At 63.2% G+C, this 115343-nt stretch carries 103 protein-coding genes (1 of these 103 only partly in view); 47 read left to right on the top strand and 56 right to left on the bottom strand.

What is annotated here, in order from left to right; genetic code table 11:
* Window positions 1–665, bottom strand: the 5' portion of a protein-coding gene (locus tag EOA13_RS05945) for an amidase (RefSeq protein WP_127290468.1). The gene continues 532 nt to the left of window position 1, outside the view; 665 of the gene's 1197 nt are visible here — the first part of the coding sequence; it begins with the start codon at window positions 663–665; its stop codon lies off the left edge, out of view.
* A gap of 540 nt (window positions 666–1205) precedes the next feature.
* Between EOA13_RS05945 and odc2 the strand changes: the two genes are divergently transcribed.
* Window positions 1206–2339: an ornithine/lysine decarboxylase gene (gene odc2 / locus EOA13_RS05940; protein WP_127290466.1), complete on the top strand. Its 1134-nt coding sequence runs from the start codon at window positions 1206–1208 to the stop codon at window positions 2337–2339.
* A 171-nt stretch (window positions 2340–2510) separates the two neighbouring features.
* A complete protein-coding gene (locus tag EOA13_RS05935; RefSeq protein WP_127290464.1) occupies window positions 2511–3080 on the top strand; it encodes an N-acetyltransferase in 570 nt (189 codons plus the stop codon).
* Between the two features lie 96 nt (window positions 3081–3176).
* Here the strand turns inward: EOA13_RS05935 and EOA13_RS05930 are convergent, their stop codons facing one another.
* The 6 genes from EOA13_RS05930 to EOA13_RS38570 all read right to left on the bottom strand — a co-directional run bounded on the left by EOA13_RS05930 (window position 3177) and on the right by EOA13_RS38570 (window position 7228).
* Window positions 3177–3461 (bottom strand): SCP2 sterol-binding domain-containing protein, encoded by a 285-nt coding sequence (locus EOA13_RS05930; RefSeq protein WP_127290462.1) that lies wholly within the window; start codon window positions 3459–3461, stop codon window positions 3177–3179.
* A gap of 197 nt (window positions 3462–3658) precedes the next feature.
* A complete protein-coding gene (locus EOA13_RS05925) occupies window positions 3659–4174 on the bottom strand; it encodes a hypothetical protein (protein ID WP_023810033.1) in 516 nt (171 codons plus the stop codon).
* A 97-nt stretch (window positions 4175–4271) separates the two neighbouring features.
* Entirely contained in the window at window positions 4272–4697 is a 426-nt protein-coding gene (locus EOA13_RS05920) for a hypothetical protein (protein WP_127290460.1), read from the bottom strand.
* A 98-nt stretch (window positions 4698–4795) separates the two neighbouring features.
* The gene (locus tag EOA13_RS05915) at window positions 4796–5425 is read right to left on the bottom strand and encodes a rod-binding protein (RefSeq protein WP_164779996.1); all 630 of its coding nucleotides are present in this window, start codon (window positions 5423–5425) and stop codon (window positions 4796–4798) included.
* Window positions 5426–5507: 82 nt separating this feature from the next.
* Window positions 5508–6347, bottom strand: coding sequence for a tetratricopeptide repeat protein (locus tag EOA13_RS38575; RefSeq protein WP_245490310.1), 840 nt, complete (start codon window positions 6345–6347; stop codon window positions 5508–5510).
* Between the two features lie 113 nt (window positions 6348–6460).
* Entirely contained in the window at window positions 6461–7228 is a 768-nt protein-coding gene (locus EOA13_RS38570; RefSeq protein WP_245490309.1) for a BTAD domain-containing putative transcriptional regulator, read from the bottom strand.
* 442 nt (window positions 7229–7670) lie between these two features.
* Here EOA13_RS38570 and EOA13_RS38565 point away from each other — a divergent pair, with 442 nt between their 5' ends.
* The 4 genes from EOA13_RS38565 (at window position 7671) to EOA13_RS05895 (ending at window position 10438) form a co-directional block, all read left to right on the top strand.
* Complete coding sequence (locus EOA13_RS38565) at window positions 7671–7943, top strand: EamA family transporter (protein WP_281040861.1); 273 nt, start codon at window positions 7671–7673, stop codon at window positions 7941–7943.
* Window positions 7886–8641 carry a DMT family transporter gene (locus EOA13_RS38560; protein WP_281040860.1) on the top strand — a complete coding sequence of 252 codons (756 nt, stop codon included), beginning with the start codon at window positions 7886–7888 and terminating at the stop codon, window positions 8639–8641. The genes EOA13_RS38565 and EOA13_RS38560 overlap by 58 nt, the downstream gene beginning before the upstream one ends.
* Before the next feature lie 111 nt (window positions 8642–8752).
* A complete protein-coding gene (locus tag EOA13_RS05900; protein WP_127290459.1) occupies window positions 8753–9448 on the top strand; it encodes a hypothetical protein in 696 nt (231 codons plus the stop codon).
* 45 nt (window positions 9449–9493) lie between these two features.
* On the top strand, window positions 9494–10438 hold the full coding sequence (locus EOA13_RS05895) for a DUF1194 domain-containing protein (protein WP_164779995.1): 945 nt from the start codon (window positions 9494–9496) through the stop codon (window positions 10436–10438).
* Here EOA13_RS05895 and EOA13_RS05890 read toward each other — a convergent pair.
* The 5 genes from EOA13_RS05890 to EOA13_RS39335 all read right to left on the bottom strand — a co-directional run bounded on the left by EOA13_RS05890 (window position 10385) and on the right by EOA13_RS39335 (window position 20976).
* A complete protein-coding gene (locus EOA13_RS05890; protein WP_127290458.1) occupies window positions 10385–11278 on the bottom strand; it encodes a carbohydrate ABC transporter permease in 894 nt (297 codons plus the stop codon). The two genes, EOA13_RS05895 and EOA13_RS05890, sit on opposite strands and share 54 nt — an antisense overlap.
* Before the next feature lies 1 nt (window position 11279).
* Entirely contained in the window at window positions 11280–12230 is a 951-nt protein-coding gene (locus tag EOA13_RS05885) for a sugar ABC transporter permease (RefSeq protein ID WP_127290456.1), read from the bottom strand.
* Between the two features lie 93 nt (window positions 12231–12323).
* Complete coding sequence (locus EOA13_RS05880; RefSeq protein WP_127290454.1) at window positions 12324–13649, bottom strand: ABC transporter substrate-binding protein; 1326 nt, start codon at window positions 13647–13649, stop codon at window positions 12324–12326.
* 37 nt (window positions 13650–13686) lie between these two features.
* The gene (gene ugpC / locus EOA13_RS05875; RefSeq protein ID WP_127290452.1) at window positions 13687–14772 is read right to left on the bottom strand and encodes a sn-glycerol-3-phosphate ABC transporter ATP-binding protein UgpC; all 1086 of its coding nucleotides are present in this window, start codon (window positions 14770–14772) and stop codon (window positions 13687–13689) included.
* Between the two features lie 423 nt (window positions 14773–15195).
* Window positions 15196–20976: an autotransporter domain-containing protein gene (locus EOA13_RS39335; protein WP_164779994.1), complete on the bottom strand. Its 5781-nt coding sequence runs from the start codon at window positions 20974–20976 to the stop codon at window positions 15196–15198.
* A 335-nt stretch (window positions 20977–21311) separates the two neighbouring features.
* Between EOA13_RS39335 and EOA13_RS05865 the strand changes: the two genes are divergently transcribed.
* Together EOA13_RS05865 and EOA13_RS05860 are read left to right on the top strand one after the other, a co-directional pair.
* Window positions 21312–22760, top strand: coding sequence for a HAMP domain-containing sensor histidine kinase (locus EOA13_RS05865; RefSeq protein ID WP_127290450.1), 1449 nt, complete (start codon window positions 21312–21314; stop codon window positions 22758–22760).
* Window positions 22757–23452, top strand: coding sequence for a response regulator transcription factor (locus EOA13_RS05860; protein WP_127290448.1), 696 nt, complete (start codon window positions 22757–22759; stop codon window positions 23450–23452). The genes EOA13_RS05865 and EOA13_RS05860 overlap by 4 nt, the downstream gene beginning before the upstream one ends.
* Before the next feature lie 183 nt (window positions 23453–23635).
* Here EOA13_RS05860 and EOA13_RS05855 read toward each other — a convergent pair whose 3' ends face one another.
* From EOA13_RS05855 to flhA, 3 genes are read right to left on the bottom strand one after another with little or no spacing between them, the layout of a single operon-like run.
* Window positions 23636–24019, bottom strand: a complete 384-nt coding sequence (locus tag EOA13_RS05855) for a hypothetical protein (RefSeq protein WP_127290446.1) — start codon at window positions 24017–24019, stop codon at window positions 23636–23638.
* A gap of 2 nt (window positions 24020–24021) precedes the next feature.
* Complete coding sequence (gene fliR, locus EOA13_RS05850; protein WP_127290444.1) at window positions 24022–24774, bottom strand: flagellar biosynthetic protein FliR; 753 nt, start codon at window positions 24772–24774, stop codon at window positions 24022–24024.
* Window positions 24771–26858, bottom strand: a complete 2088-nt coding sequence (gene flhA / locus EOA13_RS05845) for a flagellar biosynthesis protein FlhA (protein ID WP_127290442.1) — start codon at window positions 26856–26858, stop codon at window positions 24771–24773. The genes fliR and flhA overlap by 4 nt, the downstream gene beginning before the upstream one ends.
* 124 nt (window positions 26859–26982) lie before the next feature.
* Between flhA and EOA13_RS05840 the strand changes: the two genes are divergently transcribed.
* The gene (locus EOA13_RS05840) at window positions 26983–27282 is read left to right on the top strand and encodes a putative quinol monooxygenase (protein ID WP_127290440.1); all 300 of its coding nucleotides are present in this window, start codon (window positions 26983–26985) and stop codon (window positions 27280–27282) included.
* Window positions 27283–27416: 134 nt separating this feature from the next.
* Complete coding sequence (locus EOA13_RS05835; protein WP_127290438.1) at window positions 27417–29198, top strand: chloride channel protein; 1782 nt, start codon at window positions 27417–27419, stop codon at window positions 29196–29198.
* Window positions 29199–29247: 49 nt separating this feature from the next.
* On the opposite strand, the gene EOA13_RS05830 is transcribed toward EOA13_RS05835, so the two are convergent.
* The 31 genes from EOA13_RS05830 to EOA13_RS05680 form a co-directional block, all read right to left on the bottom strand.
* Window positions 29248–30891, bottom strand: coding sequence for an MFS transporter (locus tag EOA13_RS05830; RefSeq protein WP_127290436.1), 1644 nt, complete (start codon window positions 30889–30891; stop codon window positions 29248–29250).
* A gap of 229 nt (window positions 30892–31120) precedes the next feature.
* Window positions 31121–31387, bottom strand: a complete 267-nt coding sequence (fliQ, locus tag EOA13_RS05825) for a flagellar biosynthesis protein FliQ (RefSeq protein ID WP_023810020.1) — start codon at window positions 31385–31387, stop codon at window positions 31121–31123.
* Window positions 31388–31410: 23 nt separating this feature from the next.
* Window positions 31411–31818: a flagellar hook assembly protein FlgD gene (flgD, locus tag EOA13_RS05820; RefSeq protein WP_013529774.1), complete on the bottom strand. Its 408-nt coding sequence runs from the start codon at window positions 31816–31818 to the stop codon at window positions 31411–31413.
* Window positions 31818–32261 carry a flagellar biosynthesis repressor FlbT gene (gene flbT / locus EOA13_RS05815; protein ID WP_127290434.1) on the bottom strand — a complete coding sequence of 148 codons (444 nt, stop codon included), beginning with the start codon at window positions 32259–32261 and terminating at the stop codon, window positions 31818–31820. Before flbT ends, flgD begins: the two co-directional genes overlap by 1 nt.
* Entirely contained in the window at window positions 32258–32605 is a 348-nt protein-coding gene (flaF, locus tag EOA13_RS05810; RefSeq protein WP_023810018.1) for a flagellar biosynthesis regulator FlaF, read from the bottom strand. Before flaF ends, flbT begins: the two co-directional genes overlap by 4 nt.
* Before the next feature lie 31 nt (window positions 32606–32636).
* Entirely contained in the window at window positions 32637–33680 is a 1044-nt protein-coding gene (locus EOA13_RS05805; protein ID WP_127290432.1) for a flagellar hook-associated family protein, read from the bottom strand.
* A gap of 4 nt (window positions 33681–33684) precedes the next feature.
* Entirely contained in the window at window positions 33685–35139 is a 1455-nt protein-coding gene (gene flgK, locus EOA13_RS05800; RefSeq protein WP_127290430.1) for a flagellar hook-associated protein FlgK, read from the bottom strand.
* A 27-nt stretch (window positions 35140–35166) separates the two neighbouring features.
* The gene (locus EOA13_RS05795) at window positions 35167–36423 is read right to left on the bottom strand and encodes a flagellar hook protein FlgE (RefSeq protein ID WP_127290428.1); all 1257 of its coding nucleotides are present in this window, start codon (window positions 36421–36423) and stop codon (window positions 35167–35169) included.
* A 79-nt stretch (window positions 36424–36502) separates the two neighbouring features.
* Window positions 36503–37171 (bottom strand): response regulator transcription factor, encoded by a 669-nt coding sequence (locus EOA13_RS05790; protein WP_013529780.1) that lies wholly within the window; start codon window positions 37169–37171, stop codon window positions 36503–36505.
* Window positions 37172–37394: 223 nt separating this feature from the next.
* Window positions 37395–37982, bottom strand: coding sequence for a transglycosylase SLT domain-containing protein (locus tag EOA13_RS05785; RefSeq protein ID WP_245490308.1), 588 nt, complete (start codon window positions 37980–37982; stop codon window positions 37395–37397).
* Window positions 37912–39294, bottom strand: a complete 1383-nt coding sequence (locus EOA13_RS05780) for a flagellar hook-length control protein FliK (protein WP_127290426.1) — start codon at window positions 39292–39294, stop codon at window positions 37912–37914. Before EOA13_RS05780 ends, EOA13_RS05785 begins: the two co-directional genes overlap by 71 nt.
* Complete coding sequence (locus tag EOA13_RS05775; RefSeq protein ID WP_127290424.1) at window positions 39291–40670, bottom strand: chemotaxis protein MotC; 1380 nt, start codon at window positions 40668–40670, stop codon at window positions 39291–39293. The genes EOA13_RS05780 and EOA13_RS05775 overlap by 4 nt, the downstream gene beginning before the upstream one ends.
* Window positions 40667–42001, bottom strand: a complete 1335-nt coding sequence (locus EOA13_RS05770) for a MotB family protein (protein WP_127290422.1) — start codon at window positions 41999–42001, stop codon at window positions 40667–40669. The genes EOA13_RS05775 and EOA13_RS05770 overlap by 4 nt, the downstream gene beginning before the upstream one ends.
* Window positions 41998–42624 (bottom strand): hypothetical protein, encoded by a 627-nt coding sequence (locus EOA13_RS05765; protein ID WP_127290420.1) that lies wholly within the window; start codon window positions 42622–42624, stop codon window positions 41998–42000. Before EOA13_RS05765 ends, EOA13_RS05770 begins: the two co-directional genes overlap by 4 nt.
* Before the next feature lie 3 nt (window positions 42625–42627).
* Window positions 42628–44274: a flagellar basal-body MS-ring/collar protein FliF gene (gene fliF, locus EOA13_RS05760; RefSeq protein ID WP_127290418.1), complete on the bottom strand. Its 1647-nt coding sequence runs from the start codon at window positions 44272–44274 to the stop codon at window positions 42628–42630.
* Between the two features lie 132 nt (window positions 44275–44406).
* Entirely contained in the window at window positions 44407–45471 is a 1065-nt protein-coding gene (locus EOA13_RS05755) for a flagellin (protein WP_127290416.1), read from the bottom strand.
* Between the two features lie 267 nt (window positions 45472–45738).
* Window positions 45739–46731 carry a flagellin gene (locus EOA13_RS05750; protein ID WP_127290414.1) on the bottom strand — a complete coding sequence of 331 codons (993 nt, stop codon included), beginning with the start codon at window positions 46729–46731 and terminating at the stop codon, window positions 45739–45741.
* A gap of 198 nt (window positions 46732–46929) precedes the next feature.
* Complete coding sequence (gene fliP, locus EOA13_RS05745; RefSeq protein WP_127290412.1) at window positions 46930–47661, bottom strand: flagellar type III secretion system pore protein FliP; 732 nt, start codon at window positions 47659–47661, stop codon at window positions 46930–46932.
* Window positions 47658–48152 (bottom strand): flagellar basal body-associated FliL family protein, encoded by a 495-nt coding sequence (locus EOA13_RS05740; RefSeq protein ID WP_127290410.1) that lies wholly within the window; start codon window positions 48150–48152, stop codon window positions 47658–47660. Before EOA13_RS05740 ends, fliP begins: the two co-directional genes overlap by 4 nt.
* Before the next feature lie 17 nt (window positions 48153–48169).
* The gene (gene flgH / locus EOA13_RS05735; RefSeq protein ID WP_127290408.1) at window positions 48170–48877 is read right to left on the bottom strand and encodes a flagellar basal body L-ring protein FlgH; all 708 of its coding nucleotides are present in this window, start codon (window positions 48875–48877) and stop codon (window positions 48170–48172) included.
* Complete coding sequence (locus EOA13_RS05730; protein ID WP_164779993.1) at window positions 48874–49464, bottom strand: MotE family protein; 591 nt, start codon at window positions 49462–49464, stop codon at window positions 48874–48876. Before EOA13_RS05730 ends, flgH begins: the two co-directional genes overlap by 4 nt.
* Before the next feature lie 3 nt (window positions 49465–49467).
* Window positions 49468–50709 (bottom strand): flagellar basal body P-ring protein FlgI, encoded by a 1242-nt coding sequence (locus EOA13_RS05725; RefSeq protein WP_127290404.1) that lies wholly within the window; start codon window positions 50707–50709, stop codon window positions 49468–49470.
* Window positions 50706–51221 carry a flagellar basal body P-ring formation chaperone FlgA gene (flgA, locus tag EOA13_RS05720; RefSeq protein WP_127290402.1) on the bottom strand — a complete coding sequence of 172 codons (516 nt, stop codon included), beginning with the start codon at window positions 51219–51221 and terminating at the stop codon, window positions 50706–50708. The genes EOA13_RS05725 and flgA overlap by 4 nt, the downstream gene beginning before the upstream one ends.
* 3 nt (window positions 51222–51224) lie before the next feature.
* On the bottom strand, window positions 51225–52013 hold the full coding sequence (gene flgG, locus EOA13_RS05715; protein ID WP_013529795.1) for a flagellar basal-body rod protein FlgG: 789 nt from the start codon (window positions 52011–52013) through the stop codon (window positions 51225–51227).
* A gap of 11 nt (window positions 52014–52024) precedes the next feature.
* Window positions 52025–52351 carry a flagellar hook-basal body complex protein FliE gene (locus EOA13_RS05710; RefSeq protein ID WP_127290400.1) on the bottom strand — a complete coding sequence of 109 codons (327 nt, stop codon included), beginning with the start codon at window positions 52349–52351 and terminating at the stop codon, window positions 52025–52027.
* A complete protein-coding gene (gene flgC, locus EOA13_RS05705) occupies window positions 52351–52767 on the bottom strand; it encodes a flagellar basal body rod protein FlgC (RefSeq protein ID WP_127290398.1) in 417 nt (138 codons plus the stop codon). The genes EOA13_RS05710 and flgC overlap by 1 nt, the downstream gene beginning before the upstream one ends.
* Before the next feature lie 2 nt (window positions 52768–52769).
* Window positions 52770–53150 carry a flagellar basal body rod protein FlgB gene (flgB, locus tag EOA13_RS05700; RefSeq protein WP_127290396.1) on the bottom strand — a complete coding sequence of 127 codons (381 nt, stop codon included), beginning with the start codon at window positions 53148–53150 and terminating at the stop codon, window positions 52770–52772.
* A gap of 80 nt (window positions 53151–53230) precedes the next feature.
* Window positions 53231–53914, bottom strand: coding sequence for a hypothetical protein (locus EOA13_RS05695; RefSeq protein WP_164779992.1), 684 nt, complete (start codon window positions 53912–53914; stop codon window positions 53231–53233).
* Window positions 53895–55298 carry a flagellar protein export ATPase FliI gene (fliI, locus tag EOA13_RS05690; protein WP_127290392.1) on the bottom strand — a complete coding sequence of 468 codons (1404 nt, stop codon included), beginning with the start codon at window positions 55296–55298 and terminating at the stop codon, window positions 53895–53897. The genes EOA13_RS05695 and fliI overlap by 20 nt, the downstream gene beginning before the upstream one ends.
* Window positions 55299–55301: 3 nt before the next feature.
* Complete coding sequence (flgF, locus tag EOA13_RS05685; RefSeq protein WP_013529801.1) at window positions 55302–56024, bottom strand: flagellar basal-body rod protein FlgF; 723 nt, start codon at window positions 56022–56024, stop codon at window positions 55302–55304.
* A 7-nt stretch (window positions 56025–56031) separates the two neighbouring features.
* The gene (locus EOA13_RS05680; RefSeq protein WP_127290390.1) at window positions 56032–57153 is read right to left on the bottom strand and encodes a DUF1217 domain-containing protein; all 1122 of its coding nucleotides are present in this window, start codon (window positions 57151–57153) and stop codon (window positions 56032–56034) included.
* Window positions 57154–57299: 146 nt separating this feature from the next.
* Here EOA13_RS05680 and motA point away from each other — a divergent pair, with 146 nt between their 5' ends.
* From motA to EOA13_RS05650, 6 genes are read left to right on the top strand one after another with little or no spacing between them, the layout of a single operon-like run.
* Entirely contained in the window at window positions 57300–58175 is an 876-nt protein-coding gene (gene motA / locus EOA13_RS05675; protein WP_127290388.1) for a flagellar motor stator protein MotA, read from the top strand.
* A 32-nt stretch (window positions 58176–58207) separates the two neighbouring features.
* Complete coding sequence (locus EOA13_RS05670) at window positions 58208–59155, top strand: FliM/FliN family flagellar motor switch protein (RefSeq protein ID WP_127290386.1); 948 nt, start codon at window positions 58208–58210, stop codon at window positions 59153–59155.
* Window positions 59156–59171: 16 nt separating this feature from the next.
* A complete protein-coding gene (gene fliN / locus EOA13_RS05665; protein ID WP_023809994.1) occupies window positions 59172–59558 on the top strand; it encodes a flagellar motor switch protein FliN in 387 nt (128 codons plus the stop codon).
* A 43-nt stretch (window positions 59559–59601) separates the two neighbouring features.
* Entirely contained in the window at window positions 59602–60612 is a 1011-nt protein-coding gene (locus EOA13_RS05660) for a flagellar motor switch protein FliG (RefSeq protein ID WP_027038262.1), read from the top strand.
* A 9-nt stretch (window positions 60613–60621) separates the two neighbouring features.
* Window positions 60622–61704 carry a flagellar biosynthesis protein FlhB gene (flhB, locus tag EOA13_RS05655; RefSeq protein WP_127290384.1) on the top strand — a complete coding sequence of 361 codons (1083 nt, stop codon included), beginning with the start codon at window positions 60622–60624 and terminating at the stop codon, window positions 61702–61704.
* The gene (locus EOA13_RS05650; RefSeq protein ID WP_127290382.1) at window positions 61701–62138 is read left to right on the top strand and encodes a hypothetical protein; all 438 of its coding nucleotides are present in this window, start codon (window positions 61701–61703) and stop codon (window positions 62136–62138) included. Before flhB ends, EOA13_RS05650 begins: the two co-directional genes overlap by 4 nt.
* A 35-nt stretch (window positions 62139–62173) precedes the next feature.
* Here EOA13_RS05650 and EOA13_RS05645 read toward each other — a convergent pair whose 3' ends face one another.
* The 4 genes from EOA13_RS05645 to EOA13_RS05630 all read right to left on the bottom strand — a co-directional run bounded on the left by EOA13_RS05645 (window position 62174) and on the right by EOA13_RS05630 (window position 66019).
* Complete coding sequence (locus tag EOA13_RS05645; RefSeq protein WP_127290380.1) at window positions 62174–62944, bottom strand: helix-turn-helix transcriptional regulator; 771 nt, start codon at window positions 62942–62944, stop codon at window positions 62174–62176.
* Entirely contained in the window at window positions 62941–63651 is a 711-nt protein-coding gene (locus tag EOA13_RS05640; RefSeq protein ID WP_127290378.1) for a LuxR family transcriptional regulator, read from the bottom strand. The genes EOA13_RS05645 and EOA13_RS05640 overlap by 4 nt, the downstream gene beginning before the upstream one ends.
* A gap of 548 nt (window positions 63652–64199) precedes the next feature.
* Window positions 64200–65231, bottom strand: coding sequence for a histone deacetylase family protein (locus EOA13_RS05635; protein WP_127290376.1), 1032 nt, complete (start codon window positions 65229–65231; stop codon window positions 64200–64202).
* A gap of 26 nt (window positions 65232–65257) precedes the next feature.
* The gene (locus EOA13_RS05630) at window positions 65258–66019 is read right to left on the bottom strand and encodes a TetR/AcrR family transcriptional regulator (protein WP_245490307.1); all 762 of its coding nucleotides are present in this window, start codon (window positions 66017–66019) and stop codon (window positions 65258–65260) included.
* Window positions 66020–66175: 156 nt separating this feature from the next.
* On the opposite strand from EOA13_RS05630, the gene EOA13_RS05625 reads away from it, so the two are divergent.
* The 8 genes from EOA13_RS05625 (at window position 66176) to EOA13_RS05590 (ending at window position 76803) form a co-directional block, all read left to right on the top strand.
* Entirely contained in the window at window positions 66176–67855 is a 1680-nt protein-coding gene (locus EOA13_RS05625) for an amidohydrolase (protein WP_127290374.1), read from the top strand.
* A gap of 141 nt (window positions 67856–67996) precedes the next feature.
* A complete protein-coding gene (locus EOA13_RS05620; protein WP_127290372.1) occupies window positions 67997–69091 on the top strand; it encodes an ABC transporter ATP-binding protein in 1095 nt (364 codons plus the stop codon).
* 2 nt (window positions 69092–69093) lie between these two features.
* Window positions 69094–70014, top strand: a complete 921-nt coding sequence (locus tag EOA13_RS05615; RefSeq protein WP_127290370.1) for an ABC transporter permease — start codon at window positions 69094–69096, stop codon at window positions 70012–70014.
* Complete coding sequence (locus tag EOA13_RS05610; protein ID WP_023809983.1) at window positions 70007–70807, top strand: ABC transporter permease; 801 nt, start codon at window positions 70007–70009, stop codon at window positions 70805–70807. The genes EOA13_RS05615 and EOA13_RS05610 overlap by 8 nt, the downstream gene beginning before the upstream one ends.
* A 23-nt stretch (window positions 70808–70830) precedes the next feature.
* Complete coding sequence (locus EOA13_RS05605) at window positions 70831–71865, top strand: extracellular solute-binding protein (protein WP_127290368.1); 1035 nt, start codon at window positions 70831–70833, stop codon at window positions 71863–71865.
* Between the two features lie 68 nt (window positions 71866–71933).
* On the top strand, window positions 71934–73130 hold the full coding sequence (locus tag EOA13_RS05600) for a serine hydrolase (RefSeq protein ID WP_127290366.1): 1197 nt from the start codon (window positions 71934–71936) through the stop codon (window positions 73128–73130).
* Window positions 73131–73166: 36 nt separating this feature from the next.
* Window positions 73167–74348, top strand: coding sequence for a serine hydrolase (locus EOA13_RS05595; RefSeq protein WP_127290364.1), 1182 nt, complete (start codon window positions 73167–73169; stop codon window positions 74346–74348).
* A gap of 127 nt (window positions 74349–74475) precedes the next feature.
* On the top strand, window positions 74476–76803 hold the full coding sequence (locus tag EOA13_RS05590; protein ID WP_127290362.1) for a Tex family protein: 2328 nt from the start codon (window positions 74476–74478) through the stop codon (window positions 76801–76803).
* On the opposite strand, the gene EOA13_RS05585 is transcribed toward EOA13_RS05590, so the two are convergent.
* On the bottom strand, window positions 76804–77715 hold the full coding sequence (locus EOA13_RS05585) for a LysR family transcriptional regulator (protein ID WP_127290360.1): 912 nt from the start codon (window positions 77713–77715) through the stop codon (window positions 76804–76806). It lies immediately after the preceding gene.
* A gap of 137 nt (window positions 77716–77852) precedes the next feature.
* Between EOA13_RS05585 and EOA13_RS05580 the strand changes: the two genes are divergently transcribed.
* The 10 genes from EOA13_RS05580 to EOA13_RS05540 all read left to right on the top strand — a co-directional run bounded on the left by EOA13_RS05580 (window position 77853) and on the right by EOA13_RS05540 (window position 91602).
* Window positions 77853–79049: an acyl-CoA dehydrogenase gene (locus tag EOA13_RS05580; RefSeq protein WP_127290358.1), complete on the top strand. Its 1197-nt coding sequence runs from the start codon at window positions 77853–77855 to the stop codon at window positions 79047–79049.
* 112 nt (window positions 79050–79161) lie between these two features.
* A complete protein-coding gene (locus EOA13_RS05575; RefSeq protein WP_127290356.1) occupies window positions 79162–82521 on the top strand; it encodes a transglutaminase family protein in 3360 nt (1119 codons plus the stop codon).
* 6 nt (window positions 82522–82527) lie between these two features.
* Window positions 82528–84939 carry a circularly permuted type 2 ATP-grasp protein gene (locus EOA13_RS05570; RefSeq protein WP_127290354.1) on the top strand — a complete coding sequence of 804 codons (2412 nt, stop codon included), beginning with the start codon at window positions 82528–82530 and terminating at the stop codon, window positions 84937–84939.
* Window positions 84940–84942: 3 nt separating this feature from the next.
* A complete protein-coding gene (locus EOA13_RS05565; RefSeq protein ID WP_127290352.1) occupies window positions 84943–85827 on the top strand; it encodes a transglutaminase family protein in 885 nt (294 codons plus the stop codon).
* 141 nt (window positions 85828–85968) lie between these two features.
* Window positions 85969–86340: a glycosyltransferase family A protein gene (locus EOA13_RS38545; protein WP_245490306.1), complete on the top strand. Its 372-nt coding sequence runs from the start codon at window positions 85969–85971 to the stop codon at window positions 86338–86340.
* 23 nt (window positions 86341–86363) lie between these two features.
* Window positions 86364–86906, top strand: a complete 543-nt coding sequence (locus EOA13_RS38540) for a hypothetical protein (protein WP_245490305.1) — start codon at window positions 86364–86366, stop codon at window positions 86904–86906.
* Window positions 86907–87005: 99 nt separating this feature from the next.
* Window positions 87006–88112: a DNA topoisomerase IB gene (locus EOA13_RS05555; protein WP_127290350.1), complete on the top strand. Its 1107-nt coding sequence runs from the start codon at window positions 87006–87008 to the stop codon at window positions 88110–88112.
* A 107-nt stretch (window positions 88113–88219) separates the two neighbouring features.
* The gene (locus tag EOA13_RS05550) at window positions 88220–88594 is read left to right on the top strand and encodes a YciI family protein (RefSeq protein ID WP_023809971.1); all 375 of its coding nucleotides are present in this window, start codon (window positions 88220–88222) and stop codon (window positions 88592–88594) included.
* On the top strand, window positions 88591–89865 hold the full coding sequence (locus EOA13_RS05545; protein ID WP_127290348.1) for an RNA polymerase sigma factor: 1275 nt from the start codon (window positions 88591–88593) through the stop codon (window positions 89863–89865). The genes EOA13_RS05550 and EOA13_RS05545 overlap by 4 nt, the downstream gene beginning before the upstream one ends.
* A 222-nt stretch (window positions 89866–90087) precedes the next feature.
* Window positions 90088–91602: an aldehyde dehydrogenase family protein gene (locus EOA13_RS05540; protein ID WP_127290346.1), complete on the top strand. Its 1515-nt coding sequence runs from the start codon at window positions 90088–90090 to the stop codon at window positions 91600–91602.
* A gap of 60 nt (window positions 91603–91662) precedes the next feature.
* Here EOA13_RS05540 and EOA13_RS05535 read toward each other — a convergent pair whose 3' ends face one another.
* From EOA13_RS05535 to EOA13_RS05520, 4 genes are all read right to left on the bottom strand, one after another.
* A complete protein-coding gene (locus tag EOA13_RS05535) occupies window positions 91663–92523 on the bottom strand; it encodes a hypothetical protein (RefSeq protein ID WP_164779991.1) in 861 nt (286 codons plus the stop codon).
* Window positions 92524–93035: 512 nt separating this feature from the next.
* Window positions 93036–93371 carry a hypothetical protein gene (locus tag EOA13_RS05530; protein WP_127290342.1) on the bottom strand — a complete coding sequence of 112 codons (336 nt, stop codon included), beginning with the start codon at window positions 93369–93371 and terminating at the stop codon, window positions 93036–93038.
* Window positions 93372–93433: 62 nt separating this feature from the next.
* Window positions 93434–94282, bottom strand: coding sequence for an endonuclease/exonuclease/phosphatase family protein (locus tag EOA13_RS05525; RefSeq protein ID WP_127290340.1), 849 nt, complete (start codon window positions 94280–94282; stop codon window positions 93434–93436).
* Between the two features lie 110 nt (window positions 94283–94392).
* Window positions 94393–95856 carry a phosphatidylserine/phosphatidylglycerophosphate/cardiolipin synthase family protein gene (locus EOA13_RS05520; protein ID WP_127290338.1) on the bottom strand — a complete coding sequence of 488 codons (1464 nt, stop codon included), beginning with the start codon at window positions 95854–95856 and terminating at the stop codon, window positions 94393–94395.
* A 305-nt stretch (window positions 95857–96161) separates the two neighbouring features.
* On the opposite strand from EOA13_RS05520, the gene EOA13_RS05515 reads away from it, so the two are divergent.
* The 12 genes from EOA13_RS05515 (at window position 96162) to EOA13_RS05460 (ending at window position 111402) form a co-directional block, all read left to right on the top strand.
* Window positions 96162–96365 (top strand): hypothetical protein, encoded by a 204-nt coding sequence (locus EOA13_RS05515; RefSeq protein ID WP_164779989.1) that lies wholly within the window; start codon window positions 96162–96164, stop codon window positions 96363–96365.
* A 632-nt stretch (window positions 96366–96997) separates the two neighbouring features.
* Window positions 96998–97312 carry an AraC family transcriptional regulator gene (locus EOA13_RS38535; RefSeq protein WP_245490304.1) on the top strand — a complete coding sequence of 105 codons (315 nt, stop codon included), beginning with the start codon at window positions 96998–97000 and terminating at the stop codon, window positions 97310–97312.
* 190 nt (window positions 97313–97502) lie between these two features.
* Window positions 97503–98018 (top strand): AraC family transcriptional regulator, encoded by a 516-nt coding sequence (locus EOA13_RS05505; protein ID WP_127290336.1) that lies wholly within the window; start codon window positions 97503–97505, stop codon window positions 98016–98018.
* Window positions 98019–98214: 196 nt separating this feature from the next.
* Window positions 98215–103119 (top strand): YadA-like family protein, encoded by a 4905-nt coding sequence (locus tag EOA13_RS05500; RefSeq protein WP_127290334.1) that lies wholly within the window; start codon window positions 98215–98217, stop codon window positions 103117–103119.
* 7 nt (window positions 103120–103126) lie between these two features.
* Window positions 103127–103684 carry an invasion associated locus B family protein gene (locus EOA13_RS05495; protein WP_127290332.1) on the top strand — a complete coding sequence of 186 codons (558 nt, stop codon included), beginning with the start codon at window positions 103127–103129 and terminating at the stop codon, window positions 103682–103684.
* Window positions 103685–103697: 13 nt separating this feature from the next.
* Window positions 103698–104366 carry a hypothetical protein gene (locus tag EOA13_RS05490; RefSeq protein WP_127290330.1) on the top strand — a complete coding sequence of 223 codons (669 nt, stop codon included), beginning with the start codon at window positions 103698–103700 and terminating at the stop codon, window positions 104364–104366.
* A 38-nt stretch (window positions 104367–104404) separates the two neighbouring features.
* Complete coding sequence (locus EOA13_RS05485; RefSeq protein WP_127290328.1) at window positions 104405–104866, top strand: DUF4189 domain-containing protein; 462 nt, start codon at window positions 104405–104407, stop codon at window positions 104864–104866.
* Window positions 104863–105399, top strand: coding sequence for an invasion associated locus B family protein (locus EOA13_RS05480; protein ID WP_031212778.1), 537 nt, complete (start codon window positions 104863–104865; stop codon window positions 105397–105399). The genes EOA13_RS05485 and EOA13_RS05480 overlap by 4 nt, the downstream gene beginning before the upstream one ends.
* Before the next feature lie 422 nt (window positions 105400–105821).
* Window positions 105822–107270 (top strand): TolC family protein, encoded by a 1449-nt coding sequence (locus EOA13_RS05475; protein WP_127290326.1) that lies wholly within the window; start codon window positions 105822–105824, stop codon window positions 107268–107270.
* A gap of 39 nt (window positions 107271–107309) precedes the next feature.
* A complete protein-coding gene (locus EOA13_RS05470) occupies window positions 107310–109442 on the top strand; it encodes a type I secretion system permease/ATPase (protein WP_023809953.1) in 2133 nt (710 codons plus the stop codon).
* A 42-nt stretch (window positions 109443–109484) separates the two neighbouring features.
* Window positions 109485–110774 (top strand): HlyD family type I secretion periplasmic adaptor subunit, encoded by a 1290-nt coding sequence (locus tag EOA13_RS05465; protein ID WP_023809952.1) that lies wholly within the window; start codon window positions 109485–109487, stop codon window positions 110772–110774.
* Window positions 110764–111402 (top strand): ribbon-helix-helix domain-containing protein, encoded by a 639-nt coding sequence (locus tag EOA13_RS05460; RefSeq protein ID WP_127290324.1) that lies wholly within the window; start codon window positions 110764–110766, stop codon window positions 111400–111402. Before EOA13_RS05465 ends, EOA13_RS05460 begins: the two co-directional genes overlap by 11 nt.
* Before the next feature lie 25 nt (window positions 111403–111427).
* Here the strand turns inward: EOA13_RS05460 and EOA13_RS05455 are convergent, their stop codons facing one another.
* Entirely contained in the window at window positions 111428–112318 is an 891-nt protein-coding gene (locus EOA13_RS05455) for a transglutaminase-like cysteine peptidase (RefSeq protein WP_348629748.1), read from the bottom strand.
* Between the two features lie 366 nt (window positions 112319–112684).
* Between EOA13_RS05455 and EOA13_RS05450 the strand changes: the two genes are divergently transcribed.
* A partial coding sequence (locus EOA13_RS05450; RefSeq protein WP_206535264.1) for a VCBS domain-containing protein occupies window positions 112685–115343 on the top strand: 2659 nt, incomplete at its 3' end.

Genomic DNA, 115343 nt, shown 5'->3' with positions numbered 1-115343 from the left:
ATTTCACCATATTCGGCAAGCGCCGGGCGGGCGACCAATCCATCCAGCCAATCCAGTGCCAGCGGCCGGTCCAACACATGCTGGTGCGGATCGCGGCCGAGCAGCAGCTTGCCGACGGTCTCGTAGGTCTCGATGTCGTCGGCGAACCAGCCGAACGTGTCGAGGCTCGGCGCCAGCTTCATCGTGCCGTCCAGCGAAATGCGGCCATGCGTGGTGCGCAGCCCGATCAGTCCGCAAAAGCTGGCCGGGGCGCGGATCGAGCCGCCGGTGTCGGAGCCGGTGGCGATATCGGCCAGCCTGCCCGCCACCGCCGCCGCCGATCCCGATGAGGAGCCGCCAGTGACGCGGTCGGGTGCCGCCGGGTTCACCGGAAACGAGAAATGCGCATTCTGGCCGAACAGCGCGAAGGCAAGCTCGTCGGTCTGCGTCTTGCCGACGAAGCGTGCGCCGGCATCGAGGATCATCTGCACGGCGGGTGCGGTGCGCGAAGCTGCGTGGCTTTCGGCGAATTTTTGCAAATTGCCGCAACCGGTGCGGTAGCCGGCGACGTCGTAGATGTCCTTGACGGCCAGCCGCAGGCCGGCCAGCGGGCCGAGCTGGGCATGTGCCACTGGCATCTGGCGAAGATCGAGAAAGGCGTTGAGAGGGCCGTGCGTGCCTGTCATCGTTCGATATCCGGATACGGTTGCCGCAACATTGTTCGACGCCAGAAATTTTACAACCTCCGATACGATTTTTATTGATTGTGAAAGTCTTCGCCCTTATATCGCGCTTGCCCAAAGTCGCACGTGCCTGTGGGTGTCCGCCGATCCTCGAATGGTGAGGGAAATCGGTAAGGTAACTGGAGCCAACCCCTCCAGTCGGTCTAGCGGCCAACCGCCAGCCCGAGGACACCTTGAAGCAACGACGGTGCGGGCCTTTCTGGTGTTCTGCCGGTTGTCCAAAAACCGGGGTTACTGAAGAGGCACACCTTCATTGCCGGCAGTGCGGACGGGTCTCCCATCCAAGCCAAGGCAGACAAAGCGAACCGAGGCCGGGCAAGGCCAAGGTTCACCGCCGCGAGACGGCGCTTCATGGTTCCGGGGTCTCCACCGGCTGGTTCCATGGATTTCCGTCCCGCCTTTGTCCACCGCGAGTTCGCGAGGCCGACAGCCCGCGTCCCGCAGCCTTATTGCGCGCCGAAAGGCGCTGATGGAGAGACCCCGATGGCCACCCAGCGCATTCTTGACTTTCTCGCCACCCGACGTCCGACCGGCCCCTGCCTCGTCGTCGACCTCGATGTCGTGCGCGACAATTTCCGCGCCTTCGAGAAGGCGCTGCCTGATTCCAAGATCTACTATGCGGTGAAAGCAAACCCGGCGCCGGAAATCCTGCGCCTGCTTGCTGCGATGGGCTCGTCCTTCGACACCGCTTCCGTTGCCGAAGTCGAGATGGCGATGGACGCTGGTGCGCCGGCGGACCGCATCTCCTTCGGCAACACCATCAAGAAGGAGCGTGACATCGCACGCGCCTACCAGCTCGGCATCCGCCTGTTCGCCGTCGACTGCGTCGAAGAGGTCGAGAAGATCGCTCGCGTCGCTCCAGGCGCGCGCGTGTTCTGCCGCGTGCTGACCGATGGCGAGGGCGCGGAATGGCCGCTGTCGCGCAAGTTCGGCTGCGTGCCGGCGATGGCCGTCGACGTGCTGCGCCATGCCAAGGGGCTCGGCCTCGACGCCTATGGCGTGTCGTTCCATGTCGGCTCGCAGCAGACCGACCTGACCGCCTGGGACCGTGCGCTGGCCGACGCCAAGGTGGTGTTCGCGACGCTCGCCGAGGAAGGCATCGTCTTGAAGATGGTCAACATGGGCGGTGGTTTCCCGACGCGCTATCTGCGTGACGTGCCGGCCGCCCAGGCCTATGGCCAGGCGATCTTCTCGGCGTTGCGCAAGCATTTCGGCAATGCCATTCCGGAGACCATCATCGAGCCGGGCCGTGGCATGGTCGGCAATGCCGGCGTCATCAAGTCGGAAGTCGTTCTGATCTCGAAGAAGGCGGCCAACGACAATGTGCGCTGGGTGTTCCTCGACATCGGCAAGTTCGGCGGCCTGGCTGAGACGATGGACGAGGCGATCCGCTACCCCATCGTCACCGCGCATGACGGCACGGAGACCGCACCTTGCGTGCTCGCCGGCCCGACCTGCGATTCGGCCGACGTGATGTACGAGAAGACGCCCTATCCGCTGCCTTTGTCGCTGACGATCGGCGACGAGGTGCTGATCGAAGGCACCGGCGCCTACACGACCACCTACTCGGCGGTCGCCTTCAACGGCTTCGAGCCTCTCCGATCCTACGTGATCTGACGGCGCTTCCTCAGCGCATTTTCGGACGGCCAACCGGACACAACTTCGCCTGAAAATGCGCTGAGAGAGCCGATCAGATCATCCCAGGTGGGCGCCTGTCGTCCACCCGGGCTCGCCTGTGGAACAGATCTCCGCTCGCCAGGGATTGCGGAAATGGAAATGTCAGTTGAAATGGAAATGCCAGTTGAAATTGGGGGCCACGCACCGGCCTTTGGGATGGTCGCCGAAGCCGCCGCCGATGTTGCGGCGCGCGAGGCGTTGCTCGATCGGGCCATGGGGCCGAAGCGCAGGAAAAAGTCGTCGGAGAAGTTGCGGCGTGGCCGGCGGCCCTCGGAAGGCCTGGCCTTCGTCGCCCGCGATGCTTCGGGCGGCGTGGCCGGCACCGTGCGGCTGTGGGATGTCAGGTTGGGCGAGGGCGGTGCGGCCGCGCTGCTGCTTGGCCCGCTTGCCGTCGACCCGTCGCTCAAGAATGCCGGCATCGGCTCGGCGCTGATGCGCCATGCCATCGCCGAAGCGGCGCGTCTCGGCCATGCCGCTATCCTTTTGGTCGGCGATGCGCCCTATTACGCGCGCTTCGGCTTCTCGGCCGAGAAGACCGGTTCACTTGCCATGCCAGGACCCTATGAGCGGCACCGCCTGCTGGCGCTGGAACTGGTGGAAGGCGCGCTTGACGGCGTGCACGGCACGCTGAAGGCGGCCGGTCGCAAGCTGAAGGCGCAGGAGCTGATATCGGCGGCCTGACACGAAGCCGCCAGCATTTCATGCAAAAACGCCGCCCGAAAAAGGCGGCGTTTTTTCGCAATTGGTGGGTGCCGCCGCCTGGGCGGCTGGATGCCTTCAGCCGATCAGCTGGCTGAGCGCCATGGCGACGGTCATGTCGCCTTCGACCTTTATCTTGCCGGTCATGAACGCCATTGTCGGGTTCAGGTCGCCAGCGATCAGCGAATCCAGATCCTCGAGTGAGAGCTTGATGGTGCAGTCGGTGGGTGCATCGGTGTTCGAGACGGTTGCGCCGTCGATGACGATGACGCCGTCGCTGCCGGTGTCGAATTTCACGGAACGATCGAACCCGCTGCTGGCCACCCGCGACTTGATCTTCTCGGCAATCTCCTGAACGCTCACGCTGTTCTCCTTGTCTGGTTGCATCTGTCTCGCAACGGCGCTTCGATCCAGCCGAAGCCCATGCCGCGGTTTCGCGATCACGGTCGCTGCCGCATATAGCTTTGGGTTGACGTTTACGTCAACGCGGATTCGGGTGGCTGGTTCCTGCCCTTGCGGCAGACGAGGCTCGATGTGACCGGGCCTGTGAGCAGGGCAACTCAGTGTTCCTTGAACGCCTTGGTCATTTCGGTCGCCGTTTCGCTTTTCTTGCGGCGCAGCCAGTTGTCGCGGATTTCGTCCTTCGACAGGAAATTGACCTGGTCGATCAGAACCTCATGCACCAAAGGCGCGCCAACACGCGCGTTGACGGTATCGCGGATGGCGGCGCGGAAAGCATCGAGATCGATCGTCGCCTTGTTGGTGAAGTCGATCTGCGGATTGGAATAGAGGTAGGAATAGACCTGGTCGGTGATCAGCGCTTCGGCCGGAATGGACAGCTTCTTTATCTGCTCGGGCTCGACGGTGTAGACGAGCTTGGTCAGGAAATAGCCGCCGATCTCAGAATCGCGGATCAGCGGCACCGAAATGATGTCGGTCTTGACGTAGTCGAGACCGCCCAGCATCGGCTTCGGCGTTTCGCCGACACCGCGCTCGCCGGCCGCCTGAAACGAATAGAACACGGCGCCGAGGGTTGCGGCGCAAATCCAGACGGCGATGGCGATGACCTTGATCATCGGCTCTTGTCAGTCCCTTGATCAGTCCCTTGCGAAGGCGACGCGGCACTGCGCCGTTGCTTCGGCAGTATCTCCGATGTGTCGCTCGTGTTCGGCATCATGCCTTCATCCAGCCGAACTCGCCGGCGGAGTAGGTGCCGTCGGTCTCGGCGCGCTGGATGGCGTGCCGCAGCAGGCTGGCGACTTCGTTGACCGCGCTGAGATGCGCCAGGATCGCCGCTTCGTTCTTCGCCAGCTTCTGGCGCAGCCGGGTCAGGCCCTCGCGGTGCTGTTCGAGGAATTCTGCTTCGCTGCCGCCCTTCATGGCGCGGGTCAACTCGTAGAGGTAGCGGCTCTTGCGGGCGTTCGATGCCTTGAGATCATAGTTGGTCGCGTTGCGGATGCCGGCGGTCTCTTCCTCGACCACTTCCTCGATGCGACCGATGATGGCGGCGAGGTTGCCGGGCCGCGCGAACGGGATCGGCGCTTCCGACGCGGTCGTGCGTGCTGGCAGGTTGGAGGTGGATTCCGAAAAGTCGGCCATGAGAAATCCCGGTCTGGTTAGATTGAACTCGGATACGCACTATCTGCTTGGTGAGCATGATCCTCCCCAGAACCGTTTCCCGGTTCGGGGCCTATGCCCTAGATCTTGATGTCTGTCTTGACGGTGGTCTCGTCACCGGTGATCGACCGCGCCGCCCTGCGCTGCAACTCGTGGACCAGCGAGGTCGACAGGCTGCTCTGTTGATCGATCTCGGTCTTTTCCGGTCCGCCCGAAACCGGACCGACCGGCACTATGCGCTTGCCTTCGACATAGTGGTCGGCGAGCATCGATTTGGCGATGCCGATGCCACCGCGTTCGGCCATGACGTCGGCCACGCGCTCGGCAAGCTGCGATTTCCACATGTCGCCGGCCAAGCCCTTGCCGTAGACGCCTTCGGTGTCCTTGGGCAGCATGTTCTGGATGAAGGTCTGCAGCACCATCGCCTCGAACTTCTTGAATTTCTTGGCGGGGTCGGTTGAAGCGGCGGCCTTGTCGGCGGTGGCGCGCGACAGGACCGAGCCGGCATCGACCGAAGCGGCGGCATCTAGCGAACCGGCGCTGTCGACCGAAAACGCGCCCGCGGCACCGCCGGCCCGCTTTGTCAGCGCGGCGCGGGCGGCCTCGATGTCTGTCGGATCGACGGCTCGGGCCACATCCATAACGATGTCGCTGGGTGGAGAAATCGCCAAGAAAGTCCGCCTTTTGTCGGTTTTCCTTAGCCAGACCATGCCTCAACAAGCTTGTGGCAGGCTTGCCAAGCGGCGGGCTTGATATGGTTTCTCCGGATCCCGGGTGCGTAGCCAGGTTCCACTAAGAAGCAGGTAGGCCAGCCCTCGACAGCATTTCAAGGAATCTCGCGTGATGATGATCCTTCACATAGCGCGGCACAAAGCCGGGGCAGACATTAGCCATGTTGAGATGTGGAAGTTGCGACAGGCAATGATGGATGGCCCGCGAGGCCTCTTCGTTGTTCCCAGTTGCCGACGCGGCCGCAGCCCAATAAAGGGCGCCGCGAACGAATCCCGGCTTTGTCCTGACCACCTTGCGGGCGACTTCGAGCGCCCGCCGATCATCTCCGCCGGCGAACAGTGCAACAACCAAGCCATGGTGACGCCAGAAGTCGATGACGTCATGCGTTCCGAGCCGGATTGCCTCGTTGGCCTCACGCACTGCTTCGCTGACCTGTCCACGCAACGCAAAGAGCATCGAAATGTCGCCGTGGCCGGTCGGATAGCTCGGGTTGAGGCTGATCGCATATTGGCATTCGGCGATCGCCTCGTCGATGCGGCCGGAACTTTCGAGAGCGAATGACAGGATGCAGCGGGCAATTTCGTCGTCAGGCACCGCCCGTACCGCTGCTTCCGCAAGCTCGACCGCACGCTCGATCTGCCCCGGCTCCCGGGGCAGCGAGCCAAACGCTACGCCCATGGAAATTGTGATCGAGAGCGTCCGCTTCGCACGAGCGTTGTCGGGACCTATCGAGGCAGCCTTCTCGGCAAGCTCTATCCCGGCCAGCAGGGAGTCCCGGGTCATCTCAAAATACTTCATGAGAGCTTCGTTCACCAACCTGCGCACTTCAGGGGGGCCGGGCGGGCTCTTGTCGCGGACTTTCCAGTTGGTCAGTTGAAGGTCGAGGATCACTGCCAGCACAACAGACTGTGCGATCCTGTCCTGGAATTCGAGCGCGTTCTCGGAGTGGCCGTCGAACTTCTGGGCCCAGACGTTGTGGCCGCCGGCGGCATCGACAAGCTGGATGTTCACCCTCAACTCGTTGCCGGATCTCTGGACACTGCCGCTGAGCACGTATCGCGCCCGCAGCATTCCCGGGCTTTTGGCTTCTTCGGCAGGGTTCTCTCCACGGGTGGAAGCGCGGAGAGCACGACATAATCGGCCACCTCGGAGAGGGCCGTGGTGATGTCCTGGACGAGTCCCTTGGCGAAAAAGTCGTCGCCTTGCTTTCCGGTCAGATTGATGAAATCGGCAACGCTGATCGATGGGCGCCCGAGGCGCTGGCTGGCTGGCACAGCTTTTGCCGACTGCACATTTGACGCCGTGTCGGCTGCAGACAGCATGGATTGCCAAAGCGCTCGCGTCTCCGGCCCGGCTTTGACCCCGAACTCCTTCTTCAGCATGCTTCTGCAAGCCTCGTATGTCCTGATCGCCCTGTCGCGTTGGCCACATGCCAGGAGCAATTCCATCTTGAGCCGATAGGATTCTTCCCGTGTCGGTTCCATGGCCAGAACGCGATCGACCAGGATGACCCCGGTTTCCGCGTCGACGAGGCGGGCCAATTTTTCGAAGCCCTCAAGTGCGCGGCTCAGCAGCCTGTCGCGCTCGGATGCGACCCAGTCATCGAACCCATTGCTTCCCAGATAAAGCCCGTCGAGGAATGGCCCGGTATAGTTCGCCAGAGCCTTTTCGAGCTCCGGCGCGGAGCGGGCCGAGAGGCCTGCTTCGAACTCCTCCACGTCAACCCGAACCGCGTCCGGCGCAAGGCCGATCAATTCCCCGCGGGAATGGACAAGATCCACACCTGCTCGCGACAGGTCCCGGCGCAGGACGCTGAGGGGGTTTGCCGCAGGCTATTGCGCGAGTGTTCGCTATCGCTGTCACCCCAAAACAGATCAGCCAGTCTCTCCCGTGTCGCCACCATGCCCGGACACCGGGCCAGATAGGCAATGATCGCGGGCCCCCGTTTCCCTGTCAGCCGGAACGGATCCGTCGTTTCATTTTCGATCCGGAAACCACCGAAGAGTGAGATTCTATTTGTGGCGCCGCTATCCTCATTTCGCATTTGCTCTTCCAGCCTGACGAAATTCTAACTCAAAACTAACGCTTCGCAAACTGTAGCCCACCGCACTCAAGCGCTGTCGTGACGCAAGGTCAATTAGGCTTCGCTGAATTAAGGCGGCGACCGAGTCAGCAAAAGGCTTTGGCTCGAGGGGGTGGCGGGTGTCCAAGACTAGAGCCAATTTGCTGCTGCTGTTTGCAGCCGCTTTGTGGGGCCTCGGCAATGTCGCGCAAAAGACGGTGCTTTCTCATCTCGACGCGCTGAGTGCCGTCGGCCTGCGCTGCCTGATCGGTGGGCTGCTTGTGCTGCCTTTCGTCTTGACCGAAAGGCGACTGCCCGCCGGGCCGGGCTATCTTTCCAGCCTGGCCAGGGTGGCGTTCTGTTTGCCATCTCCATCATGCTTCAGCAGCTCTGCTATCTCGGCGCCACGGTCACAAATGCGAGCTTCCTGGTGAGCACGGCAACGGTGATGACACCACTGGCCGCCTGGGTGCTCATCGGCGAACGTCCGACAGCGAGCCTCACCGCCGCCGCCGGGCTGACCGTGATCGGTGCCCTGCTCTTGTCCGGCGGGATCGCCGGTCTCAGCAGCGGCGATCTCACCGCCATCCTGTCGGCTGCCTGCTATGCGCTCTGGATGGTCGAGCTTGGCCGGCACATGCAGGCCCATGCGCGCCCGTTCACTGCCGCGGCGACACAGTTCCTCGGCGCCGCCGCCTTTGCCCTGCCGCTCGGGGCACTGCAAGGCAACCTGTCGCTGGCCGCTGCACTTGCGGCCGGCCCAGAACTCGCAGTCCTTGGCGTGTTCTCCACCGCAATCGCATTCGGCATACAGATTGCCGCCCAGCGCTTCACCCCGGCCAGTCATGCCGCCGTGATCGTCAGTGCCGAAAGCGTCTTCGGGGCGTTGGGCGCGGCGATCTTCCTCGGCGAGCGGAACTCACCCGCGGGCGCACTGGGTGCTGCGATCATTCTCGGCGCGATCCTGTCGGTCGCAATGTCGAACCGAACGCCACAGGCACGAACGCCCTTGCTGGCCGGTCCGATTCCCTTCGACGCGGCGCCTTTTGCGGCTGTGCCTGCAACCTGGGCGGGGAACCGTCCCGCCCTCAATTCAGGTCCATTGGAGGAATATGATGACCCTTGCCGGTGATGCGAACTTGTTCCCAACACGACCGCCGCCCGGGATGGCGCCGACGGCTCCGATCGGCCCGGCAGCGGTCGCCGTGTCGATGGCGAGCGAACGTGTCGCGAGGTCTCTGCGATGACCGCGCGGGCAATTCCGCTCGCATCTTTGGTATCGGCGCTTCGCGCCCGCATGAAGGGACCCGGCGGCTACTACAATAGCGGTAACGCGCTCGGCCTCATCGTAGGTCTTGCTATCCAGATTGCCACCACGCCTGTCGGTTTGCATGAGAGAAGCGGCGTCACCACGGCGGTGATCGACTATTTCGCCGGCAGCCATGGCACTGTTGCGCTGACCCTGGCTACCCTGGTCTTCTTCTGGGGCGGCGAGGCCTATCACCGGGCATGGGCAAGGCCCAATGCTCCCGATCCCGCCCTCAACCGTCTTGGCGACTTCCTGTCAGGCATAGGCGCGATCGGGCTCGGCATTGCCCTGTTGCTGCTCGGCGACCCGCTGCTTGCGGCGACGTCCGGACTGCTGCATGCGCTGGGCAAATTCGGCAGCACCTTCCAGAGGCCGGGTATGCCGGTTCCGCGGTGGCCGGCCGCCTGGCCCGATCCCTTCCGCAGCGCGGTGCTCGCCAGCCGGTTGCCGGCAGTGCTGGCGACAACCGTCGCCCTCGGTGGAACCTTGCCGCAGCTCTGGTCGGGCGGGTCCTTCGCGGCGCTCGCCATGCAACTGACCTTGCTCGGCTGTTACCTTTTGTGGACCAAAGCCGATCTGCTGCTGCTCGGCGTGGGGGGCAGGACTCTTCGCCAAATTTCCACATGTTGAAAATGACCGCTTTGAAAATGGTCCGTTGCGGAGATGGAGAATAACATGTTGGGAAGTGTGCGTCAGGACGTAGGTGCCTTATCTGCAGCGGCCTCCTTTCGCGGGCAGGTGCGTGCGACACGCAGGGGCATTCCGACACCGCCGACAGAGCGATCGGCCGGAGGGCCGGCAAAGCGTGCCAGTTCATTCCTGATGCTGGCGGGGACACTTGCAGCTTCGGTGTTTTGGGGACTGCAGGCACACGCAGCCGACGTTGATGTTGCCGTTGTATTTGCTGTCGACTTCTCGTCCTCGATCGATCAAGAGGTTGCCGATCTACAGCGCGAGGGTCATGCCGCGGCACTCACATCGCCAGAGATCATCGCTGCCATCACGCGCAACTACGTTGGCTGCATCAGCGTGGCCTACTTTGAATGGTCGAGTCCCGGGCACACACGCATTGTGCTGCCGTGGACAAGCATCTGCGGGCTGGAAGATGCCAGAGCGGCCGCGTCGGTGATCAGCAAGAAAGGCGATACCGGCAATATTCGCAGAGGGCGAAGCGGAACATCCGTTTCCTCAGCCATCGACGTTGGAAGTCTTCTGCTCGACCAGTTTCCTGGAAAGGCGGCCAAGAAAGTAATCGACATCTCTTCCAATGGCGAGAACAACGATGGGCTTCCTGTTCAACCGAGCAGGCTGAACGCCATTGCCAAGGGGTATACGATCAACGCGATCGCCATTCCAACGCAAGATGAGAATCCCGATCAACCGTTGGCATCCTACTTTGCCAAATCGGTCATTGGCGGTTCGCAAGCCTTCGTCATAACGCCGAAGGGACCAAACGACTACGCCATGGCCCTTCGCCGCAAGCTGGTCACCGAAGTAAGCATGGACGTCGGCCGACAATTCCCGCAACAAGCGGATGGGCGCTTGGGTGGGATTTCCGCCTCAGATTCACTCCTTGACCGCCCCCGTCATCGAGGAGACATAGTGCTCGACAAAGAATGAATAGAGCACCACCACCGGCAGGGAGCCGATCAGCGCGCCTGCCATCAGGGCTCCCCATTCATAGACGTCCGAACGTACGAGCTCGGTAAGCACGCCGACCGGCACGGTCTTGTTTTCGGACGACTGGATAAAGGTCAAGGCGTAGATGAATTCGTTCCATGACAGGGTGAAAGCGAAGATGCCGGCGGAAATCAGGCCAGGCACCGACAGCGGCAGAACTATCTTGGTCAGGATTTGCCAGCGGCTCGCTCCGTCGATCAGCGCGCATTCTTCCAGTTCGAAGGGTATCGAGCGGAAGTAGCCCATCAAGAGCCACGTGCAGAATGGAATGAGGAACGTCGGATAGGTGAGGATCAGTGCGAACGGCGTGTCGTAAAGGCCGAGGTTGAACACCATTACCGACAGGGGAATGAACAGAATCGAGGGCGGCACGAGGTAGGCCAGGAAGATCGCCAAGCCGACCTGCCGCGCCCCGGAAAACCTCAAGCGTTCGATCGCATAGGCAGCGAAAACCGCCGCCAGCAGCGACAGGAAAGTTGCGGCGGTCGAGATGATGATCGTGTTGAGAAGCCAACCCGGATAGGACGTGTCGAAGAGCAGATATCGAATATGCTCGAGCGTCGGATGGACGACCCAGAACGGGTTGAAATTGGCATAATCCGTCATCTCGAGATTGGGTTTCACCGCCGTGATCGTCATCCAGTAGAACGGGAACAGCAGCACGATGATGAAGATCAGGAGCGGCAGATAAACGGTGACCACGCGCCGGGGCAGGCTCTGGAGATAGCCCATGCCGCCTTCATCCGTGTTCGGACGATTGTTCGTTTCGATCGCGGCCATGTCAGTCTCCACCGCCCTGCTGCCATTTACGACGTTGCAAGCCGAAATAGCTGAAAAGGATCGCCGCTAGCAGGAACGGGATCATCGCCACCGCGATCGCGGCTCCCTCGCCAAGCTGGCCGCCGGAAATGCCGCGCTGGAACGAGAGCGTTGCCATCAGATGGGTGGCATTCACCGGCCCGCCGCGAGTCAGCACATAGATCAGCTGGAAATCGGTGAAGGTGAACAGGACCGAAAAGGTCATGGTGATGGCGATGATCGGCGTCAGCAGCGGCAGCGTCACATAGCGGAACAACTGCCAACGGCTGGCGCCGTCGAGCGTCCCGGCCTCGTAAAGCGATTGGGGAATCGTCTGCAGGCCGGCCAGCAGCGTGATGGCCACGAAAGGAATGCCGCGCCAGACATTGGCAGCGATCACCGAGGCGCGTGCGTTCTCCGGATCGCCAAGGAAATTGATGCGGTGATCGATCAGTCCCATTTCCATGAGCGCCCACGACAGGATGGAGAACTGCGAATCGTAGATCCACCAGAAGGCGATGGCCGAGAGCACCGTCGGCACCACCCACGGCAGCAGGACAATCGCGCGGAAGAACGATTTGAAGGGAAGGTTCTGGTTGAGGAGGAGCGCTAGCCAGAGGCCGAGCGCGAATTTGAGGATCGAAGCGCTGATCGTATAGAGCAAGGTATTGAAGACGGAGAGCCAGAAGACGGCGTCGCTCCACAGATATTCATAGTTTTCGATGCCGATGAAGATGCCGGGGCGGCCGATGCGGGCATCGGTGAAGCCGAGCCAGACGCCGAGCCCCAGCGGATAGGTCAGGAAGACAAGCAGCAGTGCAGCCGCCGGAAGCATGAAGCCGAAGCCAAGTGCGTTCCGACTTTCGCTCCAGCGCGACAGAATCCGTGAGAAGATCGAAGGTCGCGGCTGGATGGCAGCTGACGGCACGGCCATGGGTTGGCTCCTGCTGAGGTCTCATTGATAGGCCGGATCGGCCGCGACGCATCCGAAGCCAGCCGGGCAGCCGCGCTGCCCGGCTGAGCCGGATCAAACGCGATAATAGCGATTTGCCCGCTTCTCGGCCTCTTCCATTGCCTCTTGCGGCGTCGCCTGGCCGGTCACCGCTTTGGCGAACATGTCGACCAGCACGTAGTCGGCCATGGTTGCCGCCGAGGCATAGCCGAGCGGCCCGGCATAGCCGTTAGGCCGCAGAGTAGCCGAAGCCTTGGCGTAAGCGGCGTTGTTGGGATCGGCGGTCCATACGGGGTTGTTGTCGAATGCCTTCAGTGTCTGGCAGCAATATCCGGCCGAGGAGGTGATCCAGTCCTTCATTTGCGGTTCCTCGAACATGAACTGCAAATACGCCTTGGCCGCGTTGGGGTAGGGCGTGTAATTGAAGATGACAGCCGTGGTCACCTGGAACAATTCGACGGATTTGCCGACAGGACCGATGGGCAGGTTGGTCGTGCGTATGTCCTTGGCGATTTCAGCCAGCTTTGGATCTTTGTCCTTGTTGATCTTGGCCGTGTTGTAGGCGGAAATTCCATTGGCGATCACCCCCAGTTCGCCGGCCAGGAAGGCGCGGTTGTTGTTGACGTCGAGCCAGCTTTCGGTGCCTGGAATGAAGGTCTTGTAGAGCTCCTGCGCGTATTCGATCGCCTTGAGGGTCTCGGGGCTGTTGATCGTTACCTTGCCGCCCTCGTCGACCATCTGGCCGCCATGGCTCCACAGCAGCCAATGAGCATAGTTGTTGCCGTCGCCGACGCCATGGCCATGCGTGAAGCCGGCCGGATGTCCCTTCGCTTGCAAGGCCTTGCAAAGTTCCAGGAAGCCTTTCGTGTCCTTTGGAAACTCCGAAAAGCCGGCCTCTTTCACCCAGCTTTCCCGATAGACGATGGCATTTCCGATCGTGGCCAGTGGCAGGCCGATGAATTTGCCTTCCCGGGTCGCATATTGCTTTGGTCCATCATGCCAGCCGCCGTATTTCGAGCCGAGATACTCGCCCAGTTCGCTCACGTCGTGCAGCTTGTCGGGATATTGGTGCGGGTCGTCGAACCAGACGAACATCAGGTCGGGGCCGGAGCCGACATTGGCGGCGACCGCCGCCTTGGGACGAATGTCCTCCCAGCTTTCCTTGTCGACGCGAACCTCGACACCTGTCGCCTCGGTGAAGCGTTTGGTGTTGGCCAGCCATTGGTCCTCGTCGCCCTGGACGAAAGGCGACCAGCGCAGCAGTCTAAGCTTGGCGCCATCCTCGGGTTTGTATTTCGGTCCGTCCTGGGCAAGGGCCGGAGAGCTGATGAACCGACTTCCCAAGGCACCCGCCGCCGCGCCGGCGGTGGTGCGGATCACGTCGCGTCTGGTGAACTTCATGCTCGTTTCCTCCTGTTTGTTGTCCTTGCCTGTGGTCCTACTGATCGGTACGTGTTTGGAACCTCTGTCCGGTTTCTGCGTGAAAGAGATGAATGAGGCTGGGCTCGGCCGTAAGCCGGATGGTTTCGCCCGGCGTAAAGGAATGTCGTTCCCGGAAATTCGCGACGATCTCTTCGCCGCCGGCTGTCCTGCCGATGAGTTGCACTTCGGACCCGGTTGGTTCAACCACCGCGACGGTGACCGGAATGCCCTGCTCGTCGGACAGCCGCAAATGCTCGGGCCTTATTCCCAGCACCACAGGCTCGCCATTGCGGATGGAAAGTGCCGAGGCCAACGGGACCGAAATCCCCCCGGCGCCGCGGAACGAGGGTGAGCCGTCGGTAGCGATCTCGCCCCTCAGCAAATTCATGGCCGGCGAGCCGATAAAGCTGGCGACAAAAAGATTGTTCGGCCGGTCATAAAGTTCCAGCGGCGGCCCTATCTGCTCGACGATGCCGTCATGCATGACCACGATCTTGTCAGCCATAGTCATGGCTTCGATCTGATCGTGCGTGACGTAGACTGTCGTGGTCTTGAGGCGCTGGTGCAGTTCCTTGATCTCGGCGCGCATCTGCACCCTGAGTTTGGCGTCGAGATTGGACAGCGGTTCGTCGAAGAGAAACACCGCCGGATCACGCACGATCGCGCGGCCCATCGCGACGCGCTGGCGCTGGCCGCCGGAAAGCTGCCGAGGATAGCGCGCCAGCAACGGCACCAGCCCAAGGATTTCGGCCGCGCGGCGCACGCCTGCATCGCTCTCTGGCTTGGAAACTCCTTTGAGCATCAGCGAGAACGCCATGTTCTCGGCGACGGTCATGTGTGGATAGAGCGCATAGTTCTGGAAGACCATGGCGACGTCGCGCTCCTTGGGCGCAACGTTGTTGACGACACGTTCGCCAATCGCGATCTGGCCGCGTGAAATCTTTTCCAGGCCGGCGATCATTCTGAGAAGGGTTGATTTTCCGCAGCCCGACGGTCCGACCAGAGTGACGAACTCGCCGTCCTCGATGTTCACGCTGACCCCGTGCAGGATCTCGACAGCGCCGAATGATTTATAGACTTCGCCAATTGCGACAGACGCCATCGGTCCTCCCAACAATTCCCGCGACGTCGTCGAAGGAACAACGCTTCCGCCAGCGACAGCCCTGGCTCCTCCCAGGCTCACGCTAGGCCGAAACGGTAGCGCTACCAAACCGGGCTGTAAAGCGTTTACGGGAAAGCCGAACCTTGGAGGGGCCGCTTCGCGCCACACAATCCTCCCAGCTACTCCTGCGTCCGCTTCTGGGCGATCAGGTCCAGCCGCCTGCGGTCGGAGCCTTCGCGTTCATCGCGGTTGCGCAAGTTCTTGTGGGCTCGCTCCGGCCGGCGGCGACAAGGCTGGCTTCCTGCCTGGCGCTCGCCAGGTTCGCCTCCCGGCGTACGACCGCCTGGGCGATGCGATAAGCGGTCCTAGTGATATTCGAATGGCTTTTCGTGAGGGCAGGCATTCCGGAACGATCCTTCCCGCTTAGAATTCCACGTTGAGCTTTGCATTGAAGCCGTTCTGCTGGACGCCGGAGCCGAACTGACCCTGATAGGCGACGCTGAGGGTTGCGGCATCGGTCAGATTGAGATCGAGCCCCGCTTCGATGGCGGCACTGTCCTTGGCGATCGGTACGCCAGCGATTGTGAAGGCATCACCGGCAGAGAAGGCATGTGTGCTGGTCGGTATGATGTCGCCATAGGCATGGCGCCAGCCCAGCATGCCGCGCGCTGTGGCATCGATGGCGCCGAGGGTGAAGCCGGCGGAGGCTCTGAGACCAAGCGTGGTGAAGGTGGCGTCGGTGGTCTGGCTTGCACTGGTCAATGCCGCCGCACCGCCCTTTTCCGTGAAGCCGTCCGTATGCAGGTTGACATAAGCGAGGTTGGCAAAGGGCTCGAAGGCCGCGGCTGGCGTATCGATGCGATAGCCGAGTTCCCCGAACGCCTGGAAGGTGCCAGCGTCGTAGTCGCCGCTCAGGCTGTCGGCAAAGCCGGGCATGGACACCGAGCGCGATGTCTCGATGTCATGCCACGTATAGGCAAGCCCGGAGCGGAAGGCGAGAGCGCCCCGCTGCGTGCCACCATAAAGGCCGAGATGATAATTGTCGCTCGAGCCTGACGAGGATCGGCCATCGGCATCGAAGCTCGTGTGGCTGTAGCCGGTCATGATGCCAAGCCGCACATTCTCGGCAACGAGGCCGTCGATGCCGGTAAGAAAGCCGCCGGTGGAGGTATCGAGGGCAGCGGCATTGCCGTCACCGTCGAAGGAGCCCCATGAACCGAACGCCGTGCCCCAGGCGGCAAAGCGATCGGTGGTGGCAGGCGCCAGTACCGGACCGCCTTCGCCGTAGGCCAACACCGGCGTTGCCGGGGTCCCTATCCCTTCGAAGGCCCCGCGCAGGCGGTCATTGATGGCATCGCGGACAAAATGGCTGTCCTCGATCAGCACCGATCTGGCGGACGCATGGATCTCGCCGGACAGCGCATCGAAGGCTTCACGTGCGGTTTCGTCGTCCGGCAGGCCGGCGATTGCGTCGTAGATCGGGTTGCCCGGCCCGGCGCTTTCGGCGCCATTGGCGGTGGCACACTGGTTGCGGGTGCTGGCCACGTCGCAGAACGACACGTCATTGCGGGCAACGTCGAGATAGACATTACTGGCGTCATAGGCGAGTGCCAGATCGACAAACGGGGCGTTCTGGTCGAACGCATCATAGATGCCGGTCACGCCCTGATCCGCGCTCAGGATCGTGTAGCGGGTTCCGGCACTGTAGCCGCCCGGCGCCTTGAGCGCGAAGACGGTGCCACCCTGGATGGTGGCTTTGCCCGTCACGTCGATCAGGTCGGAATTGCCGGCCGGATCGATCTCGGCTTCGTAAGTCGAGCCTATCTCCTGTGTGTAATCGCCTGACACATTCAGCGTACCGATCGAGTTGCCCGGCGTAATCGTGCCGCCAGAGGCAATCGTGGTCGTACCCACCGTTCCCGAACCGCCGAGGGTGCCGCCGGCTGCAACCGCAATGGCGCCGGCAATGCTTGCCCCGGAATGGCTGTCGTCGCCGACAACGAGCTTGCCGCCGCCGATGGTGGTCAGACCGGTGTAGGTACTGGCGCCGTTCAGCGTCAGCGTGCCGGCGCCTGTCTTGACGAAGCTCCCTCCGATGCCAGTGCTGCCATCCTGGATGACACCTCCAATCGTGTCGTTCTTATCCAATCCGCCGAGCGTCAGCGCCTTCGAGCCGAGAAAGACGATACCATCGCCCGAAAGCGAGCCGATCGCGATACCGTCGGACGTAAGGCCGGAAATGTCGACCTTTCCACCCGTATCGTTGATGATCGTGGCGCCATCCGCCGTGCTGGCGCCATGGAAACCAACGAAGCTGCCCTTGCTAGTGATGACGGCGCTGCCGGCGGACGCGGTGTCGTAGAAGTCGAGCGTCCCATTGCTTGTAACGCCAATCGTGGCATTGGCGGCGCTCGAATTGCCGCTGAAGGACGTCCTGCCACCATCGCCGGTGATCGAAGCCGCACCGGCCGATGTGTTGTCGCCGAAGTTCATGCGGCCCCGGGCATTGATGATCGTCGCCGTTCCCGCCGACGCAGTGTCATCGAAGCGCATCGCTGCGTTGTTTGCCAAGGCGATGTGGAGGCTTTCGGCGCTTGCATCATTGATGAAGCGGAGGTCAGCACCCCATGCGACATTCACCGGTCCGCTGCCGAGCGCGCCTGTCGTTGCCGCGGCGATGGATCCTGCCGAAACAGTCGTCCCACCGGCGTAGCTGTTGGCGTTCGAAAGCACCAGCCCGCCGGCCCCGGTCTTGGTGAGCGCGCCGGTCCCGGAGATGACGCCGTTCGCCGTCAGGTCGGCATCGGTCTGGAACGTCCCACCGCCAGCATCCAGGGTGACGTTGCGCGCCGTCGCGAACGTCGCCGTGTTCCGCAGCGTACCGCCATTGAACGTCAGGCCGCCGCTTGCGGCGCCGAGATTGGCATCGGAAGAAACGGAAACAATCCCGCCCAGAAACCGCGTGCCGCCCTGATAGCTGTTGCTGCCTTCCAGGACGAGCGTGCCGCCTTGCGTCTTGGTGACCCCGCCCGCGCCGGTAATCGTCGTCGCGATCGTGGCTGCCGTGCCTGCCAGCACGCGGATTTCCGCATTGCCATCGGCGCTGTCGGAGCCGTCCACGTCAAGTGTGCCTGGGCCTTCCAGGCGATAGTCGTTGTCGACGAATTGCAGCCCCTTGAAGCCTTGCGTACCTTCGACCGCGATCGTGCCGCCGTCGAAGCCGCCCGGCTCGTTCTTGAACACCGCGTGGTTGCCGGCCCAAGGGACCAGAACGGCGCTTCCCTGGTTCAGCCATTTTTCGTCCGTGGCGTTCCAGGTGCCGTCGCCGCCCTGCCAGTGCTGCAGCGTATCGTCGCCGGCCGCTCCGATGAAGAGATCGACATTGCCGCCGCCCGCCTGGATCTCATAGGCGGCCGGATCGGAGAGCGCCGGCTTCGTGCCGATCCCCAGGCCGTTGTCGGTGAGGCTGCCACCATAGGTCATCAGCCGGTAATAGCCGAGGCCCGCCGTGCCATCGGCCCCGTCGCCGCTCTGCGCAAGATTGAGCGTACCGTCGAGCGTCAGGTTGCCGGTCACGTCGATGCGGTCGCTTATTCCCGGGGCGCCGGCTGAACCGCCCGGCCCACCGAATTCGTAATCGAGGATTGAGCCTGAAGAGAGGCCCATATTTCCGGCAACCGTCAGCGCGCCCACCGAATTGCCCGGCGCGATATGCCCGCCATCGGCAACCGTCGTTGTGCCCACCGTGCCCGAGCCACCCAGGGTGGCGCCGGAGAGCACGCTTATAGTTCCGCCAAGCGAGCCACTGCCGCCATGATCGCCCACCAGCAGCGTCCCGCCTGCAACAGTGGTGGTGCCGATGAAGCTGGAACTGTCCGCAGCCAAAACGGTCGTGCCGCTTTCATGGAGGATGGTCCCCAAGCCGGTCAGGGAAGGGCTGAAAATCAGATCGGACCCATCGGGATTTCCCAGATGATTGAACACAACCGTGCCTGTGCCAGCGCCAAAAGCTATCGATGTCGCATCAACCGTGCCGGCGGCCTTCGCCACGTCCCCACTTGCCGCACCGATGTTGAGCGTTCCGAATGATCCTGCCTGGGCCGCCAACCCAACGATAGCAGGGCCCCCAGCAACCGAAACCTGCCCGCCCTCCGACACAGTCAGCGTGCCCTTGCCCAAGACGCCAACGGCAATGATGGTGTCGCCTGTCCAAACCGACCCGGGGCCCGTAATATTCACAATTCCGGTGGCTTGAGCATCCCAACCAACAGTGGCGTTGTTGCCGTTGGAAACCTGCCCGCCATCTTCAATGCTGAGCGATCCATTGCCAAGGAGACCAACTGCGAGGGCATCATCGAGTGTCCAACCCGAATCATTTCCGGAAATCACCGCCGAGCCAGTGCTGCCCGCGCCATACGCCACAACTCCCGAACCGTTGAAAACCTGACCGCCATTCTCGACGATCAAGCTCCCTTTCCCTTTGGAATCCCCATTGGAATCCCCGACCCTAAGGACGCTGGCAGTCCAGGTGGCCGACCCTGAAACTCTTGCGGTTGCCCACTCGTCCGGATCAGTTCCGTCAGTAGCAATGATCCCGGTAAAAGAGGTGAGCTGTGTGTCGATGTCGAGCGTGCCTCCCACGACGCCCAGGTTGCCCGCGAGGTCGGAAGCGTCGCCCGACAGCGTCAGCGTACCGGCGCCGGTCTTGGCGAAATGGCCGGGGCCGGCAATGGTCCCGGCATAGGTACCGTCGCTCGCCTGGTCGAAGACGACGATGCCGCTGTTCACGCCTGAGAAGGTGAGATTGCCGCCGAAGCTGTTGGTGTCGCCGACCAAGGTGCCTTGATCGATGGTCCAGTCCTGCGCACCCGTGCCGGTCAGGGTTACAGTATTAGTCCCGGTCTTTTTAAAGCTCGTGAAGCCGACGAACTCGTCACTCGCGCCGACCGTGGCCGTATTCACGAGCTTCGAGACATCGAAGGCCGGTGTGGAAGGCAGCGTGTCATAGTCCCCGAGCATCAATGAGCCGGTCGCACCACTCTCCACCACGACATTGCCGGTGATAATCGAGCCGTTTCGCAGGGAAAGCGCGTTGGCGCCGCCGGTGAAGGTGATGGCGTTAGCCCGGCCAAAGAAAGAATCTCCCCCAGTAATCACCCCGCCATTGAGCACCGCCAAATTGGCCCCGATGATGCCGGTACCACCGGTTCCGCTACTGGGCGTCAGGGGAATATAGCCGGGGGCGCCGCCACTGCCGGTTCCGCCTGCAACGCCGTTAGTGCCGCCGCTAACGCTATGGTCGCCCTCGCCGCCAATGATCATCCCGCCGTTAATGATCGTCCCACCATTTCTGAGATCGATCGCCGCGCCGGCGGATGCGGAAAGCCCGCCCTGACCACCGGCAATGCGACCGTCGTTGACGATACTGCCAAGATCTCCCATCACAATGGCTGTTCCGCCGGTGGCTAAATTCCCGCCCGTGCCACCAAGGACATCGCCGTGGTTGGTCAAGCCACCGCCGTTGTTCAAAACAATGCCCGCACCACCACCACCACCGGCACCGGGACCAGGATTGCCACCGTTTCCGCCCGCAACGGTGGCCGAGCTCTCAACAGTGATGGTGCCGTTGTTCAAAAGCACCATGCCGGCGCCCCCGCCGCCGCCGCCGGCTTGCAGACCATGGTCATCGCTATCGCCGCCATAGCCGCCATGAACATCAGCCGTCACGGAAATTGCCGGGTTCGCCTCTGCATTACGCACGCCATCGCCACCAGCGCCGCCGCCGCCATCGCCTCCGTCCAACAAGCCGCCGCCGCCGCCATTGCCTCCATTGCCGCCAGTGAGGGGCGCGGAAATATCGCCAGCAATGATATTGCTGTAACCACCACCGCCGCCGCCGCCGCCGCCGCCACCGCCACTGGAGCCGCCGTTCTCGCCATTTCCACCGTCTGGAATGGCCTGCGTGCCGGCCGCCCCACCGGTCCCTGCATCCGGACCGTTGCCCGCGACGCCGGCGTCACCCGCATCGCCACCATCGCCACCGTTGCTGCTTACGTCGCCACCCTGGCCTCCGGTCGCACCATAAAGAGCCTGTGCATGCGCCGGCGCCGTCAGGACGACTGGCAGCAGCAACGACCCCGCGAGTGCCGTGGAGCACAAAAGTACAAGCGGGCGCACAAGCGAGCGGCGTCTGCGAATTGTCATGGAATTCCCCCTCGTGTGCCGCAAGCAACGACTCCGCGGCTCGCCCGATCGCCGGGCGTCCTGCGAAAATCATCGCTTGCCGCTGCGTCGGTTCGCATGCGTCCGCCACGCACACCGCCCCGACCGCTTCCTCACAATCCGCCCAGCGAACCACCGAGACGATCGCGGTCGATGATAAGACGTCCTCTCCCGACAATTCCACCGATCAATTCTATTGAATTCTGACCAATTCTTGCACGCGCGGATCGCGCTTGCCTCCTCGCACAACTCCTGCGAGATTCAACATTCGGCGCATCGGGGGGTGCGGCAGGGGAACCCCGTGCGAATGCTCGACCATGCTTGATCTAAAGACCGTTCTGGTTGTCACGTTCGCAACCGCAAGCCTGCAGGCCGTCACCTGGTTGTTTGTGTGGCTGGCGTGGCGCCGTCTCTATGAGTTGAAGTTTCTTGCGGCCGGCTTCGTCGCTATCGCGGCTGGGGTGCTGTTGATTCTCCTGCGCGGGGAGCAGCCGGCGGCCTGGGCCATCGTGCTCCACAACACGATCATCAAGCTGGGCCTGGTGCTGCTGGCCGAGGGTCTGGCGCGCTTTCTGGGGCAGCCACGCTATACCTGGATCAGCATTTCACTGCTGATTTTCCAAATTGTCGTGTGGAGTGCCGTCCTCGCGATTGATCCGGGCGACATTGCTATCCGCATTCACGCATCGACCTTCTTTACGGTCGTCATGATGTCGGTGATGTGTCTTGGGCTGATGCGGGACCGGACGCAACCATCCCTCCTGCGCTGGATCACGATCGGTGTGCTTGCCGAGTATATCGCGGCCAGCGTTCTCCAGAGCATCATCGAATACCGGCTGCCGGTCGATTTTCAAGGCGCCTCGGTTCTGGCCGACCGCAACGCTTGGTATCTGCTGCAGGGTGCGCTGTTCCTGATCGCTTTTTTCGGCTGCCTGCTGTTCATGGTCAGTTCGCGGCTGTCCTCCGCGCTGCTCGAGAAAAACATCGCCCTGTCGCGGGAGGTACGGGAACGACGACGGCTGGAAAGCCGGTTGAACGCGAGCCTGGCGGCCGAACGCGTGCTTCGCGACGAGCAGGCGGACTTCATGCGCGTCGTCAGCCACGAGTTTCGCACCCCGCTCGCCATCATCCGCAACGCGGTCGACATGATCGGCCTTGTCGGCAACAAGTCGCCCGAAGCGACACGAGAACGGATCGCCGGCATTGGCGAGGCGCTCGATCGCCTGTTTTCCCTGATCGACCGCTTCATGGCCAATGACCGCGACAGCGGGTTTCAGCCGGAGACGATACGCGTCGGTTTGCTTATTGCCGATGTGCGGCTGCATTTCGGGATGACCGGGCGCGGCGAGCGCCTGATCTTTACGGCCGATGACGACGCGGTTTCGCTTGTCGCCGATCCCGAGATGCTGGCGACCGTCCTGATCAACCTCATCGACAACGCGCTCAAATATTCGTCAGAGGACCAGCCAGTCGATATCGATGTGCGCAGCGATGGTCGAAGTGTGGTCATTCGGGTCCGTGACCGTGGTATCGGCATTCCACAGGCCGAGCTTCACAAGATCGGCAGGCGCTTCTTCCGGGCCTCCAATACGATGGCGGGAACCGGAACCGGGCTCGGCCTCTATTCTTCGCGCAAATTGCTGGCCTATCACGGCGGCAAGCTGCAGTTGCTCGCCAACGACGACCAGGGCATTACGTCGATCGTCAGCCTGCCTCTGGCAGGCGAGGCAACGGATCGACTTTCGCCGCAGGAACTGACCGCATGACGCATATTCTGATCGTCGAGGACGAGCCCCGGCTGCGCAAGGATCTGGCGGATTTCCTGGAACTGACGGGCTTCACGGCCGAAGGCGTCGCGACCGCAGCGGAATTGCGCCAGACGCTAGCCAACGGCAGTTCGCCCGCTGTCATCATCCTCGATGTCGGGCTGCCCGATGGGAATGGGTTCGATCTGGCAACCGAAATCCGCAAATCACATGCCTGCGGCATCATCATGCTGACGGCGCTCGGTGACAGCGACGACCGTATCCGTGGCTTTGAGAGCGGCGCCGACATCTACCTGGTCAAGCACAGCACGCTGCGCGAGATCGACGCCGCAATTCGCAGCCTGCTGCGACGGACGGGAGCCCCGCCCGACTCTGCGAACGGCAGCAGCGATCAGTGGGTGCTGGACGGTACGAACTGGATGCTGATTGCGCCCAATCACCGTTCGCTTAAACTGACGGCGGCCGAGTTCGCCTTCATGAACGTGCTCTGCAACCGTAGCGGTGAAATCTGCCAGCGCGAGGATCTGGTGGAGCTTGTCGCCCGTCCCAGGTCGAACTTCGACAACAGGCATCTCGACGCCGTCGTCAGCCGGCTACGGCGCAAACTGGAGGAACACATCAGCTTGCCGGCGCCGATCAAGGTCGTCTATGGCGTTGGCTATATCTTCACGGCGGCCGCCGCCGTGCAATGAACGTCTGCTCAACGGCCGCTTCCAGACCGAAGCATCGACTCACGGCGCGAGCAGGACCTCGATGCGCAGCCTGCAATGTCCGCTCTCAGGAAGCCGCCATGCCCGCCCCAGTGACCGCGATTGCAGCCATTCGCAACCTGGACAATGACGCTCACCGTTGGCTCGATAGCAGAACACCAGCAGCTACTCCTCGCCCTGCTTCTGCGCGATGATATCGAGCCGCTCGCGGTCGGAGCGTTCGCGTTCGTCGCGGTTGCGTACGTCCTTGTAGGCGCGCTCGACCATGTTGGTGCGGGCGGTCGCCGCGGCGATGAGGTTGGCTTCCTGCCTGGCGCTCGCCAGGTTCGCTTCCTGGCGCACGACCGCCTGGGCAATGCGGCGATGGTAGAGATCGGGAAACAGGGCGGAGAGCGAATCGGCCTGGTCGAAATGGCCGACCAGTTCCTTGGCCTCGGCCTCGGCGGCACTGGCCGCCGCAAGGAAGGTGGCGTGGCGGGTTTCGTGCAGCGCCTTCAGCTGTTCCTGCACCTTGACCAGCTTCTTGAGGCGGTCCTTGCGCGTGCTCATTTCTACCTCGCCAATGTCAGGTCGACGAAGCCGTCGACGAACAGCGACAGCATGGTGCCGACGGCGAAATAGAAGATGATCATGCCTCCGGCGATGATGAAGGGCTGGGAGATGAAATAGATGGGGATCTGCGGGGTCAGCTTGTTGACGAAGCCGATCGTCAGATTGACGAGAATGGCATAGGCGACGAACGGGCTGCCGAGGCGGATGACCAGGAAGAAGGTGTCCGACACCGTGTCGGTGACATCGACAAGGGCTGCCTGTGGGTTGAAGAAGATGTTGACCGGCGCGACCGTGTAGGAGGAAACCAGCGCGCGTATTATCTCGTGGTCGAAATCGAAGACGAACAGCATCAAAAGCGCCGAGAACGAGATGATGGCGGCAAGGGCTGCCTGGGGTTCGGGCTCCTCGATCGCCGGTCCGCCGCTGCCGCCATAGCCCACCAGCATGGCGATGGCCGAGCCCATGAAGCGCAGGGCTTCCATGTAGAGCCTGGTCATGGCGCCGATCAGGCCGCCGACCAGAAGTTCCGAGATGATCATCGGCACCAGGATCTGCGGGCGCGGGTCGACGAAAGGAAAGATCTTGTCCCACAGGAAGGCGAGCAGGCCGCCGGTGGCGGCGACCGCCACGAACAGCCTGACCTGGACCGGGACGCGGGCGCTGGAGAGGCCCGGCATCAGCATGAAACAGGCGCCGATGCGGCAGAAGGCGAGGAACGCCGCGATGACGACGCCTTGCGACAGCACGCTCACGATATGGTTCCGAGCACCTTGATCTCGACGCCCTTGGCGATTTCAACATGGCTGAGCACCGGCAGCGTGGTGAACAGGCGCTCGATGATCATGCGCACATAGGGGCGGGCGTCGGGCGCGGTGACGAGGACGAAACGCTCGCCGGCTTCCAGATATTTCTTGATCGCCTTGGTCGCGTCCTGGCCGAACTCCTCGAGCTGGCGCGGGTCGATGTCGAATTCGCGCACCTCGCCCTTGGCGTCGCGTTTGAGACTCTGGTGGAAGGCGAGGTCCCAGCGGTTGCCGAGGCGAAGCACCTTCAGCACGCCGCCCTCGGAGAGGTCGCCGCAGATCTGCTGGGCCATGCGGATGCGGACATGCTCGACGATCTGCTCGGTGCGGCGCACATGCGGCGCGATCTCGGCGATCGCCTCGATGATCAGGTGCAGATTGCGGATCGAGACGCGCTCAGCCAGCAGCAGCTTCAGCACCGCCTGCAGGCCGGGATAGGAGATGTGCGTGGTGCAGATCTCGTCGGCGAGCTTGCGGTATTCCTGGTCCTGGCGTTCGAGCAAGGCCTTCATGTCCTTATAGGACAGAAGCTGCGGCAGGTTGTTGCGGATGACCTCGGAGAGATGGGTGAGCAACACCGACATATTGTCGGCGAAGGTGTAGTTCTCGCGCTTCAGATCCTCGACAAAGGCTTCGACGACGGAATAGGCGCGCATGCCGAAGGCCGGCTCACGGATTTCCTCGCCCGGTATCTCGGGGACGTCGCGGTTGCCGAGCAGCACCATGATCTCGCCGACACGCATCTGATACTCGGCCACCACGGTGCCGTGCACCTTGATCTGGTAGCTCTTCGGCGGGATGGCGAAATCGTCGGCGACACGCACTTCCGGCACCACGAAGCCGTACTGGGTGGCGAATTTCTTGCGCATCTTGCCCATGCGAAAAACCAGTTCCTGATGCGACGTCAGCAGCCTTGTCGACAGCTGCTTGCCTATCAGAAGCTCGATCTCGGCGGTGGCGAGCGAGGCCTTGACCGAGTTCTTCTCCTCCTCGACCTTGGTCGCCTTTTCCTGGTCCTTGATCGCCTCGGCTTCGGCGACGGCGCGGTTGGCGCGCATCGGGATGACGTAGCCGAGGCCGGCCATGCCGGCGGCCAGCGCAAAGAACGGGAACAGCGGCAGGCCGGGCATCAGGCCGAGCAGGACCAGCAGCGATGCCGCGACATAGAGCGCGCGTGGGTGGGCGCCGAGTTGGCCGAACACCGCCTGGTTGGTCGAGCCGCGGGTGCCGCCCTTGGAGACGAGCAGGCCGGCGGCGAGCGACACGATCAGTGCCGGGATCTGGGTGACGAGGCCGTCGCCGACCGACAGCTTGATGAACACGTCGGCGGCTTCGCCCATGCCCATGCCGTGCCTGATGTAGCCGATGGCAATGCCGCCGACGATGTTGATGGCGGTGATGATGAGGCCGGCGATGGCGTCGCCGCGCACGAATTTCGAGGCGCCGTCCATTGAGCCGAAGAAAGAAGATTCCTCTTCCAGTTCACGGCGGCGCAGCTGCGCGGTCTTGTCGTCGATCATGCCGGCGGAGAGGTCGGCGTCGATCGACATCTGCTTGCCGGGGATGGCATCGAGGGTGAAGCGCGCGCCGACTTCGGCGATACGCGTGGCGCCCTTGGTGATGACGATGAAGTTCACCACGATCAGGATCATGAAGACGATCAGGCCGATGACGAAGTCGCTGGCCATCACCAGCTTGGAGAAGCCGGCGATGACATAGCCGGCGGCATGCGTGCCCTCATTGCCATGCGACAGGATCATGCGCGTGGTGGCGATGTTGAGCGACAGCCGCAGCATGGTGGCGATCAGCAGCACGGTCGGGAACGACGAGAAATCGAGCGGCCGCTGGATCCACAGCGCCACCATCAGGATCAGCACCGAAAGCGCGATCGAGAAGGCGAGGCCGATGTCGATGAGAAAGGCCGGAATCGGCAGGAACAGCACGGCCAGGATGATGACGATGCCGATGGCGAAGAAGACGTCGCGGCCGTTCTTGGCCACCGCGCCGGGCTGAATGCTTTCGCTGATCGCCATATCGTCCTCAAACCCCATAGACTGTCGAGCGCGCGCGACAGCCCTGTGAGGGTAGCCCGCCAAGCTTGCGCGAGGGTGGGAGACTGGCTACTGCGCCTTGGTCCGCGTCTTCGAAAGGAATCGCATGCTGCTGATCATTGGCACAATCCGCCTGCCGCCCGATAAGCTTGAGGAGGCAAAGCCCGCCATGCAGCGGATGGTTTCCGGCAGCCGCGCGGAACCCGGCTGTCTCGAATATTCCTATGCGCAGGATGTTTTCGATGCCGGGCTCATCCGGGTCACGGAAGTCTGGAGTGACAGGGCAGCGCTTGACGCGCATTTCCGCTCGCCGCACATTGCGGACTGGCGTGCGAGCTGGCCGGCGCTTGGCATAGGCGAGCGCAACCTCGTGCTCTATGAAGCCGGCGTGCCCATGCCGACCTGAACGGTCCGCCAGCCGATCGATATCGCGCCCGCTGTCGCCAATGTGGTGTCTGTCGGCATAGTGGTTGCCATGCCGTGCCGCCGGGCGTATCAGGCTGGCTTTCCACTGCCTTTCGATATCGGCGAGCCGCCCCGGTGCTTTCCAGAAACCACAGCGAAGTCTACGCCCGCCGGCTGCGCGCGGTGCTGGTCAGGTCATTGCCTCTGCTCGAGGCACGCGGCATCGTGGTGGTCATCCTCGCAGGTGTCGTAGGCGTGATGGCTGGCATATTGGTCACGGCGATGAGCCAGATCGTGCAGGACCTGCACGGGCTGCTGTTCGGCGTTCAGCCAGGCGGCCGGCTTTCCGGCATGTTCTCGCTCGCCAATCCGATGCAGGCGCTGATACCGGCAATCGGCGGCATGCTGCTGGGGCTGACGGTGGTCTGGCTCAGGATACGGAAATTCCGCACGCCGATCGACCCGATCGAAGCCAATGCGCTCTATGGCGGGCGCATGTCGCTGACCGACACCTTCATCATCGCCGGCCAGACGATGATCTCCAGCGGTTTTGGCGCCTCGGTCGGGCTGGAAGCCGGCTATACGCAGGTTGGCTCCGGGCTGGCATCGCGGCTGGCGGGCATCTTCAGGCTGCGCCGCAACGATGTCCGCATCCTGGTCGGCTGTGGTGCGGCCGGCGCCATCGCCGCCGCCTTCGATGCACCGCTGACCGGCGCCTTCTACGGCTTCGAATTGGTCATCGGCATCTACTCTGTCGCCAATGTCGCGCCGGTCTTGACAGCCGCGATCTGCGCCTCGCTGACCGCCGAAATGTTCGGTAGCGTGCCGTTTCCGCTCGAGCTTTCGGGCCTGCCGGCGCTCACCGCCAGCCAGTATGTGCCGTTCCTGCTGCTCGGCCTGCTCGGCGGTGCCGCCTCGATCGCCATCATGCATCTGGTGACGCTGATCGAACGTGGTTTTGCCAGACTGTCGATCGATGCGGCGCTGCGCCCCGTCATCGGTGGCGTCATCGTCGGGCTGCTGGGTCTTATCACCCCGCAAGTGCTGTCCAGCGGCCATGGCGCGCTGCATCGCGAATTCTCGATGAATTACGGGCTGGCCGTGGTGGCGAGCGTCTTCGTGCTCAAGCTGACGGCGTCGGCGGTGTCGCTGGGGTCGGGTTTTCGCGGCGGATTGTTCTTCGCCTCGCTGTTCCTCGGCGCGCTGCTCGGCAAGGCATTCGCGGATGTGATGATTGTCGTCTCGCCGGCAACCGGCATCGACCCTGCCGTTGCCGCCGTCGTCGGCATGACGTCGCTCGCAGTCGGTGTCGTCGGCGGTCCGCTGACGATGACCTTCCTGGCGCTGGAATCGACCCGCGACCTGACGCTGACCGGCGTTGTGCTGGCGGCCTCGATCATGTCGGCGATCCTGGTGCGCGAGACCTTCGGCTACTCGTTCTCGACATGGCGCTTCCATTTGCGCGGCGAGACCATCCGCAGCGCCCACGATGTTGGCTGGATGCGCAGCCTCACAGTCGGCTCGATGATGCGCAAGGACATCAAGACCATCTATGCCTCGACGACGCTGGCAGCCTTCCGCAAGCAAGTGCCGCTCGGCTCTGCCCAGCGCGTCATCGCCGTCGACGCGGGAGACCACTATGTCGGCGTGCTGATCGTAGCCGAACTGCACAGCGATCCTTCCGGCGGCGAGGTCCCGGTGCGCGATCTTGCCAAATACAAGGACGCGGTGCTGGTGCCGAGCATGAACGTGCAGGCCGCCGCGGAAACATTCCAGCGGGCGGGCGCCGAAGAACTCGCTGTCGTCGAGGATTTCACCGACCACATTGTGCTGGGCCTGTTGACCGAAGGCCATCTGATGCGGCGCTATGCCGAGGAACTCGACAAGGCGCGCCGGGACCTGTCGGGCGAGGGGTGACGGGAGGGCCAAGCGGGGTGCCTGCGGCAGGGGGCGCGGTTGCGGAGCCCTAATGCTCGATCGGTCCCTTGGCCATCACCAGGGCCGTGCCGGCGGTGGTCGGGCGCTCGATCATGCGTCGCACCCGCGGCGGTTCGTCGCCGCTGTGCAGGGCCCGCACGCGTTCGCCGATGACAGCGTCGGCATGGGTGATGCGTCCATTGTGCCTGATATATTCGATCCAGGTCGGCGTGTGATAATGCTCGATCCATACGGTGGGATTCTCGAGATCGCGCGCCAGCGTCCAGTTGCGGGCGCCGTCACGACGGCGGATGCGGCCGCGTTCGGCCATGATGGCGAGGAACTCCGGTTCGTCCTCGTGCCGGATCACATACTCGATCATGATGGCGATGGGACCACTGCGCGGCTTCAGGTCAAGCGCAAGGTGCGGTTCCTTGAAGCGATTGAGCGGGTCGAGGTTGAGCACCTGCTGTTGCGGCAGCGGGAGCAAAAGACCGATGGCGCCGCCGGCCAGCATGGCGACGCTGGCTGCGATCAGCGCGGTTTCGGCGCCGTGCGCATCGGCGACGACACCCCAGATCCAGCTGCCGAGCGCGATGCCGCCGAAAGTCGCGGTCTGGTAGACCGACAGCACCCGGCCGACCACCCAGCGCGGCGTCGCCATCTGCACCGTGACGTTGAAATGCGAAAGCGCGATCACCCAGCAGGCGCCGCCGACAAGCAGGCCGAGCGACGTCTGCCAGGCATGCTGGCTGACGGCGGCATTGAAGGCGCAGACAGCGAAGCCGGCAAAAGCACAGCGCACCATCGTCTCGCTGGACAGCAACTGCCGCAGCCTGACGCTGATCAAGGCGCCGCCGACCGCGCCGATGCCGAAGGCGCCGAGCATGATGCCATAGGTCAGCGCATCGCCCTTGACGACATCGCGCGCCACCAGAGGCAGCAACGCAAGCACAGCGCCTGCACTGAAGCCGAACGCAGCACCTCTGACCAGCACCTTGCCGATGTTGGGCGACATGGCGACATAGCGCAGGCCGGCGCCCATGGCGGCCCCCAGCGATTCGCGCGGCAAGGTCGATTCCGGCACGTCCGGCTTCCAGCGCGCCAGCACGACGATCAGGCCGATATAGCTCACCGCATTCGCCGCGAAGGCGGCCGCCGCACCGGCCGCGGCGACGATGATGCCGCCGATCGCCGGACCGACGCTGCGTGTCAGATTGAAACCCAGGGAATTGAGCGCGACGGCCGCCGGCACCTTGTTGCGGGGGACGATGTCGCCGACGGAGGCCTGCCATGACGGGTTGTTGAGCGCCGTGCCGCTGTCGATCAGGAAGGTGAAGGCGAGCAGCGTCCACGGCGTGATCAGGCCTGAATAGGTGAACAGGGTCAGAAGCACCGACACCGCCAGCATGAAGGTCTGGGCGACCAGCATCACCTTGCGCCGGTCGAAACTGTCGGCGATGGCGCCGGCGACGAGTGCAAACAGCATGATCGGCAAGGTGGTCGAAGCCTGGACCAAGGCCACCTGATAGGGCGAGGTGGCGATCGTGGTCATCATCCAGGCGGCGCCGACACCCTGGATCAAGCCACCGAAATTCGAGACGAGACTTGCGCCCCACACGGCTCGGAAAATGCCGTGACGGAAGGGCGCCAGCGCCGAGACGCTCTCGCTGTCCGGCTTTTCGTCAATCATTTGGGTTCCTGCCATGTCGTGCCTGCTCGTCAGACAATCCGTTTGCGCAGACCGTTTGCCGAAAGTAGGGCATGGCGCCGCAAAGGGCAAAAAAGCTCATGGTCCAACAATGGGATAGAGGCGGTCCAGGCCTTGTCTGCCGTGGATCCGGAGGTGCCGCTGGGATCAGTGGCGTCTGGCTTCAGACAGGGTGAACGGCATGTCGCGGGCACACCTTCCTGGAACAGGTTCAGAACCCGTTCTGGATGCGCTCGAAGATGACGTTGGTGAAGGCCGATATCTGGCTGCCGATGAAGGGGCCGGTCAACGCCACCACCAGCATGATGGCGACGATCTTCGGCACGAATGTCAAGGTGATCTCCTGCACCTGCGTCAGCGCCTGGATGAGGGCGATGCCGATGCCGACCGCCATGGCGACCAGCACCACCGGAGCGGACGCGACGAGCACCGTCCACACCGCGTACTGGACGATGTCGAGAGCGTCGGCCTCATTCATGGGACTGCTCTCTGCCGAAAGCGTCAGCTAGCTGCCTTGACCGAAACTCCCGGACCGACCGCGACTTCGGTGCCGTTCTGCAGCACGGCGATGAGACCGTTGCTGGCGAGGCGCACCGAAGCCACGGTGCCCGTCGTCAGGCCGTCGGCGGAGGTGATCGAGCGCCCGATCAGTGCGTCGGCCTGCGACAGCGCCGAGGACTGCATGATCTGATTGAGCTTGGTGTTGGTCTGCACCGACTGCTCGACCTGAGAGAAGGTGGCGAGCTGGGCGACATATTGCGTCGAATCCATCGGCTTGGTCGGATCCTGGTTCTTCATCTCGGCGATCAGAAGCTTCAGGAAGGACTGGTAGTCGACCGCTGTCTTCGAGGTCGACGCCGTGGCCTGATTGGCGCCTGTCGGAATCGTCGTCGTCATGTCCACGTTCATCAGTATCGTGCTCCCACGGCCAGCGGGCGCTCGGCACCCGAAACATCGTCATTACCACCCAGCGCGCGGCGTTCGAGCGGATAAAGCGCGCGGATCGCCTTCAGCGCCTCGTAGATATGATCCTCGCCGACCATGCGGTCGATCTGTTTCAGCGCGCTGCAGATCTGGGTGTCCTCGAAGCTTTCCAGAAGCAGCGGCAGCGAACGGCGGAACATGTCGCGCGCGGCGGCGGCGCCCGCCGGGTTCATCAGCATGACCTGCAGGATGAAATAGAGCTGCTTGAGCGGTGTCGAGGCATCGTCGGCCTGAATCACGTGGCTTTCGAGCAGGAACTGGACGTCGTTCATCAATTCGACAGTGACCTTGCGGTCGACCCGGATGACGGCGCCGTTGATGTAGATCTTTTCGTTCGGCTTGAGCGATATCTTCAGCGTGTTGGTCATTGAATGCCGTCCCTGATGATCTGGGACACCTCGATCAACCCTTCGAAATTGTTGGTGCGGCCCTGACGGATGTCCTCCGCCTCGCGCAGCAGCCACAGGCCGATGGAAATGAGGTTGGCGCGCAGTTCCTTGGGCAGGGCGTTGTCGCTGGAGCCAAGATCCTCGACGAAGGCGGTCCAGACGCGGTTGGTGAAGTGAAGCGCCTCGATCGCCTCCATCGAATCGTGGCCGGCCGCAGCTGCCGCCGCGAGCATGTCGATCGAGCGGGTCAGAAGCTCCCGCTCGCGGTCCTTCGCGTCGGCAACGGAGTTGCTCTGGATGTCGGCGTAGGAGAATTGGTACATCGTTGGGGCTCTACCGTTCCGTTAAGCGTTGTCAGGTCAGGTAATTCAACAGGCTGAGCTGCTGCAGGCGTGCGGTCAACGCGAAAGACGTTTCGATGTGCTGTGTCAGGTCCGCGACCCGTGTCGCGGCTTCAGCCGGATCGACGGCTTCCAGATCGAGAATGTGCCGTTCGAAAAGGTCGACCTGCGTTTTCATCCGATCGTTGGCATCGGAAACCCGCTTCTGGACGATGCCGGTCTCGGATTGAAGCTGGCCAATGCCGCTCAGCGCTTCGCCAACCAGTGTGGTGGAGCGGCTGACAACCGTATTCTTCGCCGCCTGGCTGATGTTGCTGGACATCAGGCTGCTGACCATGGCTGCGGCCATGGCGAGTTTCTGAATGCCATCGCTGTTGGCGCTGGTCGAAGTCGGTGTGGTTTCGTTGAGTGCGATGCGGCTGACGATCTGCTGGTCGGTGGCGTTCGACCAGTTGCCTTGCCAACCCGCACCGGTGAACTGCGGCGCGACATCATTGGTGATGAAATCGTCTATCTGGGCAGCCGTGATGTTGGCCGCTGCCGGGTCGTCCTGGGTGAAACCGAAATTGGTGAGGAAAGCGGTATCGAATGCAGCCTTGGCAGGAGAGCCGGCAGCGGTGAAATCGTTGATCGGCTTGACGTCTGTGTTGGTGCCGGCAAACAGATATTCACCATTGACGCTGGTGTTGAGGATCGAGGTCAGCTGCTGGATGGTCGCCTTGCCGGAGTCCCGGGTGAGGCTGTTGGACGAGTCGCTCGAGGAAGCGGTGGTCAGGGCGGACAGAAAGGTCTGCGCGGCGGTGGAGAGCTGTCCAAGCGAGGTCTGCGTCGAGGAAAGCCGTGCGCCGACAAGGCCGTTGGAATCGATGATGACGTTGAGCCGGTCAAGGTCGCGCTGAAAGGTGACGGCCTGGGTGGTGCGCCCACCGAGAGCCAGGCCGACGTCGGCGACCCGGCCCGTCGAGGATTCTTTGGTGGCTTTGACGAGTTCGGCCTGCATGCGCATCTGCTGGGAGCGCATGGCATTGGAGATTGCGGCCGAGGAGACTGAAGTCATGGAATTATCCCACCGCGTTGAGCAAGGCCGTCAACATGTCGTCGACGGTTTTCATCATCCGGGCCGATGCCTGGTAGGTGTGTTCGAGGTCGAGCAGCAGCGACATTTCCTGGTCGACATTGACCCCGGTCGCGTTGGACAGCGCCTCGGCGCTGCGCGATGCCAGTGCTTCCTTGGCGTCGGAGGCGGTCGAAGCCTGCTGGCGCACGCTCTCGAACCAACCGATCGAACTGGCGGCGTAGTCGGATACGCTGGAGGTTGCCGAAACGCCGGCGGCGGGGTCGAAAGTCATCGGCTGGTCGAGCCGGTCGCCATAGGCAACGAGAAGGGTGGAATAGGATGCGCCGCCGCCCGTGTTGGCGACATAGGCCGCACCGTTGGCGCCGCCGTCGCGCAGCAGCGTCGGGTTGCCGCCGGTGCTCGGGTCCATCGCTGCATTGACGCTGATGGACGCGGCAAGGCCGGTGACCAGCGTGCCGGCGGCCGGCACGGCCGGCGCTCCCGACCAGGTGAACAGGCCGGCGGCATTGGCCATCGAGGGTGCGGTCTCGGCAAAGGCGGTGATCAGGCCACGCGCCGTCTCGTCGAGCTGGCTCTGCATGGTCGAGGCGACGCCGTCGCGCAATTGCAGCAAGCCGGCAAGCGTGCCGCTGGCGCTGGTGTTGCCGCCGGCTCCCGCCGAGATCGGCACGTTGTCGATGTAAACGGCATTGCCGGCGGCACCCGCGGTATAGCCTGCCGACGCCGCGAAGGTGACCGTGCGCGGTATCGTCTCGAACAAAGTCGTGCCGTCACCGGTGGTGATGACCATGTCATTGTCGCCTCGCGTGAAGGTCGACACCGGGACATAGTTCGAAATCTTCTTCAAAAGTGCGTCGCGCTGGTCGAGCGCATCGGAAACGTCGGTGCCGGAACGGGTTCCGGACATGACCGCCGTGTTGGCATCCTGGAACTGGCTGAGCAGCGAGTTCAGGTCATCGACGGCGGTGGCGATCTGGCCGTCGGTCTGGGTGCGGAAATCCTGGACTGCCCTGGAGCCCTCATTGAGCGAGCGCACGACCTGCTTGGCGGCGTCGATGACCGAGGCGCCGAGGTTTTGGTTCGACGGCGAGGTGGCGTAGAGTTGGAGCGCCTGCTGCAGGTCGGCGATCGCGGTCGAGGGCGAGGACGCATTGTCGACGCCATTGACCGCAACGCCCAGCTGATCCATGCCGCTGTAGACCGCGCTCTGGCCGCTCCAGGCCGACAGCGCGCCGAGATTCTGGCGAAACAAAAGCTCGTTGGCTGCGCGCTGGATATCGACCGAACGCGCGCCCGGCGCCGTGCTGGTGACGACGGCCTGGCGTCGCGAATAGTCCGGGTTGGAGGCGTCGGCGACGTTGCGCGAGACAACGCTGGTCTGTCGCGCGGTGTTCATAAGCGCCGACTGGGCGATACTCAATGCGGTAGACAGTGACATGCGGGTCTTTCGCGGGCGACGCCCGTCTTATCTCTTCAGGTTGACAAGGACGTCCATCAGATCGGAACCGGTCTGGAAGACTTTCGAATTGGCGGTGTAGCTGCGCTGTGCCGCGATCATGTTGGTCAGTTCTTCGGCGATATCGACGTTGGAATTCTCGAGCGCGCCGGAGATGATGGAGCCGAGCTTGCCTTCATTGGCAAAGCCGACACGAACCGCACCGGACTCGGTGCCCTGCGAATAGACGTTGCCAGGCAGCGCCTTGAGCTGGTCCGGGCTCTGTACGTCGGCGAGCGGGATCTTGTAGAGCGGCTTGGTGGAGCCGTCTTTGTACTGGGCGTAGATGGTGCCGTCCTTGCTGATCTGGACCTTGTCGATGGTGCTCGGCGCGTTGCCGTTGACCTGGGCGTCGGAAACCGTGAAGCCGGTGCCAAGCTGGGTCAGCGCAGACAGATCGAGCGAAAAGGCGGCGCCGTTGGGCACGGTGAGGGAGACGCTGTCGACGGCGCCGGTGAGCTTGCCAGTGGTGGTGTCGAAGGTCAGGTTGGCCGAGCCAAGCGCGCCGCCGGTATAAGGGAATGCTGTTCCGGCGGTGGCCTTCGACTGGTCGAAGACCGAAACCTGCCAGGTGCCGGCGCCGGTGTTGGTGAAATAGACGTCGAGCAGCTTCTTGTTGCCGAGATTATCGTAGGCAACCATCGAGGATTTCGAGGTGTACTGCGCGCCGACGGCATTTGTGGTGGGCAGATTACCCGCCGCGACCGGTGTCGCGCCCGCCGGCAGGTTGCCGGCATAGGTACCCTCGGTGCTCGGCGTTGCGGTCATTCCCTGGTCGGAGATGACAACGGGAACCAGTCCCTCAAAACCATTGACCGTCGCTGCCGGCACGCCATTCTCGTAGCTGTAGGCCATCAGCTGGAAGCCGGCCGAATTGACCAGCCTGCCCTGCCCATCGGGAACGAAGGCGCCGGCGCGGGTCAGGTAAGGGGTGCCGCTCGGATCCTGAACGACAAAGAAGCCATCGCCGCTGACGGCAAGGTCGGAAACCGAGGTCGTGTATTGAAGCACACCCGGATCGCTGACCGCCTGACGGATCGTCGTGGTGACGCCGCCGGAATTGTAGGCACCGCCGGTCGACGGCATGACCAGCGTCGAGAATTCGGCGGAGGAGCGCTTGTAGCCGGTGGTGTCGGAATTGGCGATGTTGTCGGCGACCGTCGATAGGCGGTTTGCCTGGGCGTTCATGCCGGAAACGCCGGTCCGCATCATTCCGTAGAGGCTCATCGAAACGTCTCCGCTGTGTCCATGCTGCTGGCTACGAGGCTACGCATGTTTTCTTGCGCGAGGCTGGCGCAGCGCTGCATCAGAAGACGAGCCGGTAGCCGAGGAAACGCTTGGAATCGATCGGGTCGGTGCCCAGCTTCTCGCGCAGCTTCTTGCGCAGTTTGCTGATGTGGCTTTCCACCACGTTCTCTTCGACCTCTTCGTCGAAGATGCCGTAGATGGCGTTGAAAACCTGGGTCTTGGTGACGCGGCGCCCGCGATTGCTCGCCAGATATTCGAGGATGCGGCGCTCGCGGCGCGGCAGGGGGAGGGGCTGACCGTCGATCTCGGGGTCGCGACCGTCCATGAAGATGCGCATGGCGCCGATCTCGGTGTAGGCGACGTCTTCCTGGGCGCGGCGGCGGATCGCGGTGATGCGGGCCAGGATCTCGCGGATATGGACGGGCTTGCGAATGACGTCGTCGACGCCGCTCTCGAACAACCGCAGCGTGTTCTCCAGGGAATGCTGTTCGCTGAGCGCAATCACCGGAGCGCCGGTGCGGTCGCGGATCTGGCGCGGAGAGATGGAACCCTCGCGACAATCGCCGATGAGGAAGGCCCTGACCGAGCGCAGATCGGTGTCGGCGGCCGAATTCACCCACTCACCGAATTCGCCGGATGCAAAGCCTGCACAGGCGATGCCCTCACGATCGAAAAGTGAATTGTATCCCTCTGTTACGAGCTCGCGCTCGTCAACGATCACAATCATCGGCCCCGCCTTCCGAATCAAATCATTTGCCCCGTGAAGAGAGGCGTATCCGCTGGCGGGAATCCTGAACAACCGTCATTTCTTGTAGCTAGTTTCTTGGGAGTCTGGAATCGTATCGGTTGCATTAGCGTGCAACCAGATATGCTTTCGGTGGCAAGCTCTGACCAAGTCCAGCCAACAATTCCGGGTTGTACGGTTTGTCTATTAGAAGCGGGAAATGCGCTTACGGGTTGCAGAAGCCACGGGCGTTCGCGGTCCATTTTCCAAAGCCGGTGGCGACCATGTTGGCAATGACGCGGCAGACATAGATCTTCTGCGCCGGGTCGTTGTCGGGACCGGCATGATAGCGGGCCACGGCCATCGACCAGGTCTCGTGGCGGGCATGGAGGCTGGCCAGGAAGCGCGCCGCATAGTCGACGTTCTGGCGTGGGTCGAGCATGTCCTCGACGCTGCGAAAATGCGATGCATGGTAGTGGTGGTTGATCTGCATGCAGCCCAGATCTATCAGGGTTTTGCCCTCGCGCCGGGCATTGGCGAAGGCGGCAAGGGCCTCGGTCCGGCTCCTTGGAAAGACTGCTTTTCCTTCTATATTCAAGGCGTTGGGTTGAAGGCTGCCCTTGTTTCCGGTCTCCGTCAAGCCAACGGCATAGAGGATGCCGGCGGGCACGCCATAACGATCGGCGGCGCGCAGGATCTCCGGCTCGCATGGGTTGGCCGCGGCTGCGGCGGCGTTTGCCGCGCTAGATAAAGATATCACCGCCAGCGCGCTCGCGAGCAGGCGAAGTGCCGCGGCCGTAGTCCTGCGCGTCATCGTTGCGTTTCCCTGAGGATTGCCGGCCCGGTTGCTGGCCGCCGGCTCCACCATTGCCGCTGCCCGAATTCCCCGGTTGGAAGGATGCTGGATCGCGGCCTGTTGCCGCCGCCAAAGGAGCGGTTGCATCCGTCCGGGTTGTAGCGGGAACTGCTACCGAAGGTTGCAGTATCGTGACCTTGTCAACTTCGAAGCCGAGCCCGCGCAGCGACTTGACGATGGCCTCGCTGTCGGCCGACAGCCGACGATAGGCGTCGTGCGTTTCAGGCTTCAGCTCAATCGAAAGCTGTTCCCCGGAGAGGCGAAGATTGGCCGTCACCATGCCGAGTTCGGCGGGGTGGAGTTCGATCTTCAACACATGTGTCGGAACGGCAACAGAGCTGGCCAGATGGGTGGTCGTGGGTGAGGCTGAAAGCGCTTTTTGCGGCCCGGCGTCGGCGGCTATGGCGTTGATCACATTGAGGGCCGCCTGGCTGATGGGACTCTGCGGCGGTGCGGGGAAACTCCGTTCCGACACCACGTCGATGCGCGCAGTGGACAGGGACTGTTTTCCCGCTTCTGGACGCATCGAGGACTGGACATCCTCGATGCTCTTCATCGCATTCGCGGCGGGCTTCGACCGCACGCCGGGCACATCGGCAGCCGGCGCGTCCGACAGCTTCTGGGCCGCCGCTGCGGCGTCGCGTTTTGGCGCGCTGGAGGCAGCGCTCGGCGACTGACCGTCAAGCGCCGTCAAAGGTCCGTCGACGATCGACGCCTGCTCCGGCTTCGACATGGTTTCGAGTGCTTCGCGTCCGCCCGCGGCTTTTGGCCGGTAGGTCTTTGGCAGTGAAGCCTGCCCATCGAGCGCCGGGTCCGACGGATTCTCGCCGGTGGCCGTATTGCCCCCGGCTGCCTTGGCCGTTGTCGCGAAATGCCGCAGGTCATGAAACGCCATCAGCAGCGGCAGGTCGTCCTGAAGCGGCCCGGCATCCGGCGCCGTCTCTTCAGCGTCGGCCTTCGCGTTTGCTTCCAAATCGTCCTTGCCGGTTTTCACGTTTGCCACTTTGGCCGAGATGGTCCTTCGGGGCTCGGCCGATGCCGGTTCGGCCTTGGCGTCATGCCCGGCAAGGCCGGCAGCGAGCTTGCTCCAGCGCTGGTCGCGCGATCCCGCCTCTGTTGACGGCTGCCGTTCCGGGCGGGCAGCACCGGCATCGTCGCGCAGCATCTTGCCGAAGCCGGCGTCATCGTTCCTGCCGTTCGCGGCCGGCTGCTCCGACGTCGCGCGCGTGGAGGCAAATCCTGGCAAGGCCGAGCCGAGGCTGGTGGTCATTTTGGGGCGGCTCCAAGCATCTGGTCGATGAGGTCGAGCTGTCGACGTGTTCTGGTCATGGCGGCGTCGGTCGGATCGGCGGGCTCTTCACCGGCTGCGGGCGACAGTGCCGACGCCGGCATGACAGTCGCAGGCTCGGCGGATACCGCTGCTGCCATGTCCGGCGCATTGGCGGCTGGTCCGCCGGAGGCCGCGGTGACGGCGGGTTGCTCCGAGATGGCGCCTTCGACCGGTGGCAGGCCACTGTCATCGGCGCCTTGCGCCGTGGCGATCTCGGGCACCGGCTGCGCCGCGGCGGCAGGAACTGGGGCAGGCTTTTCCGCCGGAAGGGCGGTGGGCGGCGCGACGACCTCGCCGGCAATGGCCTGCGCGGCGTCGAGCAAAGCGCGGTCGCCCTCCGACAGCCGGCTGCGGTCGATCTTGCCGAGCTTGGCACGAACGTCCTCGATTGTACCCGAGGTGACGGTGGAAAGGCTGGCATAGAGCAGGGCGCGTGGATCGTCCTGATTGGCGTTGCCGTCGCGGCCCTGTTCCGCCCGCGCCGAAGCGAAGGCCGACAAGTCGTTCAGGCCGTCTATCGCGGCCCGGCGGGCGATGCGCAGATAGATCACCTTCTCGCGCTCGGGATCCATCATCGAGGTGATGTCGCCCAGCTTGTCCTGGCTGATCGACATGTGCAGCGTGATGACGCCGGAGACGAAGGAGTCGGCGAACTGGCTGGCATAGGGCGAATAGAGATAGCGCTCGACATATTGGGTGGAAGCAAGGGCGAAGCGTGCCGCGTTGCCTTGCGCGACTGCAAGGCCAACCGAACGGCGAAGTGCCGCTTCCTCGACCAGCGTGCCGGGGCTGAGCAATCTTGCCTCGTCGAGCAGACGGAGTGCGGTCGCCGGTTGATCGCCGGCAAGCAGTGAGCCTTTGACCAGGGCGAGGAAGGCGCCGAGATCCGGAGGCAGCGTCATGGGATCGATCGGCCTCAAGGCTTCGATAGCCTCGCCGGGCCGGCCGTTGAGGTAATCAATCACGCCTTTGGCGATGGCAAGGCTTTGCGGGTCCGTCGTGGCGCGCGACGTGGCCGCTTCGACGGTCACCGGGTTGCCGCCGCTCATGCCGTAGACAAGCAGGGCCCGAAAGTTCTTGGGATCCTTGTAGTCCTCGGCATTCGCCGCGCGCAGGCGCGCATCCGCCATCTCCAGCAGCTTGGCTTGCATCGGCAGGGCGGCATGATCGCCGGCGGCTATGCGGTCCTGGATGAGTTGCAGCGAGCGCACCAACTGATACGGCTGCAGCGTATCCTGGGCGAAACCGGTCGACGGGTGTCCGCCGGCCAGCAGCAACAGGCCAATCAACCGGCGGGTGACGGCCGCTCGCTTCATCCGCCGGTCGCCATCAGGATCTCGATGCGGCGGTTCGCGGCCGCCAATGGATCGGCTGCTATTTTCGGCTGGCGGTCGGCGAAGCCGGCGACCTCGGTGATGCGGCGTTCGTCGACGCCGCCGCGCACCAGCATGTAATAGGCGGAATGCGCGCGTGCCGTCGACAGCCGCCAATTGTCGTAGCTGTCGCCGCGGAACGGCCGGGCGTCGGTGTGGCCGTTGATGCTGATGGTGCCCTTCTGGCTGTTGATGATGCGGCCGATCTTCTCCATCGCCAGCACCAGTTCGCGTCTCGGCAATGCCGAGCCGACCTCGAACATGCCGAAGTCGAGCTGATCGGTGATCGAGATGACGACCCCCTTGTCGGTGGCTTCGACCGAGACGCCGTCGTGCAGCTTGTCGCCGGGCTTGAAGGCATCGGCCAGCTGCCGCTTGACGTCGGCCGCTGCCTTGACGGCAGCCGCGGTTGGCGCCTTCTCGCCGACGTCGGGCTTGGTGGCGTTTTGCGTCTCAGCTTTCGCTCCGCCCGCGACCGTGGTGCCGTCCGGTTTGGTCTCGCCGGCCATTGCCGTGGCAGGGTTCGCGGCCTGCTTGCCGGTCGCGTCCTTAGCCAGCGGCTCGAGCGGTGCGGCGACAGGCGGCACGGCTTTGACTTTGAGCACTTGCGTTTCGGCGGTCTTGTCGCCGGGCTTGGCCGGATCGCCCTCGATCTTGGTGCGCTCGGCGCTGGCCTCGGCGCCGGGCGCCGCGACCTGCTGCGACCAGAAATCCGGCTCGAAGGGATCGCGGTAGGAGGCGCCACCGGAGGCGCCGGTAGCCGGTCCGGCTGCCTGCACGCCGCCGTCGCCTTTCTGGCTGACATTCTGCATGACGCCGGTGTCGGTGGCGATTTCCGAAAGCACCGCGTAGGGGTCGGCGAAGAGATGATCGTCGGTGCGTTCCGCCTGCTGCGGCTCCTGCTTGTCCTGCTTGCGGTCCGACGCGCCCGCGCCGGCATTGCCATTCTGTCCGGCTTTGCTGGTCGCCTCTTGCGGATCGTCTGCCGTCAGCCCCATGGCGCGCGGGCCGTCACCGAGATCCTCCAGGCCCTTGCGGCTCGAATTTCGGTCGACCAGCTTGACCGGGTTGAAGTAGCTGGCGACGGCTGCCTTGGTCTGCTCGTTGGCGGCGTTGATCAGCCACATGACCAGGAAGAAGCACATCATGGCCGTCATGAAGTCGGCGAAGGCGATCTTCCAGACGCCGCCATGGTGGGCTTCGTCATGGTCGTCATGGCTGCGCCGCACGATGATGATCTCGTGGCGGCCGTGGTCGGCGTCTGCGACGCTCATGCCAGGACCTCCGAGAGGACCGTCGACCATTCGGCCATGCGCGTCTCGAACACCGCCTCGTCGATGGCGACGGTCAGGTCGAAGCCTGGCGCCTCGACAAAATCGAGATTGGCGGCGCGGGGTCCGAGCGACGCCTTCAGTGTTTCGAACATCGAGAGAGGGCCGCGCACGACGATACGCACCGCTTCGGCATCGCCGACCGCTTCGCGGATGGCGCCGGCCAATGCCTCGATCGAACGTTTCTGCAGATCGTCGCTGACGATGCTGCCGATGATGCGGGCGACCGTGGCGGCGACAAGTCCGGTCACGCGCGCCTCCATCGCATCGATGCGCAACGAGACCGCCTTGCCGACATCGTCGCCGAGGCTTTCGAGAAATATCCTTGCTTCCTCGGCATTGGCCTGGCGTTCGGCTTCGAGCGCGGCGTCATGCGCAGCCGACAGGCGGACCTCCAGCGCTGCCTCCGCCTGGGCAACCGCCTCGGCGATCAGCGTGCCGATATCGGCCTGCGGCGCCGGCGTCTCGGGCTTGTGGTCGGGACCGACTGCTGCCCGGGGCTGGCCGGCGCGTTGCGCGCGCGTCCCGAAATCGGGCAGAAGGTCGAAGAGGGCTACGGAGGGCATGGTTTACACCGCCACTTCCTGGGCAGCCCATTTGCGCAGGATCTGCGCGGTGCGCTCCTCGTTGAGATCGACCATCCTGGCAAGCCTGTCCTGCGGCGCCGGCCGGATCTTCTGGCGAAGATCGTCGAGCGGCGTGGGGCCTGGGCGTGTGCCTGGCAAGGTCCCGATCGCGGCACTGTCGGTGGCCGCCATTGCCTCCGGCGTCGGCAGCGAGCGCTGGACGTCGTCGAAGCTGGGACCTGCCAGGGCCGGAGTAGCCTTTGCCGTCAGCGCCGCGGCCATCGGCCTCAGGCCGAAGAAGGCGACCAGGAACACCACGACGATGAAGGCACCGGCATTGATCATCGTGCCGGCATGCTGGCCGATAGAATCGAGCATTCCCGCCTGCGGGATCGCCTCGCCATCCAGGCCGTCGATGAACTCGACCGCCGAGACGTCGATGATGTCGCCGCGCTTTTCGTCCAGGCCGGTGGCGGACGCGACCATCTTCTGGATCTCGGCGACGCGCTTGGCGATCTGCTCCGGCGTGGCATCCTTGCCGAGGATGGCCGTCAGCCGCTGCTGGTTGACAACCACGGCAATCGACATCTTGGTGACGGTGTAACCGTTGGAGACCGTGGCGATCTTCTTGGAATTGATCTCGTAGTTGGTGATCTCTTCCCTGCGGTCGTTCTGCGAGGAGGATTGCGGACCATCGGTGGCGGTTGCCTGGGTCTCGGGCAGGTTCTGCTCGACGCTGGCCGGAGTGGAAGCCTGCTTCTGGTTGTTGTTCTCGTTGGCCCGCACCGACTGCACCGAGCGTTCGACGCGGGAATTCGGATCGAAGATGGTCTCTTCCGTCTGGCGGGTGTCGGTGTTGACCTCGGCCTTGACGCTGGCGCGGAAATTGTCGGGGCCGAGATAGGCCGTCAGCGCACGGCGGATGTTGTCTCCGATCTGCGCCTCGACGGTCTGCTCGACGCCGAGCGTGCGGGCGGCGCTGGTGTTGGAAGGGTCGTCGCCCGCGGCCAGCAGATTGCCGCTGGAATCGAGAACCGTCACCTTGTCGGCCGACAGGCCGGGAACGGCGGCGGCGACGAGATGGCGGATGGACATGGCGCTTTTCTCGGCATCGATGCCGGCGTAGCGGATGACCACGGAGGCCGAGGGCTGCTGCTCGTCGCGGCGGAAATTGGCCCGTTCGGACATGACGATGTGGACCCGCGCAGCCTTGATGCCCGATATGGACTGGATGGTGCGGGCGATCTCGCCTTCCAGCGCGCGCACGCGGGTGATCTGCTGCATGAAGGAGGTGAGGCCGAGCGAGCCGACATTGTCGAACAATTCGTAGCCGGCATTGGCGCTGGTCGGCAGGCCCTTTTCGGCGAGCAGCATGCGGGCCTGAGCGGTGGTGCCGGCCGGCACCAGAACCGAGGTTCCATCGGCGCCGACATCGAAGCCGATACCGGCTTCGCCCAGCACCAGGCCGATCTGGTTCACGTCGGCGCGGTCGAGTCCCACATAGAGCGTGTCGTAGGCGGGGCGGTTGAGATAGACCGAGGCGATGCCGATGACGCCCATCACCAGAACGGCGATGCCCGCCAGCATGGCGAGGCGCTTCACGCCAAACCCGCGGAGATTCGAGATGATGCTCTGGATCTGTTCCGGCACGGTTCAACGACTCCCAGCATGATTGTCCGCTGGAACTCTAGTCTTCGAAGCTTGTGCGAAAATGAAATCGGGCCGCGCTTGCGGCGCGGCCCGATTATCTGATGGGAAGGTGGGCGCTGGTGGCGCCCGTGATCAGCTCTTGAACAGAGACAAGATCGACTGCGAGGCGGCGTTGGCGATCGACAATGCCTGGATGCCGAGCTGCTGCTGCACCTGCAGGGCCTGGAGACGGGTCGATTCCTTGTTCATGTCGGCATCGACGAGCTGGCCGACGCCGCGGTCGATGGAGTCCATCAAGCTCTGGGTAAAGGTCTTCTGCAGGTCGATGCTGCTCTTGGCCGAGCCGAGGATGGTGGCGGAGTCGGTCAGCTGAGCCATGACCTTGTCCATCCTGGTTACCATCTGCGTGATGATGTCGTCGGTTACCCCTGGGGCCGTGATGTCGAGGTTATAGGCGGAAATATTGTCGACCTTGGCGACCGCTCCCGCCGCCGTCTGGCCGGCGGTGTTCGCGGCGATATCCGTTCCTCCGCCCGCGATCACGCCCGCATAGGCGTTGTCGTACAGGGTCTGGGCGGCGCCCGTGGAATAGATGGAGGTTTTGCGATCGAGGGTTCCGGAATTCTTGACCTCGGCGGCGAGGCCGTAGTCGAAAAGCTTGGTGCCCTCGACATCGATGTTGATCGTTCCGATCGACACTGCGCCGGATGAGGAGCGATTGAATGAGGACACGATCTGCGAGTCGGGCTGGACGCCATCATTAGGGGCGGCAGTCTGCTTGGAGGTCACCGCCAGGAAATTCGAGCCGGAGAAGGTCGCCGCATCGGCGAAAGACTTCATCTGCGTCTGAAGCGCCTTGATCTCGGTCTGGGTTTTTGCCTTGGCGGCATCCGTCTGGCCGACCATGGACAGCACCTTGGTCTTGATCTGCCCGATCGTTGTCAGCACATTGTTCATGCCGGTGTAAGCGGCGTCGACCTTCGAGGCGCCGAGGCCGAGTGCATCCTGCACGGTCGACAGGGCCGCGTTGTCGGAGCGCATCGTAGTGGCGATCGACCAGTAGGCGGCGTTGTCCGAGGCCTGCGAGACCCGGTAACCGGTCGATATGCGGGCCTGCGTCTGTTCGAGCGACTTGTTGGTGGCGCTGAGGCTTTGAAGTGCGGTTAACGCCGAAGCGTTGGTCATGATGCTCGCCAAGAAAGTCGCTCCTTCTCAAAAGCCGACATGCTCAGACATGCCGGATGGGCCTGTTCAACGGGTGGCATCGTGCCGGTCGGACCGATTCGCCACTGTCGTAAGCTATTGGTTAACCATAACTAGCGCGGCATGGTTAACAGCCTGTTAAAAGCTGGCTTTTGAGAGTTAAGGATCGAGGGTTGCGTGGGGCTGGAGCAAAACGCAAATCGGGCCGCGCTTTTGGCGCGGCCCGATTTTTTAGTGCGAACTGTGGTTGAGCGAAGGCGATTAGCCGCGGAAGAGCGACAGGATCGACTGCGACGAACCGTTGGCGATCGACAGCGCCTGGATGCCGAGCTGCTGCTGGACCTGCAGGGCCTGCAGACGGGTCGATTCCTTGTTCATGTCCGCATCGACGAGCTGGCCGACACCGCGATCGATGGAGTCCATCAGATCCTGCGTGAAGGTCTTCTGCAGGTCGATACTGCTCTTGGCGGCGCCGAGCTTGGTGGCGGCGTTGGTCATATCCTTGAGCGCGGCGTCGACGACGTTCATCTGCTGGGCGATCTGGCTATCGCTGGCGGCCGTGCCACCCGAGAAGATGGTCAGCGTGGCGACCGAATAGGTGTCGGTGGCCGCTGCGACAGCGCCCAACGTCGGTGCCGAGGCCGTGGCAACCTCAGCACCGGTGGTGCCGAGGCGATTGGCGTCCAAAATGCCCTTGCTGGTCGCCGCGGCACCGGATTCATACAGCTTGATGCTTTCCACGTTGACGTCGATCGTCGAGATCGAAGCCGCGCCGGCGGAGTTGCGGTTGAACGCCGAAACGATCTTCACATCGGCCGCCGTCGTGGCTGTCGCGCCGCTGTTGACGGACAGCATGTTGGTGCCGGAGAAAGTCGCGCCGTCGGCGTAACCCTTCAGCTGCGCCTGAAGGGCGGCGATTTCGACCTGGGTCTTTTCCTTGGCGGCATCCGTCTGACCATAAGAAGAGGTCAGCTTCTGCTTGATCGAGTCGATGGTGGCGATCGCGGCGTTCATGCCGGTGTAGGCGGTGTCGACCTTCGAGGCGCCGAGGCCGAGCGAATCCTGCACGGTCGACAGAGCCTTGTTGTCGGAACGCATCGTGGTGGCGATCGACCAATAGGCGGCGTTGTCCGAAGCCTGCGAGACCTTGTAGCCGGTCGAAATGCGGGCCTGGGTGTCGGTGAGGGATTTGTTGGTTGCGTTGAGGCTCTGCAGAGCCGTCAATGCGGCGCTGTTCGTCATGATGCTGGACATGGTACTCGGACCTTGATTTTACAGGTATTTTTTACATACCGGCTCTACCGGTATGACGGTGCGGCATCATGCCCATGATCTCTCAAAATCGATCACCCGCCATCTGCGAGCGAATATGCGGGCAAGTCCCTACCAAAGGGCTAAACCGAACGGTTAATCGAAAATATATTGCTGGGATTTCGAGCCGGCGCGGCAGGGTCAGTTGAAGGAGCGCACCAGGCTGCCGACAAGCAGGTTCCAGCCGTCGATCAGGACGAAGAACAGGATCTTGAACGGCAGCGACACCACTGTCGGCGGCAGCATCATCATGCCCATCGCCATGGTGATCGTGGCGACGATCAGGTCGATGACCAGGAATGGCAGCACGATCAGGAAGCCGATCTCGAAACCGCGCCGGATCTCCGAGATCATGAAGGCCGGCACCAGGATGCGCAGGTCGACGGTGTCACGCGAAACGGTCTGGCCGCGCTCGCGGGCGAGGTCGGCGAAGAGGTCGAAATCCTTGTCACGCACATTGTGCAGCATGAAGGTGCGGAACGGGTCCGAAATCTTGTCGAAGGCTTCGGTCTGGGTGATCTGGTTGTCCATCAGCGGCTTCACGCCGGTGTTCCAGGCCTGATCGAAGGTCGGCGCCATGACATAGAAGGTCATGAACAGCGACAGCGAAATCAGGATGAGGTTTGCCGGTGTCGACTGCAGGCCGATGCCGGCGCGCAGGATCGAGAAGGCGATGACGAAACGGGTGAAGCTGGTCACCATGATCAGCAGGCCTGGCGCCACCGACAGAACGGTCAGCAGGCCGAACATCTGGATGATGTAGCCGACGGTGGTGCCGTCAGCCTTGCCGATGCCGCCGAGATCAAGCTGCTGGGCCGTCGCGATGGAGGTGGCGGCGGCGATCATGGCCGTGGCGAGAAGGAACTTTCTCATTCGAGCAGCAATGTCCTGATGAGTACCTGTTTGGCGTGACCCTGGCTGCGGATCGCGGCGCGTTCCTCGAGGTCGGCCTTCAGGTGCTGGTAGCCGCTGGCCCCCTCGATCTGATGCATCTTCAACGTGCGCACCAGGGCCAGAAGGTCCTGATGGATGTCATCCGACATTGCCTGTGGCTGCGGCGCGTCATAGACGATGGACACCTCCATCCTGATCCAGGTGCCGGCAGGCGAGGCGATGTTGGTGGTGATCGGCGCCAGCACGACAAGCATCGGCCCCAGGCCTGGCTGCTCGGCCGCGGCGGGCTGCATGATCTTGCCTTCGTTCTCAGGTGCGACCGGTACTGACGCCGGTGCGCCGACGCCTTTGAGATAACCGCCGGACATCCAGCCCATGCCAATGGCGGCCGCCGTCACAAGCAGCAGCAGGCCGGCCTGGATGGCAGGGGAGGGACCCTTGCGTGGCTGAACCTGTTCGATATTTGCCACGGCGCCCTGCTCCGATCCTAGAACGGAAGAACCTGGTCGAGAATCTGCTGGCCGTAGGCAGGCTGCTGGACCTCGGTGATGCGACCGCGTCCGCCGTAGGAGATGCGGGCCTCGGCGATGCGTTCGTAGGGGATGGTGTTTTCGGCGCCGATATCGGCCGGCCGCACGATGCCGGCGAGCGTCAGCACCCTGAGCTCGGCGTTGACGCGCACTTCCTGGGATCCGGTGATCATCAGATTGCCGTTGGGCAGCACATCGGTGACGATCGCCGCGACATTGAGCTCAAGCGTCTCCGAGCGCTTGATCTCGCCGTCGGCAGTCGTGTCCGTGGTGGAGCTGAGAGCCCCAGCGCCCTTGCCGGCGGTGCTCCACTTGTCCCACTGCGCGCTGAGGTCGTAACCGAGCTTGCGATTGGCGGTGCGGCTCCTGTCGTTCTGGTTCTTGAAGTTGGCCCGATCGTTGATCTTGATCTTGACCGTCAGGATGTCGCCCTGGGACAGCGCCCGCGGGTCGGTGAACAGCCGGCTCTGGCGGTCGTCCCACAACGAGAATTTCTTGACCGGCGCGGGCGGCGTTTGCGGATAGCGATAGAGGGAGCCAGTGCTGCCGCCATCGATGCCGGAGCCGACCGGGGACAGGGCCGGCTCCCTGCCGACCTCCTTGAGGTTGGTTCCGCAACCCGACAGCACGGTGACCGCGCACAGGACAAGCATTTTCCGGATCATGACGGATCTACCCTTCGGGCTGCGCTGGCCATAATGCCGGTGAGCGTCGCCGCCGCCTTCTGGTCCATTTCGTTGAGGATGACGCTCGCCTTGCGTGAATCGAGCTTCATCAATATGGCCGCAGCCAGATCGGCGTTGACGATGGCCAGCCGCTCGGCGGCGGCGTCGGGTTTCATGCCGGCGTAGATCTGGACGACGCCGTCCTCGGCCCGGGCCAGGAAAACCTCGCGCCGCTTCAGCCAGGTCTCGTATTCAGCTTTCTTTGCATCGAGAGCTTTCATGCGCTCGTCAATGCCGGCCTGGAGCTGCTTCAGTTCCTCCGCCTGCAGGACATAGCGGCGGTCGCGGGCGGCGTCGGCGATATTTGAGCAGAAGCGCTCGATCTCGCTTTGGTCCGGCGCCTTTTCCCGTGTCAATTGCCGCGGCGGCGCTGCCACCGGTGCTCCCGGCAGGACCTGGCGGACCGTCTCCTCGCCGCGTGCTGTGTCGCCGACAAAGGGCAGAGCCGCGACGATGGCGGTCGCGAGCAGGATCGCGGCTTTGCGGTGTCTGCCGTCATGGCGTGGGAAGGAGCGCGTCATCGGCATCGCCTATTGCAAAACCAGGTCGGCCTGCAGGGCCCCGGCCGACTTGATGCCCTGCAAAATGGCGATGATGCCGTCCGGCTTGACGCCGAGGCGGTTGAGGCCGGAAACGAGGGTCTGGAGATCGGGTCCGTCAAGCACGGCAACGCGGGCGTCGGGCCGGCTGGCGTCGATGGCGGTGAACGGTTCGATGGCGGTCTCGCCCTTGGAGAAGGGCTCGGGCTGGACGACGCGCGGCGCTTCGGTGATGCGCACGGTGAGCGTGCCGTGGCTGATGGCGACCCGTGAGATCTTGACGTCATTGCCGATGACGATGGTGCCGGTGCGCTCGTCGATGACGACACGAGCCGGCGTGTCGGATTCGACCACCAGGTTCTCGATCTCGGCATAAAAGCGCGCCGCCGATACACCTTTCGGCCTCTTGATCTGCACGGTGCGCGAATCGCGCTCCGCCGCCACCCGCATGCCGAAGCGCTGGCCGGTGTAGTCGTTGATGGCGTCCGCGATGCGGATAGCGGTCGAGAAATCGGGATTGCGCAGTTGCAGCGTCAGGATCGCCTGATCGTCGAACTCGGCCTGGACAGCACGCTCGACGATAGCGCCGTTCGGCACGCGGCCGGAGGTCGGCACGCCTTGCGTCAGTTGCTCGGCCTGTCCCTGGGCGGTAAAGCCGGACACGATGACCGAGCCCTGGCCGACGGCATAGATCTCGCCGTCCGCCGCCTTCAGCGGCGTCATGATCAGCGTGCCGCCGGAAAGCGAGGTCGCGTCGCCCATCGAGGAGACGTCGATGTCGATGCGGGCGCCCGACTGCACGTATGGCGGCATGTTGGCGGTGACGATGACGGCGGCGACATTCTTGGCGCGCGCGCTGCCGCCTTCGGTGGCGATGCCGAGATTTTCGAGCATCGCGCGGATCGACTGTTCGGTAAATGGCGAGTTGCGCAGGCTGTCGCCCGATCCGGCAAGGCCGATGACCAGGCCGTAGCCGACGAGCTGATTGTCGCGCGAACTCTGCAGCTGGGCGATGTCCTTGATGCGCGAGGCAACCTGGCCCGGCGGCAGCGAACTCGGCCCGGTCGAAACCCGGAACATGCGGCTGGTGGTGGCCGGATCATATTCGGGATCGTTGTAGACGCCGCCATTCTTGGCGGCGAGCTCGCGCTTGGCCTTCGGCGTCAAGCCGTCGGCCAGCGCCGGCTGCAGGCCAAGCACGGCTGCCAGTATCAGGGTAAGCCCGCGCATCATGAAGCGCTGACCTGGATGGTTCCATCCGCCATCACGGTGCCGGACAGGACTTTGCCGCTGTCGATGTTGCGAACCTTGACGAGGTCGCCCGCGGCTCCCGGCTGCAGCGTCACGGCGGTGGCCGAGATCGTCAGCCCGCCGGCGATGAAGAAGATCTGCACTGAAGCACCCTGTTCGACCAGCCAGGCCTCGCGGATGGCGGTGGAGGGAATGTAGCGGCCGGGCAGCAACGTGCGCTTGGCGACTTTGCCATCCAGTTCCTCGACCCGTGTGGCGACCGCCTCTGGCTTGTGCTTGCCGACGATAAGGGTGACCTGTTTCAGGGCAGCCAGGTTGATGGTCTCGCCGGGATAGATAACCCGGCTCGGAATAAGCACCACCTCGCCGACAGCTTGATTGCTGGCGATCCGGGTGGCCGACTCCTGGGCAAAAGCCGGCATGCCGCCGGTCACCAGCGCAAGGACGAGCGCGGTGTGGCGGAATGCGGACAGGAGGCCGGGCGTCGACATCATGCGTTACCTGATGTTCTTGGAGACCACGGAGGCCATGTCGTCGGCGGCCTGGATGACCTTGGAGTTCATCTCATAGGCGCGCTGCGCCGAGATCAGCTCGGTGATTTCCTTGACCGGGTCGACGTTGGAGGCTTCGAGATAGCCCTGCTGGATGGTGGCAAAGCCGGGATCGCCAGGCACCCCGACATTCGCCGGCCCCGAAGCTGTGGTTTCCTGGAACAGATTGTCGCCGAGCGGCGCCAGGCCGGCCTCGTTGGCGAAATTGGCGATCTGAAGCTGACCGAGGTTCTGCAGGTCGGTCTGGCCGTCGATGCGGGCGAAGACCTGGCCGGTCTTGTTGACGATGACCTCGACAGCATCCACGGGGACGTTGATTGCCGGAATGACGGCAGCGCCGTCAACCGTCACCAGCTGGCCGGTGGCGTTGGTGTTGAGAGCGCCGGCGCGGCTGTAGAGCGTACCGCCGTCGGCACCCTCGATCTGAAACCAGCCCCTGCCGGTCAGCGCCAGGTCGAAACTGTTGCCGGTGCTGGTCAGTTCGCCCTGGGTGTGCACGTTGCGCACGGCCGTCGTCTTGACGCCGAGGCCGATCGAGACGCCCTCCGGCACCAGCGAGGCGTTGGAGCGGTTGGGCACGCCTTGCGTGCGGTCGACCTGATAGAGCAGGTCGGAGAATTCGGCACGGGCGCGCTTGTAGCCGGTGGTGTTGATGTTGGCGATGTTGTTGGCGATGACTTCCAGATTTGTCTGCTGGGCATTCATGCCGGTGGCGGCGATGGCGAGTGCTTTCATGGCGGAATTCCTCAGATGCCCATTCGACTGACTTCGAGATAGGCGGAAACCACCTTGTCGCGGATGGCGACGGCGGTCTGAAGCGCCTGCTGCGCGCTCATCACGGCGTCGACCACCTGACGGGTGTCGGCGTCGCCCTTGAGCGCCTGCAACGATACCTGCTCGGCATTCTGCAGCGTGTCGACGGTCTTGGAGGCTGCCTGGCTCAGCGCCTCGGCGAAGGAGGTGCCGACATTGCCGCCGGCCGAGGGTGCCGCGCCGCCCTGGAGCAGGCTTGTGGCCGCGTCGTCGCCGCCGATCGACGGCTTGAACTGAAGGGCTCCGATACCGCTGATCATTACTGGTTCCTCATCAGGTCGATGGTCATGGAAATCAGGTCGCGGGCCTGCTTGACCACCTGAAGGTTGGCCTCGTAGGAGCGATTGGCCTCGGTCATGTCGGCCATTTCGATCAGCACGTTGACGTTGGGCATCTTGACGTAGCCCTTCTCGTCGGCGGCCTCGTTGCCGGGCTGGAACTCGACTGGAAAGTCACTGGGATCTCGATCGATCGAGTTCACTGCAACAGTTGAACTGCCGGAGGCCCGGTCAAGCTCGGAGGCGAAGCTGATGGTCTTGCGGCGATAAGGATCGGAGCCGGGCGCGGTGCCGGTCGACTGGGCGTTGGCGAGGTTTTCGGAAACCACGCGCAGGCGCTCCGACTGGGCGCCGAGGCCGGATGCTGCGACTTTGAGGGCTGCGGTCAGTGCGTCCATGGTCAGCTCTTCACCGCCATCATCATCATCGTATGAAACGCCTTGACGATCGCCGTGTTGAGTTCGAAGGAGCGGCGCACCTCGCCGGCTTTCAGCAACTGGTCTTCCAGAACGACCGAGTTCTTGGACGGCATGACGACGCCGTCATCCTCCTGCGGCTTGATGGTGAAGCCGGCATTGGTCGCTGCATTGCCGAGATGGCCGGCCTGGGTGGTCTGCAGCGATACGGCGGCGCGGTCGAGCACCTTTTCGAATGGCTCGACGTCGTTTGCCGTATAACCCGGCGTGTTGGCATTGGCGATGTTGCCGGCGACTGCCGACTGGCGCACGGCCAGCCATTGCGCTTGCTTGGCGGCGAGGTCGAAAAGGGAAACGGGCTCCATGGGAATCTCCGAGCAGGTACCCAGAGACTAGGCCGCCAGTCTTGCGCGGGCCTTGCGGATGACCGGAAGCCGGAGATCGTTTATCTGGAGAGTTCGATTACCCGGTCGGCACTGGTGACCATGACCCATTTGCCATTGCGCTGCTCGATGGAGGACACCTGGCTGGAGTCAGGCAGTATCGAGCCGCGCTGGACGATCCAGAGGCCAGCGTCGTCCTGGATCATGGCACGGCCGTTGGCGACATGAACCATGCGGAATTTCGCCGTGTCGGCCGGAAACGGTTGCTCGTCGGGTGCAGCTGCGGGATTGGCATCATCCCGCACCGTCCCGGTGGCAAGAAGATCGAGATTGGCCGCGGGAATATCCTTTGCCGTCAGCGGCGCGCTGCGTTCGGCGACCACGCCGCCGCCCGCTCGCCCGGAATTGGAGCCGGTGCCGCCGAACTTCATCGCCTGGACGCCAAACTGGTCCTGGTTGAAGAAGATGTACCAGGGAAACAGGGCGCAGATCAGGCCGAGCGTGATGCCGAGCGCGGCTATGACGAAATCGCTGCGTCGGTCGGATTTTTTCTTCAGCCTGGGAAACTGCGCCTTTGGCGGCTGCGGCCATTCGTGCCCGGAAGACTGCTGCCATTTCCGCGGCGAAAACAGGTCGTTGATGGCCGAGTCGCGGCTGGCCTCGGTCTCCTGGGCGGCCTTGGCTTCGGCGATCATGTCGCGCAGGACGCGCTCGGTGTACTGGCGTTCAGTCTCCGGCATCGGCATTCAGCTTGCTTTTGAGGTGGCGGGCGAGGTCGGAGAACGGATCGGCTGACGGGCGGTCCTTCGGCGCTTGCGCCAGCGCCTCGTAGATCAGCGGCACCTGGCGCACGGCGATGTCGAGTTCGGCATCGACGCCCCCCTGATAGTTCCCAAGCAACCGGATATCGCGCGTGTCCTCGAAGCGCGAGATCATCGACTTCAGCCTTGTCACCAGCGCGCGCTGTTCGACGCTCCAGGCCTTTCCGGCCAACCGCGATATGGACGACAGCGGGTTGACGGGGGGATAGCGACCCTGTTCGGCGATCGTGCGATCGAGCACGACATGGCCGTCGAGGATGCCGCGCACGGAATCGGCGACCGGGTCGTTGTGGTCGTCGCCGTCGACCAGCACGGAAATGATGGCGGTGATCGATCCCTTGCCTTCCGTACCCGGCCCGGCGCGTTCGAGCAGCTTCGGCAGTTCGGTGAACACCGAGGCCGGGTAGCCGCGCGCGACCGGCGGCTCGCCGGTCCCCGTCGCCACCTCACGCAGGGCGTGGGCGAAGCGGGTGATCGAATCCAGCACCAGCAAAACGCGATGCCCCTGGTCGCGAAAATGCTCGGCGACGCGCATGGCGGTGTCCGGCGCACGCCGGCGCATCATGGCGCTTTCGTCGCTGGTGGCGACGACGGCGACGGTCTTGGCCATGCTGTCGCCGATCGTGTCCTCGAGGAATTCACGGACTTCGCGGCCGCGTTCGCCGATGAGCGCCACCACGACGGTATCGAATGCGTCGGCGCCGGCGAGCATGGCGAGCAGCGTCGACTTGCCGACGCCGGAGCCGGCAAAGATGCCGAGGCGCTGGCCGAAGCAGAGCGGCGTGAAGATGTCGATGACCTTGACGCCGGTCATGAAGGCAGTGCCGACGCGTTGCCGCGCCATGGCTCCCGGCGTCGTCTGGGCGCTGCGCGTCGTGTCGTCTCCCCGGGCGAGCGGCGGGCCGCCATCGATGACCCTGGTGAGCGCGTCGATGGTGCGGCCGCGCCACGAGGCATGCGGCGCCACCACGAGCGGACCGCGGCGGAACACGGCATCCCCGATGCCGGAATCGGCGCTGCGTTCGAAGGGCGCCACGACGGCCTCGTCGCGGCCTATCTTGACGATCTCGCCGCGGCGCGCACCGGCATGGCCGCGCTGCTCGACGATGTCGCCCAGCCTGGCGAAGCCGGAAAGGCCGTGCACCTTGTAGTGCGTGGGCGTGACTTCGATGACGCGGCCGCCGCGCTTGAGCAGGGCCTCGGCGTCGGCGAAACGCCGCCAGACCCTTTCCAGCGCGGCAAGCCGGTCTTCCGGCGCCGGCTGGAGTTGTCTTTCGGGTGCGCGCAGGGATGGCTGGTCGAGCGACATGGATTATTTCGAGCCGAGCGTCTTGATCGCCTCGTCGGTGGACGAGTCGGTCTGCCGCATCAGGGCGGCGGTGTTCTCGAAGGCGCGCTGGACCATGATCAGCCTGGTGATCTCCAGCACCGGATTGACATTGGACTCTTCGAGAAAGCCCTGGGCAACGCCGATATCCGAGCGATCGGTGACAGGCTCCGGGGTGCGTGCCGGAACGATGCCGGAATTGCCGTAGCGGACGAAGTTCGCGCCCGGATCGAAATTGTAGAGACCGATCGAGCCGACAAGCTGATCGTTCTGGCGCAACGAACCATCAGCCCCGGCCTTGGGCGGACCGTTGCGGGGGTCAAGCTGGATCGGCGAGCCGCCCGCATCGAGCACCGGGTGGCCCTCGATCGACATCAGCTCGCCGTTCTCGTTCATTGAAAAGCGGCCGTCGCGGGTCATGACGGTGCCGACCGGCGTCTCTATGGCGAACCAGGCATCGCCCTGGATGGCGAAGTCGAAGGGATTTCCGGTCTCGCTCAAGGCACCGTGGGCGCCGGAAAGGTAGGTCTTGCCCGGGGAGGCGAAGGATACCGATTTCTGCCCGGTGCCGGAGACGACGTCCTCGAACTTCACCCCGGTGGCGCGAAAGCCGATCGTCGAGGCGTTGGCGACGTTGTCGGCGATGGTGTCGAGGCGCCGCTCGAGCGCGATCTGTGACGAAAGGGCGACGTACAGGCTATCCCGCATGATGGTCTCAGAACCTCAGTTTCTGCATGGCCATCATCAGGTCGGTGGAGATGCCGACGGTGAGTGGCTGGGCAAACAGCACGCTGACCGAGGCGACGGCCGATGAAGTCGGGTGGTTGATCTCGTACATGCTGGTGAAGCGCGTCAGGAACTTGCCGAGTTTTTCGGGGTCGGAGAAATCCGAGATGTCGAGTTTTTGCTCGAACAGCTGCGCCTGCTTGTCGACGTCGGCGGTGGCGAAGGAATCAGGCAGGCCGAGCACGGTGCGTACGACACTGGCAAGCGCGGTGTCGGCCAGCACGTCATACCAGCTGGTGATGGTCGGGGCCTTGCGATCGAAGTAAAGCGCCAGCCGCACGCCCTGGTTGGTCTGACCGGCATCCTCTTCGAGGGTCTGGCGCATGTATTTGTCGACGGTCGGCTGCTGCGCCGGATTGATGGTGGTGGTGTTTTCGCCATAGGCTTCGAAGTTGAAGGCGGAGGCAAGCGCGGCATAGGTCTTGTCCGTCATCTTGTTGGCGACACTGTCGGGGTCGCGGACGCCGCCCTGCAGAACCCGCTTGATGAGATCCTTGTCCTCCGTCGCCGAATCGAGACCGAATGACGCCAGCGCGTATGTGTAGAGCCGGTTGTTCGACATCAGATCATCGATCGACTTCACCTTGGTGATGTTGGCAAGATAGTATGTCGTCTCGCCCTTCACATAGGCCGAATTGGGATCGAGGCCGGCGATCTGCGCCTGGGTGGCATAGTTCTTGGTCACCAACTGCTGTGTCTTGTTGTAGATGGTCGCATCGGCGCCGTAGGCGGCGAAGTTGAAGGCGCTGACGAATTCGGCGTAGCGCTTGTCAGTCAGCTTGTTGGCGAAGCTGTCGGGATCGGAGACGCCTTCCTTGAGTGCCTTGACCATGAAGGCCTTGGCGTAGTCCATGTCCTCCAGCCCGTAGGCCTTCATGGCATACTTGAACAAACGATCGTTTTTGACAAAATCGTCGATCGATTTCACCTTGGTGATATTCGCGAGATAATATTTGGTGTCGCGATCAACCACGGGCTGCTGTTCGATCCTGTCGATCGATTTTGAAATGTCCTTGGTGATGAGCTGGTAGCTGGTAAAGGTATTGAGCAAAGACGTGCCTCCGGCCGAAGCTATGCCGGCACAATACCCCTACTTCCTTGCGCGAAACTGAATCGCTTCCAAGCCCTCGATTCAAGCCTCACACAAGGCACGGGGACTATCCCTAGCTCCTGATGTGAAATGCGGAAGGACCTGTCGTGGGCATTCTGATTGGACTGGTGGTAACGCTCGGCTGCGTCCTTGGCGGCTTCATGGCCATGGGCGGCCATCTTCATGTGCTGATTCAGCCATGGGAAGCCGTGATCATCTGTGGTGCGGCTTTTGGCACCTTCCTCGTCGCCAATCCGATGAAGACGGTCAAGGATACCGGCAAGGCCATTCTCGAAGCCTTCAAGCAGGCCGTGCCGAAGGAACAGGACTATCTCGAGACGCTCGGCGTGCTGCACTCGCTGATGCGCGAGCTGCGCTCGAAATCCCGCAGCGAAGTCGAGGCGCATATCGACAATCCGGAAGAGTCGGCGATTTTCCAGGCGTTCCCAACCGTGCTGCATAACCACGACCTGACGCATTTCATCTGCGACTACTGCCGTATCATCATCATCGGCAATGCCCGCTCGCACGAGATCGAGGCGCTGATGGACGAAGAAATCCAGACCATCAGGTCCGACAAGATGAAGGCCTATCACGCGATGGTGGCGGTGGGCGACGGCTTGCCGGCGCTCGGCATCGTCGCCGCCGTGCTCGGCGTGGTCAAGGCGATGGGCGCGCTCGACCAGTCGCCGGAAATCCTCGGCGGTTTGATTGGTGCCGCACTTGTCGGAACGTTCCTCGGCATCTTCCTGTCCTATTCGGTGGTCGGGCCGGTCGCCACCAAGATCAAGACAGTACGCGAGAAGAAGAACCGCCTCTATATCATCGTCAAGCAGACGCTGCTGGCCTACATGAACGGCGCGCTGCCGCAGGTGGCGATCGAGTTCGGCCGCAAGACGATCTCGTCCTATGAACGGCCGACGATCGACGCTGTCGAGCAGAGCACGATGAATACCGGCACCGTCGAAAAGAAGGCCGCCTGAACGATGCGCGACAGATCGGTCCCGGCACTGTCATGACCAGCCTGGGCAGTTCAGCGGAAGCGCGCTCGCTGATCATCGAGCGTCTGGTCGGCGACAGCGGCGAGGCCGCCCAGGTCATTGACGCCGGCCGCGCCATGGCCGACCGCGCCGTACCGCTACTGCAGAAAAGCCTGACCAGCGAGCTTGGCGTTCCGGTCGTCGTCGATCTCAAGGCGATCGAGGTCAGCCGCGTTCCCGAGGCGCGTTCGCGTGCCGGCGACACGTTTGCCATGACCGTGATCGGCTCGTCCGCGTCCTCCGATGCGATGACCCTGGTGATCGATGCTCCGGCGATCGCGATCATGGTCTGCACGCTGTTCGGCGGCGACCCGGATCTGCCGGTATCGCCGATCGAGCGCGATCTGTCGCAGATCGAAATCGATGTTTCGACCATGGTGTTCCAGCAGGTCGCGCAGGCCCTCAACGGATCGGGAAAGCGCTGGCTCGACCTGCGCCTGCCCGCGCCGCGAGCAATGTCCGGCACCGAGGCGAAGCGGTATGTGCTGCGCGATGGGGCGGCAATCCGTATCGTGCTTGGCATCTCGACGCCGGCCGATAGTGGCACCGTCACGGTGACGATGCCGCAGCGCGTCGTGCTGGCCAGCCGCGACGGAGCCGTGCCTGTCAGCGACGACGATCACGGCCCCAGCTGGCGCGCCCGCTTTTCGGAAGAGGTGATGCGCTCCACCGTGGCGCTCGAGGCCACGATGCCGCTGGCGCGGCTGACGCTCGGCGATCTCGCCGGTTTCGAAATCGGCGACGTCATCGAATTCGAGGAAACGGCCCAATCCCAGGCGCGTCTCAGCGCACGGGGCAAGACGCTGTTCGTATGCGAGTTCGGCAAACTGGGACAGAATTACACCGTCCGGATCAGGCATCCTTACGACGCCGGGCAGGACTTTATCGACGGGCTGATGCCGGCTGCCGCCGGACGCGCCTGAGCATTTGGAGACGATCATGGCCAAAACCAAGGCGGAAGCCGACCTCGACCAGCCGGACGAGCAGCTCGACCGTGCCATCGAAGAGTTGCGCGGTGTCCTGCATGAAGAGGAGCAACGCCCCGATGCGGCGTTCAGGGCGGCCTCATCAGCCAATTCGAGCGTGATCATGAACATCCCCGTCGATGTCCAGATCATCCTCGGCAGCACCGAGATGCCGGTCTCCGATCTGATGGCGCTGCAAAAAGGGTCGACCGTGGCGCTCAATCGCCGCATCGGGGAACCTGTCGACGTCGTGGTCAACGGCCGCAAGATCGCGCGCGGCGAGATCACCGTGCTGGAAAGCGATCCGTCGCGTTTCGGCATCAGGCTGACCGAAATCATCGCCGGCACGAAGGGCGCCTAGACATGGTTTGCGGGGCTTGCCGGTGGCAGCGGAGGCGAGTGGCATGACGACGCCGGTGACCTTGACCCGCGCGCAGAAGGCGGCCGCCATACTTGTGGCGATGGGCAAGCCGTCGGCCAGCCGCCTGCTGAAATTCTTCAAGCAGGAAGAACTGAAGGCCCTGATCGAGGGCGCCCGCCTGCTGCGGACAATTCCGCAAAGCGATCTCGAACGTATCGTCGCCGAGTTCGAGGCCGAGTTCACCGAAGGGGCGGGATTGCTCGATTCCGCCGACAGGATGGACACCATCCTCAACGAATCCCTCTCGCCCGAAGAGATGAGCGCGATCATGGGCGACAAGAAATTCGAGGTCGCACCGGAAGGTCCGCCGCCGATCTGGCCCGAGCTCGAAAAGCTCGAACCGGCGCGGCTTGGCGCCTTCCTGGCCGGTGAGCATCCGCAGACGGCGGCCATGGTGTTGTCGAAGCTGGCGCCGCAGGTGGCGGCCAACGTGCTGCTGACACTGACCAAACCGATGCGTGGAGAAATCATCAAGCGCATGGTGACGATGGCCAATGTTCCCGACGCTGCCGCCAGGATCGTCGAAAACCGGCTGCGCACCAGCGTGCTGGCGGAAACCTCGACCAAGGACACCTCGGCCGGGCAGGCGCGTGTCGCCAGCGTTCTCAACGAACTCGACAAGCCGCTGCTCGAGGAGGTCATGCAGGATCTGGAAGCCGCCGGCACGCCCGATCTCGACGGTGTGAGGGCCCGGCTGTTTGCTTTCGACGATTTGCCGCTGCTCACCCAGAAAGCGCGGGTGCTGCTGTTCGACGGGCTGTCGACGGAGTTGGTCACGCTGGCCCTGCGCGGCACTTCGGCCGCACTCGCAGAATCGGTGCTGTCAGCCATCGGCGCCCGCTCGCGGCGCATGATCGAAGCCGAACTCGGACAGGGCTCGGACGGGGTCCCTCTCGCCGACATCACGGCGGCGCGCAAGACGATCGTTACGACGACGATCCGGCTGTCGCGCGAAGGTGCCTTCGAACTACCCTCGACCCAAGACGCCGCCTAAGACCGCGCCATGGCTGACGCGGTCGACAAGGATTCGAAAACCGAAGAGGCGACGGAAAAGAAGATCCGCGACACCATCGAACAGGGCAAACTGCCCCATTCGCGGGAGACAGCGCTCTTTGCCTCGTTCGTTGCCATACTGGTGTTCACCGTCTTCTACGCCAAGGATGCGATCATTGATCTCGGCATGTTCCTGTCGATGTTCCTGGAGAAGCCGGAAGCCTGGCCGATGGACACGGAGACCGACGTCATCGCGCTCTACAAAATCGTCCTCCTCGAGGTTGGCCGCGCCGTCCTGAGCCTGATGGTGCTGCTGACCGTCGCCGGCGTCGGCGCCTCGGTGTTCCAGAACATGCCGCAATTCGTAGGCGAGCGGGTCCGGCCGCAACTCTCGCGCATTTCGATCGCCAAGGGGTGGAACAGGCTGTTCGGCATCCAGGGTTGGGTCGAGTTCCTGAAGTCACTCGGCAAGGTCGGGTTTGCCATCGTCGTGCTGAGCTTCACGCTGTCGGAAGACCACCGAAAGCTGCTCGCCGGGATGATCACCAATCCGGTCGCCTTCGGTCTCGTCATCCGCGGCATCGCCGTCGACATCCTGGTGGCGATCGTCTTCGTCATGGGGCTGATCGCGGCAATCGACATCGTCTGGTCGCGCTTCCACTGGAAGCAGGATCTGCGCATGAGCAAGCAGGAGGTCAAGGACGAGTTCAAACAGTCCGAGGGCGACCCGATCGTCAAGTCGCGGCTGCGCTCGCTGGCGCGCGACCGGGCGCGCAAGCGGATGATGACGGCGGTGCCGCGCGCGACGCTGATCATCGCCAACCCAACGCACTTCTCGATCGCGCTGAAATATGTGCGCGACGAGGACTCGGCACCCATGGTGCTGGCCAAGGGGCAGGATCTGGTGGCGCTGAAAATCCGCGAGATCGCGCGGGAACACAACATCCCGGTCTTCGAGGACGTGGCGCTCGCCCGCTCCATGTACAAGCAAGTTTCGGTCGATAGTGTGATCCCGTCACAATTCTACCAGGCCGTCGCCGAACTGGTGCGGATCGTCTACTCGAAAAAGGCTGAGCGCAGACAGATTTCATGAACCGGCAACCGCACGCAAAATCTCGCGAGATCATCGTCGCCAGCGCCATCGAGCAGGTGGTGGGGGAACTCAGGCTGATCGATGTCGCCGACTACATCGCCTTTATCCGGCTGGAGCATTTCGCGTGCCTGTCGGACCTGGTCGATTCAGCGGTTGAGTTGTTCTTCATGCCGGGCACTCTACGGCTCGGCCATGGTGGTGAGGCGCATGTCGACTGGAGCGGCAGTCCGCGCATCGTGCTCGATCTGGAACTGAGGCCGCCCGGCGTCACCGTCTATTTCCAGCTGACGCTGAGCGAGCTCGGCGCATCGGTGACGGTCAACTACGTGTCGTTCGAGAAGCCGGGCGAAGACCCGGAGCACAATACGGCGCTGCTCGAGGCGGTGATCGAAGAGGCGCGTATCCGCAAGGTCGAGCCGCTCGCCTATCGCTGACCGTCGGTCGCCTTTCGAAGCGCTGTCGAATTCCCCTATTCGATCAAGCCCAGCCGCAGCGCCTTGGCAACGGCCTGGTTGCGATTGACGGCGTTGAGCTTCTGGGTCGACTGGGTCAGATACTGGTTGGCGGTGTGCACCGACAGTTTCAGGAGCCGCGCGATCTCCTCGCTGGTGTTGCCGTTGGCGGTCAGCTTCAGGCATTCGAGTTCGCGCTTGGAGATTGCGCGCATGCGGCCGGTATCGCCCGGACGGATGCGGGCGACGGCGGCGAACAGCGAAAAGCAGCGGGCGTGTATTTCGTAAAGCGCATCCTGCTGCATGGTCATCTCCGAGCCGAGGAACACGACAAGGCCGCATTGGCCGCGGTCAGCGTGAACGGGAAAAGCGATGCCGCTGGCTCCGGGCACCAGCGCCGCCATCTGCTCGGTCCAGGCGAGATCGCCAAACAGCTCCGCCATGGCAGGGACGCCGTCATCCGTCCACCAGCGCGGTTCGGTCGAGATGCGGGTGTGGCGCACGATCTCCTCGCCGTTGGCGCCTGAGATGAACTTGGTCGCCACGGCAATGCCGGGATAGTCCGAATCAAAGCATGGGACGAGCCGCGCCCGCTCGGGCGAGGGGCTTACGAAGAAGAGCCCGAAAGCCGAGGCATTCATGTCAACGGCGATCCAGCGGCAGCGGCGCACGGCATCGGGAATGGTGACCGCGTGATGGGTTTCGGAGCCAAGGGTGAAGGCTCCGAACGGGTTGCGCTGCTCGTTGAAAAGGGCTTCGGCCGTTTCCTTGATATCGGCGTGTTTCAAATGATGCCGCTCCTGATCGCCGTGGCGATGGCCATCGCGCGGTTGCTGGCCGCGAATTTCTGGATGGCGTGGGTGATGTAGCTGTTGACGGTGTTGGAGGAGACGCCAAGGATGACGGCGACCTCGTCGGTGGTCTTGCCTTCGGAAACCCAGAACAGGCATTCGCGCTCGCGATCCGACAACGGATCCTGCATGGCGGCGGCGGCAATCAGTTGCGGGATGTGCGAGAGCGCGTAGCAGCATTTCAGCTGCGCCCGCATCAACGCCGGCTGGTCGATGCTGCCGGCGGTCGCCGCAGAGAACAGGGCGAACAGGCGCTGGCGACCGACATTGAGGCGCAGCGAATAGATTTCGGCATGGCCGAGCACGTCGAGAAGGCGGGCTTCCTCTCCGGTGATCAATCCGTCTGTTTCTGGTGCCCGGGATGCCACCAGCTGCTGTGGACGGATGCCTGGCGCGACGGTGAGCGCGCCCTGCGCGAGCCCGGCGATCAGCCGCTTGCCGATCAACTCGATGGCATCGAAAATCCAGTTGGAGGAGACGATGCGCGCGTCGTTGCGGTCCTGGTCGTGGACAATGGCGACCAACATGTAGCTGTCGGCGCCGATCTCGGCGGTCAATTGCATGAAAAAGCTGGTGAGATCGCCGCGCGACGTCAGGCGCGAGCCCAATGTGTCGGATTGAAGAAGTGCGGCGGGACTGCTCATTCTTGTTGCTTTTGGCCGGAATCGTTTCTGCTGTCCGGATGCTGGAAGCCAGCCGCCGAACCCGAATACGCATTACTTTGACGAAGACACACGCGTGGCGCAGGGCTGCACCAACCAGATCCGAATCCATTCAGGGAACGCGAAGCCGTCCGCGTCTGGTGCCGGAAAAGCTCCGGAACAAGAGACTTTGGGTGGTCGCCGCGCCCCCCAAGGACCGGCTGATTCGGGTCTAATCTACCCGCAGTTGAATCTGACATCAAACGCGATTTGACAAAATCGAATCCGATGGACTCACGTGCGACTCAGAGCTCGGTTTTCGCGCCTCGGACAGAAGACAGGGACGCGAAAATCTTCGCCGGCCATTTCGGCGGCCGGTCGATTTCGTCAGGCTCGGGAGTATTTGAATGGACGGGCGCGCCGGTTGCTGGTGCCGCTAGGGCCTTGGCCTGATCGTGGGAGCCGGGCGATGTTGCCGCCCGGTCCCGGTGGTCCTTTGCTTATGCCTGTCGTTGTCCCAAAATCGCTAGATGCTCCTGGACGACAGGCATTTACCGATCCTCGAACCCGGTCAGCACGCCGACCGCGTTGATGCCGATCTCCTCGACGGCATAGCCGCCTTCCATGACGAACAGCGTCGGCAGGCCGAGCCTGGCGATGCGGCGGCCGATCTTGGGATAATCCGATGTCTTCAGCTTGAACTGGCTGATCGGGTCCTTCTCGAACGTATCGACACCCAGCGAGACGATGACGACATCCGGTGCATAAGCGGTGAGCCTGGCGCAGGCATCCTCGAGCGAGGCGTTCCATGCATCCCAGTCGGTGCCGAAGGGCATTGGATAGTTGATGTTGAAGCCTTCGCCTTCGCCTTCTCCGCGTTCGTCGGCATGGCCGAGGAAGAACGGGTACTCGACCATCGGATCGCCATGCAGATTGAGCACCTGGACGTCGGCACGGTCGTAGAAGATCTCCTGCGTGCCGTTGCCGTGGTGATAGTCGACATCGAGGATCGAGATGCGTTTGGCGCCCTGGTCGCGGAACCATTGCGCGGCGACGGCGGCGTTGTTGATGTAGCAATAGCCGCCCATGAAGCCAGCCCCGGCATGGTGGCCGGGCGGACGGCAGAGCGCGAAGGCGGAAGCCTCGCCATCCTTGACCAGGCCGGCGGCGGTCAGCGCCACGTCGTACGAAGACTTGATCGCCGCCCAGGTACCTTCGACGAAAGTGGCGCCGGCATCGAAGGAATAATAGCCGAGCAGGGCGTCGATGCGTTTTGGCGGCACGTCGCCGCGCAGGCCGCGCGTCGGCCAGGTGAAGGGCATCGCCGTGCCCGTGAGGCCTGCTTCCAGCCATTGCGCCCAGACTGTCGGGAGGAAGTCGATATAGTCCGATTTGTGGATGCGCTTGGCGGCGGCGAGATCATGTTCGTGCGGCGCGATGATGGGACCCAGTTTCTCGCTTTCGACCCGTGCCTTGATGAATTCGGCCCTCGATGGCTTTTCGAAGCCCGGCACGATGGCCGATGTGACCAGTTCCATTTGGCCGGCATGGCCGGCGTGCAGGGGGGAGAAAACAGTCTTCATAAATTCCTCTCGAAGTGTGAAATCAGTCAAGATTCAAGATTGAGATAAGGGCTCACCAGAGCGAGCCACATGGTTTCCACATCGTCCTCGATGAGGTCGAACGTCCTGCGATCCTTTTTCAGCCCCACAAGCCGGCAAACGTGTCCGACCTCCATCATCAGCACACCGAGCCGGCTGGCGATCTTGTCTTCAAGTGCCGGGTTCACATGCTGCAGCCATGCGGCGTAGAGGGCGATGATCTGGTCGTCATATTCGTTCTGGATCGGCCTGAGGTCGGCGTTGCCTGAAATGGCCTCGATCACCGGCATCAGGGTGGCGTTTTCCAGGTAGAGCCTGGACGTGTCGGTGAAGAGCCTGCGCACTTCCTGTCGAAACTCTTCACGATTGGTGGGCGGGGCGACCTTGATACGCTTGGCGATCACCTCGGGAAAAGATGACAGCCAGCGCCGGGCGAGGTCCAGAAGAATGGCTTCCTTGTTGGGAAAGTATTGGTAGATCGAACCAACCGACAAGCCTGCGCGCTGCGCAATGGCGAGCGTCGTCGGCGTCTTGGTTCCTTGCTCGCGCGTCAAGACCAGCGCTGCGTCGAGAATCCGGTCGACCACCTTGCTGGAGCGTTGTTGCCGCGGCTGTTTGCGCGGTTCGAGCGCTATCCTGGTTTTGCGGTCGAGACTGCGCTTCACGGCTTGATGTCCTCGTTCCCCGCCTGGTCTCAACATGGTGGGAGCTTGCTGTCCACAATACATTCCAGATTCGGTATGTTGACAAACGCGAATAATCAGTCGCATTCTTTATCCACGCTGCCTCTTGGGATGACAAGGGGAATTTCCAAGACAGCGCGCTGGCATTCTTTTTCGTCCCATGGCGCCGCTCCGGTGGAGTGGCAGGTCGTTGGACATGAGGGGTTGTCGGTCCCAGTCAGTCGTCAAAAGCGCGGAGTCGCGATGTCTGTCACAGGTGCGGGTCACAATGCGGATCTGATCGTCATCAACGGTCGTGTACGGACCATGGACGACGACAATCCCGCCGCCGAGGCCGTCGCCGTCAAGGACGGCGCTATCATCGCCATCGGCAGCCGCGCCTCCATCGAAGAGTTCAAGGGACCGGCCACCAAGGTGATCGACGCCAAGGGCGGTTCGGTGGTCCCGGGGTTCATCGAAGCCCATATGCATCTGTTTTCGGGCGGGGCTGAACTTGCCCACCTTCAACTCACCGGTATTCATGGCTTCGAGGCGCTGCAGAAGGCGATCCGCGACTATGCGCCGACCCGGCCCGACGCGAAGATGCTGGTCGGCCAAGGCGTCGACTACACCGTGCTCGGCAGCGAGCGCGTGACGCGCCATCACCTCGACGCCATTTTGCCCGATCGCCCGTTCTGCATGGCGGCGCCCGACCATCACACCATGTGGGCCAACACCAAGGCGCTGGAAATGGCCGGCATCCTGCAGGGGCGCACGCTCGGCCCTGGCAATGAGATCGTCATGGGTGACGATGGACTGGCCGCCGGCGAATTGCGCGAAGGCGAGGCCTTTGGTCCGGTGCTCGATCTTGCCGGCGAAGGCCGGGTTCGGCTGGGGCTGTCGACCGGCGGCGAGCCGGACCCGATGCCGACGGCGGCGGAGCGGGACGCCGACCGCGACATCATGCGGCGCGGGCTCGCCTGGTGCGCCCGCCACGGCATCACCTCGATCCAGAACATGGACGGCAATCTCTATCAGCTTGAGCTGCTGGCCGAGATCGACGCCGAGGAAGGCTTGCCCTGCCGCGTCAAGATCCCGTTCCACTACAAGAATTTCATGACGCTCGACATGCTCGACAAGGCATCCGATATGGCCGAACGCTACAACAGCGAATGGCTGTCGTCGGGCATGGTCAAGGTGTTCTACGACGGCGTTCTCGATTCCTGGACAGCTGTCATGGTCGAGCCCTATGCCGACCGCCCGGACTGGGTTGGCGAGCCGCTGTTCACGCCGGAACAATTCATCGATCTGGCCGTCGCGGTCGACAGACGCGGGTTGCAGATCGCCGTGCACTCGATCGGCGACGGCGCGGTCCGCGCGGTGCTCGACGGTTATGAGGCGGCGCAGAAGGCGAACGGCAAGCGCGACAGCCGTCACCGCGTCGAGCACATCGAGGTCACCACCACCGCTGATGTGCCGCGTTTCGCCGAACTCGGCGTCATTGCCTCCATGCAACCGCCGCATCCGCCCGGCGCAATGGATTTTCCGCTGGAGCCGACGGTATCGCGCATCGGGCCGGCGCGCTGGCCGCTGAGCTATGCCTGGCGGACCTTGAAGGATGCCGGCGCGCATGTCGTCTTCGCATCCGATTGGCCGGTGTCGCCGATCGATCCGATCCTGGGCATTCAGGCGGCAGTGTTGCGCAAACCGTGGGCAGAAAGCGACCCGGACCAGAGTTTCTCACTGCATGAAGCGATCGCCGGTTACACGATCGAGGGCGCCTACGCCGAATTCGCCGAGCACCGCAAGGGCACGCTGAAATCAGGCTACATGGCCGATCTGGTGGTTTTGTCGATGGATATCGAGAACACCGCCCCGGCCGACCTGCACAAGGTGCGGCCGGTGACGACGATTTGCGGCGGCAAGGTCACCTATCAGGCCTGACTATGGCATGGGGCTTGCAGGCCTCGATGACTGATTGAACTGTCACCCAATGCCGGGCTTGCCAACCCACCGGCCATGTGGTCACATCGAACAGGGGAAGAGCTCCGCCAGCAAGAGCGGGGTCAACAGTGAGGCGTAATCGTGCCGGACAAACCGGATCGGAATGCGATTGAAGTAGTAAACGTCAGCAAAATTTTCGGATCAGGTGAGGGGCAGGTAGCTGCCCTCGACACGGTCTCGGTATCTATCCGCGAGAACGAATTCTTCACGTTGCTGGGGCCATCCGGCTGCGGCAAGACGACGTTGCTCAGGCTGATCGCCGGCTTCGACTTTCCAACCGCCGGTGAAATCCTGCTCTACGGCCAGGACATCGCGCCGCTGCCGCCCTTCAAGCGGCCGGTCAACACCGTTTTCCAGTCCTATGCGCTGTTCCCGCACATGACGGTCGCCGACAATATCGGCTTTGGCCTGGAAATGCTGGGCAAGCCGAGGACGGAGATCAAGGCGCGCGTCGCCGAGATGCTGAAGCTGGTCAAGATGGAGGCACTCGCTGGTCGTCGCACCAGCCAGATCTCCGGCGGCCAGCAGCAGCGCGTGGCTTTGGCCCGCGCTTTGGCGCCGCAGCCGAAGGTGCTTTTGCTCGATGAGCCGCTGTCGGCGCTTGACTACAAGCTGCGCAAGGAGATGCAGATCGAGTTGAAACGGCTGCAGCACGAGACCGGTATCACCTTCATCTTCGTCACCCACGACCAGGAAGAAGCGCTGACCATGTCAGACCGCATCGCGGTGATGTCATCGGGCAAGATCCTGCAGGTCGGTTCGCCCTGGGATATCTACGACAAGCCGGCGGAGCGCTTCGTCGCCGACTTCATCGGTGAAACCAACTTCCTCACCGCCGCCATCAGCGAGATGGCCAACGGCAAGGCGCGCGCCACGCTCAAATCCGGTGCGACCATCGAGGCGACCGTGGCCCAGGGTTTCCAGCCCAAACCCAATGCCACGGTGGTGGTTCGGCCCGAACACGCCAAGCTGACCAAGGCCAAGGGCGAACTGTCGGGGACGGTCGAAAACATCGTCTATTTCGGCACCGACACCCACATCCATGTTCATCTCGACAGCGGCGAACTCTTCACCGTACGCCAGCAGAACACGCGCAGCGCGGGCTGCGGTTTCGAGAAGGGCGACGCGGTCGGCATCCTCATCGGCAGCGATGCCGCTCAGGTCCTGAAGGACTGACGATGGCGACCGCGGAAGAAGTCGCCAAGGCAGCGGAGCGGCGCGATGTCCGTGACCGCTGGCTTTTGTCAGCGCCAGCGCTGCTGGTCATTTTCCTCGCCGCGACCGGCCCCTTGCTGATCGTGCTCGTCTACTCGTTCCTGACGCCAGGCTCCTATGGCGACGTGAAGTGGCAGTTCTCGCCGGAAGCCTGGACATCGGTGTTTCTGGAACGCGATATCTTCGACGACACGCTTTCGATCGCCGCCGCCCACGTCACCATCTTCCTGCGCTCGATCAAGCTCTCGGTGGTGACGACGATCGCCACTTTGGTGCTTGGTTTCCCGACCGCCTATTTCATGGCGACGCGCAGCGAAAAGACCCGCGATCTCTGGCTGTTCCTGATTACCATTCCGTTCTGGACCAACCTTTTGATCCGCACCTTCGCGGTGCTGCAGATCATCCGCAACGAAGGCATCGTCAACACGATCCTGCTCAAGCTCGGCATCATCTCGGCTCCCATCCAGATACTCTACACCGACACGGCGATCCTGATCGGCATGGCCTATGTCTACCTGCCACTGATGGTGCTGCCGATCTATGCCAGCATGGAAAAGCTCGATTTCCGGTTGGTCGAGGCGGGGTACGACCTTTACGCGTCGCGCTTCCAGGTGCTGCGGCGGATCATCTTTCCGCTGGTCAAGCCGGGCGTCATCGCCGGCTCCATACTGGTCTTCATTCCAGCACTTGGCGCCTATGTGACACCGAGCGTTCTTGGCGGCGGCAAGAACATGATGCTGTCCAACCTGATCGAATTGCAGTTCGGGCAGGGTCGCAACTGGCCACTCGGCTCGGCGCTGTCGATCGCCGTCATGATCATCGTCATGGTGGCGCTGCTTGCCTATGTGCGCAATGCCGGAAGATCGGGGGCGCGTCATGGCTAAGAACTTTTCCATCAAGCACCAGCCAGGATTCACCGCGATCGCCGCGACCTGCTTTATCGTGCTGTATCTGCCGATCATCGTGCTGGTCATCTATGCCTTCAACGCGGCGAGCTCGACCTCCGAATGGGGCGGCTTTTCGCTGAAATGGTTCCAGTCGGCATGGCAGAACACGCAGGTCGTCGATGCCACGCTGCGTTCCTTCCAAATTGGCTCCATCGCGGCAGTGCTCTCCACGATCTTTGCCACCATGGCGGCGCTCGCCACCACCCGCACCGCGCCCTATCCCGGCCTCACCTTCAAATATGCGGCGATCAACCAGCCGCTGATGGTGCCCGAGATCGTCACCGGCGTGGCGCTGCTGATCTTCTTCTCGCGCATCAAGATCTTCACCGGCTATTCCGGCATCGGCTATCTGGTCGCCGCGCACACGGCGTTCTGCATTCCCTTTGCCTATTTGCCGATCCGGGCGCGGCTTGAGAATATGGACCTGACGCTGGAGCGTGCCGCAGCCGACCTCTACGCGACGCCCTGGAAAGCTTTCCGGCGCATCACGCTGCCGCTTCTGTGGCCCGGCATCCTGGCCGGGCTGATGCTGGCCTTCGTCATCTCGCTCGACGACGTCGTCATCACCGAGTTCGTCAAATCAGGCGGCCAGGACACGCTGCCCACCTACATGCTCGGCCAGATCCGCCGCGGCATCACACCCGAGATCAACGCGATATCGACCGCCTTCCTGCTGCTTTCGGTCGCGATCGTCACGTTGTTTTTCTTCGTCAGCAGGAAACGAGACTGAACCGAAAAATGGGAGTTAAAACCATGAACTGGAAGACAACAGCAACCGCCATGGGGTTGGCGTTGCTCGCCTCGACGGGCCTGGCCCGCGCCGACGGCGTGCTCAACATTTACAATTGGGGCAACTACACCAGCCCCGACGTGATCAAGAAGTTCGAGGCCAAATACAACGTCAAAGTGACCATCACCGACTACGATTCCAACGACACCGCGCTGGCCAAGGTTCGCCAGGGAGGCACCGGCTTCGACATTGCGGTGCCGTCGCAGACCTACGTGCCGATCTGGATCAAGGAAGGCCTCATCCAGGAGACCGATCCTGGCAAGATGGAAAACTTCAAGAACGTGGCGCCGGAATGGGCCAATCCCGATTTCGATCCGGGTCGCAAATACAGTGTTCCATGGGCGTGGGGCACGATCGGCGTGGTCGTCAACACCGATGCCTACAAGGGGCCGGCCGATAGCTGGGGTATCATCTTCAACACGCCTGACGAGCTCAAGGGCAAGGTCAATGTCGTTCCGGAGATGGGCGATGTGATGTTCGCCGCGATCAAGTATGTCGGCGGCCAGCAATGCACCGACGACAAGGCGGTGCTGAAGAAGGTGCGCGACCTGTTGGTGGCGGCCAAGCCGAACTGGATCGCGATGGAGTACAACACCATCGAGAAGATGGGCGCCGGCGACTTCAAGGCGACCAGCGACTGGAACGGCTCGGCGCTGCGCCAGCGGCTGGCCAACCCGGCCATCCACTACAACTATCCGAAAGAAGGCTTCGGCCTGTGGAGCGATAACGTCGTCGTTCTGAAGGAAGCCAAGAACGTTGAGAACGCCAAGCTTTTCCAGAACTTCATCATGGATCCGGAAAACGCGGCAGGTCTCTCGGCCTTCCACCGCTACGCCAATGGCATCACCGGTTCGGACAAGTACATGCCTGCCGACATGAAGGACGCGCCGGAAGTCATCATTCCGGCCGCGGACAAGCCCCTTGGCGAGCTGCAGCAGATGTGCTCGCCGGAAACCCAGGAACTTTACACCAAGATCTGGACCGAATTGCAGAAGTAAACTTGGTTCGACGGACCCGGCGGCACACGCCGCCGGGTCCGTTTTTATGTTCAAGGGACTCGGCCGTCATGGACTCCTATCGCAATTCCGATCCGCGGCCGCCGATCATGCAGGGCTCGCCGCCCGCCATGGTACCGCCGAAGCTCGACTGGGACCGGCCGCCGTGGAACCGCTGGGCGTTCCAGCACATCCGTGAAATTCTGCCGACCGCCGAAGTCTGGCGCGGCAATGGCCATCGCCACCGGTTCGAGCGCGCCGAGACCGATCTCGACGGGCTGACGGTCGAGGACAGCACAGGCGCGCCGACGACGCTCGCCGGGCTGCTCGACGAGACCTATACTGACGGCTTCCTGGTGCTCAAGGACGGCAAGGTCGCCTATGAGCGCTACTTCAACGGCATGGATGAGCGCACGCTGCATCTGTCGCAGTCGATGGCGAAGTCCCTTACCGGTTCGGTGTTCGGCATACTGGTTGGGCGCGGCCTGATCGATCCGGCCAGACCGGTAACGGACTACCTGCCGGAGCTCGGCGTTACCGGCTGGGCCGGCGCCAGTGTGCAGCATGTGCTGGACATGACCAGCGGCGTCCGCTTCTCCGAGGAGTACACCGACCGCTATTCGGACATTGGCCAGGTCGATGTCGCCACCGGCTGGAAGCCGGTGCCGCCGGGCAGCGATCCGGCCTTTCGCTGGCCATCGCATATGTTCGAGCTGATCCTGGGCTTGAAGGAAACGATCCGCCCGCATGGTGCCCAATTCGAATACCGCTCGATCGAGACCGACGTGCTTGCCTTCATCATGGAACGGGTGACGGGCAAACGGCTTCCGCAGCTGGTTTCGGAAGAACTCTGGCAAAAGCTCGGCGCTGATGAAAGCGCCTGCTTCACGGTCGACAGCGCCGGCTATGCGGTGGCGGATGGCGGCTTCAACGCGACGCTGCGCGACTATGGCCGCTTCGGCCAGATGATCCTCGACAATGGTGGCAGCGTCGTGCCGGCCGACTGGATCGAGGCAACACGCAACGGCAGGCATGGGCCGGACTTCAGCCCCAGTCTGCCGGAGGGCAGCTATCGCAACCAGTTCTGGATCGAGGACCCGCGCTCGCGCGCACTGATGTGCCGCGGCGTGTTCGGTCAGATGATCCATATCGACTGGAATACCGGAATGGTCGTGGTGAAGCTTTCGACCTGGCCGGATTTCGCCAATGGTGCCTATTCCATAGCGACGCTGAAGGCCGTGCACGCTATCGCCACGGCACTTCGCTGAGCCCCACAAAGAAGAAGCGACCCGGAAGGAAACGCCATGACCGGCAAGACCGTGTTCGAGACCCGCTATGGCTTCCGGCGCAACCAGGTGGTGCTCGCCAACTGGCGCGAGAACCCGTTCAACCGGTGGTCGTTCCAGAATCTCGGCGAACTGGTGCCGACCGCCCGCGTGGCGGCGGCGTCGGGCGTTGTCGAAACCCCCGTGCGCGATATGGGCGGCCTACTCGGCGAAAAGGTCGTGATCGCCGGCACACCGGAGACGGTGGCTGAATTTCTCGCACGTTCGAGCACCGACGCACTGACGGTGATGAAAGGCGGCAAGATCGTCGGCGACTGGTTCGCCCCGCATATGGATTTCGGCGCCCGCCACATCATCTTCTCGATCAGCAAGTCGGTGACAGCCATCATTGCCGGCATATTGCAAGGCGAGGGAGTGTTCGACCCGGAAGCGCCGGTGACGGCCTACATCCCTGAAGCCGCCGGCTCTGCCTATGGCGATGCGAGCGTGCGGCATGTGCTCGACATGAGCGTCAGCCTCGATTTCGAGGAGGCCTATCTCGATCCGGAGAGCGCTTTCGCCCGCTATCGTCGCGCCACGCTGTGGAATCCGGGCGGCGGCACGGAGAGCCTGCGCGAATTCATTTTGACCTTGCAACGCCTTGCAGAGCCGCATGGCCAGACCTTCCGCTACCGCTCGCCGAATTCCGACCTGCTCGGCCTGCTGCTCGAGCGCGCGTCGGGCCAGCGGTTCACCGACCTGATGCGCGAGAAATTGTGGCTGCCGCTTGGCGCTATCAGCGAAGCCTCGATCGGCGTCGACATGGAGGGCACGGCACGCACGGCCGGCGGCATTTCGGTGACGCCGCGCGATCTGGCGCGTGTCGGTGAGATGATGCGGCAAGGCGGCACAGCCAATGGCCGCCGCATCGTGCCGGAAGCCTGGGTGCGCGACACGATCAGCACCGGCGGAAGTGCGGACGCCTGGCAGCGCGGCACGATGGCGCTGCTGTTCCCGAACGGCCGCTATCGCAACAAATGGTACCAGACGGGTTTGCCGAACGGCGCCTATTGTGGCATCGGCATTCACGGCCAGTGGCTTTATGTCGATCCCAAGGCTGAAGTGGTGATCGCCAAGATGTCGTCACAGCCGGAGCCGGTCGACGATCCACTCGATGTCGAGATCGTCGCCTTCTTCGAGGCGCTGAGCCGGATGATTTAGACGCGGCTGGGTCGCCACATTAGCGCACGCTTTCCTGTGGACCCGCCGGGCTGATCAAAGCGCGGCGGTTGGCGGACCGGACGTCTGCGCCTATGGTCGCCGCTCTTTGGATGAGAGCAGGAACGACATGGCATCCGACATCAAGCGAATTGCAGCCATCATCGCGGCCGAGATCGCTGCCCGACCCGAACAGGCGGCCGCGGCGATCGGGCTGCTGGACGAGGGCGCGACGGTGCCGTTCGTGGCGCGCTATCGCAAGGAGGTCACCGGCGGGCTGGACGACACCCAATTGCGCGACCTTGCCGAACGGCTTGCCTATCTGCGCGAGCTCGATGCGCGCCGCGACACCATCCTTGGCTCCATTCGCGAACAGGGCAAGCTGACAGCGGAGCTCGAGGGCAAGATCGTCGCCGCCACCACCAAGGCTGAGCTGGAAGATATCTATTTGCCCTACAAGCCCAAGCGCCGCACCAAGGCCGAGATCGCCAGGGAACGCGGGCTGGGGCCGCTGGCCGAAGCCATCTTGGCGAACCGCGCGCTGGTGCCTGCCGAGCTGGCGCTGGCCTATGTCAGCGAAGAGGTGGCCGATACCAAGGCGGCGCTCGAAGGGGCGCGCGACATCCTGTCGGAACAATTCGCCGAGAATGCCGATCTGGTCGGAAAACTGCGCAGCTACATGAAGGAGCGCGCCTTCATGCGCGCCGGGGTGGTCGACGGCAAGCAGGAGGCCGGCGCGAAGTTCTCCGATTATTTCGACCATGTCGAGCGCTGGGCAAATGTGCCGAGCCATCGCGCGCTGGCGATGCTGCGCGGCCGCAACGAGGAAGTGCTGTCGCTCGACATCGAGGTCGATGCCGATGACACCTCCCCGGTGAAGCCGGTCGAGCGGATGATCGCCAATGCCTATGCCATCGGCGGCAGCCTGCCGGGCGACAGATGGCTGATGGACGTCGCCGGCTGGACCTGGCGGATAAAACTGTCGCTGCACCTGACGCTCGACCTGATGCGCGACCTGCGCGAGCGGGCAGAAGAGGAAGCGATCCACGTCTTTGCCCGAAACCTCAAGGATTTGCTGCTGGCGGCGCCCGCCGGCTCGCGCGCGACGATGGGGCTCGACCCCGGCATCCGCACCGGCGTCAAGGTGGCGGTGGTCGACGGCACCGGCAAGGTGCTGACAACAACGACGGTCTATCCATTTCCGCCCAGGAACGATGTGCGTGGCACGCAGGCGGAACTCGCCAAGCTCATCCGCCTGCACAAGGTCGAGCTGATTTCGATCGGCAACGGCACCGGCAGCCGCGAGACAGAAAAGCTGGTGGCGGACATGCTGTCCGACATGCCGGCGGATGGTGGGCCGAAGCCGCTGAAGGTGATCGTCAGCGAGGCCGGCGCCTCTGTCTATTCGGCATCGGCGACGGCGGCGGCGGAATTCCCTGGCCTCGACGTGTCGTTGCGCGGCGCTGTGTCGATTGCCCGGCGGCTGCAGGATCCGCTGGCCGAATTGGTCAAGATCGAACCCAAATCGATCGGCGTCGGCCAGTACCAGCATGATGTCGACCAGTACCGTCTTGGCCGCTCGCTGGAAGCGGTGGTGGAAGACGCAGTCAACGCCGTCGGCGTCGATCTCAACACCGCCTCGGCGCCGCTGCTGGCGCGCGTTTCAGGTCTCGGCGCGTCTCTGGCCGACGCGATCGTCGCGCATCGCGATGCGACCGGCCCCTTCGCCAGCCGGAAGGATCTGCTCAAGGTGCCGCGGCTCGGACCTCGGGCCTTCGAACAATCCGCCGGCTTCCTGCGCATTGCCAATGGCAGCGAGCCGCTCGATGCCTCGTCGGTGCATCCGGAGGCCTATGGCGTGGCGAAGAAGATCGTCGCCGCCTGCGGGCGCGATGTGCGGTCGTTGATGGGCGATAGTGCCGCGCTGAAGGCACTCGACCCGCGCGTCTTCGTCGACGAGCGTTTCGGCTTGCCGACGGTGCGCGACATCCTGGCGGAGCTGGAAAAGCCCGGCCGCGACCCGCGCCCAGGCTTCAAGACGGCGACCTTCGCCGACGGCATCGACGACATCAAGGATCTGAAGCCCGGCATGCTGCTTGAAGGCACGGTCACCAATGTGGCCGCCTTCGGCGCCTTTGTCGATATCGGAGTGCATCAGGACGGGCTGGTGCATGTCTCGCAACTGGCCGACCGGTTCATCAAGGACGCGCATGAGGTCGTGAAGGCCGGCGACGTGGTCAAGGTGCGGGTCGTCGATGTCGACATCAAGCGCAAGCGCATAGCCCTTTCCATGCGCAAGGATGGCGGCGAGGGTGGCGCACCGCGTGGCGGGCCACGCGACAATGGTGGCGGCAGGCCGGCACCACGTTCGCCGACGCCGCAGCAACGTCAGCCGGAGCGGCCGGCACAGCAAGGCGCATTCGGTGCTGCGCTGGCCGATGCGCTGAAGCGAAAGTAGCTACCACGCCAGAACGGCCGGCTCTTTCTCGACCCGGCCCAGCAGCCAGTCGCGAAAACTGGCGACTGGCGGATGGCCGCGCTTGTCATGCGGGACGACGAGGTAATAGGCGCTCCGGCTTTGCATGGGGTGGCCTGGCGCCGGCACCAACTGGCCGCGCTGCAATTCGCCTGCAATGAGGATCAGCGGCAGCAGCGCCACGCCGAGCCCCGCCATGCAGGCCTGGGCGGCGGTGCCGAACTGCTCGAACTGCATACCGGGCCCGGTCGGCGCGCTCAGGCCCTGATGCTCGAACCATTCCGTCCAGGCGCCAGGGCGCGTCGCCATATGCAGCAGCGGCAGGCGGCCGATATCGGCCGGTGTGGCGATGGCGCGGCCGGCGAGGAATTCGGGCGATACCACCGGCGCCACCGTTTCGCGCACCAGCAGTGTGGAGTCGGCCTCAGGCCAGTCCGGCAGGCCATAGTGGATGGCGGCATCCAGCCTCTCCCTGGCGAAGTCGAAGCGACCGACGCGGGTGACGAAATTGATGGTGATATCGGGATTGTTTTCGACGAAATCGGGGATCATCGGCATCAGCCAGCGCGTGCCGAAGGTCGGCAATATGGCAAGGTTCAGGATGCCGCTATGCCGATTGCTCATCAATCCAAGGGCTGCGTCACGCAACTGGCCAAGTGCTGAACGCACCGCCTCGGCGTAGATTTCGCCCGATGTCGACAGCCTGACATTGCGGCTGTCGCGTTCGAACAGCCGGCGGCCGAATTGATCTTCAAGCGATCTGATCTGCCGGCTGACCGCGCCTTGGGTCAGATCGAGCTCCTGGGCGGCAGCGGTGAAACTGCCCAGCCGGGCCACAGCCTCGAAGGCGGCAAGGGCGCTTATGTTGGGCAAAAGGCGGCGCTGGACACTCATGATCCATTCCTAATGCTCATTGATCGGTGAATCAATTTCGTTTGATTTTTTCGAGGCGCAGGCCGATAGAACGGGCCAAGATTTTGCTTCATGCATGCCGTCATTTTGAGCGACATGCATTGTTTGGGAGAAACGCGATGGCCGCCGACAAGAACGCATTCGTCTGGGAAGATCCGTTCCTGATCGAGGGCCAGCTTTCGGAAGACGAGCGCATGGTGCGCGACGGTGCGGCGGCCTTCGCCGCCGACAGACTGGCGCCGCGGATCGAGGACGCCTACCTCAACGAGACCTTCGACACCGCGATCTTCCGCGAAATGGGCGAGGCCGGCCTGCTCGGCATCAACATCCCCGAGGAATTCGGCGGGCTTGGCGCGAACTATGTGACCTACGGGCTGGTCGCGCGGGAAGTCGAACGTGTTGACTCGGGTTATCGCTCGATGATGTCAGTGCAGTCGTCGCTGGTGATGTATCCGATCTACGCCTATGGCTCGGACGAGCAGCGCAAGAAGTACCTGCCCAAGCTTGCCAGCGGCGAGTGGATCGGCTGTTTCGGCCTGACCGAGCCGGATGCCGGCTCCGACCCGGGCGGCATGAAGACACGCGCCGAGAGGACAGCCAACGGCTACAAGCTGTCCGGTTCGAAGATGTGGATTTCCAACGCGCCGGTCGCCGATGTGTTCGTCGTCTGGGCGAAGCTGAAGGGCGAGAACGGCAAGGACGAGATCCGTGGCTTCGTGCTGGAAAAGGGCATGAAGGGCCTTTCGGCGCCGAAGATCGGCGGCAAGCTGTCGCTGCGGGCGTCGATCACGGGCGAAGTGGTGATGGAAGGCGTCGAGGTCGGCGAGGACGCGCTGCTGCCCAACGCAAAAGGCCTCGGCGGACCGTTCGGATGCCTCAACCGGGCTCGCTTCGGCATTTCCTGGGGCTCGATGGGCGCCGCCGAGGATTGCTGGCACCGCGCCCGCCAATACGGTCTCGACCGCAAGCAGTTCGGCAAGCCGTTGGCCGGCACGCAGCTTTACCAGAAGAAGCTTGCGGACATGCAGACCGAGATCGCGCTGGGATTGCAGGCATCCTTGCGTGTCGGGCGGTTGCTGGATGAAGGCAAGATGGCGCCGGAAATGATCTCGATCGTCAAGCGCAACAATTGCGGCAAGGCGCTCGATATCGCGCGCCAGGCCCGCGACATGCATGGCGGCAACGGCATCCAGATCGGCTACCACGTCATGCGCCACGCGCAGAACTTGGAGACGGTCAACACCTATGAAGGCACGCATGACGTGCATGCGCTGATCCTGGGAAGGGCGCAGACGGGGATACAGGCGTTTTTCTGAGCCGGCAACCGTTGCTTAAATTAGGTGCACCGCAACATCTCTGCTTGGAGAATGGTTGCCAGATGTGTCAGGGTTCAGCGAAATCGTTTGAAACGCTGAATTCCGGGGCCCCATGGCAATTCTGGCAGCCGTCTACCACCTGACCCACTACAAATACGACCGGCCGGTGGTTCTCGGGCCCCAGATCATCCGGCTGCAGCCGGCGCCGCATTCCCGCACCAAGGTGCTGAGCCATTCGCTCAAGGTCGAGCCGGCCAACCACTTCGTCAATCTGCAGCAGGACCCCTATGGCAACTTCCTAGCCCGCTTCGTCTTTCCGGAGCCGGTGACGGAGTTGAAGATCGAGGTCGACCTCGTCGCTGACATGACGGTCTACAATCCGTTCGATTTCTTCGTCGAGCCGTCGGCGGAGGCGTTTCCGTTCGAATATCCGGAGGAGATACGCGACGATCTCGCGATCTACCGCACGCCGGAGCCGGCCGGACCGCTGCTTTCGGCCTTGCTGGGGACGATAGACCGCAGCGCCACGAATACCGTCAATTTTCTCGTCGACCTCAATGCGCGGCTGCAGCGCGAGATCGCCTATATCGTGCGCATGGAAACCGGGGTGTTCTCGCCGGAAGAGACCTTGGCCGCAAAAAAGGGGTCATGCCGGGATTCGAGCTGGCTGCTGGTGCAGATCCTGCGCAATCTCGGTATCGCCGCGCGCTTCGTTTCCGGCTATCTGGTCCAGTTGAAGCCCGATCTTGTGGCGCTCGACGGTCCAGCCGGAACCGCCGTCGACTTCACCGATCTGCATGCCTGGTGCGAGGTCTATCTTCCCGGCGCCGGCTGGATCGGCTTCGATCCGACCTCGGGCCTGCTCACCGGCGAAAGCCATGTGCCGCTGGCCGCCACACCGCATTTCCGCAACGCGGCTCCCATTTCCGGCGTGGCGAGCTTCGCCAATGTCGAATTCGGCTTCGAGATGCGGGTCGACCGCATCGCCGAGCATCCGCGCATCACCAAGCCATTTTCGGACGAAAGCTGGCGGGCGCTCGACGCGCTGGGCAACAAGGTCGATGCAGCGCTTGCCGCCGGCGACGTGCGGCTGACCATGGGCGGCGAGCCGACTTTCGTGTCGATCGACGATTTCGAGTCGGCCGAATGGAACACCGCCGCCGTCGGTCCCACCAAGCGCGAAAAGGCGGACGAACTGATCCGTAAACTGCGCGAGCGCTTCGCGCCCGGCGGCTTTCTCCATTACGGCCAGGGCAAATGGTATCCGGGCGAAAGCCTGCCGCGCTGGACCTTTTCGCTCTACTGGCGTGCCGACGGCCAGCCGGTATGGAGCGATCCGTCGCTGATCGCACGCGAAAAAAGCGAGGCCGATATCGGCCCGAAGCAGGCCGAAAGCCTGCTCACCGCGATTGCCGGCGAACTCGGCATCGACAAGGCCATGGTCAGCGAAGCCTATGAGGATCCGGCCGAATGGCTGCTCAAGGAAGGCAAGCTGCCCGAGAATGTCGATCCGTCCAACTCCAGGCTGGAGGATCCGGAAGAACGCAGCCGCATGGCGAAAGTGTTTGAACGCGGGCTGACCAAACCGTCCGGCTATGTGCTCCCCGTCCAGCGTTGGAACAGCCAGGCATCGGATCCGCGCTGGCGCTCGGAAAAATGGAAGACGCGGCGTGGCCGCCTGTTCCTGGTGCCAGGCGATTCACCGGTCGGCTACCGTTTGCCGCTCGGCACGTTGCCCTATGTGCCGCCGGAGCAATTCCCCTATATCGTGCCGGTCGACCCGTCGCTACCACGCGGCCCGCTGCCCGCGCGTGAAGCCATACTGGCCGGACCGGCTCCAGCCGAACTCGAAGGCGCCGACGAGATGGCGCGCCGCCAGCAAGCGGCATCGTTCACCGCCGCGACCGGCCAGCAGGAGCGGGTCGAGCAGGAGATCACCGAGATTGGCGGCGCTGTGCGCACCGCGCTTTCGGTCGAACCGCGCGACGGGCGGCTCTGCGTGTTCATGCCGCCTGTCGAGGCGCTGGAAGACTATCTCGAACTGGTCGCGGCGGCCGAGAACGCGGCAAAGGCGATCGGCCTTCCCGTGCATATCGAGGGCTACGGCCCGCCTCACGATCCACGCCTCAACGTCATCCGCGTTGCGCCTGATCCCGGCGTCATCGAGGTCAACATCCATCCTGCTTCCAACTGGCAGGATTGCGTGGCGACGACGACGGCGATCTATGAGGAAGCGCGGCAGACACGGCTTGGCGCCGACAAGTTCATGATCGATGGGCGCCACACCGGCACCGGCGGCGGCAACCATGTCGTGGTCGGCGGTGCGACACCCAATGACAGCCCGTTCCTGCGAAGGCCGGACCTGTTGAAGAGCCTGGTGCTGCAATGGCAGCGCCATCCGTCGCTGTCCTATCTGTTCTCGGGCCTGTTCATCGGGCCGACCAGCCAGGCGCCACGCTTTGACGAAGCGCGTCACGACTCGCTCTACGAGCTTGAGATCGCGATGGCGCAGGTGCCGCATCCAGACCAGGGCAACGCACCCTTGCCATGGCTGGTCGACCGGCTGTTCCGCAATTTGTTGACCGACGTCACCGGCAATACGCATCGTTCGGAAATCTGCATCGACAAGCTGTTTTCGCCGGACGGACCGACCGGTCGGCTGGGGCTGGTCGAATTCCGCGGCTTCGAGATGCCGCCCAATGCACGCATGTCGCTGGCGCAGCAACTTTTGGTGCGCGCCATCATCGCACGTGCGTGGAAGGGCCCGCTCGACGGCCGCTTCGTGCGCTGGGGCACGTCGCTGCATGACCGCTTCATGCTGCCGCATCATGTCTGGGCCGATTTTCTCGACGTGCTCGACGACCTCAAGCTCAACGGTTTCGAATTCAGGCCCGAATGGTTCGACGCCCAGCTCGAGTTCCGCTTCCCGTTCTGCGGGGAGGTTCAACACGCCGGCATCAAGCTGGAGCTGCGCCAGGCGCTGGAGCCGTGGCATGTGATGGGCGAGCAAGGCGCGATCGGCGGCACCGTGCGCTTCGTCGATTCCTCGGTCGAACGGCTGCAGGTCAAGACCGAAGGGCTGAACCCGGAGCGCCACGCAGTCGTCTGCAACGGCCGCATCGTGCCGATGAAGGTCACTGACAATCGCGAAGTGGCGGTGGCGGGTGTCCGCTTCAAGGCCTGGCAGCCGGCATCGGGCCTGCATCCGGCGCTGCCAGTCAACACGCCACTGGTCTTCGACATCTATGACCGCTGGTCGGGCCGTGCGGTCGGCGGCTGCGTCTACCATGTCGCCCATCCCGGCGGGCGCAATTACGACACCTTTCCGGTCAATGGCAACGAGGCGGAAGCTCGGCGGCTCGCCCGGTTCGAACCGCGCGGCCATACGCCATCAGCCTATGTGATCCGTGAAGAACAACCGGCGGAAGATTTCCCGATGACCCTTGACCTTCGGCGGCCGGCAAGACTCTGATCAGCGATGGCAAAGGGGAATCACAAGAGGGGACACGGCAAGCCGCGGACCCACAGCCTGCTGGAGCACTACCAGCCGATCGACGGCGTCGTCGACGAGATGGTCGATGCGTCAGGCAATCCTCGCCCGGCCTGGACGCATTTTGTCGAGGCGCTCGAGGAACTCGGCGCTGAAAAGCTCGGCCAGCGCTTTGCCCGCGCCGACCAGTATCTGCGCGATGCCGGCGTTTATTATCGCGTCTACGACAAAGCCGGTGCCAATGAGCGCGAATGGCCGCTGGCGCATGTCCCGGTTCTCATCGAGGAGAGCGAGTGGGCGGCGATCAGCGCCGGCCTCGTGCAGCGCGCCGAACTGTTCGAGGAAACCATCGCCGATATCTACGGGCCGAACCGGCTGGTCGAGAAAGGCATCCTGCCGGCGGGATTGATCGCCGCCAGCCCCGAATATTTGCGGCCTGTCGTCGGCACCAGGCCGGCCGGTGGCCACTTCCTGCATTTCTGCGCCTTCGAGCTCGGCCGTGGACCTGACGGCCAGTGGTGGGTGCTGGGCGATCGCACGCAGGCGCCGTCCGGCGCCGGTTTCGCACTGGAAAACCGCGTCGCCACCACACGCGCGCTGTCCGACATCTATGGCGAGATGCATGTGCACCGCCTTGCCGGCTTTTTCCGCCGTTTTCGCGATGCTTTGATCGGCATGGCCAAGGAGACCGACGGCCGCGTCGCCATCCTGACGCCGGGGCCGCTCAACGAAACCTATTACGAACACGCCTACATAGCCCGCTACCTCGGCATCATGCTGCTCGAAGGCGAGGATTTGACCGTCTCCGGCAGCCGGCTGATGGTGCGCACGGTTTCCGGCCTGATGCCGATCAGCGTGTTGTGGCGGCGGCTCGACGCCGCTTTCGCCGACCCGCTCGAACTGCGCCCGGATTCGCAGATCGGAACGCCGGGCCTGGTCGAGGCGATCCGCCAGGGCGCGGTTGCTACCGTCAATGCGCTGGGCTCCGGCCTGATGGAGACGCGCGCGCTGCTTGCCTTCCTGCCCAAGATTTCACGGGCCTTGCGTGGCGAGGAATTGCTGCTGCCAAGTGTCGCGACATGGTGGTGCGGGCAAGCTACCGAGCGCGCGCATGTGCTGGCCAATATCGATCGCATGGTGATCGGGCCGGCGCTGTCGACGAGGCTTGCCTTCGAGGACGACGATTCAACGAAACTAGGCTCGGCTCTGTCGGCCGGGGAGCGGGCGGAACTGGTGGCGCGCATTGAACGTGATGGCGGCGATTTCGTCGGCCAGGAAGCGGTGACGCTTTCGACGACGCCCGTCTATGTCGGCGGCTGGCTGGAGCCGCGGCCAGCGAGCCTGCGCGTCTACCTGGCGCGAACGCCGGAGGGCTGGACGGTGATGCCGGGCGGTTTTGCCCGTATCGGCCTGTCGCTCGACCCGACGGCGATCGCCATGCAGCGTGGCGGCCAGGCGGCGGATGTCTGGGTTGTCAGCGACAAACCGGTGGAGCGCGAGACGCTGCTGCCGCAAGAAGGCGACAGTTTCAGCCGCACCAGGCCCGGCAGCCTGCCCAGTCGCGCGGCGGAGAACCTGACCTGGCTCGGCCGCTATATCGAGCGCTCGGAAGACACGGTGCGCATCCTGCGCGCCTACCATGTGCGGCTGGCCGAAACCTCCGACCCGGATATGCCGCTGCTCGCCGACATCAGGGATTATCTCGAACCTTTCGGCATCGATGTGGAGACGGCGATCCCGTCAGGGCTGATCGGCACGCTGGATAGCGCGGTCTACAGTGCCGGGCAGATCCGCGACCGCTTTTCGCCCGATGGCTGGCTGGCGCTGAAGGACCTGTCGAAAACCATCCATCAGTTCGCAACGACGGTCGCGCCCGGCGACGACGCGACCCGGGCGATGACAGTCATCCTGCGTAAGCTCGCCGGCTTTTCCGGCCTGCTGCACGAGAACATGTACCGCTTCGCCGGTTGGCGCTTCCTCGAGATTGGCCGCCGGCTGGAGCGCGGTATCCAGATCTCCCGCACGCTGTCGCGGCTGACCAGCGCCAAGGCGCCGGACGGCGCGCTCGACATGATGCTGGAAATCGGCGACAGCGTGATGACCCATCGCCGCCAATATCCGGTCCAGGCCGGTCGGCGCACGGTGATCGACCTGCTGGCGCTCGATCCGCTTAACCCGCGCTCCATCCTGTTCCAACTTGAAAGGCTGAAGGCCGAAATCGGCCTGTTGCCGTCGCTCGGCGGGGAGGGGCAAATGTCGCCGGCGGCGAAGGAAATCCTGCAGCTCAACACCCAGATTGCCATCAAGGAGCCTTCGGACATGACGGCAAAGGCGCTGGACGACCTCGCCTATGAAATCGGCGGCCTCTACAACAGCCTCGCCAAAGCCTATTTCGGATAAAGCATGCTCTACGACATCAGGCTTCATCTGCACTACGATTACGCTGCGGCGGCCGGCGGCGGTCGTCATCAGGTGCGCGTACTGCCGTCGACGATATCAGGCGTGCAGCGTGTCATCGCCGCATCCCTGTCCTTTGCGCCGGCACCCAACGAGCGTTCCGACTTTTCCGATTTCTTCGGCAACAACGTCACCTCGATCGCCTTTCGCGACGCGCATGACGCGCTCGACATCAGGATGAGCGCCCGCGTGTCGGTGTCTCGGCCCGAGCCCGGGCTCGACGTGTCGCCCGATATCGCCCGGCTGAGGCAGGAGCTCGCCGCGGTGCGGTCTCTGGCACCTGATGCACCGCACCATTTCCTGACGGCCAGCACCCATGCCGGCATCGACGATGCGATCACCGCTTACGCACGCGACAGCATCGCCGGCTCTGCCGCCGGCACGGTCATGAGCCTGTGCAATCGCATCCATCGCGATTTCACCTATGACGGCGAAGCGACAACGGTGCGGACCCGGGCCAGTGATGCCTTCAAATTGAAGCGCGGCGTCTGCCAGGACTTTTCGCACATCATGATCGCCGGCCTGCGCGGGCTCGGTATTCCGGCCGGCTATGTCAGCGGCTTCTTGCGCACCATCCCGCCGAAGGGCAAGCCCCGGCTGGAAGGCGCCGATGCCATGCATGCCTGGGTCAAGGTCTGGTGCGGGCGCGATGCAGGCTGGCAGGAATTCGATCCGACCAACGGCATGCGGGCCAGCAACGACCATATCACCGTCGGCCACGGCCGCGACTATTCGGACGTGGCGCCGATCGTCGGCGTGCTCAAGACCACGGGGGGACAGGTTGGCGAGCAAGCTGTCGACGTCATTCCGGTCGTGCTCGAAAGAGCCTGAAGCAGGTCGTACACGCAGGTATTTGCGCTGCAATTCGGGATGGACAAGACTGCTTCTCAAATACCGATGCGGCCGCTAGTCTGTATTCGTTTCGGGGTGACGGCAGTTGTATCCTCAAGCGCATGGCGCGAGGTTTTGTAATTGAGAGCAATCAGCGTCGTCATTCCTGCCTGTAACGCGGCGGCGACCATCGCTGCAACGCTGGCATCGCTACGCAGCGAGGCCGAGATCATCGGCGAGATCTTGCTGGTCGACGATGCATCGATTGATGGGACGGCAACCATCGCGCGGGAGGCCGCGGCACAACTGTCGTTGCCGCTGCGCGTGCTGTCGGCCAAATGCCGCGATGCAGGCGGTGCCCGCAATTTGGCGCTGGCCGAAGCGGTCTATTCCTGGGTCTACCTGATCGATGCCGACGACCTGCATCTGCGGGGCGGGTTGCGCGCACTGCTCCGCAAGGCCCGGGAGCAGCCGGAGGCCGACATGATCGTGGTGCCTACCGGCGACGGGTGAACGGCCAGGACCGGCAGATCAAGATGCCGAACGGCTACCAGGCTGCGTGCCTGGCAAATGCTTCGGCCTATGTCAAAGGCGACATACGTTCGGTCGCCGTGGGCAGCGTTCTGGCATCCCGGACGCTGATCGGCGAGACGCGGTTCCCGATCGGAATGGCCTATGACGAGGACACGCTGTTCTGGGCACGGCTGATGAGCAAGGCATCGCTCGCCATGGTTTCGCAACCTGTCATGGTCTACGAGGTTTCGCCGGTACGTTCCGATGACCGCTTTGCCCTCAACCCGGTACGGCGCTTCCTGGACTGGCGCCGGGAACTGCGCACACTCACCGACTGCAACATCCCGTTGTCGGCCCTCAAGGCCAGGGAAGGCCTTGTCGCCCTCAAGATCGCCCGGGTCCACTATGCGCGCGGCGATCTGGGCACCGCGGTGCGCTTCCTGGCGGTAGCCGCGGCCGCGCCGAAGCGGCGCTCAGAAGCTTGGCGCTGCCTGCGCTACAGGTTCAAGCTCGCAGCGCGGCGGCGTTTGTCCGCGCCGCCGATCAAGCTGCAAGGCGCTCTGTAGGCGCCAGCCAACCCGATATCGGCGCGAGGCGCTTTTCGGACGGCGCGTGGAACCAGCGGTCGGCCAGTGGCTTATCTACGGAATTCGCGTGGAGCCGACATGTTGCAAAAATCCGGATTGTCGCCCAGCCGACCGGCTGGCCAGGACGCTGTGTCGCCAGATGGCGAGCCCAAAAACGGGGCACAAAGCTCGGCCGACCATGCGTCGCTTAACTATGTCAGTGATGCTGAGCCCGGTATCCGACGGCTGAAAACAGGCAAGGGGTTTTCCTACCAGGGACCGGACGGAGGGACAGTTTCGGATACTACCAGGGCCCGCATCGAGGCGATCGTCATTCCGCCGGCCTGGACGGATGTGTGGATTTCGCCGGACGCGGACGGCCATATCCAGGCAACCGGCAGGGACCAGCGCGGACGCAAGCAATATCGCTATCATCCGCAATGGGCCGAAGAGCGCGATGGTGCCAAATATTCGAGCCTGGTTGCTTTCGCCGAGAGCCTGCCGGACCTGCGGCACAGGATCGACAGCGATCTGCGCCGTCGTGGCCTGCCGTTCGAGCGTGTCGTCGCCGCGGTCGTCTGGCTGCTCGACAACACGATGATCCGCGTCGGCAATGCCGCCTACGCCCGTGACAACAAGAGTTTCGGGTTGACCACGTTGCGCGACCGGCATGTGGATATTGTCGGTTCAAGCCTGCGCTTTGCCTTCAAGGGCAAGTCGGGCAAGGAGTGGAAGCTGAAGCTGGTCGACCGCCGCATCGCCAGGATTGTGCGCGGCGCGCAGGACCTGCCAGGCCAGAAGCTGTTCCAGTATCTCGATGAGGACGGCAATAGGCGGCCGGTCCGCTCCGAGGACGTCAACCGCTATATCCGTGAGGCGGTCGGTGACGCCTTCAGTTCGAAGCATTTCCGCACCTGGGGCGGCACCATTCACGCCGCGTCGCTGTTTGCCCAAACGGAACTGCCGCAAAGCCAGGCGCAGCGAAACAGGGCGATGAACAGCGTCATCGACAAGGTTGCCGAGCGGCTGGGCAATACGCGTGCCGTCTGCCGCAAATGCTATATCCACCCGCGGGTCTTCGAAGCGTGGTCCGAGGGGCGGTTGCTGAATGAAATGGCGCAAGCCAACAAACGCAAACGCTCCATCGATGGTCTCGATGACGAGGAAGCTCTCGTGCTGCGATGGCTGAAACTGCGAGAAAGCTGACCAGCGCGGCCGGCTGTGGCCAAATCCGCCACATCTGGATTTTTTTATCGACGTGGTGTCGGGATCGGTCTTACTGTTTCGTCCTTTGACAGAGAAAAGGACCAGCCATGCTCTACGCAATCCTCTGCTATGCTTCCGAAGATGTCGTCTGCTCCTGGAGCAAGGCACAGGACGACGAGGTCATGGCCAATATCCTCGGCGTTCAGGAAAAATATGCCAAGGCCGGCCGGCTTGGCCCGGTGGCACGGCTTCTGCCGACGACCGCCGCGACGACCCTGAGAAAGGTCAAGGGTGAATCGGTCGTCATCGATGGGCCGTTCGCCGAGACCAAGGAACAGTTTCTCGGCTTCTACACGCTCGAATGCGCTGATCTCGACGAGGCGGTGGAGTTCGCCCGCGAGCTTTCCGAGGTCAACCCGAGCGGTGGGTCGTATGAAATCCGGCCGGTTTCGGTCTTTAACCCAACAAGGGTTTCCGCATGACCGAAATGGCCTGGATAAGCTCCGCGATCAGCGCCGCCCGCCCGCAGGCCATGGGTGCGCTGCTGCGTTATTTCCGCGATCTCGATACGGCGGAGGAAGCTTTCCAGGACGCGTGCCTCAGGGCGCTGAAGAACTGGCCGCAGAACGGGCCGCCGCGCGACCCGGCGGCCTGGTTGATCTTCGTCGGTCGCAACAGCGGCATCGATGCGGTGCGCAAGCGCGCCAAGCAGGCGCCGATGCCGGAGGAAGACCAGGTTTCCGATCTGGGAGACGCCGAGAGCGATATCGCCGAGCGGCTGGACGGGGCGCACTACCGCGACGACATATTGCGGCTGCTGTTCATCTGCTGCCATCCTGATCTGCCGGCAACGCAGCAGATCGCGGTGGCGCTGCGCATCGTCTCCGGTCTTACGGTCAAGCAGATCGCGCGCGCCTTCCTGGTTGGCGAAAGTGCCATGGAGCAGCGCATCACTCGCGCCAAGGCGCGCATTGCGGACGCCGGCGTGCCGTTCGAGACGCCGGGCGCGGTCGAGCGGTCGGAACGGCTCGCCGCCGTCGCCGCCATGGTCTACTTGGTCTTCAACGAGGGCTATTCGACCAACAGCGGCGAGGCGCCGGCCCGCGCACCGCTGTGCGAGGAGGCGATCCGGCTGGCACGGCTGTTGCTGCGGCTGTTCCAGACCGAGCCGGAGATCATGGGGCTGACGGCGCTGTTGCTTCTGCAGCATGCGCGCGCACCGGCCCGTTTCGACGAGAGCGGCGAGATCGTGCTGCTCGAAGACCAGGATCGCAGCCTGTGGAGCCGCAAGATGATCGATGAGGGGCTGGCGCTGGTCGACAAGGCGCTGCGCCATCGCAAGCCCGGCCCCTACCAGGTGCAAGCGGCGATTGCCGCGCTGCACGCGCGGGCCGAAAGGGCCGAGGACACCGACTGGAACGAGATCGACCTGCTCTATCGCTTGCTGGAGCAGATGCAGCCGTCGCCGGTGGTCACGCTCAACCGGGCCGTCGCGGTCTCCAAGGTGCGTGGACCGGCAGAGGCGCTCGCCATGATCGAGCCGCTGGAAGAACGGCTTTCCGGCTATTTCCATTTTTTCGGCCTCAAGGGCGGCCTCTTGATGCAGCTCGACCGGGGCGACGAGGCGCGCGTCGCCTTCGACCGCGCCATAGCGCTTGCGAACACGGCGGCGGAAGCTGCCCATATCCGCATGCATATCGACCGGCTGATCAGGGACGGTGCGGTACGCCCAGCGGCCAAGAAGGCAAACTGAGCGCCATCTGGCTCAATCGTGCAGTTTGGGCTTAGACCATGCCGGGGTGGTGATTTTCCCTTGAACCGAGTAATGCCACGCGATGATCGTGCCTTTGTGCACGCGGGCAGCATGGCGCCAGGCTTTGACCGGCGTGCCTTTTGTGCATGTCGTTGTCCCAAAACCGCTGGGCACTTTTTGGGCGACATGCATTATGAGCGACGGGATCTGAAAGGGACAAGAATGACGATAGGCAAGGAAACGACCGAACTGCTGGCGAAACTGGGTGTGGCCAAGGAGACGCTTGTCGGCGGCGACCTGATCGTGCGCAGCCCGGTGACGGGCGAGCAGATCGCGGCGCTGAAGACGATCTCACCGGCTGACGCGGCCAAGGTGATCGATGCCGCGCACAAGGCCTTCCAGGCCTGGCGCATGGTGCCAGGCCCGCGGCGTGGCGAACTGGTGCGGCTGCTCGGCGAGGAGCTGCGTACGCACAAGGCCGAGCTTGGCCGGCTGGTCTCGATCGAGGTCGGCAAGATCCCGTCCGAGGGGCTCGGCGAAGTGCAGGAGATGATCGACATCTGTGATTTCGCCGTAGGCCTCTCCCGGCAATTGTACGGCCTGACCATCGCCACCGAGCGCCCAGGCCATCGGATGATGGAAACCTGGCATCCGCTCGGCGTCGTCGGCGTCATTTCCGCCTTCAACTTCCCGGTCGCTGTGTGGTCGTGGAATGCCGCCCTAGCACTGGTCTGCGGCGACGCAGTGGTGTGGAAGCCGTCGGAAAAAACGCCGCTGACCGCACTTGCTTGCGAAGCCATCTTCAAACGTGCGGTCAAGCGCTTCGGCGCGGACGCACCTGATGGCCTGGCGCCGGTGCTGATCGGCGACCGCGCCGTCGGCGAGATCCTGGTCGATCACCCCAAAGTGCCGCTGGTTTCGGCGACCGGCTCGACCCGCATGGGCCGCGACGTCGGCCCGCGGCTGGCCAAGCGCTTTGCGCGCGCGGTGCTGGAACTCGGCGGGAACAATGCAGGCATCGTCTGCCCGACCGCCGATCTCGACATGGCGCTGCGCGCGATTGCGTTTGGAGCGATGGGCACGGCCGGCCAGCGCTGCACGACGCTGCGGCGCCTGTTCGTGCATGACAGCGTCTACGACGCCTTGGTTCCGCGCCTCAAAAAGGCCTACGAGAGTGTGTCTGTCGGCAATCCGCTGGAGACCTCCTCGCTGGTCGGGCCGCTGATCGACAAGGCGGCCTTCGATGCCATGCAGAAGGCGCTGAAGGAAGCCGCCGCCCATGACGGCAAGGTGACCGGCGGCACGCGGGTCGAGAACGGCCACCCCGATGCCTACTACGTGCACCCGGCGCTGGTCGAAATGCCAAGCCAGGTATCCCCGGTGACGGAAGAGACCTTCGCGCCGATCCTCTATGTGATGAAATATTCGGATTTCGACGCCGTGCTCGACGAGCACAATGCGGTGGGCGCCGGCCTGTCGTCGTCCATCTTCACCCGAGACCTGCAGGAATCCGAGCGTTTCCTGGGTGTCGACGGATCGGATTGCGGCATTGCCAATGTCAACATCGGAACCTCGGGCGCCGAGATCGGCGGTGCCTTTGGCGGCGAAAAGGAAACCGGCGGCGGCCGCGAGAGCGGCTCCGACGCATGGAAGGCCTATATGCGGCGCGCCACCAACACGGTGAACTATTCCAAGGCGCTGCCGCTCGCCCAGGGCGTGTCGTTCGACATCGACTGAGAACCGCGGATTTCGATCATCCGCATTGAAAGGCATCCCCGTAACGGGGTGCCGCATCGGTCAGCTTCCAGCCGACGGAAAACAGGCATTGAAAGCGGTGTCGACGATGGCAAGCTTGGCGGCCTGGACGGTCATGTATTCCTGGTAGAAAGTGTTTGATACCCACATCACCGAATGGCCGCGCTGGCCGAGCCAGCCGATGCTGCCGAGTTCCTCGGCAGCGCGCAGCTTGCGGGCAAGGTGGGTCCGCGAGAGCTTGAGCCATTTAGCGAAATCTCCGATCGAAACCACGCTGGTCGGAATCCGGTCCAGTCCGGCGTGATCGGGGTCGATGCCCGACATCAGCCAGTCCATGACGATGCCGCCATTGTTGAGCCAGATGAACAGGGAAAAGGTCTGGTTGGGTTCGCGCACCGGCTTGGAGGCAAGCAGGCCGTCCGCCACCAGAGGCTGCAGCCTGGCAACCATGTCGGGCCGCTCCAGGAACCTGGCCAGCCGGTCGCCACCGTCGAGATGATCCAGCGTCTGCAGATGGGCAAGGACCCAGCCGGTGAAAGTCTGCACGGTTGCCGCCGTTGGCTGCAAGGGGTGCGTGCGCCCGTCGCCACCCGAAACATACTCGGCGACATGATAGTGCAGCATCTCCTTGATGAAAGCGTCCGCCGTGTTGCGGCTGGCCACCGCGTGCTGGTGCACGAACTCGATGAAACGCGATACCGTCAGTTCCTTGCGGCGGTCGTGCGGATCGCGCCTGAAATGCATGGCAAGGCCGACATGACCCATCAGCCAACGCTGCTGCGTGGCGAAAATGGAAGCCAGTCGCGGGCTCGTTTCATAGATGTTGATCAGCGCCAACGACTGTGCCTGGACACAGCGATGCAGGGCCGGATGGCCGGCAATGTCTTCCAGATTCAGCGCCATCCTCCTCATGTTCCGAGTTAACTCCAACAGCGGAGTCGCGTCTACATTTTCCAGCCTTCGATAGCTGTGTCCAGAGGCACCAAATGCGAAGAGCAAGCCCAACCCGAACATGGGGCCGGCCACGATCGGTTCATGGGATCCGCTAACCGATTGCTATGGCTTGGGGAGCGGGCCGGTGACCTACGGCTTGACGGGGATGGTGGAGAGCGAGGTGAACGTCGTGGCACGACAGTCGTCTGCAGGGAGATTTCGAACTGCTGGTCCATGGCGGCATCTCTCACCCCCATCAACCAATATGGCCGAAACCGACCCCAGTCGAATTAACACTTGGACAGGTTTGAGCAGTCCGCACGGCCGCTGCCGCAGTCCGGTACGCGTGCTGGCCTACCATGATTTGACGCGATTCCGGCATCGCCTCACATCCGCGCTATTTTCGTTAGCCGATCATGCGCGATGAAACTCCTGCGCGATGAAACCGGCCGGCTTTCGCCGGCCGGTTGCTCCGATCGGGATCAGCCGCAGACGCGGACCTCTTCGACCACCCTGTGGTGATGGCGCCAATGCTTGACCAGTTCGATATGGCAGCGATGATGCCGGTGATGACGGCGATATTCGCCGTACCGGTATTCGCCATTGTCATACTGAACATTCTGGTCGCCATCATACTGATTGTCATAATAGCGATCGCGGTGATGACGGCGAATAACGATCCCACTATCGGAATCGTCATCCGACAAATATCGGTCGCCGTCGTCGGACTGGATGGTCACGCTTGCCGCTTGCGTCGGCGCAGTGATCGCCGCTGTCGCGGCCAATGCCAACAGGGAAGCCAGAATCAGCTTTTTCATCTCGTCCTCCTGCGTGTTCTAGACATGTTAACTCGCGGAAGAACCGGGCGTTCCGCTTAATTTTACACGCTTTGCGACGCGGAAGACATCAAGGCGTTATCGTCCACCCGCTCCAGGCGAACGAAGGCCGTCAGCGGCAGGTGGTCGGAGGCAACGCGCGAAAGCGGCGTGTCATGCGCGTTGATGGCGGCAATCATGCCGTGCCTGTTGGCCATGATCCGGTCGAGCGCCAGCAGCGGCAGGTTCGACGGGAAGGTGGGGACCGCCGGCGGCTGCGGGCCGAACGTCGCATGCAGCGTGTTGAGAGCGGAGCGGTTGCCGAGCCGCCATTCGTTGAGGTCGCCGAGCAGCAAGGTCGGTCTTTCGTCCGGGCTGTTCATCAGGTCGAGCACGACGCGCGCCTGCTGGGAGCGCGAGCGGCGCAGCAGGCCAAGATGGGCGGCGATGATGCGCAGCGTCCGGCTTCCATCGAGGTCGATCTCCGCCACCACCGCGCCGCGCGGCTCCAGTCCCGGAAGCTTGATCTGGTGCACGTCGCGAACGACGCCCTTCTTGAACAGCAGGACGTTGCCATGCCAGCCATGGCCCTTGCCGGTGGCCGAAATCGGCACCGGAACCAGGCCGGTTTCCCGTTCGAGCCGGGGCAGGTCGAGAAGACCATCACGGTCGCCGAAGCGATTGTCGGCTTCCTGCAGCGCAATGACATCCGGATCGATTTCGCGGATGACGCGGATGATCCGCTCCGGGTCGAATTTCCTGTCGACGCCGATGCATTTGTGGACATTGTAGGAGGCAACCAGCGTGCCGGTGGTGGCTGTCGTCTTGAGTGCGGCGGCGTTAGCCTTCTGCATCCGGCGGTCACGAAGGGACAGAAGCATGCTTGCCGGGAGGCTGCGTCCAATTCTGTGCATCTCTGTGCTGCTCGTCCTCGCTGGTTTCAATTCAGAAGCCGGATACAGTGAAAATAGGCAATTTCGGCGTATGTTCCATGACAGACGAGTTCCTCAAGCGCACCTCCGCCTTAGAGATAGGGTGAACCGAGCCACAATACCCGGTCGAACAGCCGGATAAGAAACGGCCGGGCTCGCAAGGCTTCCAGCGTCACCGGCACGGCGGAGGCAATCGCCGACCCGATCCGCGTCTCGATCTCGCTGGCAAAGCCGGCATCGAGCACCTCCAGGTCGATCTCGAAATTCAGCCGCAGCGATCGGGCATCAAGATTGGAAGATCCGACATAGGCCCACACGCCGTCGATCGAAAGCAGCTTCGAATGGTCGAACGGTCCCTCGGTTCGCCAGACACGGCAATAGTGTTTGAGCACCTGATCGAACTGCGCCATCATCGCGCGGTCGACGAGGAAAAGATTGTTCACCGCCGGCACCACGATGTCTATTTCGACCCCGCGCCTGCCGGCGGTGATCAGCGCGCTGATCAGTTCCCGATCCGGCAGGAAATAGGGCGACATCACGCGTATAGACTTGCGGGCGACCGAGAATGCACCGATCAGCAGCTTGTGGTTGGTCTCGTTGCTGGCATCCGGGCCGGACGCGACTGCCCGCACCATCATCGGTGCGCCTGGCGATGGCGACAGCGGGGCGATGCGCCAGGCGTCGCCTTTCAGCGCCTCGTTGGTGGCGAAGCGCCAGTCCTCGGCGGCGACCGAAAAGAGGTCGGCGACGATCGGACCGGTCACCCGGAAATGTGTGTCCCTGGCGCTGTTGGAGCCGGCGAATTCGGCTGAGAAGCCTTTTCGGATGTTCATGCCCCCGGTGAAGGCGGCGATGCCGTCGACCACCAGGATCTTCCGGTGGGTCCTCAGATTGGCGTAGGGCAGGCGCAGGCCCATGACGATGTTGCCGTTGAAGACATCGGCGGGGATGTTGGCCTCGCGCAAATGCCCCAGGATGCTCGGCACCGAGTAGCGGGCGCCGACGGCATCGATCAGCACGCGGACGGTGACGCCGCGCCGGACGGCGCCGGCCAGCGCCTCGACGAAGAGCAGGCCGACGGCGTCATTGTCGAAAATATAGGTCTCGAGCAGGACGCTGCGCTCGGCACCATCGATGGCCGCGCACATGGCGGCATAGGCCTCGTCGCCGGTCTCCAGCACATCGATTGCATTTCCAGGATTGAGCGTGGGCCGCGCCACCCTGTCGCCCAGTGTCCGCAAGCCCGTGAACCGTTGCCCGTAGCGCTCGACGATCAGGGCCTCTTCGACAGCGACGTCGCGCTCGTGCTTGGCGGACACCGCGCCGTCGGCAAACGGGCGCTGGGCGGTGATCGTGGCGCGGCGGATGCGGTTGATGCCGGCGACGGCATAGATCAGCACGCCAAGGATGGGGGACAGCACCATCACGCCGACCCAGCCGGTGGCGGCGCGGACATCTTCCTTGGTCATGACGGCATGGACGATGCCGACCGTCGCCATCACCACGGAGATGATGGCTAGAATTTGAGGCCAGTGAGTCGCCAGGGTCTCCAACATGCCGAGACTATCCAGCGAGCGGTTGCAGAAGGCAATGCAGCCGCTCGTGCCGCGCATTCGCCGGATGGTGGCATGCGGCCCTTGCTGAAGAGTTCGACCAGCCGCAGAGATCGATGGGTTGAAGCACCCCGATAGATCCTGTTCAGAAGGAAAAACCTGACCCAGGGGAAGCATAGAGCCTGGCATCGTCCTGTTCTGCTCGGGGCCTCCGAAGCCTCTTATGCTTTGGTGCCACCTCTATTGTATATCAGGAGGAATGATTTTAGTGATATAAACACTTTGATTGATGGCGAGGGGGGCGCCGAATGATGAAATTCAACTTCGATGGACCTCCCGGCGATGACGCGGCTGCCGACACGTCGGCAGAATGCCAACGCCAATTGCTGCCTCTCGTCCGCGAGATTGTCCAGGCAGCCGTTGCCGCCGGGTGGAGCGAGGAAGACGTTCTTCTGGGTTTTGTGGAACTTACATGGGATTTGTATGAGAATCGTCGCGACGATCTGCAATGACCGGCGGCAAATCCGGTAGCTCTACATTGTTGAATGGCCGCCGAAATGGCCAAATTGTCCCCTGAAGCAGGGCTCCGAATTCAGGTCGACCAGAGGCCTCGCGGCAGTTGGCAACTTTTGCGCACGCAGCTTTTCACGATAGGAATTTTTTCTTGACTAGGTGACCTCAGCTATAGTACATATTCGCCCATGGTGCTGATTTGCGCCAGTGACCCGCCGCGCAGGCGGGTTTTTCGTTGATGCTCCGTCAGCCAATGCGCCGGCGAAGGTGTCGAAAAATGTTCCAGTCCCTCCCTTGTGACTGGTTCCTCTTATCCCGAACAAAATTTTTTCTTTGCGTACGGATGTTATTCACTATCCGCGGCATGTGCGTTACGCTGGGTCCGGGTCGGGCTAAGGGGGATTTCAGGCAGCGGACAAAGCGGCAGAGGCCAGGCATGAAAAATACGGACGATGCTCGGGACAGCGGCGATTCCCGGGGCGTCAATCGAGAACGGGGAGCTCGATATGTCCTGGACATAATTCCTGAAAGCGCAGGTCCCAGGAGGGCCACCGCGCGGGGGAGTATCATACACTCCGCCCGCGATCCCGTCCCGCAGACATTCCTGGCCAAGGAGCCTTCCACCGGAATTGTGCTGAGGCCCATAGGCGGATTGAGAGCCTCGCCCGGCAGCGACAGGATCACGGAATACGGCGCGCCACGCGTGCGGGAATATCTCGACGAAAACGTCGTGCGAAAAGTCGTCGGAGAATTGGCATCCTTCGCAGGGGTTTCATCCAACCATCTCATAGCAACGTTCGGCGTGCCGCCGCATTGCGGTGAGTTGCCGATTGCCGAAGTCGCCTGTCTCGCCGGTTCTTCGGATCAGAGCCATCTGGCCGTGGCGCTGAAGAAATACAGAGCGAGAACGCCGACCGGGGCCGGGCATGCTTCCCTCAAGAACTGAGGGCCCGGCCATGGCAAAATGGCGACGCCTGCTCACCCGCGACGCAAGACCGGAATTTTCTGCAAGGCCATGCTGAGTTTTCAAACTACGTCCCGCTGCAAATCTGCCCCAAGCTCCGCAGGAGTCCTCTGGAATGTCATGCAGTCCGCGCATTGTTCGCCGTCCGGCCGGAACGATCCGATGAGTGGCGATGCCGGTCAGCTTCGATCAATCACGAATTGTTTTTCAGGGGAACATGGAAGAAAGCCTTGGGTTGAACATCATCTGGGACGTATCGGGAGGCCGAAAAATGCCGGGCGATGATGGTTTCCCCGGACCGGTTTCCGGAACCAATTCGCGACAGCCGACGCTCAACGCGAAAGGCGGGCTTTCCGTCCGCGCCGCGCGCCGCGTGCAGCAATTCCTGGACGAGAACTTTACGCGCAAGCTGGCGCTTGCCGAGATGGCCGCGGTTTGCGGTCTTTCCCCCTATCATTTTGTGCGGGCTTTCTCGAGGACGTTCGGAATGCCGCCGCACCAGTACGTCCTCGACCTGCGGCTGGATTTCGCTGAAAGACTGCTTGCGGACAGCCGCATGACGATCGCCGACATCGCCCACTCCAGCGGGTTTTCAAGTCAGAGCCATTTTACCACTGTGATGAAGAAATACCGGCAGAGGACGCCGTTGCAGGCACGGATGGGGAAGCTTAACGCCAAGGTTAGGTGAGGCGACGCTTATTTCAATGCTTGGTTTCTTGGTTTTAAAGCATTGGCTAAGGTAACAAGCCGTTAACCTCTGTAGGTTTGCTACGCTCTTTTCTCACATGGCAGCAATTTCGTGAAATACCGTAGGCAGGAATCATGTCTTCCTGCGGTGGAACGGAATTGTCAGACATTTCGTGCCGGCCAGCGGAGAGGGAACCATGACCGACAATCAGATTTCGAACGGCTCGCTTCTTGTTCAGCGTCGCGCGGCGCATTTCGCCGGGCAGTGGATCGCGGGGGCCGATGTTAGTTCCCGCTCGGTTCGCCGCCGCTTGATGGCGGTGCTACGGATGGCGCATTGCGTGCTGTGCATGGGGCGCAAACGCCTGGGGCTGGGGACGCTGGGCGTTGGCGGAATGTCGGCGGCGGCCGCAGTGCTGGGCGCCTTCGCGATCGGCATGGCTGCCACGCCCGCGCAGGCACAATATCAGGCCGGCGGCGGAACCGCGGCAGCCGGCAACGCCGTCGCAATCGGTAACGGTGCCAAAGCGAATGGCGCCAACAGCGTGGCGTTGGGCACCTCTAACAACGCAACGGGCGATGCTTCGATCGCCATCGGCTATTCGATGGGTGTCAATGGCCTGAACGCCATAGGCATAGGTGTCTTCGCGGGCGCGACCGGCGTCAATGCACTGGCCTTGGGCGGGAACGCCCAGGCCCTCGGAGACGCAGCAAGCTCCATTGGCGTCAACTCGGTTGCAGCCGCAGGCGCGGCCGCCTTTGGCCTGAACGCGCGTGCCGACGGAACGAACTCGACGGCGATCGGCTATGTTACCCGGGCAACCGGGCTGCGCGCCACCGCGCTCGGGTTTGGGGCGACAGCGTCCGGGCTGGATTCGCTTGCCCAAGGTAATAGCGCCGTCGCAAGCAACCAGAATGCCATCGCCATTGGCTTCCAGGCGACCGCGACCGCGATCAACGCCGTCAATCTTGGCAACCGAACTGTTGCGGGAATGGGCGCCCTTCAAGAGAGCGCCATCGCTATCGGCACGGACGTGAGGGCGTCTCAGATCGACAGCATTGCGATAGGACGCCAATCCGTTTCATCTGCAGGAAACGCGGTGGCTCTGGGCAAGAACGCGGCGGCCTCGGGTGCTGCCTCGATGGCGCTGGGGGCCGGTGCGGCCGCAACCAACACCAACGCGGTCGCGATCGGCGCTAGCACACAGGCCACGGGAGCCGGCTCCGCCGCCCTCGGCACCTTCTCCGTTGCTTCGGGAGCGAATTCCACAGCCCTCGGGAACGCCACTGCCAGCGGCGACCGTGGGTTCGCCGGCGGCCGTTTGGCCACCGCCGTGGGCAACGATTCCATCGCCATCGGCACGACCGCAAATGCGAGCAGCGCCGCCAGCACAGCGGTTGGCAACACGGCCGTTGCCAGCGGCACAAACGCCTCCTCATTCGGGTCCGGAGCGAATGCGACGGGAGACAATTCCCTCGCCGCCGGCGTCAGCGCCAACGCCAGCGGGATTGCCAGCACAGCGCTCGGCATCGGCGCCGCATCCAGCGGCACCAATGCCGTCGCTGTCGGCGTTTCGGCGAGCGCGTCCGGGTTGAACGCCATCTATGTCGGCTCGCGCACCTTTGGAGCAGGCGCCAGCGCACAGAGCGCCATCGGTATCGGCACAGACGTGACGGCGTCCGCAGCCAACGCCATCGCGGTCGGTCTCCAGGCCACTGCGAACTCCGTCGACGCCGTCGCCATCGGCACCAACGCAAACGCAAGCGGGGGCAAGGCCGTCGCCATCGGTGCGGGCAACGTCGCCTATGGCGACGGCGCGGTTGCCATCGGCGATCCGAGCTTCGCCAGCGGCACCGGCGCCTTCACCGGCGGCGCCAACAACATCGCCAACAGCGACGGCACGGCGACCGCCACCGCGGCCAACGCGGCCAACGGTGCCGTCGCCATCGGCAACAACAACAAGGCGATCGGCCAAGGCTCAGTGGCGTTGGGCAACGGCTCCACGGCAGGTGCCGCCGGCCTCGCCGGGAATATCGCATTTGGCGATGGCGCGACGGCGGCGGCAAGCTCCGGCGACGTGGCGCTCGGCTCGGGCTCGGTGACCACCACGGCGATCGGCACGGCCAGTGGGGTGGTCAACGGCACGACCTATGCATTCCAGGGCACCAACCCGACCTCGACGGTCAGCATCGGCGCGGTCGGTGCGGAACGCACCATCACCAACGTCGCCGCGGGGCGGATCAGCTCGACGTCGACCGACGCGATCAACGGTTCGCAGCTCGCCGCTACCAACCAGGCCGTCGACGCCATAGGCGCCGTCGTCAACAACATCAATGTCGGCGGCGGCATCAAGTATTTCCATGCCAACTCGACTGCCGCGGACTCCTCGGCGACCGGTACGGACTCCGTTGCGATCGGACCTGTCGCGACGGCGACCGGGACGAACGCCATCGCGGCCGGTGTCAATTCAAGCGCATCCGACGCCAACGCCTCGGCCTTCGGCAGCGGTGCCGTCGCATCGGCGCTTGACGCAACCGCGATTGGATACATTTCCAACGCCTCTGGCCAATATAGCACCGCCGTCGGCGCCAATGCCAATGCGACAGCCACCTCCAGCACCGCGATCGGCCAGAACTCCTTTGCTACCGCCCTTCAGGCGACCGCTCTGGGCGTGGGAGCGAATGCCGGCGCCGAAAATGCACTCGCGCTTGGCGCCCTCTCAAGCGCCGTCAACGCAGGCGACGTGGCGCTCGGCTCGGGCAGTGTCACCGACGTCGCCGTCGGTACGCCCAGCACCGTGATCAACGGCACTACCTATGCCTTCCAAGGCACCAACCCGACTTCGACGGTCAGCGTTGGCGCGGTCGGTGCGGAACGCACCATCACCAACGTCGCCGCGGGGCGGATCAGCTCGACGTCGACCGACGCGATCAACGGTTCGCAGCTCGCCGCCACCAACCAGGCCGTCGACGCCATCGGCACCACGCTCAGCACCATCGGCGGTTCGGTGACCAATCTCGGCAACACGATCAACAACATCGCCGGCGACACGTCGACTGCCTATACCGATGCCAATGGCATGGGCATCCGCTACGCCCGCACCAACGAGGCCGGGCTGGCGCAAACCGATTCCTTCGCACAAGGCGTCGGCTCCACCGCCGTCGGCTACCAGGCGACCGCCACCGGCGTCAGCGCACTGGCGCTCGGCCGCGACAGCAATGTCAGCATCGACGGCGGCGTGGCGCTCGGCTCGGGGTCGGTCTCCGATCGCGCGCTGGCTCCGGCCACGGGCCAGATCGCGGCCGGCCCAGCCAACTTCATCCAGTACAACACGACCGACAAGACGCTGCTCGGCGCCGTTTCGGTCGGCGACGCAACGTCCTACCGGCAGATCACCAATGTAGCCGACGGCACGCAGGATCAGGATGCGGTGACGGTGCGCCAGCTCGCCGGCGCCATCGCTGCCGTATCCGCCACCTCGACCAAGTATTTCCATGCCAATTCGACGGCGGGCGACTCGCTGGCGGTCGGCGCGGAATCGGTAGCGGTCGGTCCGACCACTGTCGTCAACGGCGACAACGGCGTCGGCATCGGCAATGGCGCGATCGTCGACCAGACTGCACCCGGCGGCACGGCGATCGGCCAGAATGCCCATGTGATGCTGGCGGACGGCATTGCGCTCGGCACCAATTCGCTCGCCTCGGGCATCCAGTCGGTGGCGCTCGGCGCCGGCGCCCAGAGCACCTTCATCAACAGCGTGGCGCTCGGCGCGCAGTCCATCACCACGGTCGGCGCGCAGGCGGGCTACACGGCGTTTGCGCTCGCCGGTCCGCAGACCTCGGTCGGCGAGGTTTCGATCGGCGCCGCCGGGGCCGAACGCAAGCTCACCAACGTCGCGGCGGGCTCGGCCGATACCGACGGCGTCAACGTCTCGCAATTGCGCGGCGTGACGCAAAACGTCAGCAACCTGTTCGGCGGCGGCACGACCGTCAATCCCGACGGCTCGATCACCGGCCCGACCTACACCATCCAGGGCAACAACTATTCCACCGTCTATGACGGCTTCACGGCCGTCGACAATGCGCTGACCAGCATCAGCAATGGCGGCGGCATCAAATATTTCCACGCCAACTCGACGCTGGCCGACAGCATTGCCGGCGGCACCAACGCCGTGGCGATCGGGCCGGAAAGCGTGGCGAGCGGCACCGACAGCCTGGCCGCGGGACATGGCTCGACGGCCACCGGGCAGGGCGCCGTCGCGCTCGGCCAGGGCGCGCAGGCCAACAATGCCAACGATGTGGCGCTCGGTTCCGGTTCGGTGACACAGACCGCCGTCGGGACCTCCAGCACCGTCATCAACGGCAAGACCTACACTTATGCCGGCACGACGCCGACCGGAACCGTCAGCGTTGGCGACGCCGGCGCCGAGCGGACCATCACCAATGTCGCCGCCGGCCGCGTCGATGCCGGCAGCACCGATGCGATCAACGGCTCGCAGCTCTACGCCACCAACACGGCGATCGAGGATCTGAAAGCCGGCGTCGGAAACCTTACCCAGAACGCGGTGACCTATGACACCCAGGGCGGCAACAAGACGAACACCATCACGTTGCAAGGTGGGGACGTCAACGCGCCGGTCGTCATCTCCAATGTCGGCCCCGGCGTCAAAGGGACCGATGCGGTCAACGTCGACCAGATGAACCAGGGCCTGACCGCGGGCAAGAGCTATACGGACAACCGTGTGGCCTACGCTATCGATACGTCCAACGACTACACCGACAAGGTGGCGGTGACGACCTTGCAGCAGGCCAACGACTATACCGACCAGAAGCTCAGCCAGCTCAATTCGGACATCAGCGGCATCCGCGACGAGGCGCGGCAGGCGGCCGCAATAGGCCTTGCGGCCGCCTCGCTGCGCTATGACGACCGGCCCGGAAAGCTGAGTGTCGCGGCGGGTGGCGGCTTGTGGCGGGACGCAGGCGCGTTCGCCTTCGGTGCGGGCTATACCAGCGAGGACGGCCGCATCCGGGGCAATCTGTCGGGCACGGCCGCGGGTGGGCATGTCGGTGTCGGCGCCGGCATCAGCTTCACCTTGAACTGAGGCAGGAATGAAAGGACTTGTTGCCCTGACCTGCCTGGTGCTCTGCGGCGGCCTCGTGCCGGCCGCCGGGCAGGTCGCGTCGACCTACAGGATCAAGCCTTCGGACGTAGTGGTGCCGCCCGAGGTCAAGCTCGGAGACTATCAGCGCACCATCCGCCCATTCGATAACTGGACGCTGATCTGCGACGAGAACCTCAAGGCTCGCAAGAAGGTCTGCAACGTCTCGCAGATCATCGAGGACGCATCAGGCAAGATGGCTTTCAGCTGGTCGCTTGCCGCCACCCAGGACGGCAAGCCGTACATGATCCTGCGCACCGCTCCGAACGCCAGGAGCGATGGCCTGGTGTCACTGAAGTTCGATGGACAGAAGCAGCCGATCGATGTTCACCTGAACGGCTGCAACGAAATGGTCTGCGTCGGCATGTTGCCGGTAGGCCCCGTCATGCGCCGACAGATCTCGCAGAATGCGACACCGGCGATCTCCTATTCGACGGTCGACGGTCAGACGATCACCGTGACCGCAACGCTCAAGGGGCTGTCAGAGGCCCTTTCACCACTCAAATAACCGGGGCATCACCATGAGCCAGCAGGACCAGTTCACGCCCGCGAAACGCACTGCGACCGTCGAGGCGGATCGGCAGAGGCGGGCCGAGTCCCCGAGGCGGCGCTGGCCACGCGTGGCCGGATATTCACTGCTGGGATTGGTCGTGGCGGGGCTTGGCTTCGCCGCCGGGAACTATGCCGCGATCGCCAATCTGGTCGGCGGCGCGACGGCCGCACCCGCAGAAACAGCGGCGGCCCCCGGGCTTCCGGACACGCCCTTCCTCGAGCATGTCAAGCAGGCCGGGGTGCAGGCCTGCTCGACTGTCTATCCGGTGCTCGGACAGATTCTAACGAGCGGCACGAAATATAGCGTCAAATCCCTGTGGAACGACCAGGCCGCCGACAAGCACGCCATTCAGGCCTTTGTCGGCATGGATTATGCGTCGGAACGCTATAGCGGACCGGCCGCCGGCATCGTGTTCGCATCGCCCACCGCCACGGGTTGCGAAGGGGCGATGGTGCGGGTGGCGCCATTCGCCAGCCCGTGCGCCGACATCGCATCCATCCTGCCGCAGGGCAGCAAGATTACCGACCATCTCGGGCAGGTCGAGGTCTACGAGCTCGGCGGCAATGCCGGCGAAGCGCTTCTCCTGCCGACGGGCAAAAGCTGTGTGGTGATCTCCCTCGCTTCGGCGACGAAGTAGGACGCGAAGCGATCGAGGTTAAGGAAAGGATGCCGACCATGAGATTGCAGGCTTTGGCAGTTTTGGGCTTGACCCTGTTGTGGAGCGGACAAGTCGTCTCGGCCGACCTTGTGGCCCCACCGGAGCCGCAACAGGAGGAAAAAGGCATATGGGCGGCCATTGCCTATTCGCAGGCCGATAGCAAATACGGCTTCTTCTGGGGCGCCGACAAGCGGCAGGAAGCGAAGGACATCGCACAGAAATATTGCGAGAACGCGGGCGGAAAGGCCTGCAACGTCGTCACCGTCTTCCGCAACCATCGCCATTGGAATGATGACGACGAGACCGGCTTTCCCTACAAGCATTGCGGTGCACTCGCCGTGGCGGACAAGGTGGAGAACCGTTTCACGCCCTGGGGCGTGAACTCGGCCGAGACCCGTCGGGAAGCGGAGGATCTCGCTTTGCAGGCCTGCGAGGCGACGGGAGAGAAATGCAAGATCCGCGAGTGGGTCTGCACATGAAGCCTGGCCCGAAGGCCGTCTCCGCATGTGGGGCAATCCTGTTTTCGTTGATGTCGCCGGTGTCCGCCCAGCAACAGGTGGCGGCTGTCCCGGATGGACCCTCATCACTGCGCGAGGTCTATCAGGACTGGAGTGTGACCTGTTCGGTTCGCGAGAAGGCGAGAGTGTGCTCGCTCGCGCAAGACCAAGTCCAGCAGAACGGGCAGAGGCTTCTTGCCGTTGAGATCGCGGCACGCCCGGACGGCTCGACGACGGCTACCCTGCTTCTGCCCTTCGGCATCCTGCTCGACCCGGGCGTGACGCTGCAGATCGACGATCAACCGCCATTGTCCCCGCAGCGCTTCAGGACCTGCCTGCCGACGGGTTGCGTCTCCGTCTTTACCGTCGATCGGCCGACGCTTGGAAAGCTGAGGGGAGGCTCGGTGCTGAAGCTCAATGTGACGACGGACGCCGAGACCCCGCTGAGCTTCCCGGTGTCGCTTCGCGGCTTGACGGCGGCGCTCGACCGCATGGTGGCGTTGAGCGCAAATTAGGGTGCGCGCTGACCCAGCTTTTGGCCGGAACGAGCGACATGACGCGCACGCCGGCCGCCGCGACGGAGTATTTTGGGACGCGGCTGCCGAGAGGGCGTACCTGAAAATGGCTCAACTTCAGGTTGGGTCATCAACAGCCGCCATACCCACATGGCATGATTCCGGCCATATCGGCCCAATGACCTGCCGGTTCTCGGGCTATCCCGCAGAGTGCGGCGTCCGGATACAACCGTAGCGAGCCGACGTTTATGTGCTATTTTTGCTACATCTCGCAGCCTTGTTGCCCAAAAAGGCTATTTAGCGACCTCTAAATCAATAATCGCTCACATATTCCGTGAATTTGTGAATAATCCACCGACGGGCAGGCCTTGGCTTGGTTAGCGCTCTGAAAAGGACGCTGGGGAAACGTTAGGGTGGGATTGATGAATACGACAAACATGTCGACCATAGGCAGGCGCCTTGGTCTTTTGATGGCGGCCACCATGCTGACCTGCGGGAGTGCTCATGCGCTTACGCTCAAGGAGGCGATGGCTGTCGCGGTGGAATCCAATCCCGAGATTGGACAGGCGATCGAAAATCGCGAAGCAATCGAGTTCGAGTTGCGGCAGGCCAAGGGCCTTTATCTTCCCAGTGTCGATGTCGAGGCATCGGCTGGCGTTCGCCGGCTCGACAATTCATCCCGGCGCTCCCTTTCCATCGAAGACGACGCACTCTATCCGGCTGAAACGGATCTTACCGTTTCGCAGACGCTTTATGACAGCGGCGCAAGGCGGGCCGAATTGAACCGCCAGGCATCGCGCGTCGACGGCGCTTCATTCCGTGTGCTGGAACGGTCCGAATTCATCGGGCTGTCCGTCGTCCAGGACTATCTGGAGTACATGCTGCAGGCTTCGATCGTTGTCGAAGCGAAGAAAAATCTCGGCTTCCATCAGGCAATTCTCGGCGACATCCGGCAAGGCATCTCGGGCGGCGCGCTGAACGAGGCCGACCGGCAGCAGGCCGAGGAACGGCTGTTTGCCGCCAAGGCGCGCATGCAGGAGGCGACCGAGGAACTGGAAGCGGCCAAGATCCGCTTCTTCAAGACCGTCGGAAAGCCACTGACCAGCCCTTCGAGGCCGGGCGATGTCTCGGCCGCGCTCCCGCGCTCGCTTGACGAGGCAATAGGGTTGGCGCGCGAAAGCAATCCGCGCGTGCACATGGCCAACAGCGACATCGACGCGGCGGCCTCTCTCGTGGATGCCGCACGGGCTAAATTCGGCCCCTCCATCATCGCTGAAGGTCGCGCCCGGGCGGGAACTGACATTGACGGCGACGATGGCGACACCAGCGACCTGCAGGCGCGCGTGGTCCTGCGGTGGAATCTCTACCGCGGTGGTATCGACAAGGCCAACGAGCAGGAGCAGATCCGCCGCACCAGCGAACAGCGTCTGGCGCTGCATCAGGTGCAGCGCGAAATCGAGGAAGCCGTTCGCACGTCGTGGGATCGCCGTTTCCGACAAGCCGATCTGGCGAAGACGCTGAGGCAGCAAGCCGCCGCCAATGAGAAGCTGGTCGCTTCCTATCGCGAGCAGTTCAAGGTTGGACAGCGCTCGCTGCTCGACGTGCTGGACGCGCAGAATACGCGGTTCAACACGGCAACGCTGGCGGATACCGCGTCCTACGCATCGCTGTTTGCCCAGTACCGGCTTCTGGCCGCGACCGGACAGTTGCTGAAAACGATGAACCTTCAGCCGGCAAAGCAAGCGACAGCCTATGCACGCACCGAGTTCGCAGCACCGGAAACCGCAGACACCGAGACCTATGCGCGGACGCCGTCGGAGCAGAAGAACGACCTGCCTTTCGACATCCTCGCTCCGGTGAGGAAGAAATAAGACGACGCAAGGTCCAGCGAGCGTCCTGACGGGCAGATCGTGAACCAGCAACCCAACATCCTCTCCCCCAAGGAGGCGTTCAAGGCCTGCTTCTCAGCCGTTGCCGGATATCTCGGCAGGCCGAGCGCGGAGACCGTGCTGTTTGCCGGCGTGCCGCTCTCGGACACGAGAATTGCGGTCGACGACATCAGGCACCTTGCCGAACGCATCGGCCTGGAAGTCACCGAGTTCAACCACCGCGATTTTCTCAGGGGGCGTATCGATCTGCCCGCAATCGTCTTTCGCGTCAGCCAATTGCCCGTTGCCCTGCTCGCTCTAGGCGAAGACGATGCGTATATCACCGCGCCCCAGGAAGACGGCCGCACCGCGATCGGCCGATCGGAACTGGCCGCCAGCTACATCAGCGGCGGCGCTTCCTTCTCGATCACCTACGCCAATGCCGCCGAGACCATGTCGGTCGGCTCGGCGGCCAGGATCGAGCGGAGACATTGGCTCACGGGGACGATGGGCGCTTTCTGGCGCACCTATTCGAAAGTCGTCCTGGCGGCGGTGTTCATCAATCTGCTGGCCATAGCCTCGCCGATCTTCACCATGAACGTCTACGACAGGATCCTGCCGAACAAGGCAATATCGACACTGTGGGTGCTGGCTCTCGGCATCGGTGCGGTCATCCTGTTCGACCTGCTTTTGAAGACGGCCAGGGCTTCCCTCATCGACTATGCCGGGCGCAAGGCGGATCTCCGAATATCCTATCTGCTGTTCGAGAAAGTGCTGAACTCGTCGCTGTCGGCGCGCCCCGGTTCGACCGGTGAATACGCAAACAGGGTCACGCAATATGAATTCGTCAGGGAGTTCTTCACCTCCAACACCATAAGCGTGTTCATCGACACGGCATTCGTCTTCGTCTTTCTCCTTGTGATCTATGCAATTGGCGGCTGGCTGGTGATCATACCGGCGCTGGCCTTCGTGATGTCCGTCATCGTCGGCCTGGTCACCCAGCGCCGCATCGGCAAGCGCGTCGCCGCCTCGATGAACGAAGCATCGCAGCGCCAGGCACTGCTGGTCGAATCCATCTCGACGCTGGAGACGATCAAGTCGCTGCGCGCCGAGGCGTATCTGCTGCGAAAATGGGGGGAGCACTCCAAGAACGCCGCCAACACGTCCGAGAAGATCAAGCAGCTTTCGGCGGCGGCGGGCAACATCACCCAGTCCATACAACAACTGGTGACCGTCGCCCTGGTCGTGGCCGGCGCCTATGCCTTCTCGGAAGGGCATGTTTCGACAGGAGCAATCATAGGAACGGTGATGCTGGCGAGCAGGGCCGTGGCGCCGCTCGGCCAGATCGCCATCACGCTGTCCCGGTTTCGCCAGGCCATGCTCTCGCTGAGAATGGTGAACTCGATCATGGCTCAACCGGAAGATCGACCCGACACGGTGGGCTTCGTCAACCGCCCCATTCGCAAGGGGGCGATGGTGTTCAGGAATGTCGGGTTTGTCTATCCGGGCTCGGAAAACGAGGTTTTGACCGGCCTGAATTTCTCGGTCAAGCCGGGTGAGCGGATCGGCATCATCGGCCGCATAGGATCGGGAAAGACGACGATGGGGCGGCTGATCGGCCGGCTCTTCCTGCCGACTTCCGGTGAGTTGCTGCTGGATGGGATCGACATTCGCCAGTATCACCCGTCCGAGGTTCGCGCCGCGGTCGGCATCGTTGCGCAGGCCGGCGACCTGTTCTCAGGCACCATCAAGGAAAACCTCCTGATGGCATGCCCCGAGGCTACCGACGAACAGATCATCGAAGCGGCAAAGGCGGCTGGTGTCGACGATTTCGTCTCACGACACCCGCGCGGCTACGACATGAATGTCGGCGAGCGCGGCACCAATCTTTCCGGCGGCCAGAGGCAGACCGTGGCGATCGCACGCCTGCTTTTGACCAAACCGAAAATCGTCTTTCTGGATGAGCCGTCGGGCTCGATGGATCTTGCCTCGGAACGCCAGTTGATCAAGCAGCTCAAAGTCGCTTTCGACCGCGACACGACGCTGATCGTCTCCACACATCGGTTCAGCATGCTTGAGCTGGCCGACCGCCTGATCGTTATCGAACGGGGCAAGATCGTTGCTGACGGACCAAAGGACCAAGTCATACAGGCGTTGCAGAAAACAAGCGCCTGACAAAACAATTATTGCTGCATCCAATGCGTTGGGGCGTGGGAAATGCTTGCCAGGGAAGATCGACCGCCGCTGTTTGCGTCGGCGTCCATATTCATCATCGGAGCGCTCTTCGTCGTCTTTGTCGCCTGGGCGTCCTTTGCCGAAGTCGATGAGATCGCACGCGGCGACGGCAAGGTCATACCCGCTTCCAAGACCCAGATCATCCAGGCGAGTGAGGCCGGTGTCGTTCAGGAAATCGCCGTGACCATTGGCCAGGTCGTCAAGAAGAACGATCTCATCATTCGTCTGGACAACACGCTCAATACGTCCAGTCTCGGCGAGCAGCAGGCCAAGGCGCGCGCGCTGGAAGTGCGCATAGCAAGGCTGAAATACGAACAGGCCGGCAATCTCTCGGGCCCATTTCCGTGCCCGCAGGACATTCAGTCGGTCGCTCCGCAAATCTGCGACAATGAACAGAAGCTGCTCATTGCCCGGCGCGGGAACTTCGACAACAAGCTGTCCGTGCTCAAGTCACGCCTCGATCAGCGCGAGAGGGAACTGGCCGAGGCGGTGGCCAATTCCGACCGTCTGACCAAGAACCTGGTCGTCAGCGACCAGGAGGCAAAACTGGTCGACGCGATGGTCAAGAAAGGCCTGATGGCAAGGACCGAGCAGCTCCGGGTAGAGCGCGAACAGACCGAGCTCAACGGCCAGCTGAACCTGGCCGGCGAAACAATAAAGAAGATCAAATCGTCGATCACGGAAGCCCAGCTTCAGGTCGAGGAACTCGGCCTGCAACTGCAGCAGGAGGCGTTGGACGACCTTACCCAGGCGCTGGCGGAACTTTCGGTGGTGGATGAAACCATAAGGGGGGCCACCGACAAGGTCGCGCGCACGGACATCCGATCTCCCGTGGATGGCATCGTCAACACGCTGGAGCTCAACACGGTCGGGGCCTTCGTCCAGCCCGGCGCCGTCGTGGCCGGCATCGTGCCGACCTCCGAGACGTTGCTGGTGGAGGCACGGGTCTCGCCACGGGATGTCGCGTTCATCCGTCCCGACCAGGAGGCCCTTATCAAGGTCACCGCCTATGATTTCTCGATCTTCGGCGGCATCGAGGGCAAGGTCTCCAACATCACAGCCGACAGCCTGGTCGATCAGAAAACGGGGGAACCCTACTATCAGGTGCGCGTGGCGACGGACAAATCGACCCTTCAAAGAGACGGCAAGGCCTATTCGATCATTCCCGGCATGATCTGCTCGGTCGACATCAAGACCGGGCGCAAGACGATCCTGCACTACCTCCTGAAGCCGATCAACAAGGCGCGCGAGGAGGCGATGAGTGAGCGGTAGCGCCAGCCCTCATCCTGATGGCGAGCGACTGCTTCCGCCAGTCGCGGCCGAGGATTTTGGGCTTGAATTTCGGGTCGTGGCGCGTGGCGGCATAAGACGCGGCATCCGCTTGGAGCGGGCATTCTGGTTGTCGCTGAAGCAGATGGCCGAACGCAGGAAATGCACGATCGGCATGCTCATCGACGAGATCGCCGAAAGCCAGGCACAGACAGGCAATTTGACATCCGCGATCCGGGTGGCCTGCATGCGTGGATTGGGGGACGAAAACCTGACCTTGCGAAGGCTTGCATCGATCAACACCATCAACGCCATACTGGTCGCTTGCCCGTCTCCGGCCTTTGCCCTGGCTTCGTCGAAGAAGATCCTGTCGTTCAACGCACCGTTCCAGCAACTGGTCAAGCGTCAATTGCCGATCGCCCCAAGCGATGACGCACGGCACGACCTCAAGCTGGCGCTGGACCTCAATGTGGCCGACATCTTCACGCGGCTCGATGCCAATGGCGAATCGCCGGTGGCCACCGGTTTTGTCATCGGCGCGGGTGACCGTCGATACCGGGGGCAATTGAATGCGGTGCGGGCTCCGGTGCTCGAGCCGGAGCTGCTGATGGCGTTCGTCTTCGGCGGCTGAATCACCACCAATCCCGACGAGAAACTTATGGCTGAAAACCTTCGCCAGGTGCGACGGTTGCGATACCGCCTTTTATGTCAGCCATCTGGGCTCCGCCCGGTCTTGAACCGTGGATCCAGGCCCGGTCCGTGCTGAACGAGTAGAGCGGAACGTAATCCGGGAGATCGCCGTCACGCACGACGCTGTTGCTGAGGCTGTCGAGAATGAAGGTGCCGCTGCCTGTGCTCACCGACAGCACTGCGTGAAAGAAGCCTCGCTTGCGGTCCTGGAGAACAACCAGCGCCATGCTCTGCGTCGGAATGCCGGCCCTCAGCAGGGCCGTCATCTTGAGAATGGCGAAATCCTCGCAGTCGCCGGCTCGCCGCTCGAGGATCTCCGAAGGCTTCGCCCAATAGTCGAGCTTGCCGTAGACGACGCTATCTTTCCTGTAGGCGATCAGGCGATTTACGCTGCTGTTGACGAAGGACAGCTTCTCGCTGAATCCCTTGCCTTGAGCGGCGGCGATCATGCCGGCAAAAGCCGTGCTCTTGCGCTCGCAGGGGCTGCCGGCCGAACAGGCGGTGATTGCCCGGTAGACGGGCGCCCAGCGCGCCGCGACGGGAAAATTGCGCATGGACAAGGCAACCGATCCGAAGACCCCCGGAATGATCGACGCGGTCTGCACCGGATCGATCCCGGCGTCATCTCGCGCCGTTGACGGGCCATCCTCGCGGTCAGCATCTGCCGGGCCATAACTGCTGGTGACCAGACCGATCCGGTAAGCGCCCGCGGGCCGCCTGGGCTGGGGCCTCGCCAGCGAAACACCGCCGAGACAGGGCGGCGTCTGAACCTTCTCCTGAGGCCAGCCGGATGCGGCGATACCGCTCGCGAATGACGGCCCCGCCAGGCTGATAAGCCCGATTGCCAGCAGGAGCATCTGGAGCCGGGTTTTTCCCGGAACTGATTTTTGCTTTTTCATAACGCCCACCTTTGACTGTGGACGCTACCAATCTTGTCTCAAATTATTGGAAAGGAAGGTGGATAAATATCCAGCAACTGTCTTTATCCAGTTTGTCTAAAATTTTATTCAAATTTATACTTTGATTGCCGGAAAAGATGCCGACCAGCCATCCGTCAAGGAGATATGCAGAAGCCAACATATATCAGGTTATATTGTTGCGGTTTACCACGTGTAAAAAAGGCCGAGCAATGCATATCATAATATATGAAATAGATTAGGGGGCAGTTGCAAAGTAGAAGTGGCCGCTGTCTCTATCCGGTAAATATCGGAGGGGTTTCAGCCATGACGAACAATATCGAGTTGGACAGTTTTTCGGGTTCCTTGAACGAGCATTCCGCGTCCAATGAACACGCTGATCAGGCATCGCCGGCGGAGATCCGGGTCGCACAGGCAAATTCGACGCAGCAGCCCGCGCCGGCAGCGTCCGAACCGGTGCCGGTCGATGTCGGCGGCGGAGCGCCTGTCAAACCGGAAGCCCCTGCGGAAGCCAAGGCGCCGCCGGCAGCTGCGCCGCACGAATATGTAGCCGACGCCAGCCATGTGGTGAGGCTTCCGGCCAACGCCTCCATCGACAACATCAAGGTCGACGGACAAAACCTTCTGCTCGAACAGGCCGACGGCTCGGTGATCGTGGTCAAGGACGGCGCCCTGAACGTGCCGACCTTCATCATCGGCGACGTCGAGGTGCCGCGCGTCGCGCTGCTGGCGGCGCTGGAATCCAGCCATGTCGACGTTGCCTTCGGCGCAGACGGTTCCATGTCGGCCGGCTCGGGCGGTTCGAACTCGAGTGCGGGCGGAGACTTCTCGGTTCCCCCCGGCGGCATTGGCGACGGGTTCGACCTGTCGGCCCTGTTGCCCCCGACGGCTCTGCAGTTCGGGCTTCTGGATCGGCGCGAGCTGTTTCCGTCGATCGTCGACAGGCAGGTTTCAGTGACGGCCACGTCACTGCTTGCCCCGACCGAAGCGGCCAGTGAAACTGGCCTCGATGGCGGTGCGGGTCAATCGCCGGGCAGCGAAGCGCCGACCGACAAAGAAACGTCCAACACTGGAACGATCAGCATCGACGCGCCGGATGGAATTGGCTCGATCGTCATCAACGGTGTCACCGTCACCGGCGTCGATCAGCACATCCCAGGGCAGTACGGTTACCTGACGATCGTCTCCTACAATCCGAGCACCGGTGCCATCGAATACAATTACACGGTGACCGAATCGGTTTCCCATACGGATCAGACACCTGGCTATGATCCCAGCACCGACACGGTTCCTGAGAATTTCACCATCACTGTCACGGATGTCGACGGCGATACTGCCAGCACGACCTTCGCCGTCGCCATTGTCGACGACGTGCCGACGGCGGTTGCCGACACGGACAGCGTGACGGAAGACGGCCCGACGGTCGCGGACGGCAACGTCATCACGACCAGCGGCGGCGCGGACGCGAATGTGACGGACGGCGTTGCCGACGTGAAGGGCGCGGACGGGGCGACGGTAACGGGCGTCGAGGCAGGCACGGTCGCATCGGCCTCGGGCCATGTCGGGTCGGTCGTGGCGGGCAGCTACGGTTCGATCACGATCGATGCGGACGGCCACTACAGCTACACGCTGAACAACGGCGCTGCGGCGGTCCAGGCGCTGACCACCGGCCAGCATCTGACGGACACGTTCACCTACACGCTGACCGATGGCGACGGCGACATCTCGACGACAACGGTCGAGATCACCATCAACGGCACCAACGACGTGCCGACGGTCACCGTTCCGCAGGCTGGGGCGCCCGGGACTTCGGTTGACGAGGCCGGCCTTCCGGCCGGCTCGGCTTCCCTGACCAATTCCGAGACGACGGCCGGCACGTTCAGCTACACGAACGGCGACGGCGCCTCGACGGTGACGATCAACGGGACCGCGGTTGCGGTGGGTGCGACGGTTGCCGGCGACTACGGCACGCTGACCATCACGGCAATCAACGGGACGACGGTGAGCTACAGCTATACGCTGGCGACCAACGTCAATCATGCCACGGACGCAACGCCATTCGAGACGTTCACGGTGCATGTCGCCGACAGCGACGGCAATGTGGCGGACGATCCAAGCGCCTCGTTCCAGATCGCCATTGTCGACGACGTGCCGACGGCGGTTGCCGACACGGACAGCGTGACGGAAGACGGCCCGACGGTCGCGGACGGCAACGTCATCACCGCCAGCGGCGGCACGGACGCGAATGTGACGGACGGCGTTGCCGACGTGAAGGGCGCGGACGGGGCGACGGTAACGGGCGTCGAGGCAGGCACGGTCGCATCGGCCTCGGGCCATGTCGGGTCGGTCGTGGCGGGCAGCTACGGTTCGATCACGATCGATGCGGACGGCCACTACAGCTACACGCTGAACAACGGCGCTGCGGCGGTCCAGGCGCTGAGCTCGGGCCAGCATCTGACGGACACGTTCACCTACACGCTGACCGATGGCGACGGCGACATCTCGACGACAACGGTCGAGATCACCATCAACGGCACCAACGACGTGCCGACGGTCACCGTTCCGCAGGCTGGGGCGCCCGGGACTTCGGTTGACGAGGCCGGCCTTCCGGCCGGCTCGGCTTCCCTGACCAATTCCGAGACGACGGCCGGCACGTTCAGCTACACGAACGGCGACGGCGCCTCGACGGTGACGATCAACGGGACCGCGGTTGCGGTGGGTGCGACGGTTGCCGGCGACTACGGCACGCTGACCATCACGGCAATCAACGGGACGACGGTGAGCTACAGCTATACGCTGGCGACCAACGTCAATCATGCCACGGACGCAACGCCATTCGAGACGTTCACGGTGCATGTCGCCGACAGCGACGGCAACGTGGCGGACGATCCAAGCGCCTCGTTCCAGATCGCCATTGTCGACGACGTGCCGACGGCGGTTGCCGACACGGACAGCGTGACGGAAG

Origin of the sequence: Mesorhizobium sp. M7A.F.Ca.US.011.01.1.1 (assembly GCF_003998295.1) — a bacterium.
GTDB lineage: Bacteria > Pseudomonadota > Alphaproteobacteria > Rhizobiales > Rhizobiaceae > Mesorhizobium.
This window is presented reverse-complemented; position numbering and strand designations above follow the sequence as displayed.

Coding starts and splice junctions, on each gene's coding strand:
- odc2 (WP_127290466.1), top strand. CDS start 1,206: ATGGCCACCCAGCGCATTCTTGACTTTCTCGCCACCCGACGTCCGACC.
- EOA13_RS05935 (WP_127290464.1), top strand. CDS start 2,511: ATGGAAATGCCAGTTGAAATTGGGGGCCACGCACCGGCCTTTGGGATG.
- EOA13_RS05925 (WP_023810033.1), bottom strand. CDS start 4,174: ATGATCAAGGTCATCGCCATCGCCGTCTGGATTTGCGCCGCAACCCTC.
- EOA13_RS05920 (WP_127290460.1), bottom strand. CDS start 4,697: ATGGCCGACTTTTCGGAATCCACCTCCAACCTGCCAGCACGCACGACC.
- EOA13_RS05915 (WP_164779996.1), bottom strand. CDS start 5,425: ATGGTCTGGCTAAGGAAAACCGACAAAAGGCGGACTTTCTTGGCGATT.
- EOA13_RS38560 (WP_281040860.1), top strand. CDS start 7,886: ATGCTTCAGCAGCTCTGCTATCTCGGCGCCACGGTCACAAATGCGAGC.
- EOA13_RS05900 (WP_127290459.1), top strand. CDS start 8,753: ATGACCGCGCGGGCAATTCCGCTCGCATCTTTGGTATCGGCGCTTCGC.
- EOA13_RS05895 (WP_164779995.1), top strand. CDS start 9,494: ATGTTGGGAAGTGTGCGTCAGGACGTAGGTGCCTTATCTGCAGCGGCC.
- EOA13_RS05890 (WP_127290458.1), bottom strand. CDS start 11,278: ATGGCCGCGATCGAAACGAACAATCGTCCGAACACGGATGAAGGCGGC.
- EOA13_RS05885 (WP_127290456.1), bottom strand. CDS start 12,230: ATGGCCGTGCCGTCAGCTGCCATCCAGCCGCGACCTTCGATCTTCTCA.
- EOA13_RS05880 (WP_127290454.1), bottom strand. CDS start 13,649: ATGAAGTTCACCAGACGCGACGTGATCCGCACCACCGCCGGCGCGGCG.
- ugpC (WP_127290452.1), bottom strand. CDS start 14,772: ATGGCGTCTGTCGCAATTGGCGAAGTCTATAAATCATTCGGCGCTGTC.
- EOA13_RS39335 (WP_164779994.1), bottom strand. CDS start 20,976: ATGACAATTCGCAGACGCCGCTCGCTTGTGCGCCCGCTTGTACTTTTG.
- EOA13_RS05865 (WP_127290450.1), top strand. CDS start 21,312: ATGCTTGATCTAAAGACCGTTCTGGTTGTCACGTTCGCAACCGCAAGC.
- EOA13_RS05860 (WP_127290448.1), top strand. CDS start 22,757: ATGACGCATATTCTGATCGTCGAGGACGAGCCCCGGCTGCGCAAGGAT.
- EOA13_RS05855 (WP_127290446.1), bottom strand. CDS start 24,019: ATGAGCACGCGCAAGGACCGCCTCAAGAAGCTGGTCAAGGTGCAGGAA.
- flhA (WP_127290442.1), bottom strand. CDS start 26,858: ATGGCGATCAGCGAAAGCATTCAGCCCGGCGCGGTGGCCAAGAACGGC.
- EOA13_RS05840 (WP_127290440.1), top strand. CDS start 26,983: ATGCTGCTGATCATTGGCACAATCCGCCTGCCGCCCGATAAGCTTGAG.
- EOA13_RS05830 (WP_127290436.1), bottom strand. CDS start 30,891: ATGATTGACGAAAAGCCGGACAGCGAGAGCGTCTCGGCGCTGGCGCCC.
- fliQ (WP_023810020.1), bottom strand. CDS start 31,387: ATGAATGAGGCCGACGCTCTCGACATCGTCCAGTACGCGGTGTGGACG.
- flgD (WP_013529774.1), bottom strand. CDS start 31,818: ATGAACGTGGACATGACGACGACGATTCCGACAGGCGCCAATCAGGCC.
- flbT (WP_127290434.1), bottom strand. CDS start 32,261: ATGACCAACACGCTGAAGATATCGCTCAAGCCGAACGAAAAGATCTAC.
- flaF (WP_023810018.1), bottom strand. CDS start 32,605: ATGTACCAATTCTCCTACGCCGACATCCAGAGCAACTCCGTTGCCGAC.
- EOA13_RS05805 (WP_127290432.1), bottom strand. CDS start 33,680: ATGACTTCAGTCTCCTCGGCCGCAATCTCCAATGCCATGCGCTCCCAG.
- flgK (WP_127290430.1), bottom strand. CDS start 35,139: ATGTCACTGTCTACCGCATTGAGTATCGCCCAGTCGGCGCTTATGAAC.
- EOA13_RS05795 (WP_127290428.1), bottom strand. CDS start 36,423: ATGAGCCTCTACGGAATGATGCGGACCGGCGTTTCCGGCATGAACGCC.
- EOA13_RS05790 (WP_013529780.1), bottom strand. CDS start 37,171: ATGATTGTGATCGTTGACGAGCGCGAGCTCGTAACAGAGGGATACAAT.
- EOA13_RS05785 (WP_245490308.1), bottom strand. CDS start 37,982: ATGACGCGCAGGACTACGGCCGCGGCACTTCGCCTGCTCGCGAGCGCG.
- EOA13_RS05780 (WP_127290426.1), bottom strand. CDS start 39,294: ATGACCACCAGCCTCGGCTCGGCCTTGCCAGGATTTGCCTCCACGCGC.
- EOA13_RS05775 (WP_127290424.1), bottom strand. CDS start 40,670: ATGAAGCGAGCGGCCGTCACCCGCCGGTTGATTGGCCTGTTGCTGCTG.
- EOA13_RS05770 (WP_127290422.1), bottom strand. CDS start 42,001: ATGAGCGTCGCAGACGCCGACCACGGCCGCCACGAGATCATCATCGTG.
- EOA13_RS05765 (WP_127290420.1), bottom strand. CDS start 42,624: ATGCCCTCCGTAGCCCTCTTCGACCTTCTGCCCGATTTCGGGACGCGC.
- EOA13_RS05750 (WP_127290414.1), bottom strand. CDS start 46,731: ATGTCCAGCATCATGACGAACAGCGCCGCATTGACGGCTCTGCAGAGC.
- fliP (WP_127290412.1), bottom strand. CDS start 47,661: ATGAGAAAGTTCCTTCTCGCCACGGCCATGATCGCCGCCGCCACCTCC.
- flgH (WP_127290408.1), bottom strand. CDS start 48,877: ATGATCCGGAAAATGCTTGTCCTGTGCGCGGTCACCGTGCTGTCGGGT.
- EOA13_RS05730 (WP_164779993.1), bottom strand. CDS start 49,464: ATGCCGATGACGCGCTCCTTCCCACGCCATGACGGCAGACACCGCAAA.
- EOA13_RS05725 (WP_127290404.1), bottom strand. CDS start 50,709: ATGATGCGCGGGCTTACCCTGATACTGGCAGCCGTGCTTGGCCTGCAG.
- flgA (WP_127290402.1), bottom strand. CDS start 51,221: ATGATGTCGACGCCCGGCCTCCTGTCCGCATTCCGCCACACCGCGCTC.
- flgG (WP_013529795.1), bottom strand. CDS start 52,013: ATGAAAGCACTCGCCATCGCCGCCACCGGCATGAATGCCCAGCAGACA.
- EOA13_RS05710 (WP_127290400.1), bottom strand. CDS start 52,351: ATGATCAGCGGTATCGGAGCCCTTCAGTTCAAGCCGTCGATCGGCGGC.
- flgC (WP_127290398.1), bottom strand. CDS start 52,767: ATGGACGCACTGACCGCAGCCCTCAAAGTCGCAGCATCCGGCCTCGGC.
- flgB (WP_127290396.1), bottom strand. CDS start 53,150: ATGGAGCCCGTTTCCCTTTTCGACCTCGCCGCCAAGCAAGCGCAATGG.
- EOA13_RS05695 (WP_164779992.1), bottom strand. CDS start 53,914: ATGCCGATGCCGGAGACTGAACGCCAGTACACCGAGCGCGTCCTGCGC.
- fliI (WP_127290392.1), bottom strand. CDS start 55,298: ATGTCGCTCGACCAGCCATCCCTGCGCGCACCCGAAAGACAACTCCAG.
- flgF (WP_013529801.1), bottom strand. CDS start 56,024: ATGCGGGATAGCCTGTACGTCGCCCTTTCGTCACAGATCGCGCTCGAG.
- EOA13_RS05670 (WP_127290386.1), top strand. CDS start 58,208: ATGACCAGCCTGGGCAGTTCAGCGGAAGCGCGCTCGCTGATCATCGAG.
- fliN (WP_023809994.1), top strand. CDS start 59,172: ATGGCCAAAACCAAGGCGGAAGCCGACCTCGACCAGCCGGACGAGCAG.
- EOA13_RS05660 (WP_027038262.1), top strand. CDS start 59,602: ATGACGACGCCGGTGACCTTGACCCGCGCGCAGAAGGCGGCCGCCATA.
- flhB (WP_127290384.1), top strand. CDS start 60,622: ATGGCTGACGCGGTCGACAAGGATTCGAAAACCGAAGAGGCGACGGAA.
- EOA13_RS05650 (WP_127290382.1), top strand. CDS start 61,701: ATGAACCGGCAACCGCACGCAAAATCTCGCGAGATCATCGTCGCCAGC.
- EOA13_RS05640 (WP_127290378.1), bottom strand. CDS start 63,651: ATGAGCAGTCCCGCCGCACTTCTTCAATCCGACACATTGGGCTCGCGC.
- EOA13_RS05635 (WP_127290376.1), bottom strand. CDS start 65,231: ATGAAGACTGTTTTCTCCCCCCTGCACGCCGGCCATGCCGGCCAAATG.
- EOA13_RS05630 (WP_245490307.1), bottom strand. CDS start 66,019: ATGCGACTGATTATTCGCGTTTGTCAACATACCGAATCTGGAATGTAT.
- EOA13_RS05625 (WP_127290374.1), top strand. CDS start 66,176: ATGTCTGTCACAGGTGCGGGTCACAATGCGGATCTGATCGTCATCAAC.
- EOA13_RS05615 (WP_127290370.1), top strand. CDS start 69,094: ATGGCGACCGCGGAAGAAGTCGCCAAGGCAGCGGAGCGGCGCGATGTC.
- EOA13_RS05610 (WP_023809983.1), top strand. CDS start 70,007: ATGGCTAAGAACTTTTCCATCAAGCACCAGCCAGGATTCACCGCGATC.
- EOA13_RS05605 (WP_127290368.1), top strand. CDS start 70,831: ATGAACTGGAAGACAACAGCAACCGCCATGGGGTTGGCGTTGCTCGCC.
- EOA13_RS05600 (WP_127290366.1), top strand. CDS start 71,934: ATGGACTCCTATCGCAATTCCGATCCGCGGCCGCCGATCATGCAGGGC.
- EOA13_RS05595 (WP_127290364.1), top strand. CDS start 73,167: ATGACCGGCAAGACCGTGTTCGAGACCCGCTATGGCTTCCGGCGCAAC.
- EOA13_RS05590 (WP_127290362.1), top strand. CDS start 74,476: ATGGCATCCGACATCAAGCGAATTGCAGCCATCATCGCGGCCGAGATC.
- EOA13_RS05585 (WP_127290360.1), bottom strand. CDS start 77,715: ATGAGTGTCCAGCGCCGCCTTTTGCCCAACATAAGCGCCCTTGCCGCC.
- EOA13_RS05580 (WP_127290358.1), top strand. CDS start 77,853: ATGGCCGCCGACAAGAACGCATTCGTCTGGGAAGATCCGTTCCTGATC.
- EOA13_RS05575 (WP_127290356.1), top strand. CDS start 79,162: ATGGCAATTCTGGCAGCCGTCTACCACCTGACCCACTACAAATACGAC.
- EOA13_RS05570 (WP_127290354.1), top strand. CDS start 82,528: ATGGCAAAGGGGAATCACAAGAGGGGACACGGCAAGCCGCGGACCCAC.
- EOA13_RS05565 (WP_127290352.1), top strand. CDS start 84,943: ATGCTCTACGACATCAGGCTTCATCTGCACTACGATTACGCTGCGGCG.
- EOA13_RS38540 (WP_245490305.1), top strand. CDS start 86,364: ATGCCGAACGGCTACCAGGCTGCGTGCCTGGCAAATGCTTCGGCCTAT.
- EOA13_RS05555 (WP_127290350.1), top strand. CDS start 87,006: ATGTTGCAAAAATCCGGATTGTCGCCCAGCCGACCGGCTGGCCAGGAC.
- EOA13_RS05550 (WP_023809971.1), top strand. CDS start 88,220: ATGCTCTACGCAATCCTCTGCTATGCTTCCGAAGATGTCGTCTGCTCC.
- EOA13_RS05545 (WP_127290348.1), top strand. CDS start 88,591: ATGACCGAAATGGCCTGGATAAGCTCCGCGATCAGCGCCGCCCGCCCG.
- EOA13_RS05540 (WP_127290346.1), top strand. CDS start 90,088: ATGACGATAGGCAAGGAAACGACCGAACTGCTGGCGAAACTGGGTGTG.
- EOA13_RS05535 (WP_164779991.1), bottom strand. CDS start 92,523: ATGGCGCTGAATCTGGAAGACATTGCCGGCCATCCGGCCCTGCATCGC.
- EOA13_RS05530 (WP_127290342.1), bottom strand. CDS start 93,371: ATGAAAAAGCTGATTCTGGCTTCCCTGTTGGCATTGGCCGCGACAGCG.
- EOA13_RS05525 (WP_127290340.1), bottom strand. CDS start 94,282: ATGCACAGAATTGGACGCAGCCTCCCGGCAAGCATGCTTCTGTCCCTT.
- EOA13_RS05520 (WP_127290338.1), bottom strand. CDS start 95,856: ATGTTGGAGACCCTGGCGACTCACTGGCCTCAAATTCTAGCCATCATC.
- EOA13_RS05515 (WP_164779989.1), top strand. CDS start 96,162: ATGATGAAATTCAACTTCGATGGACCTCCCGGCGATGACGCGGCTGCC.
- EOA13_RS05505 (WP_127290336.1), top strand. CDS start 97,503: ATGCCGGTCAGCTTCGATCAATCACGAATTGTTTTTCAGGGGAACATG.
- EOA13_RS05500 (WP_127290334.1), top strand. CDS start 98,215: ATGACCGACAATCAGATTTCGAACGGCTCGCTTCTTGTTCAGCGTCGC.
- EOA13_RS05495 (WP_127290332.1), top strand. CDS start 103,127: ATGAAAGGACTTGTTGCCCTGACCTGCCTGGTGCTCTGCGGCGGCCTC.
- EOA13_RS05490 (WP_127290330.1), top strand. CDS start 103,698: ATGAGCCAGCAGGACCAGTTCACGCCCGCGAAACGCACTGCGACCGTC.
- EOA13_RS05485 (WP_127290328.1), top strand. CDS start 104,405: ATGAGATTGCAGGCTTTGGCAGTTTTGGGCTTGACCCTGTTGTGGAGC.
- EOA13_RS05480 (WP_031212778.1), top strand. CDS start 104,863: ATGAAGCCTGGCCCGAAGGCCGTCTCCGCATGTGGGGCAATCCTGTTT.
- EOA13_RS05475 (WP_127290326.1), top strand. CDS start 105,822: ATGAATACGACAAACATGTCGACCATAGGCAGGCGCCTTGGTCTTTTG.
- EOA13_RS05465 (WP_023809952.1), top strand. CDS start 109,485: ATGCTTGCCAGGGAAGATCGACCGCCGCTGTTTGCGTCGGCGTCCATA.
- EOA13_RS05455 (WP_348629748.1), bottom strand. CDS start 112,318: ATGCTCCTGCTGGCAATCGGGCTTATCAGCCTGGCGGGGCCGTCATTC.